Origin of the sequence: Novacetimonas pomaceti, assembly GCF_003207955.1 — a bacterium.
Classification (GTDB): domain Bacteria; phylum Pseudomonadota; class Alphaproteobacteria; order Acetobacterales; family Acetobacteraceae; genus Novacetimonas; species Novacetimonas pomaceti.
Window position 1 is genome coordinate 340303 of record NZ_NOXG01000001.1, and the last position, 114860, is coordinate 455162.

Below are 114860 nucleotides of genomic sequence, written 5' to 3' on the forward strand. Positions count from 1 at the left end.
GGCCCCCGTGGCGCGAAGGCAGGGATTGTCGAGCTGAAAAACCGCCAGAGCGGCGAACGCAGCGAGCTGGACGTTGACGCGGCGCTGGCGCGTATCGGCGCGGGTACCTGAGCGGAATGTTCGGTCCGTTTGAACGTGCCGTCGCCGGGCGTTACCTGCATGCCCGGCGGGGGGAGCGGTTCGTGTCCGTCATCGCGATCTTCTCCCTCGTCGGGATCGCGCTGGGTGTCGCGACGCTGATTATCGTCATGTCGGTCATGAACGGGTTCAAGGCCGACCTGCTGGGACGTATCCTCGGGCTGAATGGCGATCTCAGCGTCTATGGCATTTCGCGCACCATCTCCGATTACGACGCGCTGGCGGGGCGGGTGCGCCGGGTGCCCGGCGTGGACAGCGCCAGCCCCCTGATCGAGGCGCAGGTCCTGCTCAATTCCGGGGGATACAACGCCGGGGGGCTGGTGCGCGGGATGACGCGCGACGACCTGCTGGGGCTGAAGGAAATCAGCGGGTCGCTGGTGGCGGGGTCGCTGGATGATTTCGGATCGGACGACAGCATCGTGGTAGGCACGACGCTGGCGGAACGCGCGGGCCTGACGGTGGGCGCGCGCCTGACGCTTGTCTCGCCAAACGGGGCGGCGACGGCCTTTGGCACCATGCCACGGGTGCGGGCCTATCATGTGGTGGCGATTTTCGACGCCGGCGTGAACGATTACAACGCAAGCTATGTGTTCCTGCCGCTTCATGCCGCGCAGATCTATTTCCAGATGCCGGGGCAGGTGACGCAGATCCAGGTCATGACCCATGACGCGGAAAATGTCGGTCCGGTCAGGAACCGCATCGAACAGGCGCTGGGCGAGACGCAGGTGCGCGTCATGGACTGGACGCAGAGCAACAATGCCTTCTTTGGCGCGGTGCAGGTGGAACAGAACGTCATGTTCCTGATCCTGACGCTGATTATCCTTGTCGCGGCCTTCAACGTGATTTCGTCGCTGATCATGATGGTCAAGGACAAGACCGCCGATATCGCGGTCCTGCGCACCATCGGGGCGACGCGTGGGGCGATCATGCGCATCTTCCTGATGTGCGGGGCGTCCGTCGGGGTGACGGGAACCATTGCGGGAACGCTGCTGGGGATCGTCTTCTGCCTCAATATCGAACGTATCCGCCAGGGCCTGCAGAAAATCACCGGCACGGACCTGTTCAATGCGGAGGTGTACTACCTTGAGCACCTGCCCGCGAAACTGGTCTGGTCGCAGGTGCTGGAGGTGATCGTCATGGCGCTGGTCCTGTCGCTGCTGGCGACGCTGTATCCGTCATGGCGGGCGGCGCGGACCGACCCGGTGGAGGCCCTGCGCCATGAATGAGCATCATTCCCTTCCGCTGCATCTGGAGGAAGTCTGCCGTTCCTATCGCAGTGGCGAGGAAACGCTCCATGTGCTCAGGGGGGCGGACCTTGCGCTGCGCCCGGGCGAAATCGTGGCCCTTGTCGCGCCGTCGGGCACGGGCAAGTCCACGTTGCTGCATCTGGCGGGGCTGCTGGAATATCCCGATGGCGGGCGGGTGGTGATCGATGGCGTGGATGCCGGGCGGCTGAATGATGCGCAGCGCACCGAAATCAGGCGTGACCGCATCGGCTTCGTCTATCAGTTCCATCATCTGCTGGCGGAATTCACGGCGCGGGAAAATGTCATCCTGCCCCAGATGATCGCGGGGGTATCGCGTCGCAAGGCAAAAACGCGCGCGGATGAACTGCTGTGCGCATTCGGGCTGGAGCATCGGCTGGACCACCTGCCGGGCAAGCTGTCGGGCGGGGAAAAACAGCGCGTGGCCATCGCCCGTGCGCTGGCGAACCGTCCGCGCATCCTGCTGGCGGACGAGCCGACGGGCAATCTGGATGTGCAGACATCGGATACGGTGTTCGATGCCCTGATCGCGATGGTGCGCGACCATGGGGTCGCGGCCCTGATCGCCACGCACAACATGGACCTTGCGGTGCGCATGGACCGCATCGTGACGCTGCGTGACGGAAAGCTGCATGAGGTAGTAGCCCCGCGCGCAGAGATTGTTTGAAAACAGCCTGTTGCTGAAAGATAAAAGTTTCCGGGTGCCGCCTTTTTTAAAAAGGTGACGTCTTTCAAAGCTTTTTGGAAAAAGCTTCACCAAAAACTTTTACAATTTCAGGTCAGGCAGATTCTGACAGAGCATTGGCGCAGAATCGGCATGGTGGGGTAGGATCGGGCCATGTCACATGCCGATTTCATTCACCTGCGTGTCCACTCCGCCTATTCCCTCAGCCAGGGCGCGATCCGCGTGCCCGAGATCGTCAGCCTGGCGCATGAAATGCGCATGCCCGGCGTTGCCATAACCGACACCGGCAACATGTTCGGGGCGCTGGAGTTTTCCCAGTACTGTTCGAAAAAGGGCATCCAGCCGATCATTGGCTGCCAGGTCGCGCTGCCCGCGCGGTGCGACAAGCCCGGCAGCCCGGCGGAGCCGATGGCCCTGCTGGCGCGTGACGAAACCGGCCTGATGAACCTGCAGTACCTGTCCTCCGCCGGGTTCCTGCAGCATGAGACGGATGAACCCACAGTCCCCCTCGACCTGCTGTGCGAACGTGCCGAGGGACTGTTCCTGATGACAGGCGGCACGCGCGGGCCGCTGTTCCGCATGCTTGCCGAAGGTCTGGAAACCGATGCGCGACGCCTGCTGTCGCGCCTGTACGAGGCATTTGGCCGCAATATGGCCGTGGAACTGCATCGCCACGGCCTGCCTGCGGAACAGGCGGTGGAGCCGGGCATGATCGCCCTTGCCGACAGGGCGGGGATTCCGCTGGTGGCGACAAACGAATGCTTCTTTCCCCGCCCGGACATGTACGAGGCGCACGACGCGCTGCTGTGCATCGCGCAGGGGCGCACCATGGCCGAACAGGATCGCTGGCGGGTCACGCCCGAACACTGGTTCAAGCCGCCGCACATGATGCGCGAACTGTTCAAGGACCTGCCGGAGGCCTGCGACAACACGCTGGAGATCGCGCGCCTGTGCGCCATCAAGGTGGAGACGCGCAAGCCGCTGCTGCCGGTCTGTCCCAAGGTGGCGCCCGGTGCGACGGAGGAGGAAACCCTGCGCGGCATGGCGCGCGACGGGCTGGAACGTCGCCTGTCGCGCATGAATGTCGATGAACAGACCCGCCGGACCTATGAGGAGCGGCTGGCCTTTGAACTCGACATCATCGCGCGCATGGGCTTTCCCGGCTATTTCATGATCGTTGCCGACTTCATCCAGTGGGCGAAGGCGCATGACATCCCCGTGGGGCCGGGGCGTGGGTCGGGCGCGGGGTCGCTGGCGGCATGGGCGCTGACGATCACGGACATTGATCCCATTCCGTTCAACCTGCTGTTCGAACGTTTCCTTAATCCCGAACGCGTATCGATGCCCGACTTCGACATCGATTTCTGCCAGGACCGGCGTGACGAGGTCATCCGTTACGTCCGGCAGGAATATGGCCCCGACCGCGTGGCGCAGATCATCACGTTCGGAAAGCTGCAGGCCCGCGCGGCGGTGCGTGACGTGGGGCGCGTGCTGGGCCTGTCGTTCGGCATGGTCAACAGGGTTGCCGAACTGATCCCCAACAACCCGGCCAAGCCCGTTACCCTGAAACAGGCGATCGACGGGGAACCGCGCCTTCAGGAAATGCGCGACAATGACGAGACGCTGCGCAGGCTGATGGAAATCGCCCTCCAGCTGGAGGGACTGTTCCGGCATGCCAGCACCCATGCCGCCGGCGTGGTGATCGGCGATCGCGAACTGGTGGAACTGGTGCCGCTGTATCGCGATCCCAAAAGCGACATGCTGGTCACGCAGTACAACATGAAATTCGTGGAGCAGGCCGGGCTGGTGAAGTTCGACTTCCTCGGCCTGACCACGCTTACGATCCTTCAGCGCGCAGTGCAGTTCCTTGACAGGCTCGGGGTGCAGGTCGACCTTGCCGCGCTGCCGCTGGATGACAAGCTGACCTATGACATGCTCGCCCGGGGGGATACGGGGGGCGTGTTCCAGTTTGAAGGCGCGGGCATGCGCGATGTCCTCAAGCAGATGCGTCCGACCCGGCTGGAGGACCTGATCGCGGCGGTTGCGTTGTACCGACCGGGTCCGATGGCCAACATTCCCGATTACTGCCGTCGCAAGCACGGGGAGCCGTGGGAACCCCCGCACGAGGAAATCCGCGATATCCTGTCAGAGACCTATGGCATCATGGTCTATCAGGAACAGGTGATGCAGATCGCGCAGAAGATGGCGGGCTACAGCCTTGGCGGCGCGGACCTGCTGCGCCGCGCGATGGGCAAGAAGATCCGCGCGGAAATGGACAAGCAGCGCGTGATCTTTACCGAAGGCGCGGTCAAGCGCGGCATCGACCATGAAAAGGCGGTCGAGGTCTTTGACCTGATGGCGAAGTTCGCTGATTACGGCTTCAACAAATCCCATGCGGCGGCCTATGCCCTTGTGTCGTACCAGACGGCATGGATGAAGGCCAACCATCCGGTGGCGTTCCTTGCGGCGTGCATGTCGCTGGCGCGTGAAAAGACCGAAAAGCTGGCGGCCCTGCGGCAGGAGGCCGAACGGCTGGGTATCAGCGTCCTGCCGCCGGACATCAATGCCTCTGACGCGGATTTCACGGTGGAAAAGCTGCCGGACGGGCAGTACGGGATCCGCTATGCCCTTGCGGCGGTCAAGAAGGTGGGACTGGCGGCGATGCAGTCGCTGGTCGCGTCGCGCGGCGATCGTCCCTTTGCCGACATGGCGGATATCGCCGCGCGTATCGACCCGCGCAACATCAACAAGATGCAGCTGGAAAACCTGGCCCGCGCCGGCGCGTTCGATACCCTCCTTCCCAATCGCGCCCAGGCCTGCGCGTCCGCCGAGATGATCCTGCGCCGGGCACAGTCGCACGCGCAGGAAGCGGCGAGCGGACAGATCGGCCTGTTTGGCGGGGGCGGTGCGGCAGGCCCGGCGCGCGAGACGCTGCGTCTGCCATCGGTGCCGGACTGGCCCGAATTCGATCGGCTGAGCATGGAGGCCGACGCCATCGGGTTCCACCTGACGGCGCACCCGCTGGATTCCTATGGCCCGTTGATGCGTCGTCTGGGCGTGGTGAAATCCACCGGACTGGAAGCAGCGGCGCAGGCGGGGATTACCCGCGTGAAAATTGCCGGATGCGTGGTCGACCGCAAGGAACGCCCGACCCGCACCGGCAGCAAGATGGCGTGGGTCAGGCTGTCGGATGCCAGCGGCGGATGCGAGGTGACGTTCTTTTCCGAAGTCCTGCTGCGTTCGCGCGAAATCCTGACTGCCGGGAATGCCGTGGTCGTGACGGCGGACCTGCGCCTTGATGGCGAGGCACTGCGTATTACCGCGTCCGATGTCATGGAGCTTGAGCAGGCGGCGGCCGATGCGGCGGCTGAACTGCGGATATGGTTCGATCGCGCCGATGCCATTGCGCCCATCCGCGATATCCTGGATGGCCATGGCGGGGGACGCGGCCGTATCATCCTTCACCCTTCCGTTGCGGAAACCCGCGATGTGGAGGTGACGCTGAGCGAACGTTACCGCGTGACCCCGCGTATCGCGCAGATGATCAAGTCGATTGATGGGGTCGGACGCGTGGAACAGTTCTAGGCTCCACACGCGGCAATTCGGGCCGGCGGGCAGGGGTCGATCATCGGAAAGTTTTTGGTGAAGCTTTTTTCAAAAAGCTTCAGATAATGTCGCCTTTTTGAAAAAAGGCGACACCCGGAAACTTTTCCTGTTTTCTATCAACAGATTGTTTCCAAACTGTCTCTGGGCCTGTTTCAGATACGCCGCACGGGGATCGCCCACGCGGGAGTGTGAAGGCAGGGAGGGGAACTCAGGCAAAAGCGCCCGCGTTGGGCTGAGGTCATCCGAAGTAATTCCCAGAAAGGGGAGACACTCAATGACTGAATCGAATTTCTTTACCCGTGCCGGTGATTTCCTGACAGGCGCGACAGGCGATCATTCCGGCCTGATTACAGTATTGAACGAAATACTGGGGCCAATTACCCGAAAGGACCAGCCCACCCGGCTGGAGGCACGGTCAAAGACGCCGGAGGTGTTCGATGCCGTGTCGCAGTGGCAGCAGCAGGACAGGCCCCCCGCCACAACGGAAAGCATGATCCGCACCCTGTTTTCCGATGCCGAAATCAGGAGGTTTTCCGACGAGACGGGACTGTCGGCGCCTGCCGCGATGGAAATACTCAAGGAGATCGTGCCGCTATGCGCGCGGGACCGGAAAAAAAGACAGTTGCGCGTTCCCGATGACGCGACCTGAACTTTCCGCAGGTCGGCGGGTGTTCCCGCAAGGTCATGTTCCTGTGGCCGGAAGGGGCCGCCGCCTGCCCGGGATATAAAAACCATACATATACCGGCATGTTTCACGGATGGATCATGACTGTTCCGGTGGGACGTCCGGTCCTGAAACGGGCAGGGGATTTCCCCGATCGATGCCTGTCGGCGGCGGCAGGCATCGTGCGGGGCGGGAAATCCCGGCAGTGGAACATGCCCGGTAGTGGAACATGAATGACAATGGCAGGGATGGGGTAATATCTGACGCATGGTCATGACGCATGCGCCCGGCGAGGGCTGGGTCCAGCTGGGTGAACTCGGCCTGGCGTTCCTGCTTTCGGGGCTGGTGGGGCTGGAGCGGGAAATCCGCCAGAAAAGCGCGGGACTGCGTACCTATACACTGGTCGGTGTGGCGGCGGCCCTGTTCATGCTGGTGTCCAAGTACGGATTCAACGACGTCCTTGAAAAGGAACGGGTCATCCTCGATCCGTCGCGGGTCGCGGCCCAGATCGTATCCGGGATCGGTTTTATCGGTGGTGGCGTGATTTTCATGCGCCGCAACGTGGTGCGCGGCCTGACGACGGCGGCATCGGTCTGGTTGACGGCGGCGCTGGGCATGGCGTGCGGGGCGGGGCTGCTGGCGCTGGCGATCGCCACGACGCTTGGCCACTTCGTCATCATGTTCATCTTCCCGCGCCTGTTGCGTCATATCCCGCATGAACGTCAGGCCGTCACGAATATCGGCATCACCTATGCCGATGGCAAAGGCGTGCTGAGGCACATACTGGTGGAATGCACCCGCCTGCGTTTCAGGGTGGACCATGTGCGTATCGAGCGCGAGGGCCTGTATGAAACGGCGCGCGAGGCGCTGGAGGACCAGGCGGATTACGAAGGGACCGATATGCGGATTCCCCCGGTGTCGGGGACGGTAAGGCGTCAGGTGCGCCTATCGATGCAGGTGAACGGTCCCACGCCCATTGCGCGGCTGATCGCCACATTGTCCGACATGCCGGGCATCATGGAGGTGGGCACGACTGACGAGCGGCATCTGGACTGAATTGTGCTGCGTGACTGGTCCCGACCGCATGCGCCGCCGGGACCGCCTGATATCGGGTTACTGGAAATGGATCTGGTGGCCGCGCCGCCGGTCGCGGCCCAGGTCATAGGCGCCACCCTGTTCGAGGATGGCCTGGTGGATGCGGTCCACCCGTTCGGAATGACGGCGTCCGCGACGTTTCTGCGCGATGCCCCGTGCCTGGAGGTTTCTGCTGCCGGCAGCACGTCCAATTTCGTGTTTAAGCTGCCCCATCAGAATGTTTGTCTTGGCGAAGAGCATGTCCGTGAACTGATACATGTCACTTTCTCCTTGATGGTGGCCGCACTTAACGGGCGCCCATGACAAGGGGAACATATTGCATGCCTGATATGCAATAAAAAACGCACATCGGTTCCGCATGAACTTTCGATGACTGCGGCACAGTCCTATTCCGCGCGGATGTCATCCAGCCGGTCGAGGCGGCGCAGGCTGGGGAACATGGCCATCCACAGCAGCGTGACCGCAATCGTCCCGACCCCGCCCAGCGCCACGGCCTCCACCGGGCCAATCGCGCTGGCGAGCATGCCGCTTTCGAATTCTCCCAGCTGGTTGGACGATCCGATGAACAGCATGTTGACGGCGGAGACCCGTCCCCGCATCGAATCCGGCGTGCGCAGCTGCACCAGCGCCCCGCGCACCACCACGCTGACGACATCGGCCGCCCCGAGCACCGCCAGGGCAAGGATCGACAGCGGCATGGAGGTGGAAAAGGCAAAGACGATCGTCGCCACGCCAAATGTCGCGACAGCGGCAAACATGGATGGCCCGGCACGATGGTTGAGGGGCTTCCACACGAAAAACACCGCGCAGGCGACCGCCCCCATGGCTGGCGCGGCCCGCAGCAGCCCCAGCCCCATGGGACCGGCATGCAGGATATCGCTGGCATAGACAGGCAGCATTGCCGTGGCCCCGCCCAGCAGCACGGCGAACAGGTCCAGCGAAATCGCCCCGAGCATGTCGGGCCGTTTCCGCATGAAGCGCCAGACATCCATGAACATCGACAGCGACATCGGCTGGCGCGGGCGTGCGATATTGCGCAGCGGCAGCAGGAAGGTACCCAGCATGGCAAGCGCGAAGCCAAGCGCGCAGATCATGTAGCACAGGCCCGCGCCCGCGCCGTACAGCAGGCCGCCCACCGATGGCCCCGTCACCGCCGCCGCCTGGAACAGGGAGGAGGAGACAGCCGCGGCGCGGGGGAACATGTAGGGCGGCACGATGGAGGGAAGGAAGGTCTGCTGGCACGGCATTTCAAAGGCCCGCGCCATGCCGAAGACCATGACCATGGCATAGATCATGCCCGGCGTGGTCCATCCCCCGAACGCCGCCGTCGCCATGATCAGTGCCGAGGCCGCCTCGATCCCCTGGCAGGTCATGGCGATCCGGCGGCGGTTCATGTGATCGGCCGCATGTCCCGCCAGCATCGTCAGGCAGATCATGGGAAAGAACTGCGCCAGTCCCACCAGCGCGAGGGAGCGGGCGCTGTGGGTCAGGGCATAGATCTGCCACCCCACGGCCACCGCCTGCACGCATGAGGAGAAGGAGGAGGAGGTCCGCGCCATCAGGAACGCCATGAGGCCGGGATGACGCAGAAGGCCGCCGGCATGCGGATCCGGTCTGGATGTTTCCTCCGCCGTGGCGGAAAAATTCTTCGGTCGTGTCATGATGTTCCAAGCTATAGCAGGCGCGCGATTGAATCCGGCATGAAATCCCTGGTGAAAATTCCATGTCGAAAAGGATTGATCGCAGGTTTACAATATGACGCGAACATGGGCAGAAACATTTCCATGACAGACCTTGCGCCGCCTGTATCGGACATGCCCGCCAGCGATGGGGGCACCGGGTATCTGGATATCCGGGTCGGCACGATCCTGGAGGCCAGCCCCCTTCCGGATACGTACCGCGATACCTATCGACTGCGAATCGATTTCGGTTCCCATCTTGGAACGCGCACGTCCGCCGTGCGGGTCAATCACCGCTATACCCCGTCGCGGCTGGCGGGGCGGCAGGTCTGTGCAATCGTGAATGTGCCGCCACGCCAGATCGGGCCCTTCCGCAGCGAGGTCCTGACCCTGAGCATGCGCGACAACAAGGGGGAGGCCGTGCTGATCCGTCCGGACAGCCGCGTCCCCGACGGAGGAAAACTGTTCTGATGGCAACCAGTTATGCGACCGTGACGTGGGACCAGCTTCACCGCGATGCCCGTCAGCTGGCGGCGGAGCTCATGCCGCGTGGTCCCTTTAAGGGAATCGTGGCGATCACGCGTGGCGGCCTGATCCCCGCCGCCATCATCGCGCGGGAACTGGACTGCCGCCTGATCGAGACGGTCTCCGTCGTGACCTATGACGAGGAAAGGCAGGGCGAGGCCACGGTCATCAAGCGGCCCGAAGCCGCAGGCGATGGCGAAGGGTTCCTGATCATCGATGATCTGGTGGATTCGGGCGTCACGGCGGAACTGGTGCGCAGGATGCTGCCCAAGGCGCTGTTCGCGTGCCTGTATGCAAAGCCGACGGGCCGCCCCCTGACGGACATGTTCGTGGTGGAGGTGCCGCAGGAAACCTGGGTGCTGTTCCCGTGGGACACCGCGCCGCTGTTCATTCCGCCGCTGGCGCGCAGGGACGATACGTCACGCTCCTGAACGGGCGTTACGGCCGGCATGGCGGCGATGTTCACGTGAATGCGTTGTCATGCCAGCAGGTTTTGATGGCCGGCCGGCTTGTCAGGCAGCATGCGGGGGCGATATTTTTTTCAACAAGGTGCTTGCCAGAGCGGCCAATGACACATAGCTTCCCCCTCCATGGTGACGGGGCGTGGCGCAGCCTGGTAGCGCGCGTGTTTTGGGTACACGAGGCCCCCGGTTCGAGTCCGGGCGCCCCGACCACCATAATGGGAGATCGTTTTCATGCGTGCCCGCGTTTATCAGGAATCAAAAACGGCAACCCAGTCAGGTCAGGCGAACACGCATACGTGGGTTCTGGAATATGGCCAGACACAGCCCCGGCATGTCGACACGCTGATGGGCTGGACCGGGAGCCGCGACACGCTGTCGCAGGTGCGCCTGCTGTTCCCCTCCCAGGAAGCCGCCGTTGCCTATGCCATGCATAATGGCATCGGATATGATCTGGAACTGCCCGTTCCGCGCATCCGCAAGCCAAAGGCCTATGCCGATAATTTTCGCTGTGACCGTATCCAGAACTGGACGCACTAGCTTCCATCTGGCACAACGCGGTGTTCCGCGCCCTTAGCTCAGTTGGATAGAGCAACAGCCTTCTAAGCTGTGGGTCGTTGGTTCGAATCCAACAGGGCGCGCCATTTTTCAGCGGCCTGGGTAACTCGGCCGTCAGGAATTGACACGGCTTTGCCCTGTGCATGGCCGTGATCGAGATGACCCTGCCGGTCTCCCGGTCCTGATGCTGTTTTCCATAACTGCATGCCGGTGATGCAGGTCTGCGTCCGCTGTTACTGCGGGGGGCTGGCCGGTCTGGTTCCGGGCTGATCGCCTGTGGCTGGTTCTTGTCCTGTCGGCGGCTGGCCTGATGGGGAATGTCCGGGCTGTTCATTGGGTTTGCGATGCCGATGGGCCGGAGGACCGGATACTGAGTCCGGACTGGCCTGATCGTGTATCGGGGGTGATGCCGGGGCAACCGGCTTTCCCGGGGAAGAGCGGGGCGCTGCAAACTGCGCGTGTGCCGTCGTCAGGGGACAGGCACAGGCCAGCACAGCCATGCACGCCAGCCTGATATTTCCCAGCCTGACATTTCCATGGCAGGACATGAAAGCCTCCTGATACACGGCGAAACGCCTTGCGCCATTTGTCTGCATTGCCTCGGCCTGGGGTCAACGGATATGTGGGCAGGACGGTTCCCCGTTCACGTGCGTATCGGCGCCAAGGCGGGATCATATGTAAAAAGGCCCATGGGAAAAGCCGGCCTTCAGCCTGTCATCGCGCCGTCATGGTGGCATTGCTGCCGGGCGTTCGGTATCGATGACTGGCGTCCCTGTAGCAGATGATGGGCCAGAAGGTGGGCAAGACGCCCATCGCCCAGCGGGCGATCCGCCATGCGTTGCATGATATCCAGACAGGGACCGCTATTCCCCTCGATCAGGACGGGACCGGGCGTGGTCAGGGCGATATCCCATCCCACAATGACGTAGGAGGTCAGGGTGGCATGGGCCGCGCACGCCAACGCACGGACATCGTTCCAGAAAGGTAGCCTGACGCCTTCTATGACGTGATTGGTGCCGGGATGGTGACGCAGGCGGCCATGGGTTGCATCCACGCCCAGATTGCTTGCACATCCCAGTTGCCCGCATGAAATGTCGATCGGTGCCCCGATCCCGCCCGCATGAATGTTGTCCACGATACAGTCAGGGCGGGTTGCCATACGGAAAATGGCGTCCGTAATCTCCGGCATGCCATCCTCGTTCAGGCAGGTTACCATGCGGACGGTTGCAACGGCATGGCCCGCCAGTTGCGCGATATCGGGATGATTGCTGAGGCAGCGCTGTATGATTGTCCTGCGGCCATTCGAACGGAATGCAAGCCGCTGGCGCAGTTCCACCTCCGCAAGACGTCCGGTGGTGCCGGTATATATGTCCTGTCCCTGCATGTCCTTTCCCTGCCAGCGCCAGCGTTCCGCCCCACGCCCGCCACTGCCGCGCGCGGGTTTGATAAACAGGTCACATGCAGGCAGGCGTGTCAGGGATGTATCCGAAAACATGATGTGCCCATCATCCGCGATGGCAACCGGTTCAACGGCATGAAGGCCGAATTCCCGGCAGTGCGCGGCGAAAATATCCTTGTTCCCCAGGATGCAGTGTTTTCGCGGAACATCGGTCAGCACCACATACGCGCCGGCCTTTGTCTCGCCACGCCCGATATAGGACAGGCAGGAGCCCCTGTTATCTTTTTTGTATAGATCAAATATATAATACCATGGTGGAAGTATTCCGGTTGTCAGTCCAATGACTATCTGGTCCAGAAATTGCCGTGGCATGGCTCTTCCGGAATGCCTGCGTGCATATGATGCGTTTCGACGCGTGGATATGATCGAAAGCACAATTATGCCTGGCAGCCAGAGCATGAAGGCAACGGCGATATCCAGCCATTCACTTCCTTCCTCGGGCCTCCAGTAATGCCGGACATAGGCATGTCGGATAGTATCGAGCGGGGAACTCGGGTTTTTCAAACCTGCCACGCCGCCCCCGAACAGATTCTTCTGGATGCCGTTTATTGCAAATCCGGACATGATCCCCAGGCCGGAGGCACGGTACAGGATGGCTTCCCCATGTTTTTTAAGAAAATCAAGCAACAGCGCGCCAACACCCCTGCGCTGCGCGGAAATACCCCTGCGCAGGTTCGGAAACGTGCCTGAAATAACAGGAATTTCTGAAACCGGCGCAGGGCTTCCAATTATGCTTTTCATGCCGGAAATCCGTTCAGATGAACCTGGCTCGTAACGGAATTTCTGGGGGAAGGTTTTTGTCGTATGCGTAATATTTTGTAATTATCCTGATGATGCATGACCGTAACCTTCCGGTTGCCTGGCACGACCGCTTCATGCCCGATCCGAAAGCTTGAAGGACTGCGTCATCGTTTCATTTCCATCCGGCGCATCATGTTGGTGTGCGAACCATTACGGGAAAGGCATGCCGTCGTCGGATAGTGCCCGGCGGCCGGCATCAACAGGACCGGGAATCTCTGAAAAGGTTCGTTTCTTTCCAATGGATTGACGCAAACGGGCAAAGACTTTCCGAATGCTGGATCGTTCGTTGTCGGGAACGACTCTTTCGGAAGGGGATCACATGAAAACCCGGATCGCGATCATCGGGGGCGGGGCAAGTGGCGTTCTCGCCGCCATTCATCTGGCGCAAAGGACCGATCCCAAGGAAATAATGGTGATCGAACCTCGCGCGCGCATCGCGCGTGGCGTTGCCTATTCGACGACCGAACCTGTCCATCTGCTGAATGTCAGGGCCGCAAACATGGGGGCGCTGGCCGATGGGCCGGGGGATTTTGTTTCGTGGCTTGCGCAACATGGGCCGGACACCGCTGATGGCACGCGCTTCATGCCTCGCATGGTGTGGGGCGACTATCTGGCCGGACGTTTTGGCGCAACCGGCATTCCGGTCCTCCATGGACGGCGGGTGACACGACTGGAAGTGCGCGGCGGGACGACCATCCTCCATCTGGATGATGGCAATACCGTGGAGACCGGAATGACGGTTCTTGCCATGGGGCATGCGCTGCCGGTGGACATTCCGTGCGTTGATGGCATCGCGCGGGATTCGGGACGCTATGTTCGCGCCGTCTGGGATACGTGGCCGCGCTGGCCCGCGGCCGATGCGCCGGTTGTTCTGGTCGGTTCCGGCCTGACGGCCATCGATGTCCTGCTGCGCCTGCGGCGTGGGGGATATGGTGGCGTCATTACGATGATATCGCGCCATGGCCTGCTGCCCTGTGCGCACGGGCCGGTCGAACCCGTGCCGTCCCCCGTCATTCCCGCCGACACGACGCCCACGGCGCGGCAGTATCTGCGTCATGTGCGCGTGGCCCTGAAAAACGGGGTGTCCTGGCGGGCGGCGGTGGATTCATTGCGGCCATGCAGCAATGCCCTGTGGGCGCGCCTGCCGGATACGGAACGGCGGCGGTTCCGGCGACATCTCTTTCACCGCTGGCACACGGCGCGTCACCGGATGGCGCCGCCCGTCGCGCGGCGTATTGCCGAGGAAATCGCCACGGGCCGCCTTGTCGTGCGGCGGGGACATGTGGCGGGCCTGTCGGGAAATGGCCATGACCTGCGGGTCCATGTCAGGACACGGGCGGGGGAGGAAGAATTCGCGGCCGACATGGTCATGAACTGCACCGCGCCGGACACGAATTTCCGTCGCGTGGACACGCCGCTGCTCCGTTGTCTGCTTGACACGGGCATGGCCGTTCCCGGCGACCTTGACGTTACTTTCGCAACGGATGCGAACGGCGCGCTTGTCGGGCGGGATGGAAAACCGTCAACCCGGCTCCATGCAATCGGGCCACTGCGTGCGGGAAGCCTGTTTGAAACGACGGCCATTCCCGAAATCCGTCAGCAGGCGCACGCGCTGGCTGCCTTCCTGTTTCCATCCTGACCCTGCGATGTCCGGTGACGGATGCAGGCGGTCATGGTGATGTCGCCAGCGCGACGCTTTCCATGATCGCGTGCATGTCCGCATGCAGGGAAGGGGGCATGTCCAATGGCGCCCTGTTAGCAAGGCTCTGCTCCCCATCCGACAGGAGCAGGTTTATCAGCGTCATCGGGATGGGTTCGTCGAGGATGCTGGCATACTGGCGGCTCAGCGTCGCGTGGACCCATTCCGGAATGCCGGATTCCATGATGGGGAAGGCAACGGGTCTGGCGAACTCGTCTGGCATAATCGCGCTCTTTTTTGCTCCTGCTCATGTCCTGAGTGCAGGTTGGATGAGAACGCGTACCATATTGGTCTGGTTATATTCGGTATTCAGCTACGTCTTATTCTGTTCTGTATGAAAAGGGGTGACGACCCCGGTTGCTATGGGGCGCGCCTGCCATAGGGCCTGCCGGTCAGCGCATTGATGCGGACCCGCCTGTTTCGCGTCGTGGTATCGGGCACCACATGGCAGTCCAGCCCCTCCGCCCGTCGGGCCGCGGCAAAGCGGCGGGCGTGGGAAAGCTGGGCTGCCTGATACAGGACACGCTCCCCCATCATGACCTTATGCTGTTTCATGTCCGGATATCTGCCTGAATGGAAACGGGAACGGGATGATGACCATCCTGTCATGATATGGGGACGGCACGTCGATCATGCCACCCCATCCCTTCAGGCATGCACGGGCGTTTCCGATCTGGAAGTCTTCTGGAGATGGCACCACTGCGCCAGTTCCGCCGGGGGCAGGGGGCGCGAGAACAGATACCCCTGAATGACATCGCACTGCATGTCCTTCAGCAGTTTGTACTGCGTCTGGGTTTCCACCCCCTCGGCCACGACGTTCATGCCCAGACTCTGCCCGATCCGCACGATGGCGCGCACGACGGAATAGATCTTGCCGGATGCCTCCTCAAAGCCCTTCATGAAGCTCTGATCGATCTTGACCTCGCTGACGGGAAGGCTGGCAAGGTTGGAAAGGCTGGAAAAGCCGGTGCCGAAATCGTCCATCGACACCCCGCAGCCCAGCGCGCGGATCGCGGTGACAATTTCGACCGTCTGTTCAAAATTCTCGATCATCGTGCTTTCGGTCAACTCGATCATCAGCCGTTCGGGCGGCATGCCGGTGTCCTTGAGGATACGCGCGATGGTGTCCGGCAGACCGCGGTCGCGGAAATGGATGGCGGACAGGTTGACCGATACGATCGGCACGTTGATGCCCTGCGCCATCCATGACGTCATCTGCTCGCACGCCGTGCGGAGCGACCATTCGCCCAGCGCCTCGATCTGTCCGGTTTCCTCGGCCAGCGGGATGAAGCGCCCCGGCGAGATGAAGCCCAGTTCCGGATCATTCCAGCGTGCCAGCGCCTCCACCCCATGCAGGCATCCGCTGTCGGTCGTGATCTGTGGCTGGTAGACGAGGCTCAGCCGGTTATCGGCAATGGCGCGACGCAGCGCGGCCGCCAGCATGATGCGGTCGTCCGCCGCGCGGTTCATTTCCGGGCTGAAGAAACGATAGCAGTTGCGTCCTGCCTCCTTGGCCTGCAGCAGGGCGGAATAGGCGTGCTTCAGGGTCGCCTTCATATCCTCGTCCGGGGTGGTGGCATCATTGACGCCGATGCCGATGCTGGCATTGGGCCGGATTTCCACCTGTTCGATCATGACAGGCTCATCCAGCCGTTGCAGCAGGCGTTCGGCCAGGATGGCTGCCTGTTCGGGCGTGTCTTCGGTCACGATCACGAATTCATCGCCATCCGTCCGGGTCGCGATGTCGTCGGGCGCCAGCGCGCCGCGCAGGCGTCGCGCCACATCCATCAGCAGCGTATCGCCCGCCGCGTGGCCCAGCGCTTCCTTGATCTTCTGGAACCGGTCCAGGTTGAGGACCATGAGCGCGCGCCGTCGGTCGGGGGCGTGGCTGCTCCAGATACTCACGCAGCCATGTGCGGTTGGGCAGGCCGGTCAGGTCGTCGTAATGCGCCAGATGGTCGATGGACCGACGCGCCTGTTCCTGAATGATGGCCAGCATGCACAGATGCACGCAGGCCCCGACGACGCGGCGGCACCATGTGCTGGGATAGCCCGGTTCGCGTGAAAAGAGGGTGAAGGCCCCCGCCACCCGGCCATCACGCAGGACGATGGGACGCGCCCAGCAGGCCCGCAGTCCATATTCCAGCGGAACCGCGCCCAGCCCCTGCCACAGGGGGGATTTCGCGATGTCTGGCACGATGACTTCCTCGCGCCGGTAAATCGCGGTCCCGCATGATCCGGCGGCGGGGCCGATCCGTGCTCCGTCATACTCTTCCACCACTGCCCGGGGGAGGGACGCCCGACCCAGGGGGTGCATGATCTGCGCATCTTCCGTCATCATGACCAGAGCCTGCACATCCGGGACGATGCGTTCGATCCTGCGGCAGATGAAATCCATGATTTCACGCAGCGACAGGCCACTCGCCAGCGCCTCGACCACGTCCTGCTGGAGATAGCGCAGGTCGCGGTCGCGGCTGACATCGCTGAGGATGATGACAACCTGTTCCAGGCAGCCATGTTCGTCATGAACCGGCGTCACCGCCGCGCGCAGCCATATGTTGTCGCCATCGCGGCGACGCGCCTGGATGTCGAGTTCGAAGCTGCGGCCTTCGGCGACCTGCTCGCGGAACTGCTGCAGCGTGCGGATGTCGCGTCCGTGGCCGGAAAACAGGATGGAAAAATCGTTGCCCGCGACTTCATCTTCCGAATAGCCCGACAGGATGCCGAAAGCCGGATTGACATGGGTGATCCGGCTTTCGGCATCCAGGACGACAATGCCACGGTCGGTTTCATGCACGATCGTGGCGCAGATTTCGCTGTTCAGGACCTGTCCTTCCGCCGGGGAGACGTCGCGCAGGGTCACGACATGCATCCGGCGGCCGCCAGCGGTCAGGGAGGAAACCTCCAGCTCCGCGCTGAAACGTGTTCCGTCGCGTCGCGTGACCTCCAGCCGGTGCAGTCCCATCCGCAACGCAGAGGTTGCATTTTCCCCTGATCCTGGAAGGGGACAATGGATTTCGGGGGGCAGGACGGTCCTGCTGTGTTGTCCCACAACGGTATCGCGTTCATGTCCGGACATGCGTTCGGCAACATCATTGAAAACAAGGATGGCGTTATCCTCGTCGACGATGACGACACCAACATTCGCGGTTTCCTGCGGTAACTTCCGTAACCGATGCGGAGCAGTGGCGGACATCTCGACTATTCCCTTGTCCCAAGTGGCGGGGCATGCATGCCGCTGACGCCCGGCCTCGGAGTTGCGTTCCGGTTCAGGAAAATAAAGGGCGTCCGGTCTGGGCAGGTTCGATAAATTCACTATCACATAAGCGTTTTTTCGATCTGGCCCGTGCAGGATAAAGCCCTGATATTCCGTTCGTAAGTTTTGTTATGAATATGGCGTTAATATGTCAAACATGGCTGCATGATGAAAAACGTTTCATAATCACCCTCACGGATGCCATCCATCCTGCCCGGGCGGGAACATGTGGCCACGATGGGCGGCGCCCGGCAATGGTCGCCGCCAGTGATCGGGTGTCGGGCAATGTCCGGCCCGCCTGTTCAACGTTTTGTCATGACAGGAGTTGCAGGACCATGATTTCCATTCTTTCCCGGCCGCGCGGCCCTGTTTTGCCAGAGCCATATGCCGGCGCCATATGCCAGCGTCATCCGCCCGGACAGATGACGCCGGGCGGATGACGCAGGTTTGGGCGGGGATCGCGGGGCGTTCGTGGTATCAGGGCAGGGTCTGAGGCAGGCCTTCTGCCAGCCATTCGATTTCCGCCAGACGCGTCCGGCCCTTTTCCGGGACAAGCCGGTAGGCGCGATAGTTGCCGGGACGGGTAATGGCGAAAACGCGCGTCTGCTGCCGCCATGCAAAGGATTCCCCGCCCCGGCGGTCCACAACGTCCCAATGCGTGCCATCAGCCGATCCCTCGACACGCCACGCGGCGGGATCCGCCTTCGCGACCTTGGCGGAGGTCAGGGTATAGAGCATGACCCGATGCGGTTCCGGCAGGCGCGTCGTGATTCCCTGCGCCGGGATCATGGCGTCAGTGTCGGAATCATTGTCGGACAGGGCGGCCGGGGCGGTCCCATTGTCCACGCCCGGCATGTCGGTCGCATCGCGCAGGGGGGCGGGAGCCGTGCCCTCATAAGGCGTGAGGGAAGGGGGCGCGGCCGAAACCGCCGTTCCCCATCGCGACGGACGTGGACCCATGGTGAATTCCAGCACACCACCCGCCATGATGTCGGCATGGCTGATCCATGTCCGGTCGATGGGATGGCCATTAAGGCGGACAGACTGGATATAACGGTTCTGATCGCTGACGCCGGGGGCAAGGATGGTCAGGCTGCGGCCGCCCCCCAGCGCGAGGACCATGCGGGAGAAATGCGGCGCGCCGATGGCGTAGGTTGCCGTTCCCATCTGCAGGGGATAGAACCCGGCGGCGCTGAACAGCCACCATGCCGACATCTCGCCATTGTCTTCATCGCCGGGATAGCCCTGGCCGATTTCCGTTCCTTCATAAAGCCGGTCCATGGCCTCGCGCAGGTGATCCTGCGCCTTCCACGGCTGGCCGGCGACGTCGTACATGTAAAGGATATGGTGCGCGGGCTGGTTGCCATGGCCATACTGGCCCATGCGCACGTCATGCAGTTCGCGCATTTCGTGAATCACGCCGCCATACGCGCCGACATGATATGCCCCGGGCGTTCTGAACAGTTCATCCAGCTTGCGCGCCAGTCCCGCCCGCCCGCCGTACAGCGCCGCGAGGCCCGCCCCGTCATGCACGGGATCGAACGCCATGTTCCATGCATTCGTCTCGGTATAATCGCCGCCCCATGCGATGGGATCGAAATGGGCGGCATCCGTGCGCCAGTGTCCATCGGGATTGCGTCCCACGAAGAAACCGGTATCGCGGTCAAACAGGTTCAGGTAATTGCGTGACCTGTTCAGGAAATAACGCGCATCCGTCGCATATTGCGCGCCGTGCGTATCGCCCCGGGGGGACTGGTCCGCCATGGCCCGGGCCAGCGCCCCGATGCCGAAATCGTTCAGGTTGGCCGCCGATGACCATGACAGGCCCTCTTCCGTCGCGGTATCGGTATAGCCGCGAAAAATCGTGCGCCCCAGCGCCTTGCGTCCCACGCCCGCCTGATCGGGGACAACCGTTCCGTCCTTCAGGGCGGCCTGATAAAAGGCATGCACGTCGAAATTCCGCACGCCCTTCAGCCACGCATCGGCAAAGGCGATATCGGCGCTGGTGCCCGTCATCAGATCGGCATAGCCGGGCGAACTCCATCGCGCGATCCAGCCCGCTTCCCGATATTGCTGGACAAACCCGTCGATCATGCGTCCCGCGTCATCGGGCGTCAGCAGGACATAGGCAGGCCACGCGGCCCGGTACGTGTCCCAGAAACCATTATTGACATAGGGCTGTCCCGCATGGACCGGAGCACCGGTCCTGCGGGGGCCATCGGCATGGCGGCGGGGGGAAAACGGGCTGGCATAGCGGTAATCCGGTCGCGCGGCCGTGCCCACATTTTCCGCCAGTTCGTTCGGATACAGGAACAGCCTGTAAAGATTGCCATAAAGGACGGCGCGATCATGAACCGGCGCATCGGGAAGGGAAACACGGCGCAGCAGGTCGTCCCACGTCACGCGCGCGCGTTCGTGCACGCTTTCGAACGTATCGGCGTCCGACAGTTCCAGCCGCATGTTGCGCCGCGCCTGTTCCGCGCTGATGAGCGATGTCGCGATCCGCAGGTTGACCCGCCGGTCGGTCCCGGTGTCAAAGCGCATCCATGCGGCGACATGGTCGCGGCCCTGCCCCTTTATCCGGCCCGAGGCGATGACCGGCCGGTCGAATTCGACATGGATGTACATGCGTGTTGCCCCGGTGGACAGGTCGCTTGCCACATCCGAGTACGCGTCCAGCGACCGCCGGTCGGGATGCAGTCTGATCCCGCCCTGATCCTTCAGGTTGTCGAACACCAGTTGCCCGCGCGTCGCGGGAAAGGTGAAACGCATCATCGCGGCATGGCTGGTGGGCGTCATTTCGCCCGTGATGCCGTGATCCAGATTTACCCTGTACCAGTAAGGGCGCGCGACTTCATCCTCATGGACAAACCCAAGGGCGCGTTTTTCCCGGTCCAGCACGACAGCGCCAGCCAGCGCGGGCATGATCTGGAAGGTCTGGCGGTCGCCCATCCACGGACTGGGTTCGTGGCTGAGGGAAAAGGCCTCGATCCGGGGGCGGTTATCCGGCCCGTTGCGTTCCTGGTACTGATACAGCCATTTGGATCCGGCATTGGTGACCGGCGTCCAGAAATTGAAACCGTGCGGCATCGCCACGGCGGGAAAGTTGTTGCCACGGGAAAAATGGCCATTGGCGTTTGTGCCGCGCCGCGTATCCACCAGATCCGCCGGGTCCGCGGCAGCATTGTCCCCCGATGCCGCGTCGATGCGGATATCATCCACATAGCCATGGCACGGCGCCGTTCCGGCCTGCGGCGCGGTACGCAGGACGATGGCCGTCACGGTCCTGCCTGCGGCCAGTCGTCCGATATCAACGAAAACCCGGTTCCACTGGTTCGGATACAGCGCGTTTCCCTTCCCCTGCGCCAGCGGCGAAAGGGAGATCCCCTGCCAGTCGCGGGCCCCACGCCCGGACAGGGTGGTGCCATCGGCAAAAACCAGATCCAGCGAGACAAAGGTCGCCGGATCCGTCAGCGACGCCGGATCGGCCACGGGAAACACCATGTAAGACAGCCGTGCGTCCGCGCCGATCGGCAGATGCACCGGGCGCAGGATGACGGAGCGCGTCCGTCCGTCCGGATGTTCGACGTCATAGCGCAGGGCATGCAGGCCGGTAAAACCACTGCCGGCATGCGCGGTCAGGGCTTCCGCGCGGTCGGGGCCATTCGTGATCGTCGTGTCCAGTCCCGCCACATGGCGCGCGGGCAGGGCCGTACCGGTATCGAACAGTTCAGTGAAATCGCCGGGGCCTGCCATGGCGGAACATACGGGCAGGGAAATCAGGGCTGCGGCCATCAGGACGCGGGTCGGAACCAGTCGGGGGGAAGGCATCAGGTGTTCCTGCTTCTCGATCACACATGGCGAACATGGTCGAACCGGAGGGGTAACGTGGCTTTCGGCCACTTCGTCTGAAGGCCCATGTTACGCGCCCTTCGAAACAATGGCAAAAATGGACCGTCGGATACTGAAAACTGCAGTATCCGGACGGATCGTTCAAGGAACGTTCCGGTATTTACCAGGCCTGGAAACTTTAATTTAGTGTAATGTTCGCCATGAAAGGCCGCAACGCCACGTGGCCTGCAGGAACAGGGCCATGGCGCGGAAGCGCGGCCCGTTTATTACCCGGCATTTATCGTGATTTTCTGATCCCCGGAACCCGGCGCGATGGTCGCATCCTCCCTCGCGGGTTCCTGCGTGGGTGTAGCGTTCCGGGCCGGGGCCATCCCATTCCCATTTGTTGCAACATCGGAAAAAAGGATATCGAGAAGTTCCGCCGGGACCGGTTCTGCCACGACGTCCGCAAACTTCTGGCGCAGCGATGTCCTGACCCACAGGGCAAAAGGGATATTGTTGCCCGCGGGAAAGGGGATACCGTCTGGAATGGCTTTTTTATCGGACATGACCCTGACTTATCGTTCCTGTCGCGCTGGGTAGATAACGCTGCATGGCACTGAGAGGTTACATGTTCACAAAGCATACCTGACAGGCGCGGTCCTGAATGGTCATGCAGGAATGAAAAGCCTGTCGAAACGGTCTCGGTCCGCTTTGTTTTCAAAGGATTTCAGGAATCCCTCGACATCATTGTTCATCAGCTTCGGCAGGCGCGCGCGGAGGGGCTTTTCAGGCCGGTCCCATCACGCCACCGCCAGCAGCCGACCCCCATTTCTTTATTTCTGTTCTTTATTTCTGTCGCCATGGTGCGGCTGGTGAGCAGTGGAAAGGAAGCTTCCTCCCCAGACACGCGTTTTTTGAGATTTCTTCTTTTTCTGTCCGTGCGACTTCGGGGTGTCTGTCATTCCATAACTTTCCATCAATCGGCAGGGTGAATCAGGAAGGCGTGTGGGGATGAATCACATATGGCGCACAGGCATGGCAGTTCGCGGTCCGTTTCGGAATCAGCGTGGGAATGGGCCTGTCCCTGCCGGTCCGCAGGGAACCTATCATACGATTTTTACACTTTGTATGCCAACGGAACAGGCATGTGTGCGCACGGATATCGGGAATGTGTCGGGAAACGCCGATCGCGCTGTCCTGTCCGGTTTCAGCGGCTACCGATCCGCATGCGGGAGCGGGCAGGGGCGGCGCCATGGCGGAAGGAAGACAGGCAAGCACATCCCGCCTGAACATCGCCGCAGGCAACAGGGACGGCTCTGGAGACGGATTTGGGGAATCCTGTTGCCGCAGCTGTATCACTAATTTTAAGGAAATGTGGCTCCCGAAGTAGGACTCGAACCTACGACCCAGCGATTAACAGTCGCTTGCTCTACCAACTGAGCTATTCGGGAACAGCGTGAGCAGCTTATAGCCACAGTGACCGGGGATCGTAAACCCCCTTTCTCGACTTTTTTTACCGGATGCCCAAAATCGGCGTCCTGTGTCATAACGTCCTGTAGATGTGGCATTAAATCATGACGGAGGAGCGGATCATATGGGCGTGCCAGTGCTGTCATGGCGGTAATCCCGCGTCGTCGGCTCGTGGTCGGGCTGGGGGGTGTCGCAGCACTCGCGGGGGCCGGCCTGTGGGGCTGGCGCGACCGGCGGCATCGTGCCGGCGCCCTGTCCGCGGGGGAGGTCCTGGATGGGCAGCCCCACCAGATCGACCTGTCATGGCCATCCGCTCCGACCTCCATCCTGTTCAATGTGGCGCAGCAGCAGGGGTTCTTCGCGCGGTACCTGCTTGATGTCAGGCTGACGGGCGGTGGCGTGACGGGGCGTGACGCGATTGGCGACCTACAGGCCGGGCGAAGCCGTGTGGCCGTGGCCCCCGTGCTGTCATGGCTGGACAGGCTGCACGAAGGGGAGGTGCAGGCGCGACTGGTCATGGGATTGCAGGCGGGCACGTTCCGCCTTCTGGTGCGCCGTCGCCTGAAGCTCAGCCGGGTGGAGGACATGGTTGGCCGCCGCATCGCCATTACCAATCCCGACATGGCCGATCGCCTGTTCTTTTCCGTCGTCCTGCGACGCAAGGGCATGAATCCCGACACGGGGCCGCAATGGCAGGTGCTTGCGCCACAGGACATGGCCGGGGCGATCCGGGCGGGGGATGTCGATGCGCTGGCGGTGCATGACCCGCTGGCGTGGCGGCTGCTGAATGATCCGTCGCTGGGGGTGGTGGAACTGGTCAACAGCGTGAATGGCCTTTATGCGCAGCGGACGAACCTTGCACTCGGCGTGGCGCGGGACATGCTGGATCAGGATCCCGCGGCGGCGGCGGCACTTGTCGTGGCCCTGCAGGACGCGGCCAGATGGCTCAAGACTCATGTTCCGGAAACCGCCAGCCTGCTGGCGGGGCATATCGAGGGGATGGGGCCGGACGCGATCATCGCCATGATGCGTCACGAGGTCCTGGGCATCTGTCCCACCGGGCATGATTTCCGTGTCCAGCTGGCGCAGTACGTGGATGAGATGAAGCTGCTGGGCCGTTTTCCCGACACGCTTGATTCGGCTGGCTACGCGCGCGCCATTTCAACCGACCTGCTGCATCGGGGAACGCCGGCCCCCTGATCGCGTGGCGTAGGCGTCAGCGGACATCGCGGTAATAGGGTTGCGCCAGCGCGGCAGGCGCAGCCATGACGCGGCGCATGCGGCGCCACACAAGCACGGGCACGATGATGCAGGCCATCGTTCCCAGATACGGCAGCATGTTCAAAAAGGCCGGATCAATCGGCCAGTTACGCGCCTGCCCGACAAAGGCCAGCGTGGTCACCAGCCCGAACAGCAGTGCCGCGCATGTCACCATGACGGGCCTGTATCCGGCGAAGATCACCAGCGCCAGCGCGATCCAGCCGCGTCCGGCGATCATCCCCTCGGACCAGACGGGAACGTAGGTCAGCGTCAGGTATCCCCCCGCCATGCCGGCCATGGCACCGCCCAGCGTGACATAGCCAAAGCGCATGGCCATGACCGGAATGCCCGCCGCGTCCGCCGCCGCCGGGTTTTCACCGACCGCGCGCATGTTCAGCCCGTGACGGGTGCGGAACATGACGAAATGCACCAGCAGCGGCAGCACGACATAGATGGGGATGATAAGGATGTTCTGTCCGAACAGGCCGGGTCCGATCACGGGAATGGAGGACAGCAGCGGCACATGCACATGCCCGAACACGACGGGGGAGGGCTGCCCCGCGTAACTGTGGCCCAGCGCCGTTGACAGGCCCAGCCCCATGAATGTGACCGCCAGCCCGCACAGGACCTGACTGGCGCGCATGATGACCGCGCCAAGGGCGAACACCATCCCGCCCAGCGCCCCGACAGCAAAGGCCGCCAGCAGCCCGGCCCATGGGTTGGGAACGTTCGCGACCGTCATGATCGCGACGACGGCGCCCAGCGCCATCAGTCCCTCGACCCCGAGGTTGGTGACGCCGGTACGCTCGGCCATGACCTCGCCCAGCGCCGCCAGCGCCAGCACGCCGCCCGCCAGCAGGGCCGTGGCGAACATTCCGCTCAGCAGGGCGATCATGGCGCGGTTTCCTTTTTCATGCGGGCGACGGGCCGGTAATGGGCCAGTTCGTCAGCGATGGCGATCATGAACAGCATCAGCCCCGTGATCGCCAGCACCACCGATGCCGTCAGCTGCTGGGTCTGCAGCACGATGCCGGCATCAAGGATGAACGCCATCAGCAGGGCCGCCGGAATGACATCCAGGCAGGATCCCCGCGCCAGCACCGCGACCACGATCCCGAGGTAGCCGAAATTGTTGGCCATCCCGCCCTGCAGGCGATGCACCGTTCCCGCCAGTTCGAACATCCCCGCCAGCCCCGCCAGTCCGCCCGACAGCAGCATGACGACGATGATGCGCGCGCGCACCGGTATCCCGGCGTAACGGGCGGCATCGGGGTTGGCCCCCCCGATCCGGATTTCATAGCCCCATCGCGTATGCGCCATCACCGCCGCCAGCGCCGCGACGATAAGCAGCCCGATCGGGAATCCCCAGTGCACGATCCCCCATATTTCGGGAATGGAAACCGGCAGGCGCGCGCTGGAAACCTGCGCGCCCGTCACGCGATCGCGCCACGGCCCCGTTGTCAGGTAATAGGTCAGGAGGGAGGCCACGAAGTTCAGCAGGAGGGTGGTGATGATTTCGTTCACCCCGGCATAGGCACGCGCCAGCGTGGGAATGGCGATCCAGCCCATGCCCGCCACGATCCCGGCCACCGCCATCAGGGGCAGCAGGACAAAGGCGGGGGCAGAGACGAACAGCCCGATGGCCGCCGCCCCGATCGCCCCGGCATAGAACTGTCCCTCCGCCCCGATATTCCACAGCCCGATCCGGTTGCAGACGGTCACGGCCGCCCCGGTCAGCAGCAGTGGCGACATGAAAAGGGCGAGGTCCTCCATCCCGAAACGCGACCCCACGGTGGAACGCGCGACCAGCAGCGCGAGGTCAGGCGGGCTGTATCCCGACAGCGCGAGGATGGCCGCCGTAACCGCCAGGGCGCAGACGATCGCACCGGCCCGCCAGATCAGGATGCGGCGGGCCGGGACGCTGGGCATGCGCTGGAAAGCCGCCTGTCTGGACATTACCGCTCCCCCCGCGCGGACATGGGGGCACCATCGCGTCCGCCCATCAGCAGGCCGATCGTCTCCATATCCGTATCCGCCGCATCGACCACGGCCATGAGGCGACCATGGAACATCACCCCGATCCGGTCGGAAACGTTGAGCAGATCCTCCAGATCCTCGGAAATGAAGACCACCGCCACCCCCTGATCGCGCAATTCCGTCAGATATCCCAGCATGGTGGCGATCGCCCCGATATCCAGCCCGCGCGCCGGATAGGCCGCGATCAGCACCTGGTGCGCGATGCGGATTTCGCGTCGTGCGACCAGGCGCTGCTGGTTGCCGCCCGACAGGTTGCGCACCGGCATGGCGAAATCGGGAATGTCGACGGTTGCGACCCGCGCGATGTCGCGCGCCAGCATGTCGGCGGCCCTGCTGTCATACAGCCCGTGCCGGCCGACCGGGGGGATGGCGTATTCGCGCAGCGCCATGTTGTCGGTGATGGAAAGGGAGGGGGCAAGCGCACTGCGCAGGCGGTCTTCGGGGACATGCCCCACGCCCGCGCGCGCGAATGCCGCCGGGTCCGGGCGTGCCATGACCGCGCCATCCAGCAGCACCTGCCCCGTGGCCGGGGCCGCCAGTCCCGTCAGGACCTGCGTCAGTTCCCGCTGCCCGTTGCCCGCGACCCCCGCGATCCCGAGGATTTCGCCACCATACAGATCCAGCGACACATCACGCAGGCTCTCCACCCCGCGCGCATCCAGCATGGTCACGTTGCGCAGCCCCATGACGGGTGTTGCGCTGACAGGCTGCGCGCCGGGCGGGCGGGCGCGCATGTTCCGGCGCACGATTTCACGCCCCACCATGGTTGTCGCCAGCATGGAGGGCGTGCAGTCGCCGGTGTCGAACGTGGCGATCCGCCGTCCGTGGCGCAGGATGCTGACCCGGTCGGAGATTTCCATCACCTCGTCCAGCTTGTGGCTGATGATGATGACAGCGTTCCCCTGCGCGCGAAAGGCACGCAGGGCGCGGAACAGTTCGCGCGTTTCCTCGGGCGTCAGGACCGCGGTGGGTTCGTCCATGATCAGCAGGCGCGCCCGGCGCGACAGCACGCGCAGGATTTCCACCCGCTGCTGCTCCCCCGCAGACAGGTCGGCCACCCGCGCGTCAGGACGCACGGGAAAGCCGAAGCGTTCGGAAATGGCGCGGGTGCGTTCCTCCATCACGCGGGCGGAGATACGGCGCGGCGCCTCGTCCCAGCCCAGATGGATGTTCTCCGCCACGCTGAACGCCTGCACCAGCTTGAAATGCTGGTGCACCATGCCGATCCCCGCGCGTATCGCCTCTTGCGGGGAGGCAAAGGAGCGTCCATAGCCATCGAGGATGATTTCCCCCTCCTCAGGCTGATAGATGCCGGTCACGACGTTCATCAGGGTGGATTTTCCCGCCCCGTTCTCGCCCAGCAGGGCATGGATTTCGCCGGGCCAGACCTCCAGGTCCACGTCCTTGTTGGCAATGACGCCGGGAAAGAATTTTCCGATCCCGCGCAGTTGCAGGATCGGCGGGGTGCCCGGCGCGACGGGGGGGCGGTCGGGGGCGTCAGCCAAGGCCCGATACCCCCGCCACGGCCCAGTCACAGTGATAGATCGCCGCATCATCCAGCGTCACGCCCGCCGCAACGCGCAGCTGTCCATGATTGTCATGGATCGGGCCACGGAACGGGTTGTAGCCCGCCAGCATGCGGTCGCGCATGTCATCCGCCTGCCGCGCGACTTCTTCCGGCACGCCGGGCCCCCACGCATCGCGATCCACGCCGTGCCCCAGCGTCAGGAAAGCGGCGGAGGGGCGCCATGTCCCGTCCAGAAGCGCGCGCACCTGCGCGACGTAGAAATCGTTGAAATCCAGCACGACGGAACTGACATAGGCTTCCGGCCCGTATTTCAGCATGCCGGTATTCCACATCGCGGCCCTGACGCCCCGCGCCACGGCGACCCGCAGGTAGGCCGGTTCATCCATGATCCCGCACAGGAAGTCGCAGCCATTATCCACCAGCGCGGTGGCCGCCTGCGTCGCGGCCTGGGGGTCGAACCACGCGTTGATGGTGATGCCCTGCAGCGTCATGGCCGGATTGACCGACTGCGCCCCCAGCAGGGTCGCATTCGCGCTGGCATAGACGGAGGGAATCGGAAACGCGCCGATAAAGCCCAGCCTGCCCGTTTTCGACATCAGCCCCGCCGCGATGCCGATGATATAGCTGGCATACCAGTGGCTGACATAATACCAGCCAAGGTTGGGCGTCAGCGTCGTGCCATCGCATTCCATGAAGGCCACGTCGGGCGCGCGGTCCGAGACATCCTTGATGAAATCACCGTATTCGGAGGTGGCGAAAACCATGTTCGCCCCTTCCGCCACGAACTGGCGAAAGATGCGCGTCGCATCGGCGGAGTAGGGGACGCTTTCGACATAGACGGTGCGAATCCCCGGAAAGGCGCGGCGCACGGCCTGTACCCCGCGATCATGCACCATGCTCCACCCGCCATCGGTAATCGGGCCGGTATGGCCGAATGCGATCAGCGCGTCCGTCGGCGCGATTGGCCGTCGCGGCATGATGGTGGACGCTGCGTCCGCCCGTCCCGCCCGGGGCAGCAGCGAACTTCCCGCTGCCACGCCCGCCAGCCCGAGCATGGAGCGCCGTGATGTCAGTAGCCGCCCCCGCGACCCTGTAACATGCATGCTGTTCCGTTCCCCCCGGTCATGATGGCGTCGCCCCCCACGGTAACGCCGTATCGCAACTGTTATGAAGTGCTGTTTTCCTTCAGGGACCGTTTAAAAATGACAAAAGTTTTCGGGTGTCGCCTTTCGAAGCTTTTTGCAAAAAGCTTCACCAAAAACTTCTTTTAATTTCAGTGTGTTATTTTGGTTAGTCTTTCAGAAGTGTCCGCGCGTCCATGATGGTGATCCCGGCGGCGCGCAGGTCGTGATGGATGCCGCGCCTGTCATCATTGATTGCGGCGCAGGCGGCGTCGAGTACAAAAGTTTCAAACCCGTCCCGCCACGCGTCATGGGCACTCGCCCGCACGCAGTATTCCAGCGCAATCCCGCAGATGAAGACACGCCCCACGCCACAGGCCGACAGCCATTGCGACAGGCCGGTTTCATTCCCGCCATCGTTGTCGCGGAACGCGGAATAACTGTCGATGCCGGGGCTCATCCCCTTGCGCACGATCAGCCCGATATGCGCCTGTTCCAGCGTATCGGCAAAGGCCGCGCCCCATGTCGCGGCGATGCAGTGCGGCGGCCACCGGTCCCCGCCGTCGTCCTTTTCCGCCGTGGTGGTGAACGAGACATGATCGCGCGGGTGCCAGTCCTGTGTCGCTACGACACGGCCAAAGGGCAGGGACTGCAGGCGGTTGATCATCGGGATGATCCGCGCGCCATCTTCCACCGCCAGCGCGCCGCCCGGCAGGAAATCATTCTGCACATCGATGATCAGCAGCGCGTCGCGATGACCGATGGTGGGGAAGGGCATCACGGATTTTCCGGCAGGCCGGCCAGCCTGCGCCATCCCGCCTCGTCCACCGTCTGCAGGTCCAGCTCCTCCGCCTTGCGCGCCTTTGACCCGGCCTTTTCACCCAGGACCACGATATCGGTCCTGCGCGAAACACTGTCCGACACGCGCGCGCCCATGCGTTCGGCAATCGCGCGGGCTTCGGGGCGGCTCATTGTCTTTAGCGTGCCGGTAAAGACAATGACCTTTCCTGACAGTTCCCCCTGCGCCAGCATCTCCTCATCCGTGATGGCGTGCAGCACCTGCGTCAGGTCCGCCAGCGTCTGGCGGTTGTGCGCCTCGGAAAAGAAGGCCGCCAGTTCATCGGCAATGGCGCTGCCGATTCCCGTGATGCTGCCCAGTTCCAGCCGTTCGTCGGACCCCACCGTGGTGGCGCGCAGCATCTGGCGCGACCAGTTTTCATACGACCCGTAATGACGCGCCAGCAGACGCGCCGTATTGATCCCGATCCGCCGTATGCCCAGCGCATAGATGAAGCGAGACAGGGAAATCGTCCGCCGTGCCTCGATCGCGTTCATCAGGTTGCGCGCCGAAAGCACGCCCCAGCCGGGACGGCTGGCGATGGCGTCCTCGGCCCGGGGCAGGCGGAAGATGTCGGCCGGCGTGGACAGCAGCCCGTCCGCATGGAATTCGGCAATCGTGCGATCGCCCAGTCCCTCGATGTCAAAGGCATCGCGCGATACGAAATGGATCAGCCGCTCCACCAGCTGCGCCGGACAGGTCAGGCCGCCGGAACAGCGCCAGACGACCTCGCCCTCCGGCCGTTCGGCGCGGGCGTGGCAGACCGGGCATTCGTGCGGAAAGACAAAGGGATGCGGCGGATGATCGCGCGGCAGCACGACGTCAAGGACCTGCGGGATCACGTCGCCTGCGCGCTGGATGCGCACAAGGTCGCCTTCCTGCACGTCCTTGCGGGCGATTTCATCCTCGTTATGCAGGCTGGCGCGGGTTACGATCACCCCCCCCACATTCACCGGCTCCAGTATCGCGACCGGGGTCAGCGCGCCGGTGCGGCCCACCTGTATCTCGATTTTCGTCAGGCGCGTGATCGCCTGTTCGGCCGCGAATTTCCACGCCACGGCCCAGCGCGGCGCGCGTCCGGCGAAGCCAAGGCGGTCCTGCAGCGTGCGTTCGTTGATCTTGTACACCACCCCGTCGATATCGTAATCGAGGCCGGAGCGGATGCGCGCGATCCGTTCCATGAACGCTTCGGCCTCCGCCACGCTGGTGACCAGTGTGCAGAGCGGGCTGACGCTGAACCCCCATGACCTGAGCTGTTGCAGATACTCCAGATGCGTCTCCGCCACGGGGCTGCTGGAATATCCCATCGCATAGGCGAACAGCGACAGCGGACGCTGGCGGGTGATGGCGGGGTCAAGCTGGCGCAGCGAACCCGCCGCCGCATTGCGCGGGTTGGCAAAGGGTTTCTGTCCCGCCGCGACCTGTGCCGCATTGAGGGCAAGGAAATCCGACTTTGCAAGGAAGACCTCGCCCCGGATTTCCAGCAGGTCGGGGGCCGGGCCCTGTAACTGCTGCGGCAGGTCGCGCAACGTGCGCAGGTTCGCGGTGACGTCTTCGCCTTCGGTCCCGTCGCCACGGGTCGTGCCGCGCACGAACGCGCCCTTTTCATAGGTCAGGCTGATCGACAGCCCGTCAATCTTGGGTTCGGCCACGAAATCCAGCCCGCTGGCCTGCTCCTCGCTCAGGCCGAGGAAGCGGACGGCGCGGCTTATGAAGCCCTCGAATTCCTCGCGGCTGAAAACATTGTCCAGCGACAGCATCGGCGTCAGGTGGCGATGGCGGCTGAAAGCCCCGGCGGCGGGGGCGCCCACCCGGCTTTCGGGACTGTCCTTGCGGCGCAGTCCGGGATGGGCGCCTTCCAGTTCAAGGTTGCGCCGACGCAGCGCGTCATACACCGCGTCCGTCACCACGGGCGCGTCATCATGGTGATAGGCGTGATCCAGCCGCGCGATCACGTCCGCCAGCAGCGCCAGCTCCCGTTTCGCATCCTCGCGGGACAGTTCGCCGCCTGCCTGCGCCCGGTCAAGGATATCCTGACAGGTCCGGGCAAGGTCCTCGGTGGTGTCGGGCATTCCTATTCACCTTTCACAAGGCTGGCGGCGGCGGCACGCGCCGCGGGCGTGATCGTGTCGCCAGACAGCATGCGGGCGATTTCCTCAAGCCGTGCCGCGCTGTCGAGCGGGGCGGCATGGGTTTCCGTCCGGTCACGTGTGACCTTCTTGCTGATGCGCAGGTGCGCATCCCCCCGTGCCGCGACCTGCGGGCTGTGGGTGACAACCAGTACCTGCACGTCGCGCCCGACCATATACAGGCGTTCGCCAATGGCGGATGCCGTCGCCCCCCCGACGCCTGAATCGACCTCGTCGAAAACAAGGGTGGGGATCGCCGAACGTCCCGCCAGCACGACCTTCAGCGCCAGCATCAGCCGCGACAGTTCCCCGCCCGAGGCGACCTTGGCCAGCGGACCGGGTGGCTGGCCCGGATTGGCGGCGATCAGGAAGGAGGCCTGCTCCTTGCCGCGCAGGTTCCATGCCTCCGGCGGCAGTGGGACCAGCTCGACGATGAAGCGCGCGCGTTCCAGCCGCAGCGGCCGCAGTTCCGCCATCACCGCCGTCTCCAGCCTGCGGGCCGCCTTTTCGCGCGCGGCCGTCAGCTTCTGGGCGGTGTCCTCGAACTTTTCACGGGTCCGTGCCACGGCCTGTTCCAGAACCTCGATCCGGGCATTGCCGGAATCAAGGGCGCTGAGCCGTTCGGTAAAGACCTTCAGCAGTCCCGGCAGTTCCGGCACGGAAACCCCATGCTTGCGGGCTTCGGCACGCAGGGCGAACAGCCGTTCCTCGGTCTGTTCCAGCAGGCGGGGATCGGCCTGCGCGTCGGAGGCGAGGCGCGACAGCAGGCTTTCCGCTTCGGCCAGGGCCTCTTCCGCGCGTTCCAGCGCGTTCAGCGCCTCCTGTGCCGCGGCCTGTTCCTCCGCTCCGATGGCGGCGGGGTTGAAATCGGTCGGCGCGGGCAGAAGGCGTTGCAGCGCGCGGCTGGCGTTGCGCAGGGCGGAGGCGGGATTGACGCCCCGGCGTTCGCGCGGCGACAGGTCGCTCAGGGCGGCGGCAATCGCCTCCGCCCGGCGCTCGCCCTGCTGGAGGGACTGGCGCAGCCCGGCAAGCTGCGTCTCCTCGTCTTCCTGCGGGGCAAGGGTGGACAGGTCCTCCACCGCCTGGCGCAGCCAGTCCTCTTCCCGCGCCGCGCTTTCCATTTCCGCGCGCGCGGCGGCAAGTTCCGCCGTGGCCTCGATCCACGCGCGATAGGCGCTGGCGGTCTGGGCGCGCAGCGTGGCCGGCACGCCAAACGCGTCGAGCAGGTCAAGGTGCGTGCCCTGGTCCGCCAGTCCCATCTGTTCGTGCTGTCCCTGTATTTCCACCAGCAGGGACGCCGCCCGGCGCAGCAGGGTTACGCCGACCGGCTGGTCATTGATGTAGGCGCGCGAACGCCCGTCCACCGTCACGATGCGACGCAGCAGGATGGGTTCGTGGGGTTCGTCGATGACGATTCCCTGTTCCGCAAGCAGTTCGTGCAGGGGATGGTCGGCCGCGATGTCGAAGCTCGCGCTGACGCTGGCCTGATCCGCCCCGGCACGGACCAGCGACGCGCTGGCGCGTTCACCCAGCGCCAGCCCAAGGCTGTCCAGCAGGATGGATTTCCCGGCCCCGGTTTCCCCTGTCAGGACCGTCAGGCCGGCGATGAAGGACAGGTCGAGCTTCTCGATCAGGACGACATCGCGAATCGAGAGATGTGTCAGCATGCGGGCAATCCGATCAGGTCAGGCGAAAGGGGCAGGACCTAGAAGATCGAATTCCATGCCCGCGAAAGGGCGTTACGTCCCTGCTTGTGGGTGCGGGGGGAGATACCCTTGATGAGGTTGTGGTCACGCAAATGATCATAGGCGTCACGATACCATTTGCTGTCGGGATAGTTATAGGCCAGAACCGCGCCGGTCTTGCGCGCCTGTTCCAGCAGGCCGAGGTCCAGATAGACCTCCACAAGGCGTTCCAGCGCCTCCGGCACATGGTTGGTGGTCTGGAAATCCTGCACCACGCGCTGGTAACGGTTGACCGCCGCCTGGTAATTGCGCTGTTCCTGATAGAAACGGCCGACCAGCATTTCCTTGCCCGCCAGATGGTCGCGGCACAGGTCGATCTTCAGCTGCGCATCACGGGCATAAGGGGTCTGGGGAAAGCGGGTGATGACCTGTTCCAGCGCATCCATCGCCTCGACGGTGCCCTGCTGGTCGCGCTGCACATCGGCGATCTGTTCATAATAACACAGTGCCTCCAGATAGAAGGCATAGGCGGCATCCGTGCTGGTGGGATGCAGTTCAAGGAATCGGTCAAGCTGCTGCACGGCTTCGGGATATTTGCTCTGCAGATAGTCCGCATACCCTTCCATCAGCTGCGCGTTGGCGGTGTACTGGGAATAGGGGTAGTTGCGCTGCAGAACCTCGAACTGGATGGTGGCCAGAAGGTAGCGATTGCTGCGCAACGCATCAACGCCATGATTATACAGGGTTTCGGCAGATCCGACGCGCGGGGCATTTTCCGTAATGGCACTGTTGCCATTGCACGCCACCAGAAGACTGATCGCAGGTGCCATGAGCAGCCATGCGACAACGCCGCCCGGACGGCGGAGACGAAGGGAGTATCGAGATCTGCGTGGTGACATGCCGGCTCTTCCAGTTGCGCCTGTTTTATATCATGTGCGCAAGCGGGGTGAAGAGCCTCCGGGCGTTTTCGTGCGCTTCATGCGGCGGCGCGGCCAATCTGCCTCTTTCGCGGGGCATGACCATGCAGTCGCCATGCGGATGGATTGGCCATGAGTGTCCGCAACAGGCGGTTATTCAGGGTATGGCCGGATTTGTGCCCATGGAAATCACCATGGATGATCGCGCCGCAGAGATAGAGGTCACCGATCACGTCCACGACCTTGTGCCGCACGAATTCATCCGGGCGCCGCAGCCCGGTGGGATTGAGGATGCGGTCATCGTCGACCACGATCGCGTTTTCCAGCGACCCGCCGCGTGCAAGGCCCGCCGCGTGCAGGGCGTCGATTTCCTGGCGCAGGGTAAAGGTGCGGCAGTTTTCCAGATCCCGGCGGAAGGAGGAGGCGCTGACCTGCGCTGAAAAAATCTGCCGTCCGATGGCCTGTGCCGCGAATTCGATCGACATGCTGATGTTCAGCCCGTCCGTCGTGGGGGGGCGGAGTTCGGCAAAGGCATCGCCATCCTCCACCCGCACCGTGCGCAGGATTTCCAGCGTCGGGCGCGTCGCCGTCTGCGGCGCGCGTCCCGCGCAGTCCAGAAGGAACATGAATTCCGACGCGGATCCGTCAAAGACCGGTACCTCCGGCCCGTCGAGATCGACATAGGCATTGTCGATCCCGCATCCGGACAGGGCCGCCATCAGGTGTTCGATGGTTGCCACGCGGACCGCAGCCCCCTGCGCGGGGACGCCGATGACCGTGCTGAGGCGCGTATCGATGACATGGTCATAGGTCGCGGGGATCATGTAGCCGTCAAGGTCGGTGCGACGGAATATGATGCCGGTATCTGCGGGGGCGGGGGAAAGCGACAGGGAAATGCGCTGGCCGGTATGAAGGCCGATACCGATGCCGCAGATGGAGCGCCGCAATGTATGCTGGCACGGATCCGCAGCGCCCTTCCTGGTGGGTAAGACCGTCTCGGAAAGGCACGAATCCGTCATTTCAAGCGGACCTATCGACATGCCATCCATTATGCGCATCCCTCGAGACAGGTGAATCTGTTGGCTACAGGGCAGGTCTGAAGATACTAGGCCGGTCGCGTCCCGTTTAACCAGTCAATGATTATTGCCAACCGTTACCATACCTGCGGACATGAAAAAACGAGGCCGGACAATACGTTACATTATGCAACGCAGCCCGTGGCCCCATCGTTTTCCCGGGTGGTCCCTTCCTAGGGCGAACCGCGACGCAGGAAGGCGGGAATATCCAGCCCGTTATCTTCCGCCGTGCCACCCTGCTGCTGCGGGTTCGGGGTGGGACGCGTCGCCTGCGGCTGCTGCAGGGAGGGTTCCGCGCGCGGCTGTGGCGCGGCCGCGGGGGCCTGCGGTTCCGCCTGCTGCGGGGGGGCGGAATGGCGTCGCAGCGCGCCGGTCACCAGCCCGAACAGGCTGCGGGGCTGCTGGGGCTGCGGCTGTGGTTCCGCGGACTTGCCACCGTCCGAAAACAGGGAGGAACGCGGCGACCCACGCTGCGCCTGCGCGACCTGGGGCGGCACGGCATGCGGCGACGGCGCCGAAGGGGGCGTGCCGGCCTGGCGAAGGGGTGTTGCGCCCGCCGGGACATGCGGGACTGGCGTGGGCTGTGGGGCCGATGCCGGTGCCGCCTGCGACGCGGCAGGCGCGGCCGCCGGCGCGGCGGTGGCGGCAGCAGCCTGCGGTGCGGGGGACGCGGCTTCCGCCGTCGGGGCAGGAGATGGCTGCGCCGCTGTGGCGGTGGTCCCGGCTGCCGCGGCGGTGGCGCGTTCGACCGCGCTTTCGATGCCCGTCGCCACGACGGAAACCCGGATGCGTCCGTTCAGGTTGGTATCGATCGCCGAACCGAAGATGATGTTGGCGTCGTCGGCCACTTCCTCGCGGATGCGGTTGGCGGCCTGGTCCACCTCGAACAGGGTCAGGTCCTCGCCGCCGGTGATGTTGATCAGCAGGCCCCGCGCGCCCGCCATGGAGGTATCTTCCAGCAGCGGGTTGGAAATCGCCCCCTCGGCGGCGGCGATGGCGCGGTTCTCGCCCTCGGCCTCGCCCGTGCCCATCATGGCCTTGCCCATTTCCGCCATGACCGTGCGGATGTCCGCGAAATCGAGGTTGACCAGCCCGGGGGCCATCATCAGGTCGGTCACGCCACGCACGCCCATGTAAAGGACGTTGTCAGCCATCTTGAACGCGTCTTTCCAGCTGGTCCGTTCATTGGCAAGCCGGAAGAGGTTCTGGTTCGGAATGACGATGAGCGTATCGACAAACTGCTGGAGCTCGACAATCCCCGCCTCGGCCGACTGGGCGCGGCGTCCCCCCTCGAAGGTGAAGGGCTTTGTCACGACGCCGACCGTCAGGATGCCACGCTCACGCGCCATGCGGGCGATGACCGGGGCCGCCCCCGTGCCCGTGCCGCCGCCCATGCCCGCCGTGATGAAGATCATGTGCGCGCCATCCAGGTGGCGCGACAGTTCGTCGCATGCCTCTTCCGCCGCCGCGCGTCCGATTTCAGGCTTCGCCCCCGCGCCCAGTCCCTGCGTCAGGTGGGGGCCAAGCTGGATGCGCCGGTCGGCCTGGCTGTGGGAAAGCTGCTGCGCGTCGGTGTTCGCAACCACGAACTCCACACCCTGCAGCTGCATGTTGATCATGTTGTCAACGGCATTCGTGCCACCGCCGCCAACCCCGATGACCGTGATGCGTGGGGTGAAGTCAGAATGGTTCTGCTGCGGGATGGTCAGATTCAGGGTCATGGTCGGCTCCCGTAGGCGAGGGATGGTATGGATGGGGGCACGCGTTGTGCGCTTGCTTGCAGGGTATTAAATAAGGACTTTATCGTGAATATCATACCCTGTCGCGGATGAAATCGACGAAACGCCGGATAAGGCCGGTGGGCCGCGCCTCGCTGATGCCGGTATCATTGAGGGGATCGCCCGCGCCCGCCGCCCACGCCAGAAGTCCGGCGGAGGTTGCGAACATCGGCCATGTCGCCGGGTTTTCCGGCAGGCCGTGAATGTGGCGCGGCCGGCCAAGGCGGACCTGCCGGTTCAGGATTCGCGCCGCCATCTGGCCGATTCCCTCCAGCAGCGACCCGCCACCCGTCAGCACCACCCGTCCGTCGGCGGCGGGGCCAAGGGCCGCCATTTCCAGGCGATCGCTTACCATTTCAAGTGTTTCCTCCACGCGCGGATGAATGATGGAGACAATCCTAGAACGTGGAATTCTGACATAATGATGGTCGTTGTCGCCAATAAGCTGCACCAGGATCATTTCCTGATCGTCCCCGGACGAAAGCTCCGCCGAGCCATGCATGGTCTTGAGCCGTTCCGCATTGTCGATGGAGGTGGAAAGCCCGTGCGCGATATCGCGCGTGATGTGCTGCCCGCCGATCGGAATGCTGGAGGTATGCAGCAGCCGTCCCTCGCCAAACACGGCGATGGAGGTCGTGCCCCCGCCAAGGTCGACCACCGTGACGCCAAGGTCGCGCTCCTCCTCGTTCAGCACGGCAAGGCCGGAGGCCAGCGGCGCGGACACCATCCCCGCGATCGTCAGGTCCACGCGTGACAGGACCGCCTCCACATTGCGCAGGGCGGTGGTGTTCGCATCGATGACATGCATGCGCGCCGAAAGGTGGTCGCACAGGTGGCCGCGCGGGTCGAGGACGCCCTGCGTCTCGTCCACCGCGTAATCCAGCGGCAGCGTATGGATGGCCGAACGCCCCTCGCTCAGCGCGCGCAGGCGGCCTTCGGTCGTGATCCGGCGCATGTCCGCATCCCCGATCTCGCGCCCGCCGATGGGCCAGCGGACGTTCAGGTGACGGCTTTCGGGATGGCCGCATGACAGGTTGATGAAAATCTCGTCCTTGCGCAGGGTCGCCATGTCCTCCGCCTGTCCCACGGCGGCGCGGATGGCTGTCTCGGCCTCCCTGAGGTCGACGATCCCGCCGGAACGCACGCCATGGGAACGCCGCCACCCGTGGCCCAGCACCCGCAGCGATCCGTCAGGCTCCCCCTTGCCGATCAGGCACACGATCTTGGTCGATCCGATGTCCAGGACGCTGAACGGTCCCGTCCTCAGCCTGCGCTGCGGGCGGTCTTCCTCCATCGGGATGATGTTCGTCATGACCCGCCGGTCGCGTCGCGCCGTATTGGGCAGGGCGGGGACCGACGCCGGACGCACGCTTGGCAGGCCCGGTGTCGCGGGGGCCTGGCGGGGGGCCAGGATCCTGTCGGGACGGGGGATCAGGTTACTCATGCACGTCTCTGCACATTGCCGGGGTCGGGGCGGGGCCGGGACATGTCCGGCATGGACAGTCCGGCCGGATCCGCAATCGGGGGCGTATTGTCGTTGCTGGCGGGCCTGTCGCCGCCGGGCCTGTCGCTGCCGGTGGGGCCGGGGGCTTCGCGGATGATCAGGCGATCGGGCAGGCGCATGTCAATGGATATGACGGGACGGTCGAGGATGCGCATGTCCTGCTGCATCTGCGCAAGGCGTTTCAGCGCGGGGACCTCCTCGCCTTCGGGCAGGAGGACCACGGTCCCGTCACGCAGCGTCAGGTTCCACCGGCGCTGTCCCACGCGCACGGCGGCGGCGACATGGCCGCGCACCTCCGGCTGGGCCGAAAGCTCGTCCATCAGCGACGCCGCCGCCAGGTTGGCGTCCGGCCCCACCACCAGCGGAAGCTGCATGAAGGCCTGCGCGTCCTTGCCGGTCATGCCCTGGTCGCGGACCTGGTTGCCCGCACGGTCGATCAGCATGAAATGCCCGTGGTTCTGCCATACCGCAAAGGGGCGGCGTTCGATGAGGTGGACGATGATCGTGCCCGGCAGGCGCCGTTCGACCACCGAATGATCAACGAAGGGCAGCGCGTCGATGCGCATGCGCGCCGCGCCAAGTGAAAAGCCGAGGATGAAATCCCCCTTGTGAACGCCAAGCGCCTCCTGCAATGCCGCGTCGCCCGTCAGTTCGTTGCCGGTGACGGTAATGTCGGTAATGCGCAGCGGCAGCATGTTGACCACGCGCGCGCGCAGCGGCGCGAAACGTTCCTCCGACCCCATCCTGTGCACCAGCCCGACGCATCCCGCCCCGATGGCGCACACCAGCAGGGTCGCGATGGCCGGGCGGATCAGCCGCTTCTGCCGTCGCAGGAAGATGGACAGGCGCGACGGACGGTCATTCAGATTGTCGGCCGGACGCTTCATGTACGACAGGTCGCCTGTTCAACCAGCCATTCGCACAGCCGGGCATAGGCAATGCCGCATGCCGCCGCCTGTTCCGGCAGCAGCGAGGTTTCGGTCATCCCCGGCTGGGTGTTCGTCTCCAGGATGACCAGCCGGCCGATCCCGTCGGCATCATGCGTGTCGTCATAACGGAAATCGGTGCGCGACGCCCCACGGCATCCCAGCGTCCGGTGCGCCGCCAGCGCCAGTTCGCGCGCGCGTTCAAAGGCCGCCGGGTGGATGCGCGCGGGCAGCACATGGCTGGAGCCGCCCTGCCGGTATTTGGCGGTATAGTCGTAAAAGCCGTCGCCCCCCGCGTCATGCGGCGTGATGTCGGTCACGGTCAGCGCCCGCTCACCCATTACACCCACCGTCAGTTCGCGTCCCGGTATGAACTCCTCAACCAGCGCGGAAGTTCCGAACTGCCACGTCCGGGCGATGCTGGCGCGGCGGTTGGACCCGGCGCGGATGATTTCCACCCCCACCGAAGACCCCTCGTTGACGGGCTTTATGACATAGGGTTCGGGCAGCGGGTCTTCGGCGGCAAGGGCGTCCACCGTCACGACGCCCCCGCGCGCCACCGGCAGGCCCGCGGCCTCGAACACCACGCGCGCCGCCGCCTTGTCCATTGCCGTGGCGGAGGCGCGGACGCCCGAATGGGTATAGGCGATGCCCATCCAGTCCAGCACCCCCTGAATGGATCCATCCTCGCCAAAGCGGCCATGCAGCGCGTTGAAGACCACATCGGGGCGGTGCGTGGTCAGGTCGTCGACAATCGCACCCAGATCCGGCCCCGCGATGATCTGGCGAACCGGATAGCCAAGGGAACGCAACGCCTGCGTTACGCCTTCGCCACTGCGCAGGCTGACTTCGCGTTCGGCGGACATGCCGCCCATCAGGACAGTTATGCCGGGACGTGTCATGACGGTTCATCCTTGCGCAGGGGGCGTCCGATACGCCTGATTTCCCATTCCAGCGTCACGCCGGTATGTTCGCGCACGCGTCTGCGCACGGTTTCGCCCAGTTCTTCCAGCTCCGCCGCCGTGGCGGTTCCCGTGTTGAGCAGGAAATTGCAGTGCTTTTCACTGACCTGCGCCCCGCCGATCGTCAGGCCCCGGCACCCGGCGGCATCAATCAGTTCCCATGCCTTGCGGTCTGACGTGGCAGGGTCGGGATTGCGGAAGGTCGATCCCCCCGTGCGCGCCCGCACGGGCTGCGCCGCCTCCCGCGCCGCGCGGATCTGCGCGATGCGTTCGCGGATGACCGGCATGGCGGAGGGCTGGCCACACAGGCGCGCGCGCATGACCACGGCGCCCTGCGGCACGAGGGCATGGCGATAGCTGAATTTCAGCGCCCCTCCAGGCAGGCGCAGCGGCTCGCCATCGCGGGTGACGATTTCCACCCAGTCGAGGATGGTGGAAATGTCGGAGCCATAGGCCCCGGCATTCATGGAGACCGCGCCCCCCACCGCGCCGGGAATGCCCGCCAGGAATTCCATCCCCGACAGGCCGCATGTCGCGGCATGTTCCGCCACCGTCATGTCGAGGCACGCCGCCCCGGCGATCAGGCCGTTGCCGTCATGGGCGATCTCGGAAAAACCGCGCCCGAGGCGGATGACCACGCCGTCAATCCCGCCATCGCGGATGATGGTGTTCGAACACGCCCCAAGGACACGCACCGGCACCTCCAGCGGGATGTGGCGCAGCGCCAGCGCAAGGTCGCGCGCGTCCGCGGGCTGCACCAGCAGTTCCGCCTTTCCGCCCACGCGGAACCACGTGCGCGGGCCAAGGGGGGCGTCGGGCGTCAGGCGGCCACGGAAATCGGCCAGCGCGCGGACCAGATCCTCGCGCCATTGCACGACGGTGGGGGAATATGCCGCAGCCTGTGTCATCACGCCGCGTCTTCCCCCTTGTGCGCCGGGGCGGAGGAGGACTGCAGTTCCGCAAGCTGTCCCGGCAGCGCCTGCGCCCAGTTGGTGATGCTGCCCGCGCCAAGGCACACGACAAAGTCGCCCGGCCGGGCGATGGCGTTGATCATTTCCGCCAGATGTTCCGGCCCCGGCAGGGGAACGACGGAACGGTGCCCGCGTTCGCGCAGCCCCTCGACCAGCGCGTCGCGGTCCATGCCCTCGATCGGCTGTTCGCCCGCGGCATAGACATCGGCGATGATGACGGTGCCGGCATCGTTCATGCAGGTGCAGAATTCGTTGAACAGGCTCTGCAGCCGTGAATAGCGGTGCGGCTGCATCACCGCGATGACATTGTTCGCCCCCGCCTGGCGCGCGGCCTTCAGCACGGCGGCGATTTCGACGGGATGGTGGCCGTAATCGTCGATGACGGTGATGCCCCCCGTTTCCCCCGTGCGGGTAAAGCGGCGTTTCACCCCCTTGAACGAGGCAAAGGCGGAGCGGATGGTCGCGTCGTTGATTTCCATCTCAATGCCGACCGCGATGGCCGCCAGCGCGTTCTGGACGTTGTGGTGGCCCAGCATCGGCAGGCGGAACGGCCCGGCGCGGCGCGAACGGTTGCGGTTGCGGTCGGTCACCACGACCTCGAACGTAGCCCCCAGCTTGTCGGTGATGACCTTTTCCGCGCGGATGTCGGCCTGCGGGGAAAAGCCATAGGTGATGATCCGGTGGTCCGACAGGCGGGGGATCATCTGCTGGACGGCGGGATGGTCGATGCACAGCACCGCGAAGCCATAGAACGGGATGTTGGAGACGAACTGGTCATACGCCGCCTGCATCGCCTCCGCCGTGCCCCAGTGGTCCAGATGTTCGGGGTCCATGTTGGTCACGACCGTGATGACCGAGGGCAGGCGCAGGAAGGAGCCGTCGCTTTCGTCCGCTTCGACCACCATCCAGTCGCCCGACCCCATGCGCGTGTTGGTGCCATAGGCCTCGATGATGCCGCCATTGATGACGGTGGGATCCAGCTTCGCCGCTTCCAGCACGGCGGCGACCAGGCTGGTCGTCGTCGTCTTGCCATGCGTGCCGCCCACCGCCACGGACCAGCGCAGGCGCATCAGTTCCGCCAGCATTTCCGCCCGGCGGACCACCGGGATCAGGCGCGCGCGCGCGGCCAGCACTTCGGGATTGTCGCGCCGCACGGCGGTGGAGGTCACGACGACCTGCGCCGCGCCAAGGTTGGCGGCGTCATGGCCGATCGTCACGGGAATGCCCGCCGCGCGCAGGCGCGCGACATTGGCGCTTTCAGCAATGTCCGATCCCTGTACCGCATAGCCCAGCATGTGCAGCACTTCGGCAATGCCGGACATGCCGATGCCGCCGATGCCGACAAAGTGGATGGTGCCAATGGAAAGGGGCAGGGCTCTCATTATGTATCAGTCTCCGTCTTCGCACTGCCGGATTAGGCGGCACAGGCCATGTGATGCAAGCGTCCTTCTATCATGTCCGCCAGATGCGCGGCGGCGTCGGGCTGCCCGATGCCACGCGCGGCTGCCGCCGCGCGCGACAGGGCGTCGCGGTCGCCAAGAAGTTCCGTCAGTTGCGCGCCCAGTCGTTGGGGCGTCAGTTCGGCCTGCGGGATCATCCACGCAGCCCCCGCCTCGACCAGGGCGCGGGCGTTGGCGCTCTGTTCGTCGCTTGCGGCGATGGGCAGCGGCACGAGAATCGCGGGGCGCCCCGCCACCGTGACCTCCGCCACCGACGACCCGCCCGCCCGGCCGATGACCAGGTGGGCGTCGCGCAGCAGTTCGGGCACGTTGTCGAGGAAGGGGGCGACCCGGGCGGGAATCCCGCTTTCGGCATAGGCGTCGCGCACGCGCTCCACGTCCTCGGCGCGGGCCTGCTGCGTCACCTCGATGCGCGCGCGCAACGCGGGCGGCAGTCCGGCCAGCGCGGCGGGGACGACATCGCTGAAAATCCGCGCACCCAGCGATCCGCCCCACACCAGCAGCCTGATCGTCCCGGTGGAGGGGGAATAGATCGCGTCATGCAGGGCGGCGATGTCGGGGCGCACCGGCATGCCCGTCAGGGTGACGGGCACGCCGCGCGGCAGTTTCGCCACGACGGGAAAGGACGTCGCGATCCCGCTGGCCCAGCGCGCGAGGAACGCGTTGGCCCGTCCCATCACCGCGTTGCCTTCATGCACGAAAATCAGCGGACGCTCCCGCCCCATCAGGCGCGCGCCCAGCAGCGGCGGGACGGAGGGATATCCCCCGAACCCCACGACCGCGACCGGCCGCAGGCCACGCAGGATCGCGCGCGCGCGCCATGCCCCGTGGGCAAGGGCAAGGGCCGCGCGGGCCGCGCGCGTAATCCCGCGGCCCGCGATTCCCGCGCCGGGCAGCACGAACTGCGGCCGGCCGGCGAAAATGCCGCTCTGGCGCATCCCGGCGCGACGGTCGGTCATCAGCGCGACGTCGCGCCCGCGCCGGACCAGTTCGCAGGCCAGTGCCTCGGCGGGAAAGAAATGTCCCCCCGTGCCGCCAGCGGCGATGATGATGGGGCGCTGGGGGGTCATGTGCGGGATCTCCGGCTCAGGAACGCGGGAAAGGACTGGCTGAACTGGCTGTCGCCCACGCGGCTGCGCGTCAGGGCGAGCACCATGCCGATGGTCAGCGCAACCGACATGGCGGAGGAACCGCCATAGGAAATGAAGGGCAGGGTCATGCCCTTGGTGGGGATGAGGTGCAGCGTCGATCCCATGTTGACGAAGGCCTGCAGCCCGAAACCCGTCACCAGCCCGGTCGTCGCCACGACGATGAAGGGATCGTTTTCATGCAGCAGCTTCAGCAGGGCGCGAATGACGATGACGCCAAAGACGCCGATGATGAACAGGCAGACGATCATGCCGAATTCCTCGCCCGCGACGGCAAAGACGAAATCGGCGTGCGCGTCGGGCAGCAGATCCTTGACCCGCCCTTCGCCCGGACCACGGCCCAGCAGCCCGCCATTGCCAAAGGCCCGTAGGGCGGTGTCGATCTGGTAATGGTCGCCCACCTCGGGATGGAGGAAACGTTCCACGCGCGAACGGACATGGGGAAAGACCGCATACGCGCCGATGAAGGCCGCGACCATGCAGCCCACGCCGCCCGCCACCAGGAACAGGCTGAGCCCGTCGACGAAAAGCTGCGTGATGAAGACGGTCGTGATCACGCTGAGCATGCCGATGTCGGGCTGTGATTTCAGCAGCAGCAGCACGACCCCGAACAGGCCCAGCGCGATCAGCATGCCGGGGAAATACCGCCGCGTCTGGCGTTCCGTCAGCAGCCACGCGGTCACGACGGCGAAACAGGGCTTGAGGAATTCCGACGGCTGCACCGACATCATCGGCAGCGCGATCCAGCGTCGCGCGCCCTTGATCTCGATCCCGTGGACCAGTGTCAGCGCCGTTGCCGCGATCCCCAGCACGAACCCGATGGCGGCCATGATCCTGACCGCGCGGATCGACAGCAGCGACGTGCCGATCACGATGCCCGCCGCCAGCAGGAGGAAGCAGACCTGCTTGAAGATGAACATATCGCGCGAGGCGCCGATGCGCACGGCCACCGCCGGGCTTGCGGCCAGCATGAGGATATAGCCAAACCCGATCAGGATGCCGACACAGATCAGCGTGACGCGATCGACGTTGCGCCACCATCGCGCCATGGGCGAGGTGTTGATGCGTGATATGCCCGCCATTACCGCCTGGCCTGCCCGGCCGTGGCGTCAGTTTCCCCCGCCAGTGCGTGGACGAGTTCGGCAAAGCGGTGGCCACGCGCCTCGAACCCCGTGAACTGGTCAAAGCTGGCGCAGGCGGGCGACAGCAGGACCGTGGGGACATGTTCCGCGCGCGCGGCGGCAAGTGCGGCGGGCACGGCGCGTTCCATCGTTTCCGCCATGGTGAAGGCCACGCCATGCCGTTCCAGCGTGCGGGCCAGCTGCGGGGCGTCGCGCCCGATCAGGAACGCGTGGACCACATGGGCGAACAGGGGGGACAGGTCCTCGATCCCGCCGGCCTTGGCGACGCCGCCCGCGATCCAGATCATGCGGTCATGGCAGGACATGGCCCGCGCGGCGGCGTCGGCGTTCGTGGCCTTGCTGTCATCGATGAAGCGGATGCCGTCGATGGTGCCGATGGTCTTCTGCCGGTGGGGCAGCCCGTCGAATGACGCCAGCGCCGCGTCGGTCCCGGCGCGCGGGCATCCCAGCCACTGCGCGATCGCGACGGCCGCGGCCGCATTCTCGGCATTGTGCGTCCCGGGAAGGGAAGGGGCCTGCGACAGGTCCGCGATCGCCCCCGCGCGGTCATGCAGGATGTGATTTTCGACCCATAGGTCGGGCGCATGCGCATCGCCCCCGATTTCCATGACGGGGATGCCACGTTGCCGCAGGTCGGCGGCCAGTACGCCATGGCGCGGCACGGTGTTGCCGATCACGGCAAGGTCGCCCGTTCCCTGCCGGTCAAAGATATGGACCTTCGCGCGGCTGTACCCCTCCATGTCGCCATGCCGGTCCAGATGGTCCGGCGTCAGGTTCAGCAGGCAGGCCGCGTCGAAATGCTGGCTGCCCAGGCGTTCCAGCATGTAGGAAGACATTTCGAGCACATAGACGCCATTATCAGGCAATAATGGCAGCGATAGGGCCGCAGGGCCAAGGTTGCCGCCCTCCGCCACGGGGATGCCCGCATGGCGCAGCAGGTGGGCCAGCAGGACGGTGGTGGTGGATTTGCCGTTGGTGCCGGTGATCCCGACGAAACGCGCACGCGATCCCGCGCGCCGCACCGCCTGGAACAGGAAGTCGGCGTCGGACAGGATGGGAACGCCCGCCGCGCGCGCCATGGCTGCGACCGGGTGGGGCGTGGGCAGGACATGGGGAATGCCGGGCGACATCACCAGCGCGTCAAACCCGGTCATGTCGGTAAAGGGGGCGAAGCTCAGCCCCGGTGTGGCAACCCCGCTGGCCGTGTCGGGGCGCGTGGTGTCGTCCCATGCCTGCACCCGCGCGCCCATGTGCGCCAGCGCGCGCGCCGCCGCCATGCCATTGCGCCCGAGGCCGAGGACACCAATGGTCTGTCCATCAAACAGGTCCGCAGGAAATGAGGTCATCGCAGTTTCAGGGTGGCAAGGCCACACAGTCCCAGCACAATGGAAACGATCCAGAACCGTATGACGATTTTTGATTCAGGCCATCCTTTTTTCTCAAAGTGATGATGAAGGGGCGCCATAAGGAAGACCCGGCGGCCGGTGCGCTTGTACCAGAACACCTGGATGATGACCGACAGGGTCTCGATCACGAACAGGCCGCCCACGATGCACAGGACCAGTTCGTGCTTGACCGCGACCGCGACCGCCCCCAGCGCGCCGCCAAGGGCCAGCGATCCCGTGTCCCCCATGAAAACGGCGGCCGGCGGTGCGTTGAACCACAGGAAACCCAGCCCCGCGCCCACCAGCGCGGAACAGAAGATGCCCAGTTCGCCCGTTCCCGGCACGGCATGCAGCTGCAGGTAATCCGCGAAGATGTGATTGCCCACCAGATAGGAAATCAGCGCGAAGACAAGGGCGGCGATGGTGACCGGCACGATCGCCAGCCCGTCCAGCCCGTCGGTGAAATTGACCGCATTGCCGAAGCCCGTGATCGTGATCATCGCGAACACGGGAAAGGCATATCCCAGCGGTAGCAGCAAGTCCTTGACGAAGGGGAAGGCAAGGTGGTTCGCCAGATCCGGCGGCATCAGGCTTTCAAGCCATATCCCCCCCAGCAGCGAGACCACGAATTCGCACCCCAGCCGCATGCGCATCGACACGCCATCGGTATTGCGGCGCGACAGCTTGAGATAGTCATCGGCAAACCCCACCGCGCCAAAGGCCAGCGTGATCATCATCACGGCCCAGACAAAGCCGTTCGTCAGGTCCGCCCACAGCAGGGTCGATCCCAGCAGCGACACAAGGATCAGCACCCCGCCCATCGTCGGCGTCCCCGCCTTTTCCACCAGGTGGCGTTCCGGCCCCAGGGCGCGGATGGGCTGTCCGCCGCGCTGGATGCGGCGCAGGCGCGCGATCAGCGGATTGCCAAGCGCCAGGCTGAGCATCAGCGCGGTCAGGCACGCCGCCCCCGCGCGGAACGTGATGTAGTGGAACAGGTTGAGGATCGAAATATGGCCCGCGGCATGACGCTGGAACAGGTCAAAAAGCATTATGCCGCCCCCTGCACGTCGTGACGCAGGGTCTCGACAACCTGACGCATCCCCATCCCGAGGCTTCCCTTGACCAGGATGGCATCGCCCGCCCGCGCCGACGCGCGTACCTGCGGCGCAAGGGCTGCGGCATCGGGCGTCCACGCGCCACGGAGGGAGGGGGGCAGGAGGTCAAAAAGATATTTCATGTTCGGGCCGCAACAGAAAACAAGGTCCGCATGCTCGCGGACGGCTGAAAGAAGGGATTCGTGCTGGTCGCGCGCAAAGACGCCAAGTTCGAGCATGTCGCCCAGCACGGCGATGCGCCGTTGCGCCGGGATCTGGCCCAGAACCTCCAGCGTCGCGCGGATCGATGCCACCGATGCATTATAGCTTTCGTCCAGCAGGCTGGCCGTCGCGTCAAGGATGGGGGTGATCGCGCCGCGTCCGGACCCCGGCAGGAAACCCACCAGCCCCTGTACCGCGCGGTCCATGTCGCCGCCTGCGGCACGCGTCGCCGCCAGCGCCGCCAGCGCGTTGCGCGCCATGTGACGCCCCGGCGCGTTCAGATGCACATCCCCTGACCATGCGTCGATATGCGCCTGAAAGTCGCAGCCATCGGGACGGGCCTGAAAACCATCCAGCCGCGCCGTGCTGTCGGGCCGCGTGCCCGCCATCCACAGCCGGGCGCCGACGCGACCGGCCTGCGCGACAAAAAGATCCAGCCCGATGGCATCATCCGGCACGATCGCCACGCCATCGCGGGGCAGGGCGGCGATCAGGGCGGATTTTTCCCGCGCGATGGCCTCCAGACTGCCCATGTGCCCCAGATGCGATCCGGCGATGGTCGTGATGACGGCGACATCCGGACGGACCATGGCGGCGAGGGGGGCGATTTCGCCGGGATTGTTCATCCCGATTTCACACACGCAGAACATGGCGGTGGCAGGCAGGCGCGCCAGCGTCAGCGGCACGCCCCAGTGGTTGTTGTACGACGCGACGGCGCAATGCGTGGGACCGCATGCCCCCAGCGCATGACGCAGCATTTCCTTGGTCGTGGTCTTGCCCACGCTGCCGGTGACGGCGAGCATCCGGCCGCCAAAGCGGGCGCGCGCGAACGCCGCCATGGCGTTGAGCGCGCGCAGCGTGTCGTCCACCATCAGGATGCGCGGGTCGTCGGACCCGGTTTCGCGATGCGCGATGACGACGGCCGCCCCTTTGTCCAGCGCGCGCGCGACATGCGCGTGGCCGTCCGAACGCTCCCCCACCAGCGCGACGAAGATGTCCCCGGCTTCGAGCGTGCGCGTGTCAATGGAAACGCCCGTGGCGTCAGGGGCGGGATTTCCATCGGATGCCGCGCGGAAATGACCGCCGGTGGCCGCAAGAAGTTCGGATCGGGTCCACAGGACTGTCATGAATTGCCCGTCAGTTCGCGAATGATGGATACGTCGTCAAAGGGCAGGACGGTCGTGCCGATGATCTGTCCCTGTTCATGCCCCTTGCCCGCGACAACCATCACGTCACAGGCCTTCAGCCGCGACAGCCCCTCGGCAATGGCCTGTCGCCGGCCACCGATATTGCTGGCCGCCGGGGCCGCGGCCATGATCTGCTGGCGGATGGTAGCTGCCTCCTCGCTACGGGGGTTGTCGTCGGTCACGATGACGTCGTCCGCAAGCCTTGCCGCGACACCTCCCATCAGGGGACGCTTGCCCCGGTCACGATCGCCGCCCGCGCCGAACACCGCGACCAGCCGGCCGGTCGCATGCGGGCGAAGCGACAGTAGGAGCCGTTCCAGCGCATCGGGCGTATGGGCATAATCGACATAGATCGCAGCCCCGTTCGGCAGGGTGGCCGCGTGTTCCATGCGTCCGCGCACGCCCGTCAGGAAGGGCAGGCAGTCAAGGGCGGCGGTTATGTCCGCATCCTGCGGGCCGGACAGTGCTGCGGCAAGAAGCAGGTTGTCGACCTGGAACCGTCCCGGCAGGGGAATGGAAACCTCGCGCGTGGCGCCTCCATGTTCCAGCGTCAGGACCTGCCCCTCGGGACGCGGGAGCGCGCGCAGCAGGCGGATTGTGTCCCCGCGTTCGCCCACCAGCCGCAGTTGCAGGCCCCGTCGCGCCGCGATCGCGCGCAGGGCGTCCAGCGTCGCCGGGTCCATGTCTGCGTTCGCGGCCGCCAGCCCGCCATCGGGCAGCAGCGTGTCGAACAGGCGCAGCTTTGCCGTGCGATAGGCGTCGGTGCTGCCGTGGTAATCCAGATGGTCGCGCGTCAGGTTGCTGAACCCGGCGGCGGTGATGGGCACGCCGTCCAGACGGCGCTGCTCCAGCCCATGCGACGATGCCTCCATGGCGACGTCCGTCACGCCATGTTCCCCAAGCGCGCACAGCGTTTTCGCCACGGTGACGCTGTCCGGCGTGGTCAGGGAAGGGCCTGCGGGGACAGGGGCATCGGGGGAGACGATCCCCAGTGTCCCGATGCTTGCGGCCATGCGTCCTTCATGTCGCCAGATCTGGCGCAGGAATTCGACGGTGCTGGTCTTGCCGTTCGTGCCTGTCACCGCGACGACGTGCCCGGGCATGACCGGCATGAGTGCTGCGGCCATCACGGCAAGCGCGTGGCGCGGGTCATGGGTCGCGATGCAGGCGATCCCGTGGCCTTCATACTGCGCGCAGGCGTTCGGCGTGGATACGAGGCCGCATGCCCCCTGCTGCAGGGCCTGCGCGATATAGGCGCGGCCATCGGCGCGGCTGCCGGGGAGGGCTGCGAAAATCATCCCCGGCCCGATCTGCCTGCTGTCGGCGGAAATGCCGGTAACGTCCGGGTCATGGCCGCCCGTGTCCGCCACCAGGCCCGCGCGGCGCAGCACTGTCGTAAGTTTCATCTCTATCCCCGTTTCGGGCGGTTGGTCAGGGGAAGTGCGTCTTCCCGTTCATCGCGCGCGGCGTGCATGCGTCCGGCCTGTCCCTCGTCCGATGTCATTTCCTCCGTTCCATGGCGGCTGCCATGATGCCTGCCCTCGGCCTGCTGCATGTGCGCGGTGCCCGGGTCATTGCCCGGACCCAGCGCGCGATACCCGTGCGGGACGGCGGGCCGCATCGGGATGAACAGCGAACTTTCGATCGCCTGCTGGTGGGTGGTGTCAGGGAACAGCCCCATCATCGGCGCGATGCGGGTGATGATGTGCGATGCCGTCGGTGCCGCGTTCCACGCCGCCGTCGTCCACCCATGCGTCTGCGGCGTCGCCTTGGGGCTGTCGAGCATGACATAGACGGCATAGCGTGGCGCGTTCATCGGGAATATGCCGGTAAAGGCGGAAACGTTGACATGCTTGAGGTATCCGCCATGCGCGCCGATCTTTTCCGCCGTTCCCGTCTTGCCCCCGACGAAATAGCCGGGGGATTCCGCGCTCTTGCCCGTGCCGCCAGCCACGTCGAGGCGCAGGATCTTGCGCAGGATGGTGGAATTGGCGGCCGAAATCAGGCGTTCCGCCCCGGGGACGGGTGCCGCCGCGTCGCTGGCGTCGGGTGCGGGGCTGCCGCCCGGCGTCCGGTCCTGGTCATGCAGCAGCAGGGTGGGTTTCAGAAGGAAGCCGCCATTCGCGGTCGCCGCCGTGCCACGGACGATGGCAAGCGGCGGTTCCGCGACGCCATGGCCGAACGCGACGGTCATGACGGTCGAAATGCCCCAGTTATGGGTCGATGGCACGATCGGGCGCCCCGCTTCGGGAAGTTCGATGGGCACGCGGGAGAAAAAACCCATGTTGCGCAGCCATTCCTGCTGGCGCGCCGCCCCGGCATCCAGCGCGATATGCGCCGCCGCCGGGTTTGAGGAATAGGCCATTACCTCCGGCAGGGAAAGCCACGTGTCGAAATGGTCGCTCTTCATGTCGGAAATGGTAAAGCGGCCGATCTTGATCGGCACGCTCGAAAAACGGTCCCAGATATGGGCGACCCCATCCTGCAGCGCCATGGCCGTCGTCTGCAGCTTGAAGGTGGAGCCGGGTTCGTACATGCCCGTCACCGCGCGGTTGAAGCGGGCGTCCGCCGGGGCGTGGCCGAAATCATTGGCGTCATAGTCCGGCAGGCTGACCATGGCGATGATTTCGCCATTGCGCACGTCCATCACGATCGCGCACGCGCCGATGGCCTGGAACGTGTCCATGGCGGATTGCAGTTCGTCATGCACCACGTTCTGCACCCGCACGTCGAGCGACAGGGTCAGGGGCGCGCGATTGCTGTCGAGGCGCTTGTCGAAATACCGCTCGACGCCAGCGACGCCGTGGTCGTCGATGTCCACGCCCCCCATAATTTGCGCCGCCACGCGCCCCATGGGGTAACGGCGGCGTTCGCCGGGTTCGAAATAGATGCCGGGAATGCCAAGGTTGTTGATCGCCAGTTCCTGCGCCGGGGAAATGTCACGCGCGACATAGACGAACTGCCGCGCCGATGAAAGGCGGCGCAGCGTTTCGGCTTCGTCAAGGCCGGGCAGCACGCGCTTGAGCTTGTGCGTCGCGTCCTGCGGGTCGATCATTTCCTGCGGATTGGCGTAAACCTGCGCCACCGGCAGGGAAATCGCGAGCGCCTGGCCATTACGATCGACAATGGAGGCGCGATGCACCTGTGGCAGGACGATGTCATTGGCGACCATCCCCTTGGGGTCGCTCTTGGGGATGGGGGGGACCTGTGGTGCGATCTGGTGCTGCTGCGGGGCCAGCGGCATGATGATCGTCGCAACGCTCAGCTTGACGCTGACGGCGCCGAACAGGACGCAGAATACGCCCGCGACCACCAGCAGGCGGGCATGCATCTTGTCCCGCGCCATGCGTACGCGCAGGCTCCCGCCGGCAGGGCGGGCGCCATCGGCATGCGCGTCATCAGGGTGTGGGCGGGGCGTATCGTTCATGTCACCGACGGTATCCGGCAGCGGAGGCGACCGTCGTCAGTTGCTGACGGGTACGGGCGGCGGAAGGGCGGAAGTGCGGGAATTGGCAAGCGAACTGCCACCGCTGCGCACGGATGACACGGTATCGGGATGCCATGCCGCGTCGGAGACCTCATGGGCGGGATGATAGTGATAGGGCGCGACCCGGTTGCTCGCCAGCATGACATCATGGCCCGGCGTCGCGACATGCGCCGCGCGGACAGTGGCGGGCGCATGCGACGCCGGGGCCTCGTTTTCAGCCATCACGGATGGGGCATGTTCCACTGCATGCGACGGGGCGCGGTCGGGGAGGGCATGCGCGGCTTCATGCTCCGGCCGGTCGGGGTGCTGCGCGACGGTTTCCACGCGCGGCGTCGTGGCATGCCGGACGGGGGCAGGCACCGTCGGCGCATGCGGCATCACGGCCTGAGCCAGTATCACGGGCGCATGCGCGTGCTGCGTCGCGCCCTCCGCCGCTGCGGCGGTCACATGGTCGGCGGCAAGCGAGACGCCCATTTCCGCGCGCGGGTTGACCGGGGCGACCGGGGCCGCGCCGACGGGCGGCAGATGCCCGCTCAGGTTCGCAAGCTGCACGAACTGCGTCGGGGCCACGGGATGCAGCGCGGGGGCATAGCGTTCCGCCAGGACATGCAGCCGGTCCGGCTGGTTCAGCATGGTCCATTCGGCCCGCAGCATGGCGGTCTGGTCGCGCGTGCGTTCGGTCTGGACCACGATCTGCGCGATTTTCTGGTCCAGGGCGGAGGTCTGCTGCTTCTTGGTGTACAGGAACAGCCCGGACACCGCCGCCATGACAGCACAGAAGAGCGTGATGAGCCGGGTCATTGCTGTTGTTCCATTTCTTCTGTGGTTGGGAAGGGCGCGACACGTTCCACCGTCCGCAGCCGCGCGCTGCGCGCGCGCGGGTTGTGGCGGCATTCCGCATCCGACGGCCGGATGGCCTTGTTCCTGACAAGGCGGAAGGACGGGCGGTCCGCGCGCTGCATCATCGCGCCGGGATCGTGGCGGGACGGGGCGGGCACGCGGCCCGATGCGCGGTTCATCGCCAGCTTGACCAGGCGGTCTTCCAGCGAATGGAACGACACCGTCACCAGCCGGCCGCCGGGGGCCAGCAGCGCCAGCGCCTGATCCAGCCCGCGTTCGATCTGTCCCAGTTCGTCATTGACGTAAATGCGCAGGCCCTGGAACGTGCGCGTGGCCGGGTCAATGCCGGAACGGTCGGCCCTGACGACCGAGCGCACGATTTCCGCCAGACGGAGCGTCGTTGTGATCGGGGCTTCGGCGCGCGCGGCCACGATGGCGCGCGCAACCCGGCGCGACATCCGTTCCTCGCCATAGGCATAGATGATGTCGGCCAGCTCGCTTTCCTGATAGCGGTTGACAATGTCGGCCGCCGTCGGCCCTTCGTCGCCCATGCGCATGTCCAGCGGGCCATCCATGCGGAATGAAAAGCCACGCTCGGCCTGGTCGATCTGGTAAGAGGACACGCCAAGGTCCAGCACGACGCCGTCAAGCGCGTGTATGTCGCGCGCCGCCAGCAGGGCGGCCATGTCGCCGAACCCACCCTTGATCATGCGCAGGCGGGAATGCCCGTCCCCGCCGGGGAAGGCAGGGGCCAGCGCATCGCCCCGTGCGATGGCGGCAGGGTCGCGGTCGATGGCCCACAGGGTACAGTCCGCGGCCGACAGGATGGCGCGGGCATAGCCGCCGCCGCCGAACGTGCCGTCCAGATAGGTCGCGCCATCACGCGGGGAAAGGTCGTGCAGGACCTCCGCCAGCATGACCGGGACATGGCCCTCATCGGCCGCGAAGGGCGTGGTCATCGTGGTCATGCCGATCCCTCCGCGGGTGACGCGGCCGTCTTGCCTGAGGTAAGGCGCCGCGCGCGCTGGCGTGCCTCTTCGCGGCGACGGGTCGCGGCGTCGGGATCCCAGACCTGAAAGATGCGACCCAGTCCCATGAACGTCACCTGTTCCGTCAGGCCCGCATGCGCGCGCAGTGTCTCGGGCAGGAGGATCCGCCCTTCCTTGTCGGCGTCGATGGGATAGGCGTCGGCGTAAAGCGCGGTGGCGAGGTCGTCATGGTCTTCCGAAAAGATGTCCACCTCGTCCAGCGGGCGGGCCAGCGCGGAAAAGGCGGCGCTGGGCCATGCCTCCAGGCAGGGATGCAGGTGGGAAGGGCGCATGATGACAAGCGGTTCGCCCGCGCGGGCCAGGGTGCGCAGGGCGGTGCGGAAGGCCGACGGGATGGAAACCCGCCCCTTGGCATCCAGTCGGTTCTGATGCGTGCCAAGGAATACACTCACGCTGTGCGATGCCCTCCCTGGCATGAATTACAGAAGGTCCGGAACTCTGCCCCCGTGCGGGTGAAGGTGACTCCTTCACTCATCTTCACTGGGTCTGTGTGGGATATCATGGGATTTCATGGGCGGTCAATTAAAGATATCCAAAAGTTGGCGGAAAACCGCTATTGTTCAACGCCGGGGGGCGTAATGGCAGGTAAAGAGGAATATATCCCGCGCATCAGGACCATAATCGTATCCAATCAATGAATGTTTATGTTTTGTTCTTCATGGTGGATACTTACGCGCCGTCGTTGCCGCGATCCGGCGCGGGGCGGGTATTGCAGGCGTGAAGGGATGCCAGACGGTCTGTAAGCCGGGTTCTGTCCGTTCCCGCAGGGGGAACGGGACGACCATTCCTCTGGGACGTGGCTTGCGACACGCCTCACGCGACCAACCCGAACGACGGGGCGGAAGGCCCCTGACGGCGCGAAACGGATTTCGCCCGCCTGTCGTTCCTATTCGGTCTTGCTCCCGGTGGGGTTTGCCCTGCCGCCCATGTTGCCATGCGCGCGGTGCGCTCTTGCCGCACCGTTTCACCCTTGCCCCCAACCCGGCGTCACGTCCGATGGACGCGACATGGGCCGTGGGGGCGGTCTGTTTTCTGTGGCACTGTCCCTGGGGTCGCCCCCGCCGGCCGTTAGCCGGCACCGTTCTTCCGTGGAGCCCGGACTTTCCTCCATCGCTGCGCGGATGCGCACCAACAGCGGTCGTCCGACCGTCTGGCATGCGGAAACTGGCGGTGCATGCGATGCGCGTCAAGGGCTAAAGCCTTGGGACGCGAAAACTTATGATCAGTCAGGAAAGGCGCACAGGTGTCAGCATCCGATGTCCCGGCGTCCGCATGCCACGCGGGCGGACGTCCGCCGGGGCTTTTTACACGTCTCTTCCTGCTGGGGATCAGGCTGCGGTCCTCCAGCAAAAAGCATGTTCCCCATACGCTGGAGGATATCCGCAGGCGCTTTGACCGGCCCTGCTTTCCCAAATGGCTGTCCAGCCTGCAGGTCCGTCGCGTGATCGACATGCGGGTGCCCGGCGCGACCGAACTGCGTCCTGCGCGGTTGTACATCCCATATGGTGAAGTACGCGGCGTGGTCCTGTTCATGCACGGGGGCGGGTATGTGCATTGCGGGCTGAATTCGCATCACGGGATCTGCTGCCGCCTTGCGCGGCAGTCGGGGGCGGCCGTGCTGTCGTTCGATTACCGCCTGGCGCCGGAAAACAAATTCCCGGCGGCGGTGGATGACTGCTGGGCCGCGCTGAACTGGCTCAGGGGTGAGGCCTGGCGCTGGGGTGGCGCCATCGCGGTGGCGGGCGACAGCGCGGGCGGCACGCTGGCCGCCGTCATCAGCCAGATGAACCGCGACCACGGCCATCCCCCCCTTGCCATGCAGCTGCTCTATTACCCGTCGCTGTATGGGGAAAAGGCCGTCCCGTCGCGCGATGCCTATGCAAGCGGCTACATCCTGAGCACGCGGGTGATGGAATGGTATGCGGAGGAGTATATCCGTGACCCGAAGGACCTTTGCGATCCACGTCTGGCGCCCATTTTCGCGGCGTCGCTCGCCAACCTGCCGCCTGCCGTCATCGGGCTTGCGCAGTGCGATCCCTTGCATGACGAGGGGACCGGATACGCGGCGGCGATGCAGAAGGCGGGGTCGGAGGCCGTGACCCGCACGTGGCGCGGCACGGTGCACGGGTTCCTCAATTTCTACGCCTTCCTGCCCGGTGGCAAATCCGCCATCCGTTACGGCGCGCACAGGCTGCGGGCGGCCTTTGCCCGAAAGTCCTGATAAAAGATAAAGGCCCTGATATCGGGACGCGGCATCCTCAGCGCGGCATGGCGTGGAAGACGCCGGGGGTCTGCCAGTCGGTCTGAACACTCTGCGACAGCCGGTCCACCTTGAGGGTGAAAAGGCGTGGCAGGGTGTTGCGATCGCCGGGGCATGACCCCGAATGGCGTTCCATGACATCCAGCTTGGTCGCGTCGGGCGGGTCGTTGCCGTTCAGCACGAACAGCAGGCAGTCCTTGCGGTCGTGCGTCATGCCGTTATGCGTCACGACCGTGCGGAAATGTTCGACAAGGGCGGTGTTGTCGAACCAGCTGACCTTGGAAAATGTCAGCCGGTCTGCCGCCTGGTCCAGCCATCCCATGCGCGCGACCACAAAGGCCAGCAGGGCCATCGGGATCACCATAAGCACCCGGCGGATGATCCGCTGGCGGATCGTCATGGGCGCGCGGGAACGACCGGAAAGGCGGGGGGGGACGGCCATGCGTTATTTCATGTCCTCGTGCCACAGGTGACCCGACTGCGCCAGCAGGTTGCGCGCGCCTTCGGGGCCCCATGTCCCGGCGGGATAGGGTTCCAGCGGGGCCTCGTTCTTGCTCCAGCCCTGCAGGATGGGGTCGATCCATTTCCATGCGGCCTCCACCTCGTCGCGGCGGATGAACAGGATCGGGTCGCCACGCACCACGTCAAGCAGCAGGCGTTCGTAGGAATCGGGATAGCGGATGTTGAACGCCTTCTCGAACTCGATGTTGATGTCCGCCTCGCGCAGGGTCAGGCTGTCGGTCGGGGTCGGGTCCTTGGTGGATACCGACAGCATCACCCCCTCGTCAGGCTGGATGCGGATGATGAGCCGGTTGGGCGCGGGCCTGTTGGTGAAGATCGTCCATGGCGCGGCCTTGAACTGTATCACGACCTCGCTGCACTTTTCCGCCATCCGCTTGCCCGAGCGCAGGTAGAAGGGCACGTTCCCCCACCGCCATGACAGGATTTCGGTCTTCAGCGCGACAAAGGTTTCCGTCTCGCTGGTCACGCCTTCGCCCAGGTCCTCGACATAGCTTCCGACCGTCTGGCCGTTGATCTTGCCGCGCATATACTGCCCGCGCGAGGTATAGATCGCGACCTCCGACGGTTCGATCGGCTTGAGGGCGTGCAGCACCTTGAGCTTTTCGTTGCGCACGCTGTCGGCGTCGAGCGAGACGGGCGGATCCATCGCCACCAGGCACAGGACCTGCAGCAGGTGGTTCTGGATCATGTCGCGCAGGGCGCCGGACTTGTCATAATACGCGCCGCGTCCCTCCACGCCCACGGTCTCCGCGGCCGTGATCTGGACATAGTCGATGGCGTCGCTGGTCCACAGCCGTTCGAACACGGGATTGGCGAACCGCAGCGCGATCAGGTTCTGGACCGTTTCCTTGCCCAGGTAATGGTCGATGCGGAAGATATGGTTTTCGGGGAAATGCTGCCCCACGCTGTCATTGATGGCATTGGCGCTCTGCAGGTCGGTGCCGATCGGCTTTTCCAGGACCACGCGCGACTGGTCGGTGATCAGGCCATGCTTGCTCAGGTTCTCGCAGATCTGTCCATAAAGCGCGGGGGAGGTCGCCAGGTAATAGACCCGGATGCGGCTGTCGGGCTTCGTGTCCAGCAGCGTTTTCAGGTCGGACCAGTGGCTCTGGACTTCCGCGCCGTTGAGGCTGACGTAATACAGCAGGTCGATGAAGCGCGCGACGGTGCTGGCCTCCAGCGCGTCTGCTGCGACATGGTCGTGCAGGGCCTGCTTCGCGCGGCCCTGGTATTCCTCCCGCGACAGGGGGGAGCGCGCCGTGGCGATGATGCGCGCGTCATCGGGGATCTGTCCGTCGCGGAAACGGTAATACAGCGCAGGCAGCAGCTTGCGCATGGTCAGGTCGCCCGTTCCACCGAATACGATGTAGTCGAACGTGTCGACGGGGGGAAGATGTGCCATGAAAATCGGCCTCCTGCCTGGTTCTGTTTCTAGCCCCGTATTGCGCATGCGTGGCACGCCGGCGACACGGATGGGCCGATACCAACGGTCACGACCGATTAGGGCCGCCTTCCGGAGCATGTCAAGCTGGCATTGACCCGCGTCCGCCATCGCGATAAGCCCGCCGTTCGAATGCGTCATCCACGTTGCATGCCCGTGCGCGGCATGGCGGGGTATCGCGCCCCAGTTCACTATATCCGGAGGCAGCAGGCATGAGTGCCGATAATTTCGAAACTGACGAGGGCAGCGCGGCCGTTGGCGGAATTGCTGCCGACCGGCTGCGCAGCATCATTGAACGTATCGAGCGGCTGGAAGAAGAGCGCAAGGCGCTTGCTGGCGATATCAAGGACATCTACACCGAGGCGAAGTCGGCGGGATTTGATACGAAGGTCATCCGCCAGATCATCCGCCTGCGCAAGCAGGAACCGGCCGAGGTGGAGGAACAGGAAACCCTGCTGGACATCTACCGTCGCGCGCTGGGCATGTGATTATCCCCGCCCGGATGGCGGAAGGATGGGGTTGAGGACGTATTGCCTGTCATGATGAAGGTCGAGAGACACCCATGACGATACCATGGCCGGAATGGCTGCCGGGATGGGCGCAGGTGCTGGTCCTGATGGCTGGCCTGCTGTTCGCGGTCCTGTGGATGCTGGTTCCCTTTGCCGTGATCGGCGTCAAGGGACGGCTTGACGCGCTGGCGATGCAGATCGATGACCTGCAGGCGGAACTGCGGGTCATGGCGGTGTCGGGCGCATCCTCCGCCACGCGCGACGGGGCGGAAGCCGCCGCCAGCGAACCCCTGTCGGAGGTCCTGCGGCAGGAGGACGGGGATCGCCGGGCCGACGAAAGGCAGGCAGCCACGCCACCCCCCGCGTGGCGCCTCGACCCCGAGGATCCCGAATGTGATATTCCCGCCTATGAACGCCGCCCCATGGCCCGGTCCGCTCCGCCATGGGCGGGGGAGGAGCCTGACGACGCCGCCCCTCCGCCGCCATCGTCATCACCATCGCCGGATGAAGCGCCCGTCGCCAGCGTGGCACCCATGCCCCCCGATGGACGCGAAGCGGGACATGATGGCGGACAGGCTGCGACCGATACAGCAGGCAGGGCGCCAGCGCGCGATGGCGTGCCCCTGCGCGTCCAGCGCGCGCCCATGCTGAAGAACGGCCCGGCGGACGGGGATACCGGGGTCAGGGCCGCCATGGCGCGAAAGGTGGAGACGGGCATTCCCCGTACCGCCCGCTGGGCGGAACGTCGCCAGAGGTCGGAGCCGACGCTCCGCTGGCCGCCCCGTCGCTGAGCGCCATCAGCGCGGCAGGTCAGGCCGGCTGCGCGCAGGCCCTGTCGCAGAGGACGAGGTCATCGCGGTGAATGAGTTCGTCGCCGCCATGCCAGCCAAGGATCGCCTCGATTTCATCCGACTGGTGTCCGGCAATGCGCACGGCGTCCGCCATGCTGTAGGAAGAAAGGCCATGGGCGATGCGCTGTCCGGACATGTCCGTCACGCTGACCAGATCGCCCCGGTCGAACTCCCCCGATACGGCATGAACCCCGGCAGGCAGGAGGGATGATCCGCTCAGCAGCGCGCGCACCGCGCCATCGTCGATCACCAGATTGCCTGCCGGTGTCAGGCTGCCGCCGATCCATTTCTTTCGCGCCGAGCGCGCGTCAGGCGACGGCAGGAACCATGTGCAGCGCCCGCCATCCATCAGCGCGCGCAGCGGGTGCAGCGGCTTGCCCTGCGCGATGACCATGGCGCATCCTGCCTGCGTGGCGATGCGCGCGGCCATCAGCTTGGTGCGCATCCCGCCAGAGGAATAGCCCGGCGGAGGGGCGCCCCCCATGGCCTCGATCTCGTCGGTCAGGTTTTCGACCAGTGGCAGGTGCCGCGCGGCGGGATCGACACGGGGGTCGGCCGTGTAAAGCCCGTCAATGTCCGACAGCAGGACAAGCTGGTCCGAATTGGTCATCTCCGCCACGCGGGCGGCCAGTCGGTCATTGTCGCCAAAGCGGATTTCCGTCGTGGCGATGGCATCATTTTCATTGATGATCGGGACGCATCCCAGTGTCAGCAGCGTATTGAGCGACGCGCGGGCATTGAGGTAACGGCGGCGATGTTCGGTATCGTCGGGCGTCAGCAGCAGCTGCGCCGCGTTGAGGTCGTGGCGCGACAGGGCATTGGCCCATGCCTGCGCCAGCCGGATCTGCCCGACGGAGGCCGCGGCCTGCTTTTCATCCAGTCGCAGCACCCGCCGCGTCAGGCCGAGCTGGTGGCGGGCAAGGGCGATCGCGCCGGAGGAGACGACGATGACCTGCACCCCGTCCCCCCGCAGCCGCGCGATGTCGGCGGCCACGCTTTCCAGCCATTCCTGCCGGGGGGAGGCGGTCTGCGCATCGACGACCAGCGCGCTTCCGATCTTGACGACAATGCGCTGTCCATTTTTCAGGCTGGGCAGGGTGGGGAAAGCTGTCACGGTCGTGTCTTCCGCGTTGTCAGGCCGGGGTGTCGCGGGTGGCATCTTCGTCGGCGCGGATGCGGGTGATCTGGTCCTGCACCAGGCGCAGGACCCTGTCCACGCCCTGACGCGATACGCCGGACATGGTCATCACCGGCCTTCCGCTGGCCTGTTCCAGAAGCTGGCAGCGTTGCGTGATGTCTTCGGGCGACATGGCGTCGATCTTGTTCAGGACGATGATTTCCGGCTTTTCCGCCAGTCCGCCGCCATATTCCGCCAGTTCATGGCGAATGGTGCGCCATGCCTGCACCACGTCCTCCTGCGTGCCGTCGATCAGGTGGACCAGCACGGCGCAGCGTTCGACATGGCCAAGGAACCGATCGCCCAGTCCGGTGCCCTCGTGCGCGCCCTCGATCAGGCCGGGAATGTCCGCGATGACGAACTCCTCCGTCACCGACAGGCGCACGACGCCAAGCTGGGGATGCAGGGTGGTGAAGGGATAGTCGGCGATCTTGGGCCGTGCGGCGGACACAACGGACAGGAAGGTCGATTTCCCGGCATTCGGCAGGCCGACCAGCCCGACATCGGCAATCAGCTTCAGCCGCAGCCAGACCCAGCGTTCCTCCCCGGGCCAGCCGGGATCGGCGCGGCGCGGCGCGCGGTTGGTGCTGGTCTTGTAATGCGCGTTGCCGCGACCGCCATCGCCGCCACGACACAGCAGCAGTCGCTTGCCCGCCTCGTCCAGATCGCCAAGAAGGGTTTCGCGGTCTTCGTCAAAAATCTGCGTGCCGACGGGAACCTGTATGATGACCGGGGCCGCGGCGGCGCCGGTACGGTCGGACCCCGCGCCGTTTCCGCCCTTGCGCGCGCGGAAATGCTGCGTATAGCGAAAATCGATCAGGGTATTGAGATTGTCGACGGCCACGAAGATGATATCGCCGCCGCGTCCGCCATTGCCGCCATCGGGGCCGCCGAATTCAATGTATTTTTCGCGCCTGAACGCAATGACGCCATCGCCGCCATCGCCGGATTTCACGAAAATTTTGGCCTGATCAAGAAACTTCATCGCTCACGGGTCCGATCTGGGCCGGTGGCAGCCCCATGGACGTGTCTGATATCAGAAACACGCCGTGGTATCGATACGAAAAGGGGACGGCCCCACGTGACCGTCCCCCCTTGGTCTGAACTGTCTCCCGGGTGGGAGCAGTTTTTATTCCGCGGCTGCGGGCAGGGCTTCGACCGAAACATGCACGCGGCCTTCGGCGCGGCGTTCGAACTTCACATGCCCGTCGACGAGCGAGAAGATCGTGTGGTCGCGGCCAAGGCCGACATTGGTGCCGGGCTTCATCTTCGTGCCGCGCTGGCGCACGATGATGTTGCCTGCGACGACGCTTTCGCCGCCGAACTTCTTGACGCCGAGACGGCGACCGGCGCTATCGCGTCCGTTGCGGGAAGAACCGCCTGCCTTTTTTTGTGCCATTGCCTGAACTCCTGAAACTTGTTGACTGATCTTGACCTGGACCGGCGGGCATCAATCGCTGCCCCCGGTCCGGGGATCAGGCAGCGTTGATTGCGGCGATACGCACCACGGTCACGGGCTGACGGTGGCCGTTCTTGCGGCGGCTGTTCTGCCGACGGCGCTTCTTGAAGATGATCACCTTCGCCAGGCGGTCCTGCGCGATGACGGTCGCGGTGACGGTCGCGCCGGCAACGGTGGGGCTGCCGATCGTGGTGGAACCTTCGCCGCCGACGGCCAGGACCTGATCGAACGTGATGGTGGCGCCGGCTTCGGCTTCCAGCTTCTCGACCTTCAGGACGGTGTCCTTGGAAACGCGGTACTGCTTTCCGCCGGTGCGGATAACTGCGAACATAATTCTCTGTCTTTCCGATCTCTGGGTCAGCGCGGCACCGTCAGGATGTTGGTGCAGGCGGCGTGGCCCGGTCGCTTTTTCACGTTGGCCGCGAACCATGCGCGGCACCCCCCGTCTGCGCGGGGGTATGAGGGCAGGCTTCTAATCGGCGGGGGACGGTCCGTCAATCGTTATTCCCGATTCCGCGCATGTTTCGCGCGCGGGCGCAAAAAACATCCGCAACCCCTTGCGCGCGTTGCATGTCCACCGTATAAGCCCGCACCAACGCCGCTGACATCAGGAGAGGTGCCGGAGCGGTCGAACGGGGCGGTCTCGAAAACCGTTGTGCGTGCAAGCGTACCGTGGGTTCGAATCCCACCCTCTCCGCCAGATGTCATGTCCAGTGCCGTCACGCCGACGCCTTTCGCGCGACAGCCGTCCCATCTGGGACACGGGCGTATCCTTCCCCGACAATATGTGCCGGTCCTGCCTGTAGAGCCTGCGTCAGGCCGCGTTTCCTGCCCGTGCGACGTTTTCAGTCGCGCTCATGCACCAGTCGGCCCGCGACGTAGGTGGCGCGGACACTGCGGTCACCCCCCAGCATCATCAGTGAAAACAGCAGGTCGCTGATCGAATCGCACGACTGGACCCGCAATGCCTGCAACGGCGTCGCCGCAGGGTCGAGGATGCACAGGTCCGCCTCCATCCCCGGCGCGATCGTCCCGATCCTGTGGTCGAGGTGCAGCGCCCGCGCCCCGCCCGCCGTCGCCAGCCAGAAGGCCTGTACCGGATGAAGGCGATGACCCGTTCCCTGCGCGACCTTGTAGGCTTCGTTAAGGCTCTGCAGTTGCGACAGGCTGGTACCCGCGCCGATGTCGGTGCCCAGCCCGACCCGGACCGGGCGTTTCGGGTCGAGGGCATCGAACAGCCGGAAGCTGCCACTGCCGAGGAACAGGTTGGAGGTCGGGCAATGGGCCAGCGCGCATCCGGCATGATGGCAGGTCGTCAGGTCCTGTTCATCGACATGGATGGCATGGCCCAGGATGGCGCGCGGACGCACAAGGCCGGCATGCGCATACACGTCGAGATAGGAGCGGCGCGCCGGGAACAGGGTGCGCACCCATTCGACCTCGGCCAGGTTTTCCGCAAGGTGCGTCTGCATGAAAAGCGTGTCGTCATGGGCGAGCAGGGCACCGGCAAGTTCAAGCTGCCCTTCGCTGCTGGTGGGGGCGAAGCGCGGGGTTACGGCATACATCTGCCGCCCGCGTCCGTGCCAGCGGCGTATCAGCGCGAGGGAGTCGTCATATCCGCCCTGTGCCGTATCGCGCAGGGCTGGCGGCGCGTTGCGATCCATCAGGACCTTCCCGGCGATCATCAGGGTATCGAGGCGCTCTGATTCGCGAAAGAACGCCTCGACTGACTGGGGATGGACCGTGCAGAACACGGCCGCCGTCGTCGTGCCGCACCGCAGCAGCTCGGCCAGGAAACGCCGCGCGATGTCCTGCGCATAAACCGGGTCGCAAAAGCGGCTTTCGGTCGGGAAGGTGTAGCGTTCCAGCCATTCCAGCAGCTGCTCGCCATAGGCGGCGATCATCGGCAGCTGCGGGTAATGGACGTGCGTGTCGATGAAACCGGCCGAAATCAGGCTGTCGGGATAATGTACGACGCGGGTATCTGATGGCAGGTCGGGGTGGACGTCCACATACGCGCCGAGTGTTACAATCCGTCCGTCGCGGATCACGACCGCGCCGTCTTCCTCATGATACAGCGCGTCGAGCGGGTCGCAGGTGAAAGGGTTGTCGCGGAACGTGACGACCCGACCCCGCAGGACCAGCGTTTCAGGGGGCAGGGTTTCGGTCGGGTGCGTCTGTGTCATCTGGCCCTGATCGCTGGTGCGGGGATGGAATGGCGGCCCTCAGCCTTTCCTGCGCGTCACGGGCCGCCATTCGTGTTCCTAGCCGATCATCTCGCTGGAGCGATAGGGCTGCGATGCGTCAAGGAAAGCGGCATTGGCATCAAGTTCGTAAGAGATGACCAGAAGATAGGCAATGGCGCGTGTCATCTCCACACGGGCGGTGATGTTGGTTTCCTTGCCCTCCAGCGTCCGCAGCACCCGCGTGGCGCTGCGCGCGACCCGCGCCGTGCGGCCATAACGCCCGCTGAACTGCGCCATGCGGTGCAGGAACAGCGAGATCGCGCGGTTGGCCGATTCCGGCAGCTGGCTGCGTTCGAGGACGACGCGCAGGCGGATGATGTTCAGCCCGATCGTCATGGCGGACAGCGTGCCCTGCAGATAGGCCTCGATCGTGGGGGAGGGCGTGGGCCCCGCATGGCGGATCAGGCGGGAGAAACGGTCGGTGTTGCGCCCGATCCATGCCCGTGCCTGCGGCAGCGGATTGGCCGAGGCCAGGTGCCGCAGGTCATGCAGCGTGCGGTTGCGCATGCGCCAGCGTTCCTCGTCGCTGTTGAATGGCAGCACGGCGCGGAAAATCAGGACCGCGAATCCGATACTGCACAGCAGGGCGAACGAGGCGTTAAAATAGGCGATTTCGTTCAGGCGCGTCTGGTTGCCCGGCCCGACAAGGTTGGGCAGGAACAGGGAATACGACGCCGCCGCCCCCGCCGTGGCGGGATTGCGCGCCGCAAGGCCGCCGGCAATCATCGGCAGGGCCAGGATGGCCGCCAGCATTTCGAATTCCGCCGGTCGCGGCAGGAACAGCAGCACCAGGAAGGCCGATACGAACACGGCCCAGCACGCGCCGCGCAGGAAGTTCATGGTTCCCAGCACCGGGTTTTCACGCGTGGCGAACAGGCCGCATGTCACGGCCACCATGGTAATGAACCCGATGCCGTTCGACCATGCCGTGATTTCCCAGATCAGCGCGGATGCCCCGATCGCCACGGCGGCGCGGACGCCGTTATACAGCGCCTCCTTGAAATCGCGGTGGGCCTGCAGGCGGAAATGGAAATGGTCGCCCCGGATTTCGTGCTGGCTGGCGTCGAATTCCTCGATCGCCTGTTCCAGCTCGCCCAGAAGCTCGTCCAGCGCGTTGTGCAGGATGCGGCAGTTGAGCAGGCGCTCGATGGTTTCGGTATCGTGCGGCTCCGTCGCGGCGAGTTCCTCCGTCAGGGCGTCGATGATGCGCTGGCGGCATACGCTGCGCAGGTCCTGAAGGTCGCTCAGCAGCTGCGGTATCTGCGCATCGGATTCCAGGCGGGCGGGCAGGCCCAGCAGGTAGGTGCGGGTCAGCAGGCTGGTTTCGGTAAAGACGGGGTTGATCGTGCCCAGCGCCTTGATGCGCGCCATCATCCCCAGCCCGCGCGACAGCAGGACCGACACGGCGGCCAGCGCCGCGCGCGCGTGATCGCCCTCATGCCCGTGGGGGCCCATCTCGACCTCGCTGAATTCGATCTGGTCGTTGATGGACAGGATGGTGCCGAACAGGGCGCGTGAACGCACGAAGGCCTGCTCGTCGCCCGCCAGGAGGTTGGCGACCGCCTGTGTCGAGGTGCTCAGCGCCGTCTGGATTTTCTGCCGCATGTTCTTTTTCGCGGCGGAGGCAAGGTTATGCGCGAACAGGACCGCGACCAGCGTCTCGCACGAAATGCCCAGCACGATATAGGTCGTGCGCGACATCGTTATCATGAAGATGTTGTCGGGATCCTGACTGGCCGCCAGCGCGATGATGGCGCAGGTATAGCCCGACAGCACCAGCGCGTAGGAACGGAAGTTGCGCACCAGCGTCGCGCACCCGCAGCATATCCCGATCCAGATGCTCAGCGCAGGAAAGAACAGCCATGGCGCCTGCGGAAAGGAGCAGACGATCACCACGGCGCTGATCGCCCCGAGCGCCGTGCCCACAAGGCGCCATCGCGCCTTCGACAGGCTTTCCCCGCGCGATCCCTGCGCCACGATCCAGACCGTCATGGCCGCCCAGGGCGGGCTGTCGAGTTCCATCCACATCGCGATGGTCAGCGCCATCAGCGCCGCGAAGGTCGTGCGCAGGGCAAAGGCCAGTGCCTCTGGCGTGGGAGCGTAGAGCCATTTCAGGCGGCTCATGCGGTTGTAGCCGGGGGGGGAGAGAATCGAAAAATCTCGTCCGCGAAAGACACGCGCGATAAGGGAGGGAACAATCTTCAGGTCAGCTGGCACAATATGCGGCTTCCGGCGGTACTGGGGGCGGTCCCTTGATAAACCAAGATCGCGGCAGGTAACGGTGCCGGGAGCGCATATCAGTCATTGGCTTTCCTCGTGGCAGGGCCGGGCTGTATGCCACATGAAAGAAAACAGCCGCCTTATTTGTTCCATGCGCGGATGAATGAGATACGCATCACGATGAAATCAGGCTGCGGGCCAGGCGCAGATCCTCCACAAACCGTGCATATTCGCGTTCCCGCGCCTCGGCCGTGGGCTGGCGCAGCAGGAATGACGGATGCACCGTCACCAGTCCCTGTGTCGCGTCATCAAGCGGGATCGGGTGCGATCTCTCCCGTCCTATAACGACAGGGCGTTGCAGGATTGCACTGGCCGCAGTCGCGCCCAGCATGACCAGAAGGCGCGGGCGGACCAGCCGGCGTTCCGCCCGCAGCCATGGCGCGCAGGCCCTGATTTCCTCCATCCCGGCTTTCTGGTGGATGCGCCGGCCGTTGCGCCGGAAAAATTTGAAATGCTTGACCGTGTTTGTCACGTACACGTCGTCGCGCGCGATGCCGACTTCCTGCAGGGCGCGGTCGAACAGCTGTCCCGCGGGGCCGACAAAGGGACGGCCGACCAGATCCTCCTGATCGCCCGGCTGTTCGCCCACGAACATGAGGGAGGCGGTCACGCTGCCTTCGCCAAAGACGGTCTGGGTCGCATGATGCGCCATGGGGCAGATCAGGCAGGACCGTGCGGTTTCCGTCACGGCGGGCAGGGAGGTGATGCGTTCGATGTCCATCCCCTCCGCCAGCGCCAGCGCGGGCGGGGGGAAAGAGGCCGGGCTGGCATCGCGTAATGCTCCCTCCAGATGGAGGGTATTGCCGTCCCATCGCATCGTGCGCTCGCCCATTTCAAGGCGCCATGGCTGGAACGAAAGCTGCAGCGTGATGAAGCGTGCGTTGCATTCGGGGGCGAAGCTGGCCGGTGCGTCGCAGGTGTCCTCCCACATGCCTGTGTCCTCGTCGTGACGCAGTTGCGCGGCGAGGGCACGCAAGGCCCGCGTATCGTTGCGCACGTCTTCGGCCAGTGCCTCGGCCCGTGCGATGTCCGGGGCGGGGGCGCGGTCGTGCTGTCCGTTCCTGCTGGCGACATGATGCGCGATCAGGCTGTAGGCCAGTCCGAACCGGTCGGACGCCTGCGTCTGAAGGACATCGCCCGCCATTTGCATGACGGCGCGTGAAACGCCAAAGGTCGCGCGGGGCGCAGGGGTGTCCGTCAGCGGCGTCGCAAGGCCGGGCGCGCCAGCCGATGTCGTCGGGTCCTGGATGTCCCACACGATGTCTTCGGGCCTGATGTCGTGCAGGATCAGGGTGCGCGTGGCATTGCGCCAGGTCGCGAAATCCAGGCCGTGGGCCAGAAGGACGGTAGGCATGACAGGAACCCTGCGTGGTATCGGATAAGGTCGTGCGAACCGGGAAGGGTCAACCCTGCCGGGCGAGGGTCCACAACTGTCCCACCCGGTTGCCCGAACGGCAGTAACCCAGGATGGGGCCATCCATTTCCTGAAGCGCCCTGCGCATTTCCGTGACCTCGTGCTGCGTGATCTGTCCCGGCACGACGGGCAGGAATGCGAACTGCAGTCCGGCGGCAAGCGTGGCGTCCTTCAGGCTTTCCGCCGTTGGCTGGCCATATTCTTCCCCGTCGGGGCGCATGCAGATGATGCCGCGAAAGCCCTGACGGACAATTTCCGGCATGTCGGCGGGCGTGATCTGCGAGGCTGCGGTGAAATCGGGGCTGAGGGGATAGAGTTGCATCGTATTGATCCTGATGGGATAGGGGCCGCGAGTTGTCCTGATATGCCTCCTTTCGTGGGCGCGGGGCAAATGATTAGTAAATTAATATATTCGTGTATGTAAAATAATCCTTATGTCGTGTAAACTTTACGGTCGCAAACGACATATTCATATCGTGGGAACGATGTCCTTCATCAAAGCATGCGTCCGGGAAAATGTTTGGAAAGATATTCGGGAACCCGGCCGGCTTTGCATGCGGACGACGCGCCGATAGGGAATGGCTCTTTCTTTTTTCTGATGCCGAGTGCGGCAGTATTACGGTAACCGATCATGAATGCGATAGTAGAAAACCTTCCGCGCACGCGGGGGGCTGCCGAACTTCTGGCCCAGCGCCTGCGTCTTTTCGCACAGCCACAGCGGCTTCTTGTGCTGGCCACCCTGCTGGAGGGGGAAAAGAGCGTCGGGCAGATCGAAAGCGCGACAAATATAGGGCAGCCTACGTTGAGCCAGCAACTGGCGGAACTGCGCCGCGCGGAAATAGTCGTCACCCGCAAGGAGGCGCGGCAGGTCATCTACCGGATCATTACGGATGAGGAAGCCATGCGCATCCGTTTCATGTTTTCGATAATGGATCCATCTGTCGATATCCATGAGATCGTGGCAAGGGTCGGTGAAGGCGCCATCGAGGAGGTGAATACAGATGTGTCGCGCCCTTCCGTGGTTTCGGCGGCGCGTTTCGTGCGTATTGCATCGCCGGAATAGGGGAGTATTTCCGTCATTCCCGGTGTTATGACATGGCGATGCGTGGATGGTTCCTGTCATGGGGTTGCAACTGAATAATCGTTATTTCAACATCCCCCCAATGTTACATCAAGTTTCAATATGAAAATGTAATTTATGATCCGGGCTTTCCGGATTTCCTGCGCCAGCAGAACATACGCCATGAAATCCACTGTCGCGGGGCATGTCAGGGCGACCGTTTCCCGGGGGAGTCGGGATGTTTATTGAGCATGTTTCGTTATTTTAATTTGATTTTGGATGAAACGAGTATTGTATCCGGTGCTTTTATTGGCTACTGCGTATTCGGGGCAGGGGTGGTGCCTGTATTGAAATGGCATTTGTCACGATTAAAGAATTGGAACAGAATTATGTCCGACGCTGAGCAGGATTTCTCCTTTCTTGAACTGACCACGCAGATCGTGTCAGCTCATGTCTCAAATAATGCCGTGGGAGCAGATACTGTCCCGGATCTTATCAAGCAGGTCTATCAGGCCCTGACCTCGCTGGACCAGCCGGCGGTGGAGCCGGAAAAGCTGCAGCCTGCCGTGCCGATCAAGCGGTCCGTGTTCCCCGACTATATCGTCTGCCTGGAAGATGGAAAGAAGCTCAAGATGCTCAAGCGGCATCTGCAGAGCGCCTATGGCATGACCCCCGAACAGTATCGGGAACGCTGGGGCCTGCCGAGCGATTATCCGATGGTTGCCCCCAACTATGCTGAACGCCGCTCCACGCTGGCGCGTGAAATCGGTCTGGGACGCAAGATCACGGCCGCATCCGCCGAAACCCCCGCCGAAGCTCCGGCCAAGTCGCGTCGTGGGCGCAAGTCTGCCTGATTTTCGCGCGGACATGACTGCGTATTCCCACAGACGTTTTCCTTTAAGGGGAGCGTATTTGAAGGCGGATTGCCGATTAAAATAATTAAGGTTTCCGGGCGCTGCTTTTTTTTAAGCAGCGTTCATGGAAGCCATCCGGAAATCATTTTGCCAGAGCTTCTTTGTAATTACGCGAAATTATAGGAAGTTTTTGGATTGTTCCTGATTCTGTCACGGGATTTCCATGGTCCCGTGTCGGATGATGCTGGTGCGGGATAAAGATTCTGGTTCCGGATCCGGCATCGTTACTTTGTCGTATTGTCTCGATCGGCATCTTCGCCTGTGTCCCGTGGACGGAGCGGGCGAATGGGGGGCGACCTGTCCTTTTGCCGGCATATCGGTTCAATTGCCGCTTCTGATATGTCACTGCCATGCTGGGGATGAATCGCGCGGGCAGTCGTCATTCCATGACATCGCGGGACTCCGGCGTGATGCCGTTGCCGAATGCGCGCAATGGAAAAACAGGCCTGTTTTGACGGAAATCCCCTCTCCATCAGCGGGTTATGTGATCACAGTTTCGGCATCATTCTGGTTCCACAATCATTCTGGATTGACCGATGCGAACGGGGGACCTCATGCGGGACATGAGTATTCTCCGCGCCTGCGCGGCCGGGGCGGGGTATCGACCTGCCTGTCTTCCCTGCCAATGAACGGACAGCCACGCCCGCCGGGCATGTATCGATTGTCAGCGGCGGAATGGTTGATCTTGCCGGGCGTGATTTGCGGCTTCTATGATTGCCTGTCCGCAGGCCGGGCGGTTGCCTCGTGACAGGGATGATGGAGGTGGGCGCCTGTCCCTATGCTGATGCGTAGGGCCTGTCCCTTGAACGGGTTGGGTAAATCTGGATGGATGGCGCATGTTGCCCATCCGGCAGGGAATGTCGCGGTCATGGATGGATATGAAACCGGATACTTCATTTCATCTTGACGGGAGGCCACATCTGTTGGGAAGTGTCAGGGACCTTGTTACGAAGGCGGATCGTATGAATGGCCTTTTTCAACGGGATACGGACCTTGACGAAGCCGTTGCGATCTGGAAACCTTAATTTACATTAAATACAGAGGGAAGCAGGATGACCAAATCGGAGTTGATTGCCGAACTTGCCGCAGCCAATCCACATCTTCCCGCTCGTGATATAGAGCAGATTGTCCAGACGATATTTCATGAAATCAGTGCCGCGCTGGCGCGTGGCGATCGCGTAGAATTACGTGGTTTTGGTGCATTTACGGTAAAGAAGCGTGATTCCCGTACCGGTCGCAACCCGCGCACTGGTGAAATCGTCGCTGTCGAGGAAAAGGTGGTTCCATTCTTCAAGGCGGGCAAGGAACTGCGTGAACGGGTCAACCATCAGGGCAGCGCGGAAGCCTGAATCCCACTTGCAAAAGCGTCCTGCCCCATCAGGAAACGAAAAAAGGCTCTGTATCTCTGACAGAGCCTTTTTTCACATGATCGGTTTTTTCGTGAAAGTCAGTGCCGGGCGTTGATTTCCGCCAGCAGGAAGTCACGGAATACCGCCACGCGCTTGGATGTGCGCAGTTCCTCGGGATACACGAAATAGGCATCCACGGTCGGAAGGGGAACTTCCGGCAGGATCTTCACCAGGTTGGGATACTGGTTGGCGGCGTAAAGCGGGATGGACCCGATGCCGATGCCCGCGGCGATGGCGCCCGCCATGGCGGCCAGGCTGTTGACCTCCAGCCGTGCCTGACGGCGTTCATCGGAAGGAACCCCGGTTTCCGCCAGCCAGTTGATATGCGGCACGGGCGGGTGATACCCCCCGAACAGCACCAGCTTGTGGGCATTGAGTTCCTCAAGCGTGGTGGGGGTGCCGTGTTCGTTCAGGTAGGACTGCGCGGCGTAGATCGGCAGCGGGAAGTCGGCAAGGTGCCGCTGGATCAGGTCCGGCTGGCGGGGGGGATGCATGCGCACCGCCACGTCGGCCTCCCGCATGCCCAGGTCCAGATCATTGTCCTCAAGGATGAGGGTGATGGAAATATCCGGATTGGTGTCCATGAAACGGTGCAGGCGTGGTGTCAGCCAGCACGTGCCAAACCCGGTGGTGGTCGTGACACGCAGCCGCCCGGCCGCCTTTTCCTTGCTTTCGGTCAGCAGCGACTGCGTCATCGCCAGCTTGGAAAAGACTTCACGCACCGTCTGGTTCAGGGTTTCGCCCTGTTCGGTCAGGATCAGGCCACGTGCGTGCCGATGGAAGAGGGGGACCTGCAGTGCTTCTTCCAGGGCGGAAATCTGTCGGGACACCGCGGACTGGCTCAGATTGAGCACGTCGCCCGCATGGGTGAACGACCCGGCTTCGGCTACTGCATGAAATATCCGGAGTTTATCCCAGTCCACGCGTTGACTCCGTTCCTAATTATAAAGTTGCCATTTGTTATGACGTTCTGGCTGTGGTGAAGGAAATACCAGAGCAGGTCAAGAACTATGGCCACTTTTGGGCGGATTTTCTGCCAGAAAACGTTCTGCTTCCAGCGCGGCCATGCATCCGGTGCCTGCCGCGGTGATGGCCTGGCGGAAGATTCTGTCCTGCACGTCGCCGGCGGCGAACACGCCTGGCACCGATGTGCGGGTGCTGCCCGGCGTGGTGACGATATAGCCATCGGCGGCGATGTCCACCTGGCCCCTGAACAGGTCGGTGTTCGGGCTGTGGCCGATGGCCACGAACACGCCGTCGGTATCCACCGTCGCCGGCTTTCCCGTCACGATATCGTGAACTTCAATGTGGGTGACGACCGGGGGCGTTCCCGACCCGGCGACGCGATCGACAACCGTGTTCCACATGACCGAAACCCGGGGATTGGCAAACAGGCGGTCCTGCAGGATTTTTTCCGCCCGCAGCGTATCGCGCCGGTGGATCAGCGTCACATGCGCCGCGTGATGGGTCAGGTAGAGGGCTTCCTCCACCGCGGTGTTGCCGCCCCCGATGACGACCACCCGCTTGCCGCGATAGAAAAAGCCGTCGCACGTCGCGCAGGCTGACACGCCACTGCCCTGGAATTCCTTTTCGCCGGGGATGCCCAGCCACCGCGCCTGCGCCCCGGTCGCGATGACGATGCTGCGCGCCAGATAGATGTCTTCCGAATCCCCCACGGCCCTGAACATTCCCGTCTGCGGATCCGCCGTCAGGGTGCATGAAACGATGATGTCGTCGATCAGGCGCGTGCCCACATGTTCCGCCTGCGCCGCCATCTGCGCCATCAGTTCGGGACCCTGCACCCCCTTGGCGAAGCCGGGATAGTTTTCGACGTCCGTCGTGATCATCAGCTGCCCCCCCGGCTGCAGGCCGGCGACAAGGATGGGGGACAGGCTGGCGCGGGCCGCATAGATGGCGGCGGTATATCCGGCGGGGCCTGCGCCGATGACAAGCAGGTCGGTGGTGTATGTATTGGGCATGGAATCAAAACCGTTATGGTCACTGGGATGGTCAATGGGGATAGTCACTGGGGACGATGGGATTGGTATGATCGTCCACTGGCGCGAAGGCAAGGGTTAGGGTAGGAGAGGCGTCATCACCGCGATACCGGGACAGGAGACGATCCCGGTAGAATTATGATTGAAACGTGCATGGCGGAACGGATGACGGAACTGGACGCGATTGATCGGCGGATTGTCGCCGAACTGCAGGCCGATGGACGCATGACGAATGTCGAGCTGGCACGCCGGGTGGGAATTTCCGCGCCTCCATGCCTGCGGCGCGTCAGGCGGCTGGAGGAAGAAAAGGTCATCCTCGGCTACCATGCGCAGACCGATGCGGCCAGCCTGGGCTGGTCCATCACGCTGTTCGCCCTGATCGGCCTCGACAGCCAGAAGGAAGCGGTGCTGTGCGCGTTCGAGAACGAGATTTCGGCATGGCCCGAGGTGCGGGAATGCCATATGATTCGTGGCGGCGGGGATTTCCTTGTCCGTCTGGTCGCGCGTGACGCCACGCATGAAAACCAGCTGACCCAGCGCCTGACCGAAGCGTCCCACGTGGTCCGGGTCCAGACCCTGCAGACCATTCGCAGCAGCCTGGAACGGCCGGGCGTTCCGGTCTGAGCCGTCCGGATGTTATCGCCCGGGCGTGGCCGTATCGCCGGTCACGGCTTGCCGTAAGGATGGACCATTGGTGCCGATGACCGGCAATCAGGCGTCAGTTGGGGAAAATGGCTGCGTGCCGCCGCGTATCAGCGTTGTGGTGCCCTGTTACAATGAGCGCGCCAATGTCCGTCCCATGGTCGATGCGCTGCATCGGGCGCTGGCGGGGCGGGAGTGGGAGGTCATCTTCGTCGATGACGATTCCCCCGACGGGACCATCCATGTCGTGCGGCAGGTTGGCGCGCGCGACGCGCGGGTGCGTGGCCTCCTGCGGCTGGGGCGGCGGGGGCTGTCCTCCGCCGTGATCGAGGGCATCCTGTCGTCCTCGGCCGAAATCGTGGCGGTGATGGACGGGGACATGCAGCACGATGAACGCTGCCTGGGGCAGCTCATCGATGCCATTTCATCGGGCGGAAACGATATCGCCATCGGCAGCCGGCATGTCGAAGGTGGCGACAGCCGTGGCCTGGCCAGCCGTTGGCGGCATATGCTGTCCGATGCCGGGATCCGCATCGCGCGGAAATTCCTGCCCGTTGAGGTCAGCGATCCCATGAGCGGCTTTTTCGCGATACGGCGCGGCCTGTTCGTGCGGATCGCGCCACACCTGTCCGGCACGGGGTTCAAGATCCTGCTCGACATCATCATGTCCGCCCCCGGGGCGTTGCGCGTGGCGGAGGTGCCCTTCGTGTTCCGTGCCCGCGCCGCGGGTGAAAGCAAGCTGGATTCCATGGTGCTGATCCAGTTCGCGACGATGCTGCTTGACAGGGTGTGCCATGGTTACCTCCCGGTCAGGTTCGTCAGTTTCTGTATCGTCGGCCTGCTTGGAATCGGCGTGAACCTGGCCGTGCTGTCGGTGCTGGTGCAATGCGGGGTCGGATTCCGGGTGGGGCAGTTGGTCGGAACATACGTGTCGATGATCGGCAATTTCTGGCTCAACAACACGCTGACCTATCGCGACCGGCGCCTGAGGGGGGGGGCGATGTTCAGGGGGCTGTGCCTGTTCGTGCTGAGCTGCTCGGTCGGGGCGGTCGCCAATATCGGCGTGGCGCAGATGATCCTCAATGACGGACGTTACTGGACGTGGGCCAGCGTGGCCGGGGCGGCCATCGCCGCGGTATGGAATTATGCCGTGTCATCGACCCTGATATGGAAGGTCCGGTGACCTCCATGCGGGCATGGTGCGGCCTGCTGCTGCTGGCGACCGGATTGCGCCTTGTGCTGGGATGGTATCTGCCCCTTTCCCCGGACGAGGCCTATTACTGGGTATGGACGCATGCCCCGGCGGGCGGCTATCTCGACCATCCGCCGATGGTCGCGCTGTGGATCGGGGCGGGAAGCGCCCTGTTCGGCGATGGTGGCGCCGGCATCCGCTGGATGGGGACAGCCGCCACCGCGCTTTCAACGGTTTTTCTGGCACGCGCGATCCAGGATTTCCGCCCGGCGACACAACAGGTGCCCCCCGTGGGGGAAGCAGCCGTCCGGGGCGTGGCCCTGCTGCAGGCGACGCTGGCGATTGGCGTGAATGCCGTCGTCATGACCCCCGATACGCCCCTGCTGTTTTTCATGGCCGTTCTGCTGTGGGCGTTGGGTCGCCTGATGGCGACGCACGGGGCGCGGTGGTGGCTGGTGGCGGGCGTGGCGCTGGGGCTGGCGTTCGACAGCAAATATACCGCGCTGCTGCCTGGCGTGGGCATGGCGGGCTGGCTTGTGTTTCACGGCGCGGGCCGCGCGTGGCTGCGTCGTCCCGCGCCATGGCTGGCGGCTGGCCTGTTCCTGCTCGTCATTTCGCCGGTCCTGTGGTGGAACGCGACCCATCACTGGGCCAGCCTGCTGCGCCAGGGCGGTCGCATGGGGGACTGGCAGGCGGGACGCGCCATGCAGTTCATCGGGGAACTGGTGGGGGGACAGGCGGGACTGGCGACGCCGGGCATCTTCCTGTTTTTCGCGGGCGGCATGGCATGGATGCTGCGCCATGCCCGACGCGTGCCTGCCTGCGGGCTGCTGTCGTGGATGGTGCTGGTGCCGACGGTGGTCTTCGTGGTGCATGCCCTTGGGGACAGGGTGCAGGCGAACTGGCCCGTCATCCTTTACCCCATGCTGGCGGTCGCGGCGGCGCAGCTTGCTTGGAAATGGTGGAAGGGGGCGGTGGCGCTGGGCGCGGTCCTGTGCGTCCTGATCTTTGTTCAGGCCGCGTTTGAACCCCTGCCGCTTTCGGCGCACACCGACGTGGCCCTGCGCCAGATGGGGGGCTGGCCGCAACTGGCGGCGCAGGTGGATGCGATCGCCATGCCGGATGATTTCGTGACGGCCTGCGATTATGGCACGGCGTCCGAACTGGCCTTATACATGCCGCAACGCACGGTGGTCGGGATCGAGCCGCGATGGGCATTGTTCAACCTGCCCCACGCGATACGGGGCGAGGGTATCATGGTCTGCAATCCACGCCGCACGTTCGATCCGCGGTTCTTTGCACAGGTCAGCCGCGTCGGGACCCTGCGACGCCATGGCCGCATCCGTGACGCGGAAATGCTGGATGTCTATCGCGTGCGCATGGCCGATACGTTACCAGACGACCTGCAATCCGAAATCGCGGTCCTGTCGCGTCCTGTCAGGGGATCGACGGAGTAGGCATCCCTTCGGCAAGGCAGGCCTCCAGCCGTGCCAGCAGGGCCTTCATGCGGAACGGCTTGCTCAGCGCCGGCAGGTCGGGATAACGGGCAAGCCGGTCCGGGTCGCCGCTGATGACGATGACGGGCACGTTTCGCGCCCGCAGGGCGTCGATGACCCTGTCCGGCGGGCCATCGGGCAGCGTCAGGTCAACCAGCGTCGCATCGAACGTCCCGTGCGCCAGCTGCGTCATGGCGCTGGCCGTGTCGGCGCACGTCGTGACCTGGAATCCCGATGCCTCAAGAACCGTCAGGAGAAGGTTGGCGATCATGTCCTCATCTTCAACGACAAGGATGTGACGGATCTGTTGTGTCATGCGTCTGTCCCCTCGATAACCGGGAGTCGACCGTAGCCACGAAGCTGCGTCGCGCGGGGCCATGGAACGACCCCCCGCGATGACAGGGCGAGCTGCCCGAGTTCCAGCAGTCCCTTGCTCATGTCCTGCGGATTGTCACGCACATGTGAGAGGTCGAACCACCCCACATCGCAGGCATCGTCGCCTGCCTCCAGCGTCGTGGTGCCATTATCGGTGCATTTCACGGCCACGATCAGGTAATGGAAGCGGACGGTGCCGGTTTCGTCGCGGTCAATCAGGTCAAAGGCCGTCAGCGCGCCTTCCGCCCGCGTGGCAAAGCCCGTTTCCTCGCGCAGTTCGCGTTCGGCGGCGGCAAGGAAACTTTCCCCGACCTGGATCCGCCCCCCCGGAAAGCCCCACAGTCCCTGATCGGGTGGGTTGCGCCGCTGCACCAGCAGCAGCTTTTCCCCCCGTGTCACGATTGCCAGAACCGCCCCGGAAATTGTCGAAATACCTGACATTTCCCCACTATAACGCCCCGATGACGCAAAAAGCCATGCTCTGGCCGGGTGGGGGAGATGCCTATTGCGTGAGGATATCCGCCATGTCCGGTGCGGGCATCTTCACTGCGGGCGCCTGAGCACGACATGCGCCCGGCAGCGGGGCGTGCCATAGGTACCCACGATCGTGTCGTCCTGCGGATGTGCCTCCAGCACCATGGGGAAGGGCTTGCTGCCGGGGGAGGAGACCACGGCCTGCAGGTGATAGTGCTGATGCTGCGCATCCGGCGTGCCATGCAGGCTGATGGACCCGTCGGCCGGCGTGAAGGTCGTGCGGGTCTGGTCCACCTGAAAGGTCGAGGGCGCATGCGTTTCCTCGCACGTTCCCTGATCGGCGATAAGGGTCCCGGTCCACAGCCCATAGGGATCCTTCTGCGCATCCGTATGCGCTGTCCTGGCGCAGGCGGGCGAAAATGTTGCCCCGCACAGGGCGGCAATCGCGAAAAATAATCGGGGGAATGACGCTTTCATGACGTAACCATGTGATTTCGCGAAATAAACTTTCAAGGGGCGAAAACGGCCCAATATGTCATTCAGGCCGCTTATTCAGCCGACACGCACAATGATGTTGTGCTACGTCATCTGGCAACGCATATCCGACATTTGCAACGCCCGCCCGTCATGGGGCGGATGCGTTGCATGCGTCATGCCGCGACCGGAAGAGTGAGAATGAGCGAAAGTGTGAAAGCATCCCAGATCGACAGCGCAGGCGAGGCCCTGGAAGAGACCCTGCATGAAGACCGGATCCTGATCCTTGATTTCGGCAGCCAGGTGACCCAGCTCATCGCCCGCCGTGTCCGGGAAAGTGGCGTTTATTGTGAAATCTGGCCTTTTTCCAGTGACGAGGCAAAGATCCGCGCCTTTGCCCCGAAGGGCATCATCCTGTCCGGCAGCCCCGCCAGCGTCCTGGACAGGGACGCGCCGACGATCCCCGATGTCGTCTTTGCGCTGAATGTGCCCGTGCTGGGTATCTGCTATGGCCAGCAGGCCATGTGCAAGCAGCTTGGCGGGACGGTCGAACATCACGAACATCGCGAATTCGGTCGCGCCCATATCGACATCATCAAGGACTGTGCCCTGTTCCGTGGCACATGGGCCAGGGGCGCGCGCGAACAGGTCTGGATGAGCCATGGCGACCGCGTCACGAAACTGCCGCCGGGATTCCAGGCCGTCGCGGTCAGCGAGGGCGCGCCCTTCGCCATCATCGCGGATGAGGGGCGTCGCCTGTACGGGGTGCAGTTTCACCCCGAGGTCGTCCATACCCCGCATGGGGCCGCGCTGCTGCGCAATTTCACGCATGATGTCGCGGGCTGTCGCGGCACGTGGACCATGGCCGGGTTCCGCGACATGGAAATCGCGCGCATCCGCGAACAGGTGGGCAAGGGGCGCGTGATCTGCGGCCTGTCCGGCGGGGTGGATTCCTCGGTCGCGGCCGTGCTGATCCATCAGGCGATCGGCGATCAGCTGACCTGCATCTTCGTCGATCCGGGCATCCTGCGCGCGGGGGAGGCGGATGAGGTCATCAAGACATTCCGTGACCGGTTCAATATCCGCCTGATCCATCGCGATGCGTCCGACCTGTTCCTGTCAGCGCTGGAGGGGGTGACGGATCCCGAAATCAAGCGCAAGACCATCGGGCGCCTGTTCATCGAAGTTTTCGAGGAAGAGGCGGCCAAGCTGGGCGGGGCGGAGTTCCTGGCGCAGGGAACGCTGTATCCCGATGTCATCGAGAGCGTCAGTTTCACCGGCGGCCCGTCCGTGACCATCAAGTCCCATCATAACGTCGGGGGACTGCCGGAACGGATGAAGATGAAGCTGGTCGAACCGCTTCGTGAACTGTTCAAGGACGAAGTCCGCGCCCTCGGGCGGGAGATGGACATCCCTGAAACCATCGTCGGCCGTCACCCGTTCCCCGGACCGGGGCTGGCCATCCGCATCCCGGGTGCCATCACCCGCGAAAAGCTCGCCCTGCTGCGCCGGGTGGATTCCGTGTTTCTGGAGGAAATACGCGCAGCCGGCCTGTATGATGCGATCTGGCAGGCATTTGCCGTGCTGCTGCCGGTGCGCACCGTCGGCGTCATGGGCGATGGCCGCACCTATGATTACGCCTGTGCACTGCGTGCCGTTACCAGCACGGACGGGATGACGGCGGATGTCTATCCGTTTGACATGGGGTTCCTGAACCGCGTGGCCGGACGCATCGTAAACGAAATCCGCGGCATCAACCGCGTCACCTACGATATCACGTCCAAGCCCCCCGGCACGATCGAGTGGGAGTGATTTTCAGGGAACGGAAGCATTCCGTTCCAGTGAAAAGTTAAAGCTGTCGGCTGCTTTTGCAGCCTGTCAGGAAATATAAACCGGTTCCAATGGCATGTCTGGCAATAATCGTCGTGCGTGCCAGCCGTAAGTTGCGTGAAATACCGTCATGGGCAGATTGGCCTGTGGCGGTATTTTCTTTCGTGGGGGAAAAGCGCCGCGATGCTTGCAGGGTTTACGATTTGATATTTGAAAATAACGACACAGGCTTGTAGCGCGAGACAGAAGCTGTCCCCTGTCACGGCAAAAGATACGATGCCCATTCTACATGAACCGTGTAGTAATTTATGTATCAGGGCATGTCATCCGTTCATCCGTTAAGGGAGATGACAGTCAGGACGATCCATAATTCTGAACTGAAAGGTACATTCTAATGCGCGGCGGATATGCCCCCGCCCGCAGCCGCGGGCGCTGCTGAGGATGCCGGTGTGGCTGGCGTGGTGGAGACTGTGGCGGTTGGCGACAGGTCAGGCGTTCTGGGGGAACTGAATGCTGATACCGGACCGAATATGCCGGCCTTTACATGTCGCATTGAACTGACCGGTTTACGGATGCAGCCGCGTGCCACGATGGAACATACGCCGTCAGTTCCGACAATTTCATCATTATCGCCACTGTAATGCAGGTCGGTGACCGTGTCGTTTTCAAGACGGATATCGGCAATGCAGGTTTTCCCCGCGCCCCCGAGCGTCGTTTCCGTCAGGTTTACAATGGTCTGTAGCGGAAAGAGCGTGGAATCATTTGCGGAAGGAACGTTGATGGTGCGGACGTATTCAAATACCTGAACGTTGTCGTTCAGTTTCTTGATTTTGTCCGGAATGCCCACGCAGGACTGCACCTCGTCGCTTTTCATGCCAATCATGGCCAATTGTGCCCGATGCGCCGTTCTGGAATCGGTATAGCCGCAGCCGGTCAGGCCGCCCAACGGCATAAACATCATGATTGCGCACAGGAAACGGTTGCGCATGGATGAAGGAAGCCGGCGCGAAACATTCGGGAGGGAGAAAGGGAAGGTTTTCATTTTCTCTCTTGATGACGGGGGCAGAAGGAGAATTATAGTCAATCCATAAGGATATACTTAATATTATGCCTATTTAAGGAAACCTCATGGGGGAAGAGTCAATCGCTTTTTTGTAATATAATGACATCAGCCAATGGACCGATACCCGTTCGCAGAAGCAGGATGGCGTGTTTCTGCCGCTGATTTTTCCGGCGGTGACGTGACGCGGACCGTGGCCGGATGGCATCGGGTATATCCGCGCCGGACGTTTGTTCATGTCGTTCCTGATGCTTTCCATCAGGCAATCAGCGGATCGGCCCGGTCGGGAAGGCGGAAAGCCGATGGAAAACCGGCATGGAACCACCATGCGATCTCCCGCTGGGGGCGCCATTTCCTGACATGGGCATGAATATCGTGTCGCAATCGGAAAAATGTCACGAAATGTTAGAATCCATTCCCCCACATTCATCTGGCCGCTTTCCCGCACTATATCTCTAACAGGTGAATGCTTCAGGCAGGAATGCCATACAGGTTCACGGTATGGGAAACAGGCTTGAAAAAGATTGAGTACGGCGCGTCATGTTCCTGCCGTGATAGTGTCTGAGGCTGCCGCCACAGGAGGACCAAGGTGAAACACACGAAATTCTTGACGGGGGCTCTGCTCGCCATTTCGCTGGCGGCGACGCCTGCGGTGGTCGCGTCGGTAGCCCATGCGCAGCATGGCCCCGGTGGTGGTGGCGGTGGACATGGTGGTGGTCCGGGCGGCGGAGGACCGGGCGGTGGTCATGGCGGCGGTGGCTGGGGTGGCGGCGGTCCCGGTGGTGGACGCGGTGGCGGTCCCGGCGGTGGCTGGGGTGGTGACCGTGGCGGCTGGGGCGATCGCGGTGGCTGGGGCGGCGGCGGCTGGCGTGGCCCGGGCTGGGGCGGGACCGTTCCTTATCCGTACCCATATTATGGATATCCCGGCTATTACGGTTATCCCGGTTATTATGGATATCCCTACGGCTATTCCTATGGCGGATGGGGCTGGGGCGGGTGGTGAGCATCCAGGCCCGCTGATCCGATCCTGGCGATGGTGGAGAAAGCGTCAGCAGACCTCCACCATCGCCGGTTTTTTATCTGGCGCGTCGGTGTGTCGTTTCAGGCACATCGTCGCGGCAGGTATGAAATGACCCGGTCCAGCAGGATATCCATTTCCGGACGCGCGATCGGGTCGATGCAACTGGTGACATAGGTCCTGGCGCGTCGCTTGATGATATTGGCCTGACGCAGGGTCATGTCCTGCATGTCGTTTTCCTGCAGCATGTCGGCAATCGTCATGCGTCGGCAAAATGCAGCGCGGGTAATGCCAAAGGCGATGCTGTTCAGGATTTCCTCGAATTCCCGACGGCCGAATTCCGACCTGCAGGCATGTAACTGCGTGCTGGCCTGCACATACATGTCCATGGCGGGATGGTCGTACTGCCGGTGAAAGTGGCGTCGGTGCCATCCGCGTGCGCGGATATGTTCCTGATGGGCGGTTTCATATTCCCGCATGGTGGCGTGGCAGTCGCCCATCCTGGCATGCGCGGCCCGCGCGGCAAGCCATGCGCTGGCGAAATCGGGACAGGTGCGCCCGTTCCAGATGGGCTCGGCCCCGGCCGGTCCGATGGCAAAACGGAATCCCCGCTGACCATCAATCCCGTAGATGATGGATGCGGCAGGCTCCGTTGCCGTCTCCTGCCCCAGCACAAGGATATGTCCCCCGTCGCCCGCGTGCATGTGGCGCTGGACCGTCAGCAGGTCAAACAGGCATTCGTCGTCAATCGCGCGTTCGATGTGGGCTTTTACATATGTCATGAACAGGGGATTGCGAACGCCGACAAGGCCGCGCGGACAGAAATGCAATCCCCACCAACGCGACATTTTCAGAAGGTGGAAGGCCAGTTCATTGCGAAGCCGCATCAGATCCGGCGGGTTTTCACCTTCGTCACACAGTGCCTGGATATTGCGGAAGCGCGTGACAAGCCTGTTGGCCTGCGCCGCGGGGGACTGACGGGGATCAAGATAGTGAAGGAACGTGGCCGGCCGCGAATGTTCAAGGTGCCATTCGGGGGTGCATCCAGTTGTTTCGGACATGATGGATTGGGTCCCTGCACTGAAAAAAGATGCGGTATCGTCCGGAAGAAGCAGGACGATACCGCAAAGTTTTCACGGCGGTGGGGTCGGGAAATCGACGGTTGGGGAACTGTCTGATGCGCCGTGAGTTCCTTTTTCATAATGCGAACGAATATCAATTGCAACAAGAAAGTGGAGGCGGCACCTGCCAACCCGGCAGAGGGAAGGGGCACAGGAATTCATCGCGGGCATGAATGTTCCTATATCGAAATGTATGTTCAAAAATTCTTCATACTTCGCGCAGGCTGCCTGATATACCTGTTTCAGGGTGCTGAATTTTCAGGAACAGCAGGTCATGAAAGATGCGTCCGAACAGAAAAATCCGGATATTCATGAAGGACGACATCGCGGACAATTCCCGATGCGCAAGGCGGCCAGGGCCGGACAACCACCGGAATTGACGCCATCGCCCTGCGTTACTTTCCCGGTCGATGACGAGGAACCCTTTCTTCATGATGAGTTCTGAAGGAATTTTCCATCATTGGTTGCCGCAGCGGTATTCCAGCAAAGTGATTGATCCCGCATGACCCGGACGCCCCCTGATGATCGCCTGCCACGGGACAGGATACGCCTGCGTGAGGAAGTCCTTGATGACATCGACGAGGAAATCGAGCTTGAGCTTGATGATGTCCGTCTGGGAGGACAGGAAGACTGCGATCCGCTGGATTTCCGGAAGACGTATTTTCGTGAACTGCTGCGTCTTCAGGGGGAACTGGTGAAGTTGCAGGACTGGGTCAAGGAAACCGGCCACCGGCTGGTGGTCATCTGCGAAGGGCGCGACGCGGCGGGTAAGGGCGGTGTCATCAAGCGCATTACCCAGCGTCTCAACCCCCGCATCTGCCGCGTCGCGGCCCTGCCCGCGCCAAACGACCGGGAACGCACGCAGTGGTATTTCCAGCGGTACGTCAGCCACCTGCCTGCCGCAGGTGAGATCGTGCTGTTTGACCGGAGCTGGTACAACCGGGCCGGGGTCGAACGCGTGATGAATTTCTGTACTGACGCGGAATACGAGGAATTCTTTCGCTCTGTCCCGGAATTCGAACGGATGCTGGTACGCAGCGGGATACAGATCATCAAATACTGGTTTTCCATTTCCGACGATGAACAGGAACTGCGTTTCCGCGCCCGAATGGAAGATCCGCTGAAGCAGTGGAAACTGAGCCCGATGGACCTTGAAAGCCGCAGGCGGTGGGAAGCCTATACCCTGGCCAAGGAAATCATGCTGGAACGTTCGAACATCGCCGAAGCCCCCTGGTGGATCGTGCCTGCGGTCAACAAGAAGAAAGCGCGGCTCAACTGTATCAGCCACCTGCTTTCACAGGTTCCGTATGAAGAAATCGAAAAGCCGGAGGTCATCCTGCCCGAACGCGTGTTCAATCCGGATTACCTGCGCCAGCCCGTGCCGGACGACATGATCGTTCCCGAGGTGTATTGAAAAGGTTCGTGCGTCTGCCATGATCGGGTCACTGCGTCATTACGATTTTACTGCTGTGGAATGTCATGCGAAAACATTGTCTGCCTTCTGTAATCCTGGCCTCGCTTCTGGTGGTGTCAGGTCCCGCGTTGGCACGGGCGTCCCAGAACGGGGCCACGCCTGAAACGGGATATCTGGCGCCTGATGCGCAACCCGATTCGACCCGTATCCTGCCCCCGCCGCCACAGCCCGGATCGGCCCGGCAGGCAGCGGACACCCATGCTTTTGAGGTCACGCGGGGACTGGCCGGCAGTGCACGCTGGGCCCTTGCGACATCCGACGCCAACCTGCGGATGGACGGGTTGCTGCATGCGTTCTCCTGCGCCGCCGGCTTTACGATCGAGGCGTCCAGGGCCCCCCGTCTGGTGGCGCTGATCCACAGAATGGATGTGACCGAAATTCCCGACATGCGCAAAAGCAAGGCGTACTGGCATCGGGCCCGTCCTTTCGTGGGCAATACGCAGCCGATCTGTACCGAAAGCGACCGTGCGCATCTGGCGACATCGGGATCCTATCCCTCCGGTCATACCATGTATGGCTGGAGCACCGCGCTTGTACTGGCGGAACTGCTGCCGGACCGTGCGACCCAGATCCTCCAGCGCGGGCGGGTCTTTGGCGAAAGCCGCGTCGTCTGTGGCGTTCACTGGGCCAGCGACGTGCTGGAGGGGTACGTGACAGGGGCCGCCGATATCGCCGCGATGCATGGAAGTGCCGCCTTCAGGACAGATATGGAGGCCGCGCGGACCGAACTGGAGGAACTGCGCCATACGGCCCCAAAGCCCGAGGCAAAAGCCTGCGCGATCGAGGAAGATGCCGCCACGCATTCCCCGTTGTAAAGGACGGGGGAACGCTCAGCACTCCGGGCTGAGTCCATGATCGCGGCTGGGGCCGGCAAAGGTTGGTTGTCATGAATGGACGCATGCTGACACGCAGGCAGGTGATGGGGCTTGCCGGGACTGTCGCAATGTTTTCGGCTCGGCACGCATATGCCGCGCCATCGCTGGTGCCTGTTCCCCTTGTCATGGCGCATCGGGGCGCATCGGCCCTGCGGCCCGAACATACGCTGGCGTCCTATGCCAGGGCCATCGCGGACGGGGCGGATTATATCGAGCCCGATCTCGTCCCGACGCGCGACGGGGTGCTTGTCGCCCGTCATGAAAGCAATATCGCGACGACCACGGATGTCGCCGGGCATCCCGAATTCGCGTCCCGCAAACGCAGCGTCATGATTGATGGCAGGACCGAAACCGGATGGTTCACGACCGATTTCACCCTCCAGGAACTCAAGCGCCTGCGCGCGAAGGAACGCCTGGCGGACGTACGCGTCCACAATACCCGTTATGACGGACATTTCGATATCCCGACATTTGAGGAAATCATTGATTTTGTCGCAGCAGAGGCCGCCACGCGGGGACGGGAGATCGGCCTGATTCCCGAAATCAAGAATTCAACCCATTTCCACCAGTTGGGATACGCGCCCGAAGACATGTTCCTGCAGGTCATCGCCGCGCATGAATATACGCGTTACTGCCTGCTGGAGGTGCAGTCCTTTGAAAGCGGAAACCTGAAGTTCCTGTATGACCGGGTGAAAAACATCAATCCGCGGGCACGCCTGATGTTCCTCATGGGGGAGAGGGGAGAGCGCGTGCCCGACACCCTGACGGCAGAACAGGGAACGACATTCGGGGAACTGATGACGCCGGCAGGATTGCAGCAGGTGCGTCGTCATGCCGATGCAATCGGTCCGTCGAATACGGATATCATTCCACGTGATGCCTCTGGCGCCTGGCTGCGTCCTTCATCCTTGATCGAGGACGCGCATCGCGCGGGCCTGCTGGTGCATTCCTATACTTTCCGGCCGGAAAACCGGTTCCTTCCGCTACAGCTGCGAAATGACAGGGGGGATAACGTCCGGAATCCGCAGGGCGCAATCGCTGAAATCCAGCGGTATCTGGATCTGGGGCTGGACGGTTTTTTCACGGATGATCCCGCGCTGGGTCGTCAGGCCATTGAAACTGGATAATCTGGATAATACAGGCGCGATGTTTCGTCGTCGCGTTTCAGAACGGGTTTTTCCTTTTCAGAGGTGCGAAGTGCCCGGACATGCATGCCGGCATACCCAAAAGGCACGGGATATCAGCGAACATTTCTGTATCATGCGTTCCGGGCCGGGAGACTTTTGTAGAAACAGATGAGAAGTTATTGTAAATCCGGCTGCATCAGGGAATGTCTTTTGCAGGTGGCTCCATCTTGTCGATAAAAATCGGGTTTCTTTTCAACCACGACAGTATCCATCAGATTTCACATACGGCGCCCATTATTTCCGAAATTGCCCGGATGGGGGGAAATGTTACCGTCATTGCATCCGGCAGGGCACAGATTGAACATCTGACAAAAATAATGGGCGATACAAGCGGTGTGGAACTTGTCCATATCGATATCGGTCGGGTTGCCAAGGCCGTCGATGTACTGGCCCGTCAAATCATTCCTTTCCGGCGTATTGCCAGTCTTCGGGAAAATCTGAAGCTGTTTTCCGGCTTTGACGCCCTGGTCGTGCCGGAGACGACCTCCGCATTGCTGAAAAGCCATTTCGGACTGAAACAGCTGAAGCTGATTTACCTGCCGCATGGGGCAGGGGACAGGTCCGTCGGGTTTCGTGATGTCACGCGCTTTTTCGATCTTGTCCTGCTGCCGGGTGCCAAGACCCGGGATCGCATGCTGGAGCGTAACCTCGTACGGCCTGACAATCATGCGGTTGTCGGGTACCCGAAATTCGACATTATCGACCTTGCGGATCGCAAGCGTTTTTTTGACAACGATCGTCCCACGGTCCTGTACAACCCGCATTTTGATCCGCGCCTGTCTTCATGGTGGGATATGGGCCTGCAGGTGCTGGAATGGTTTGCGCGGCAGGAGCAGTACAATCTGATTTTCGCGCCGCATATCATGCTGTTCCAGAAACGGTTCCATACATCGGTCGAACATCGCAAATTGCGGCGCAGGATAGACATACCGGAAAAATACCGGCATTTGCCCCATATCCGGATTGATGAGGGAAGCAGCCATTCGGTGGACATGTCCTATACCCGTTCGGCTGACATTTACCTCGGTGACGCCAGCAGCCAAGTTTATGAATGGATTTACCATCCACGCAGCTGCATTTTCCTGAATGGCCATGCCGCCCGATGGCAGGACAATCCCGATTATGCACATTGGGAACTGGGACAGGTCATCGACCGTGTCGCGGATCTGCCGGCAGCGCTTGAAAAAGCACGCACGCTGGACGAGGTTTTCAGAACCCGTCAGACAAGGGCCTTTGAACAGACCTTTTCCCTTCAGCCGGACAGAACATCCGCCCAAAGGGCGGCAGAGGCGATCATGTCCTTTCTCAGTTCCGGATCCGTCTCCCGGGACTTGGAGACTGTTTGAAAACAGTTCTTTGATAAAAAACGACAAAAGTTTCGGGTGCTGCCTTTTTTCAAAAAAGCCCTGCCTTACGAAGCTTTTTGCAAAAAGCTTCACCAAAAACTTTTATGATTTCAGGGTATTATCGGCCTGATCTTTTCAGACAGTTTCTTGAGGGACGGTCCTGAATCAGAACGGGCCTGACGCATGGTGCGACAGGCCCGTTCCGGATAATGCAGTCATTTCAGGAAAGCCGTCAGCTTCCCTGAAGTCCCCGCAGCACGTCGGCCGGACGGACCGGCATGTGGCGCAGGCGGACGCCCACCGCGTTAAAGATCGCATTGCCGATGGCCGGCCCCACGACCGTGGTCCCGGGCTCGCCCAGTCCCATTGGCTTTTCGGTGCTGGGCAGGAATTCGATATCCATTTCCGGCGTGTCCGCAATGCGGAGCGGGGTATAGGTGTTCAGGTTCCGGTCAACCGGCTGTCCGTTGACGATTTCCGTATTTTCAAACAGCACCATGCTCAGGCCCCACAGCGCGGCGCCTTCGGTCTGGGCGCGTGCGCCGTCGGGATCGACCACGGTGCCCGCATCCACGACAATCGTCAGCTTCTCACACCGCACCACGCCAGTGGCGCGGTCAACATGCACCTGCGCACAGCACGCGATCCATGTCGGCATGCCACGTTCCTGACCCGCCGTGGTGCAGATGCCCAGCGCCGTATCCTTGGGAAGCGTCTGCTTGCCCCAGTTCACCTTTTCCGCCAGACGACGCAGCACTGCGGCCTGCCGCAATGCGCCGCCGACCGCGTCGGGGGCCTCGCCCTTGTTGCGGCCTGTCGCCGTCAGCATGTCCAGGCGGAACTGAACCGGATCCTTTTTCTGGGCATGCGCGACCTCGTCGAGGAAGCATTCCACACCCCAGCTGGTCCAGCCCGGACTGACCGAACGCAGCCAGCCGGGACGGAAGGTCTTTTCCGCCAGGTCGTTGCGCAGCGCGCGTACACGGAACGCGCCGACTTCATACCAGTGATCGGCGCCCGCGATGGCGAACTGGTCATAAGGCACGTCATTCACGCCCTTGGACATGAACGCCTCGGCCATGACGCCCGTGGGCCAGCCTGCCGCCGCCTGGTAATCCATGGCGGTAATCTTGCTGGAGGCATCGAACGCCATGCGCACCCGCTGCACGGAAGGGGAGCGGAAGGAGTCGAACACCATGTCGTCCGAACGCGTCAGGATCAGCTTGACCGGCTTGCCACCCAGCGCCTTGGACGCCAGCGCGGCCGGGATCATGTAATCCCCGTTCAGGCGACGTCCAAAACCACCGCCCAGCAGGTAGCTGCGCAGCAGGACCTTGCTTTCGGGTACTTCCAGCGCCTTCGCCAGGGTCGGCAGGATCAGCGACTGCCACTGGTTGCCCGCATGGATTTCATAAACGCCGTCCTTGACGAAGGCGAGGGCATTCGTGGGCTCCAGCTGGTAATGCAGGACGGAGGCGCAGGTATATTCCTTGTCCATGACGGTATGGGCGGAGGAAAAGGCCGCATCCACCCCGTCATCGTTAAAGACGTAAACCCCGCCTTCCTTGTGGTTGATCAGTTCACGGCCGCGATCCTGGATGTCGCGTTCGCTGACATGCGCGGTCTCGCCGGGGATCCAGTCGACCTTCAGCGCGTCGGTCGCACGGATCGCAGCACTATAGCTGCTCGCCAGCACGACGACCCATCCCTGCACGACCTCGGAAGGATCCTCAATCTTCAGGTAACGGATGTATCCCTTGACCTTGCGCGCCTCTGTGTCATCGACCGAGCGCACCTTGGAGCCGTAACGGGTGGGCGGCATCTTGGGGCGCGCGTACACCATGCCTTCGACCTTCGCGTCGATGCCGTAAATGGCCTCGCCCGTGGTCTTGGAAGGAATGTCGAGCGCCTTCTTGAGCTCCGCATTGCCGATCAGGCGGCGTTCGCTGGCGGGCTTGAGCGGCAGCTTCGCCATTTCCTCCGGCGTGAAGGAATGGCTGGGGTGGCCCTGCGCCACGATGTCGCCAAAACTGATCTGCTTGCCATTGCTGGCCGAGACGATGCTCTGGCTGACGGTGCACTTGTCCGGCGTCGTGCCCAGCAGGCGCGCGGCTTCCTCCACCAGAGCGGTGCGCGTCGCCGCGCCCGCCTGGCGGAAGACATCCCACGTCATCCATACGGACCAGCTTCCGCCGGTGACCATCAGGCCCCACTTGGGATCGGTGTCAACGTAATTGATACGGACCTTTTCCCAGTCGGCTTCCATCTCGTCCGCGATGATGCGGGCAAGGGCTGAACCGATATGCTGGCCCATTTCCGCGCGGATGATGTTGACGGTAATTTCCCCATCCGGGGCGATCGAACACCAGATGGTGGGTTCGAACGCGCCTTCCCCGGGACCGGATTTATCAAGCGGGAAAATCTGATTGGCCGATGCCTGCCGGGCAAAGCCGAACATGACGCCAGCGCCAAGCGAGGTGACAAGGAAGCCGCGCCGGGAGAGGCCCTGTCCAGCGCCGGAACCCTTGCCGGTAAGAAAACGGTTCAGTCTACCCATTTGACGAATCTCCGCGTGCGGCTGCCGCGGCCTTCTTGATGGCCTCGCGTATGCGAATGTAGGTCATGCAGCGGCACAGGCTGCCGGCCATGACCGCATCGATTTCCTCATCCGTGGGGGAGGGATAATCCTTCAGCAGGCTGACGGCCTGCATGATCTGTCCGGACTGGCAGTAACCGCACTGGGGCACCTGCAATTCCCGCCAGGCGACCTGGACGGGGTGATTGCCTTCGGGATCGATCCCCTCGATCGTGGTGATGTCGGCACCTTCGGCGGCGCTGACGGGCGTGATGCACGAACGCGTGGCGCGACCGCCGATATGCACGGTGCATGCGCCGCACATGCCGATGCCACAGCCGAACTTCGTGCCGGTCAGGCCGACTTCGTCACGGATGACCCACAGCAGGGGGGTATCTTCCGGGACGTCAACGGTTACTTCCCGTCCATTGAGGTGAAAGGTCGTCATGTTCTAGCTCCGTCTTTCATCTCAATGCGAAGAGGCGACAGGAGAGGCAACCAGTGTCTTGCGGACATCAGCGGCTTTCTTCTCAAGGTCGGTCCAGGGTTTCAGGGTTGTCCGGGTGGCACGCAGATAGGCCGCCAGACGCGCCAGATCCGCATCGGAGAAGGAATGGTAGAAACTGGGCATCGAGACGGTGGAAATGCCTTCAGTCGTTCCAATCCCACGCAGGATCACCTGGAACAGGTTGGTCGGCTCATCCAGCCACAGCGCGTTGTTCAGCGCCAGGTCGGGGCGGCCTTCCACCGGCTGCGGGCCGGCGTTGGCATGGCACGCGGCGCACGCGCCGGCATACAGCCGCGCGTTCGGGTCCGTCTGCGGTCCCACCAGGTCACGCATGGAGGCCTTCATGGCCCACGCGATGGCCTGCGGATCCTGGCTGACGCGGCTGGAGGCCTTGTCGATATCCGCCAGGTAATGCGCGATCGCATGCACGTCGGATTCGGGCATTTCGCTCAGGCCGCCATGCACGACCGGCGACATCGGGCCGGCGGCGCTGCCATGCAGCGGGGCCGAGCCATAGCGCAGGTACTTGAAATATTCATCCTCGGTCCAGACGACCGGGGTGGGATTGTGTTCGTTAAGCGGCGGGGCGATCCAGTTGTCCACCGGCGCGCCATCATACGGGGCGCTGCTTTTTTCCGCGCCCATCGCGTTACGCGGCGTATGACATGCGGAGCAGTGGCTCAGCCCTTCGGCCAGGTAGGCGCCACGGTTCCATTCGGCATCCTTGGCCGAATTGTTCTTCAGCGGACCTTCATGCAGGAACAGAAGCTTCCAGCCGGCCTGTTCGAGGCGGATGTTGAAGGGGAAGGCGACCGTATTGTCGCGCTTGACCGAATGGACCGGCTCCCGCGTCATGAGGAAGGCATAGACATCGTCGATGTCCTGGTCCGTCATGTGCGTGAAATGGTCGAACGGGAAGGCAGGGAACAGTTGCGTTCCATCGCGCGAGATACCCTTGCGCATCGCACGCTTGAACGCCGCTTCGGACCAGTGGCCGATCCCGGTTTCGGGATCGGGCGTGATGTTGGAGGAGAAGATGGCGCCAAAAGGCGTGTCCATCTTGTAATCCCCCGCCAGTTCCACGCCACGCTTGCCGTCGGTGCGCGTATGGCACTCGGCACAGTAACCACCGGCCGCAAGGATGCGCCCATGCTCGATCTGGGCCTTGCTGAAGGCGGAGGGAGGAGGCGGAGCAACCGGAGCAATCTCCGGATACCACGCGTAAGCAAGGAATCCGACGCCTCCGGCGACACCGATTCCCACAATCGCTGCTGCAATGCGTTTAATCACGATGTTCTCGCGGTTGTGAAAGTCATCATATCACCCCGTATCATCCGCCCCGAGTTTCGGCGCTACGTCTTCAGAAACAACGAAATCGACGTGCTGTTGCACGTTGATCTCCGGCACCGGATCGGCGCTGACGCGTCATGGCGTCGCCCTCGCGGCGGACAGTAAGTCTTCTGTTTCCTAATCAAGGGCTTCCACCCAACGTAAGATGAAAACGCTGATAAGACTTATTTGGATTTTTAATCCCCATAGGAGAAAATCTGTAAAAGCCTGAATAAGTGGCGATTACAGGGGCCTGCTGGCGGATGGGGCACAGGGACGTGGGTTGGAAATAATCTTCCGCGAACCGTGTCTATATCCGCTTATATACAGACATGGCCCGACCGGTCAAGCCGGGGCGACACGAATGCCGCCCCGTTTTTTCCGCCAGATCTTATTCCGGCAGGCTGTAGGCCACCACGTAATCGCCCAGCTTCGTGCCGAACGATCCATGGCCGCCATCGGCCGTCACGATGAACTGCCGTCCATTGACGGAATAGCTCATGGGCGTGGACTGGCCCCCGGCGGGCAGGCGGTCCTGCCACAGCTGCTGTCCTGTCGTGACGTCATAGGCGCGGATGTAATAATCCAGCGTCGAGGTCAGGAATGCCACGCCACCGGCGGTGGTCAGCGGGCCGCCAAGGCTGGGCACGCCCATCTTGAACGGCAGCGGCAGCGGCGCGCTGTCACGGATCGTGCCATTGCGGTGCTTCCACACGATCTTGTTGGTGCGCAGGTCGATGCCAGACATATATCCCCATGCCGGCTGCTTGCACGGCAGGCCCAGCGGCGACAGGAACGGGTGCAGGTCAACGCCAAAGGGGGCGCCAAACTGGGGCTGCACGCCGCTTTCGCTGCCCGAGGGCAGGGATTTGTCAGGCGTCGCGGGATTGTTCGGGCCGCGCGGGATCAGGGTGGAGACGAACGGAATGGCGATCGGGTTGGCGATCGCGACCTGACGGACCGGATCAACCGCCAGGCCACCCCATTCGAACATGCCGAGATTGCCGGGGAAGACCAGCGTGCCCTGAAGCGAAGGCGGCGTGAACGGTCCTTCGTAACGCAGCTGGTGGAACATGATGCGGCAGATCAGCTGATCGAACATCGTGCCGCCCCACATGTCGGCATCCGTCAGGTTCTTCTTGGGACGGAAGGTAAGTTCGGAGAAGGGCTGCGTCGCCGACAGGTGGTCGCCCGGCGCGGCCCCCTGCGGGACCGGACGTTCGGGCGCGGGTACCACCAGCTTGCCATTGCGACGGTCCAGCACGAAAATGTTGCCGGTCTTGGCCGGTGCGTACAGGGTCGGGATGATTTCCCCTTCCGCATTGCGGATGTCCACAAGGCTGGGCTGGGAGGGGATGTCCATGTCCCACAGGTCATGATGGACGGTCTGGTAGCTCCAGGCCAGCTTTCCGGTGGAGGCATTCAGCGCGACGATGGAGCTGGCATAGCGTTCCGCATCGGCATTGCGGTTGCCGCCCCAGATGTCGGGGGTCTGGACGCCCATGGGGATGTAGACCAGGTCCAGTTTCGGGTCATAGGACGCCGTAATCCACGAATTGGGCGAATTCGGCACGAAATGATGCTGTTCGGAGGGCATTTCGTTGGGATCGGGGTTGCCCGGATCGAACGCCCATTTCAGTTCGCCCGTATTGACGTCGAAACCACGGGTCACGCCAGAGGGTTCGTTCGTGGAATAATTGTCCGTCACCGCGCCGGAAACGATGACCATGGTGTCCGTCACCACCGGCGGCGAGGTGGGTTCGTAAAAGCCCGCCGTCTTGACGGTCATGCCGTTCTTCAGGTCGATTTCGCCATCATTGCCAAAGCCATGGCACCGCTCCCCGCTATGGGCGTCAAGCGCGAACAGGCGTCCGTCGTTCGTGGGCAGGAAAATGCGCTGCGCGCATTCGGTGGGCGCGGCCGCATCGTCAGCTTTGGCCTCGTGATAGGAAACGCCACGGCAGGTCAGATGCTGGAAAGTGGGATTGTGGACGATTTTCGGGTCGAACTTCCACCGCAGCTTGCCGGTCGCCGCGTCCAGCGCGAACAGGATCTGGTGCGGGGAACAGAGATAGACCGTATCGCGGATCTTGATCGGCGTGACTTCATCCGTCGTTTCGCCCGGGTCACCCGGACCGCGCATGTCGCCGGTGCGGAAGGTCCATGCAACTTTCAGCTTGCTGACATTGGCGGGCGTAATCTGCCTGAGCGGGGAAAAGCGGTCCCCGAATTCCGTGCGGCCATAGGCCTGCCAGTCCTCGTCCGGCATTTCGCCCGCGTCGCCGGGCGTCGGGGCGTTCTGTGCCACGGGGGGCAGCGCGCCCGCGATGTCCTGCGGATCCTGCGTCAGGGCGACCACGACGACCACGATCGCCGCCACGACCGCGCCCCCGAGGGAGACACGACCGGCATTGCCCGGCGGCCCGAGGCGACGCGTCACCGCAGGCAGCAGGAGCAGGATGCCGATCGGGACAAGGATGTCACCGCGCGGTGCCAGCGCCCAGAAATCGAATCCGACCTCGCTGACCGCCCAGACCATCGTGCCGATCAGGAAGATCGCATAAACGATGAGTGCTTCCTGCCGACCACGCAGCAGCAGGAATGCCGTCACCAGCAGGGCGACCCCCGCGATCATGTAATAGAACGAGCCGCCCAGTAGACCCAGCCAGATGCCTCCTCCCAATACATAAAGGCCGGATATCGCGCATATGGCGATGGCGATCAGGAGGGTGGGCCCAAGGCGAGAAAATATATTCATAGTGTTCCTGAATTGAAGCGAAGCTGTGGCGAAAGACGGCTTTTTCAGGAGACAGCTTATAAAACGGGCCGGCGTCAAGAAGTTATTTCTGACAATGACGTGTCAGCGCCTTCCGCCATGCGGTGATGGCGGAAGGGCGGAAATGCGCGATGCTGCAGGCGGGAAAAGGAAAGTTATTCCGCCGCAAGGACGATATCAGCCAGCGTCCGGCGTGTTCCGTTCGTGCGGATCGACTGCCTGATCGTGCGGTAGTCACGGACGAAATCTTCGGAATCCGCCAGTCCCCAACCGGCAAACACCGACATCCTGAGCCCCGCGTTCACGTCGGGATCAAGGGCAAGGGCCCGGTCGTCCGCCGACAGGTGCGGTTCCGTCACCGTATAGGCCGCGCCGCTGTCGTCATGCCCGCGCAGATATTCCAGATAGCATGCGATCAGGAATGCGATGCGGACGGGATTATGATGTCGCGCCAGCACGCCCATCGCGGTTTCGCGCACGAACATCTGCAGCTTTGACGTGCTGTCGGAGGCGATGCGCAGCAGCTGGTCGCTGATGGCGCGATTGCGGAAGCGCCGCAGTAGAAGCGCGCCATACTCATGCAGCGCCATGCCCGGAGGCGCCGTCAGCAGCGGTTCCGCGTCATATCCCAGATACCGTTCCACCAGCGCGATTTCGTTCACGTCTTCCATGATGTCGCTGACGATACGGTATCCCGACAGCACACCCGACAGTCCCAGAAGCGAATGGGAGGCGTTGAGCATCCGCAGCTTCACTTCCTCATAGGGATGGACGTTATCGGTGAACTGCACGCCAACCGCATCGAATTCGGGACGCCCGGCGCAGAATTTGTCTTCGATGACCCACTGGATGAAATCCTCGCAGAACACGGGGATCCGGTCATCCAGCCCGCTGGCGGCATCCAGCCGGCGAACATCGTCGGGGTGTACCGCGGGCGTGATACGGTCAACCATGGTGCAGGGGAAGGTCACGTTCTCTTCCATCCACTGGGCCAGCGCCGCGTCGCGGGCTTTTGCCCATGTCAGGACGGCGGTGCGCGCGACATGGCCGTTCTGCGGCAGGTTGTCGCACGACAGGATGGTGAACGGGCCGATGCCCCGGTCGCGCCGCAGGCGCAGTGCCTCGGTCAGCACGCCAAAGGCGGTCTGGGGCACCGCACGCTTCAGGTCCTCGGCGATGAAGGGCAGGTCGAGCGGAAAGTGACCGTTTTCATCGACATAATACCCGCCCTCGGTAATCGTCATGCTGACGATCCGGATCTCTGGCGCGGCCAGCCGTTCGATCACGGCGGCGCGGTCTGCGGGGCCATAGACATATTCGATGATGGAGCCGATGACACGGACCGTATCGGGGGCGTCAGGGGCGCATTCGGTCAGGGAATAAAGGCAGTCCTGCGCCTTCATCGCGTCCGCCTTGGCTTTTTCGGACGGGCTTTCCATCAGGCCGATCCCGACGATGCCCCAGTCGGACTGTCCCGGCCGCGCCAGGATGTGATCCACATAGACCGCCTCATGCGCGCGATGGAAATTGCCAACGCTCAGATGCGCGATCCCCGGCGTGACTTTCGCACGGTCATAGGAGGGAATGGCGATGTTCGGCGGCAGATGGGGCAGGGACGTAGTATTGAGTGCGGTCATGACCAGTTTCCACGGCAAGGTATTTCCGACGCCTAGATCAGAAACAGGCAGGGATACAACCCGTGAAAACCGGAGGTCAGCAGTGGGTTCTGGGCAGGGGAGGGCGCATTGGCTCTTTTTTGCGTGATGGAGCCGGCCAGAGCCTGCCGATATTGACCATGACGAAGTATTTCAACGCTTTGCAGTCAGCCCGATGGCGTGATCAGGATGGCGACGCGGGAGAATCCGGCCTCCGCATCGCGGGAGGCTGCCCGCCGGCCGTGGCGTGGCGCGTGAACCGGCGGGCCGTCACGTATTGCCCCACGCATTCCTGTATTGGTCCTATGGTCTGGTCCGGCCGGATTCAGGCAGGCCCGGACCACAGGATGATGCAGCGTTCCTCAGGCGGCGAGGCCGCCGTCAACGGTCAGGGCCGCGCCCGTGATGTTGTCGCTCTCCGGCCGGGCGAGGAAGGACGCCATGGCCGCGATGTCGCCGGGCTTGCCATATTCCGGCACGCACAGGAAACCCCGCAGCATGTCCGCCGCCGCGCCATCGGCGGGGTTCATGTCCGTGTCGATGGGGCCGGGCTGGATCACATTGACGGTAATGCCATCGGGTCCCAGGTCGCGGGCAAGGCCGCGCGCGAAGCCGGTAAGGGCGGCCTTGGTGGCGCTATAGAGCGAAATGCCGGGGAAGGGCGCGCGTTCGCCGAATGTGGAGCCGATGAAGATGATCCGGCCGCCGCGCGGCATGTGCCTGACCGCCGCGATCGTCTCCAGCATGACGGCGCGCACGTTCAGCCCCAGCGTCGCGTCAACCTGCTGCGCCGTCATGTCGCGCACCCTGGCATAGGGATAGATGCCGGCATTGCACACCAGCACATCCAGCCGCCCGAAATCGCGGGCCACCTGCCCGATCAGGTCCTCCGCCGCATTGGCGCCTTCGCCCGCGCGATAGGCCCGCGCCGTGCGGCCCGTGGCGGCGATGCGCTCTACCGTCTGTTCCGCCGCCGCCGCGTTGCGGGCATAGGAAATCGCGATGTCGAAGCCGTCGCGCGCCAGGGATTCGGCAATGCTTGCGCCAATTCCGCGGCTGCCGCCTGTTACCAGTGCCACACGTGCTGTCATGGTCGGTTGCTCCCGTATCTGTCCGTTATTGTCGCGTTGCCGATCCTCCTTAATATCTTGTCGGGGCCGAGACAACGCGACATTGGCCGATCAGGGCTTGATTGCCGTCGCGGCGTTGTCTATAGGCAGCGATGTTCGCGCGTCCGGGCCTGATCAAGGGCATGCCCGGCCGCAATGTCATGTTTGCGTTCCGCCGTCCCCCGGGGCGTGGCGGAATGTGAAAAATCGATTGGAGATGAAAATGCCCAAGATGAAGACCAAGTCGTCGGTCAAGAAGCGGTTCAAGATCACCGCGACCGGCAAGGTGCTGGCTGGCCCCGGCAACAAGCGTCACGGCCTTATCAACCGTTCGCAGAAGATGAAGCGCACCAACCGCGGTTCGCAGACGCTGACGGAAATGGATGGTCGCACTGTGAAGCAGTGGGCGCCCTACGGGCTGGCATAAGGAGCATCTGACATATGGCACGCGTCAAGCGGGGCGTTACCTCACACGCCCGTCACAAGAAGGTTCTGGAACTCTCCAAGGGGTACCGGGGCCGGTCTTCCACCAATTACCGCATCGCGCTCGAACGGCTGGAAAAAGCCCTTCGCTATGCCTATCGCGATCGCCGCAACAAGAAGCGTGAATTCCGCGCCCTGTGGATCCAGCGCATCAATGCCGCCGTGCGCGAGCATGGCCTGACCTACAGCCGTTTCATCAATGGCCTGGACAAGGCAGGGATCGAGATCGACCGCAAGGTGCTGGCCGCCATTGCTTATGACGATGCCGCGACCTTCGCCGAAATCGTCAAGAAGGCGCAGGCCGCTCTGGCCTGAACCTGCTCTCCACCCCGTGTGGTGACAGGTCCGCGAAACGGGTCGTCCTGCCGGGCGGCCCGTTTTGTTTTTAGTTCAGGTGCGTTCCGGCCCGCGACAGTGCGCATTGTCGGTCCCACCCCAAGTAATCCAGTGACCGGCATGGCCGCCATGTGTCAAATGCGCCTCGGCCAGCCTGTCAGGTGAGCCTGTGCGAGGTAGCATGAGTGACGATCTCGAAACCCTGAAGCAAGACACCCTCAGTGCGCTGGCGGCAGCGTCCGACCTGCGGGCATGGGACGAAGTGCGCGTCGCGACGATGGGCAAGTCGGGACGCCTGACCGGCCTGCTGAAGGGGCTGGGCCGGATGTCGCCGGAGGAGCGCAGGCTCCGTGGGGGCGCCCTGAACCGCCTGCGCGACGAACTGTCGCGCGTGATCGCCGAACGCGGGCAGGAGCTGGAGGCACAGGCCCTCAACGCGCGGCTTGCCGCCGAACGGGTCGACGTCACGCTGCCTGCCGCCCCGCAGCCCGAAGGCACGCTCCATCCGATCACCCGCACGATCGAGGAAATGAGCGCGATTTTCGGGGCGATGGGATTCAAGGTCGCCGAAGGCCCGGATATCGAAACCGACTGGCACAATTTCGCCGCCCTCAATACGCCCGCCCATCATCCGGCCCGCACGGACCAGGATACCTTCTACCTCCCGCGTGAGGAGGGGCAGGAGGCCGAGCGCGTGCTGCGCACCCAGACATCGGGCGTGCAGATCCGCACCATGCTGTCGCATGAACCGCCCATCCGCATCATCGCGCCGGGCCGTACCTATCGCGCCGATCATGACGCCACCCATTCCCCCATGTTCCATCAGTGCGAGGGACTGGTGATCGACCGTGGCATCACGCTGGGCCACCTCAAGGGCTGCCTGTCGGATTTCCTGCGCGCGTTCTTTGCGCAGCCCGACCTGCCGGTGCGTTTCCGTGCCTCCTACTTCCCGTTCACCGAACCGTCGATGGAGGTCGATATCGGCTGGTCGCGCAAGACGGGGCAGATCGGCGCGGGCAGCGACTGGCTGGAGGTTCTGGGCTCCGGCATGGTGCATCCCCGCGTGCTGGCCAACTGTGGCCTTGACCCGCGTGAGTGGCAGGGATTTGCGTTCGGCATGGGGGTCGAACGGCTGACCATGCTGCGTCATGGCATTCCCGACCTGCGCTCCTTTTACGACAGCGACGTGCGCTGGCTGCGCCATTACGGGACCAGCCCCCTGTCACCCGCCCTGCTGCATGAAGGTCTGTGATTGATGAAGTTCTCACTGTCATGGTTGCGTGAACATCTGGAAACCACGGCAACCGTCGAAGAAATCTGCGCGCGGCTGAACACGATCGGGCTGGAGGTCGAGGGGGTCGAGGACCGGGGCGCGGTCCTTGCGCCATTCCGCACCGCGCGGATCCTCAGCGCGGAACAGCATCCCAATGCCGACCGCCTGCGGGTATGCCAGGTCGATGCCGGCGAAGGGTTCGAACGCGTGCAGGTCGTCTGTGGCGCGCCCAATGCGCGGGCGGGCCTGTCGGTCATCTTTGCCCCGCCGGGCACATGGATCCCCGGCAGCGACATCACCATCAAGGCGGGCAAGATCCGGGGCGAGACGAGCGGCGGCATGCTGTGTTCGCTGCGTGAACTGGGACTTGGCCAGGAAACGGGCGGCATTGCCGAACTGCCGGACGGGACGGTCGTGGGACAGTCCTATGCCCTGTTCGCGGACATGGACGATCCCGTCATCGAAATCGCGATTACCCCCAACCGGGGCGACGCCCTGGCCACTCGCGGCATCGCGCGTGACCTTGCCGCCGCCGGGATGGGGGAACTCAGGCCGTGGCTGGCGGAAACGGTGGAGGGCACCTTCGCCTCCGCGCTGACATGGGCGGATACCTTCCCCGAGGCCTGTCCCTGGGTGCTGGGCCGGACGATCCGTGGGGTGCGCAACGGCCCCAGCCCGGAATGGCTGCAGCGACGGCTGGAATCGGTCGGTCTGCGCCCGATTTCCGCGCTGGTGGACATCACCAATTACTTTGCCTTCGACCTGGGGCGTCCGCTGCATGTATTCGACGTGGCGAAGGTGGGCGGAAACGTCCTGACCGTCTGCCGTGGCGCGGGCGAGACGCTGCGGACGCTGGATGGCGGCGAACATGTCATGACGGTCGATGACTGCGTGATCGCCGATGCGAACGGCGTGCAGTCGCTGGCCGGGATCATGGGGGGCGAGGCGACGGGCGTCAGCGAGACGACAACGGACGTGTTTGTCGAATGCGCCCTGTTCGAGCCCGTGCATATCGCGCTGAGCGGCCGGCGCCACAACCTTCACTCCGACGCGCGCCAGCGTTTCGAGCGCGGGGTGGATCAGGCCCTGCCTCCCGCCGCGCTGGAGGCCGCGACCCGCATGATCATCGATCTGTGCGGGGGCGAGGCCAGCGAGGTGGTCTCCGCCGGGGCGCCGCCCGCGTGGCAGCGCGACGCGCGGCTGCGCTTTGAACGCATCGCGACGCTGGGCGGCCTGACGGTCGCGCCGGACGTGGCGGTGACCTCCCTCGAACGGCTGGGGTTCGATGTCCGCAGCCGCGACGCGCAACAGGTCGTCGTCGGCGTGCCGTCATGGCGCAATGACATCGCAACGCCGATCGTCCTGGACCAGGCGCGCGACCTGCCCCCCGAACAGGCGGAACGCGCGGCGCAGGGCGTCAGGGCGGTGGATGCCGAAGTGGACCTGATCGAGGAAGTCCTGCGCCTGCAGGGCATGGACGCCATTCCCGCGGTTTCGCTGCCGCCACTCTCCGCCGTGCCGGTCGCGGCCCTGACGTCGGCGCAGGCGCGCGTTGCCGCCACGCGCCGGCAGCTTGCCGCGCGTGGCCTGCTGGAGACGGTCGGCTTCTCCTTCGTGTCCTACGAACAGGCATCGGCCTTTGGGGAGACGCCCGAAAGCCTGCGCCTGCTCAACCCGATCGCGGTTGACCTTGACCAGATGCGGCCCACGCCACTGGTGAACCTGCTCAATGCCGTGCATCACAACGCGGCGCGCGGTTATCCCGACCTCGGCCTGTTTGAAATCGGGGCGGGATTTGGCGCCGGCGGACAGCGCCAGATCGTGGCGGGCATCCGCAGCGGCCATTCGCCGCGCCTGCCCGCGCACCCGGCGACGCCCGTGGACCTGTGGGCGGCCAAGGCGGATATCCTTGAGGCGCTGCGCGTGGCGGGCGCGTCGATGGAGGGGCTGAGCATCACCGCCGATGCGCCATCGCATTACCATCCCGGCCGGTCGGGCACCGTGCGGCAGGGGCCGCGACTGGTGCTGGGATATTTCGGGCAGGTGCATCCCGCCCTGCTGGCCGAACGTGGCATCGACCTGCCGGTGGTGGGGTTCGAGGCCTTTATCGAGGATGTTCCCGAACCCAAGCGCCGTCGCCGCGCGCCGCCCAACCTGTCGCCGTTCCAGCCGCTGCATCGCGACTTCGCCTTCATCGTCGCGCGTGACGTTCCGGCGGAACAGCTGCTGCGCGCCGTCAGGGGCGCGGAACGCAACCTGATTTCGGCGGTCAGCCTGTTCGATGTCTATGAAGGCGACAAGATCCCCGAAGGGCACAAGTCGCTGGGGATCGAGATCACCATCCAGCCTGTCGAGCGCAACATGACAGACGCGGATATCGAGGCGGTATGCGCGCGCGTGATTGCGGCGGCGAAGAAAACCTGCAATGCGGATCTGCGTGGCTGAATGCCGTAACGCGACGGGGCGCGTGTCCCGTCGCGCCTGCGTCAGGGAGAATATTCAATTGCGCGCCATACAGGGATGGATCGGAACGGGACTGGCCATAACGCTCGTGGCGCATGGCGGCATGGCCCGTGCCACCGAAATCACGGGGGCGGGGTCCAGCTTTGGCGCGCCGATTTACGGGGCGTGGGGGGAAGATGCCGCGCGGGATCTGGGCGTCACCCTGAATTACCAGACGATCGGTTCCGGCGCGGGCCAGAACCAGGTGCGTGCCCGCACCGTCGATTTTGGCGCGTCCGACGCCCCCATGTCCGCAACGGCGCTGGAGGCGGCGCATCTGGCGCAGTTCCCCACGGTGATGGGGGCGATCGTGCCGGTGGTCAACCTGCCGGGGGTGGCCGATGGCCGGCTTCATCTGACCGGCGCGCTGCTGGCGCAGATCTATGGCGGTGAAATCACGTCATGGAATGACGCCCGTATCGCCGCCGTCAATCCGGGCCTTGCCCTGCCGGATATCCCGGTCGCGCCCGTGCGGCGGGCGGACGGGTCGGGCACGACCTTCGTCTTTACGTCCTACCTGTCGCTGTCATGGCCGGCATGGAAGGCGCAGGAAGGGGCGGGTACCTCGATCCAGTGGCCGGTGGGCGAGGGCGCGCGGGGAAATGACGGGATCGCGGCCGCCGTGCGCAATACCGAAGGCAGCATCGGCTATCTTGAATATGCCTATGCCGTTGGAAACCACATGGCCATGGTGGAAATGCGCAACAGCCATGGCGAAGATGTCGCCGCCAGCAGCGACAGTTTCGAGGCCGCCGCCCGTTCCGCGAAATGGGATGCAGGCATCGCCCGCCATGTCGACGTGCTGGACGCGGCGGGGCAGGGCGCATGGCCGATCATGGCGGCCACCTATGTCCTGATCCCGACCGACCCCACGGATCGTGTCCGGGGCCGGGCGGTCAGGGATTTCTTCGCATGGGCGTTCGCCAGGGGGGATGAAACCGCACGCAGGTTGCAGTACGTCCCCCTGCCCGAAGAGGTGAAGACCGGGATCGTGGGGTTCCTGAAACAGGAATAGGACGGGATCCCCTGCCCGTAACCCCGATGCCCCCGGTTTCAAGGAAGACGCGCCAATGACATCATCCGCCACCATGCGCGCCCGTCGTGACGTCGGCGCGCGGACCATCTGGATCCTGGCGGGGGAGGCGAGTGGCGACGTGCTGGGCGCGCGCCTGATGCGCGAGCTGCGGCGGCGCGACCCGGCCCTGACATTTGTCGGGGTTGGGGGCGCGCGGATGGAGGCCGCCGGACTGCGAAGCGAATTTCCCATGCGCGACCTTGCGGTCATGGGACTGGTGGAGGTCCTGCCGCGCCTGCGTTTCCTGTCACGGCGGCTGGATCAGGCCGTGGCCCATATCCGGGCCATCCGTCCCGACCTGATCGTCACCATCGACAGTCCCGGTTTTGCACTGCGGCTTTTGCGGCGGGTGGCGTCGCTGTCGATCCCGCGCGTCCATTACGTGGCACCGCAGGTATGGGCGTGGCGTGAACGCAGGGTGCTGAAATTCCCCGGCCTGTGGGAACGCATGCTGTGCCTGCTGCCGTTCGAGCCCGGCTTTTTCGCGCGACATGGGGTGGAGGGACGCTTTGTCGGGCATCCCGTCGTTCAGTCCGGGGCCGATCAGGGCGATGGCGCGGCGTTCCGTGCGCGCCATGGCATCGCGCCCGATGCGCCAGTGCTGATCCTGATGCCCGGCAGCCGCCGTTCGGAAGCGCCAAGGCTGCTGCCGGTCTTTGGCGAGACGTTGGGGATATTACGCACGCTTTGCCCCGACATCGTGCCGGTGGTGCCCGTCGCGCCCGTCATTGCCGACACCATTCGCAAGGGGGTTGCGGACTGGCCCATCCAGCCGGTTGTCGTGACCGACCTGCAGGAAAAGCACGATGCCTTCGCCGCCGCGGGCGCGGCGCTGACCAAGTCGGGCACGTCCACGCTGGAACTGGCGCTTGCCGGGGTTCCGATGGCCGTGACCTATCGCGTCAATGCCGTCACGGCCGCGATCGCGCGACGGCTGATACGGGTGCCATATGTCGCGATGGTAAACCTGCTGGCGGGCCATCGGCTTGTACCCGAACTGCTGCAGGAACGCTGCCGCGCGGACCTGCTGGCCCACACGATCATGCGGCTGCTGACGGACGGGCACAGCGCCGCGATGCAGAAGGCCGGCTTCCAGCAGGTTATCGCGACACTGCATGGGCCGCAGGGCGATCCCACCGCCGCCGCCGCGCAGGAGATCCTCGACCTCCTGCCCCGGCGGGATCCGTCCCCGGCAGGGACAGGACGTGGCTAGTCACCACGCCTGCCCTGTGGATTATTGCGCGTTAGGCGTTTTTGAGGGCTGGGGGCTTCCTTCGGGCGGAACCGGGACGGAGGGCGGGGCCGTCTGCCCGGTGCTGTTGCCGTCCGGCTGCTCCGGCGTTTCCACCTGTGCGTTCACAAGGGCCCGGACCTCGGAAATCACCATGTATCCTCCCAGCACGATGGTCAGGAGAATCGTCAGGATGATCCAGGCCAGTTTGGAACGGGGATCCTGTTCGGGAGGAAGATCGGCGGCCATGCGGGTCTCTTTTCTGCGGCTCTGGTGGGCGGCGACTGCTCAGGTGCGTTTATACAGTTCGTCCGCCCCGACAAGCGGCTGTGAAATCTCCACCAGTCCTTCGGGACGCATGGCATTGAAGAAACAGCTGCGCCGGCCAGTATGGCACGCGACACCCTTTTGATCCACCAGCAGCAGGACCGCATCGCGGTCGCAGTCCAGCCGCGCGTCAATCAGCGTCTGGACCTGTCCCGACGTTTCCCCCTTGCGCCATAACTTGTTGCGGCTGCGGGAAAAATAGCACACGCGACCGTTGCGGAGCGTTTCGGTCAGGGCCTCGGCATTCATCCATGCCAGCATGAGGACCTCGCCCGTGTCATGCTGCTGGGCGATGGCGGCGATCAGACCGTCGCTGTTGAAACGGACCTGTTCGACCATGCGGGCGCAGGTCGCGGCATCGGGGGGGAGATAGGGCATGGGGTCGGTCAATCCGGTCGGTTGAACATGTCGGACATGAAGTTCCGACATGCCCGCCCCGTCGCGGAATGTCTAGCTTTCTTCGCCCGCCTTCTGGGGCAGGGTGAACCACTGCGGCACCCGCACCGTCAGGGGATGCCCCCCCGCCGTCAGGCCGGTGTCGTGGATATGCGTGCTGCGGATCATGGCCATGCCCGCCTGATCGCGCGAGGAGCGGATATGGCCGACTTCGTGTTCCCCATGCATGATCGGCGTTCCGGGTTCGGGAAGGTCGCGCGTTCCGTCTATCGGCAGGAGATGCCGCCGCACCAGCCCGCGATAGCGCGTGCGTGCCGTCAGTTCCTGGCCCATGTAACAGCCCTTGGTCCACGATATGCCGTTGAGCTGATCGAAATTGGCCTCCAGCAGCAGGGTCTTTCCTGATTCGCAATCGCGCACGCCATCCGGCAGGCCCAGCATCAGGCGATGGCGGTCGTAATCGACTTCGTCGGCTGTCGTATCCGTGGCGGGATGTCCCCGCAGGCTGCGCCACCCGGCAGCAGGCAGGCGCGGGTCCATGCTGGTGGGAAAGTCCCCGCTCGTGGGGGCGGCGCCATCCCAGCCCGCATGCACGGCATAACCGGTGTCGCCCACGTCCACGTCGGCCCGCAGGCGATAGCGTGACAGGCGCTGGCGCAGCATGTCCGCCTGCGATGCGTCGCAATCCAGCAGCAGCCGTTCCCCCTGCGGGTCAGCGAATACGAAAAAATCGGCCAGCCACTTGCCCTGCGCCGAGAGGAAGCCGGTCCAGACCGCCTGTTCCGGCGTGACGGCCGTCATGTCATTGGACACAAGTCCCTGCAGGAAGGAAACCCGGTCCCGCCCCGAGACAGCCAGCACCGCACGGCCCGGCAGATACGCAAACTTACCCATGTCGCCACTGTGGGCACAGCGGCGTCGGCGGGCAAGGGGGATAACGGAGATTTGGCATCATCGTCCAAGACGCATATGCACATTCGGATGCGTATCCTGTTCATTACATCGACGCGGCTGGGTGACGCCGTGATTTCGACCGGGCTGCTGGATCACCTGCTGCACCGTTATCCGCAGGCACGGTTCACCATCGTCTGCGGCCCCGTCGCCGCGGGCCTGTTCGCGCACATGCCGCGACGTGAACGCACCATCGTCATGACCAAGCGGCCTTATGACATGCACTGGGTGGCGCTGTGGCGCGACTGCGTAAGGACGCGGTGGGACCTGTGTGTCGACCTGCGCGGTTCGGTGATCCCGTTCCTGATCCGCACCTCCGCACGGCGGGTCATGCGTGGTGGCAGGCGTCCCGGCCCGCGCGTAACCCATCTGGCGCGGGTGCTGGGCCTGACGGATACGCCGATGCCCGTGGTCTGGACCAGTACAGCGGAACGTGCGGAGGCCCGCGCCCTGCTGCCGGACGGGGAGGGGCCATGGATCGCCCTGGCGCCGACCGCGAACTGGTCGGGCAAGGTCTGGCCCGCCGATCGATTTGTTGCCTTCTGGCATGATTTTGTCGCGCGGCACGGACCGGCGCGTCCTGTCATCCTGTATGGTCCCGGCGCCACGGAACGCCAGATGGCCGCCCGGGTGCTGGATGCCCTTCCCGATGCGCTTGATACCGGGGGAAGCCTGAGCATCACGCAGGTGGCGGCGCTGCTGCAGCGGTGCGCGCTGTTCATAGGTAACGATTCGGGCCTGATGCACCTGTCCGCCGCCGCCGGGACGCCGACGCTGGGCCTGTTCGGTCCGAGCCGCGTTGACGAATACGCCCCATGCGGGCGCCGGGCCGCGCAGGTCGTGGCCCCCGGTCCGGCCGGCCACGCCGACATGAAGGATCTGGAGGTTGGCGTCGTGGTGCAGGCAGCATCGGATCTGCTGTCACATCATTGAAAAATGGGATGAAAACCGGAATTTTCTTGCCGCGCGACCCGGGTGGGAGGAAACCTGCCCCGCGATTGCCATGACGCTGCTATAGGCGTGCTGGCCGCAGCCAATTTCTGGACAAGGAATCTCACGATGACCATGCGCGGCAGTTTCATGATCCTGTATGGAGCCGCCATCATGACAGGCCTGGCCGTGCCCGACAGGGCGGTACAGGCGCAGCCCGCGGACTGGAAGCCGAAATCATGTGGCGCGGCCCCGGTCGCGCCAAAGGTGGATGCAACGGATGTCCGCCATTTCAATGCCAGCGTCGATCGTGTCAACGCCTATGAAAAGGCGGCCCGTGCCTATGTCGCCTGCGCGTCTGGCGCATCCAGCAGGGAACAGTCCGCCATCAGCGCGGACGCCACCGCGCGCATGCATCGCGTCCATGATGGCGCGGCGCGGATACAAAAGCAGGTTTCCGACGAATTTTCCCACCTGTCGGCGGAAATGAAAAAGGGCCACGACCATCTGGCGACACAGTAGGGCCGCCTGGCCCCTCGAACCGTCCGGCACCGAATCCGGACATCTGGCGTCGATCCGCCGCGCGGTCCATGTAAGCGCAACGGTGCCGCATGGCGGGGCATGCCTGTTGCATGTCCGGTAATGCGGGTTTGCTGTCGCTGGACAGGACGGGTATGGTCTGGCCTTCATGACAGGGATCTCGTCCCGGCGGGACGGCTGCCGTGCATCGTGCGTGGCAGGAAGCGGAGAGCGGGTTAAACGTGGCTGACGACATCTTCAGGGAAGTCGATGAGGAAATGCGCGCCGAACGGCTGCGTGCATTGGCGCGACGGTACATGATTCTGGCGGGCGTTATCGTTGCGGTGATCTGTATCGGCGGTGGCGCATGGCAATATAACGCCTGGCGGGTGCAGCAGGCGGATCAGGCCAGCGCGGATGCGTATTTCGCCGCGCTCAGGAACGCCACGGCGTCGCATGCGCCCGACGGGCAGGCCACCCCCCTGAACGACCAGCAGAAAACGGCCCTGACGCAGCTGGCAGCCCTTGAAAAGACCGCGCGGCCGCCATTGCGCGCGCTGTCGCGGATGGAACGCGCGGCGCTTCTGGCCAACAGCGGCGACACGGCGCAGGCGCTTGCCCTGTGGGCGCAGGTGAACGAGGACAGGGCGGCAGACCCCACCATCAGTTCGCTGGCGGGCCTGTTGTGGGTCCAGCACCAGCTCGACACGGCGGACCCCGCGATGCTGCGTTCGCGGCTGGCGCTGCTTGATGGGGCGCAGCAGCCGTGGCATGGCCTGGCGCTGGAGTGCGAGGCACTGCTTGACCTGCGACAGGGGCACGAGCAGGACGCGCGTGGCCGCCTGCAGCGGCTGAGCATGGACATGAACGTGTCCGACGGGGTGCGCACCCGTGCCGACGGGCTGCTGCAGGCGCTGGGGAATGACAATGCCGGGGGATAGGACGTTTTCCGATACGGCGCATCCCCACCATCCGACAGGCATGAACGCAATGAAAAAGACCCTGACACGCCGTCGCACCCTTCTGGGGGCCGCGCTGTTGCCGCTTCTGGCTGAATGTTCCGGAAGCGAACCGAAAAAGAAGCCGCTGCTGATCGGCAGGCGGACGGATGTCCTCAGCGGGGGGGCGGGCCTGACGGTCGACAGCGACGAAACCGCCGCCGTTACGGTGCCCGCGGCCACCCCGGTGACCGCATGGCCGCAGCCGGGCCTGACGCCGGGGCATGTCGGCATGAACGTCGCGTGGGCGGGCAACATGCAGCACCGCTGGACCCATCGCATCGGGGCGGGCAATTCGGAACCGGAATTCCTGTCCTATGTCGCGCTGGGCAAAACGGGGCGTGGCATGATCCAGTCGCCCCCGGTGGTGCAGAACGGCCGCCTGTTTGTCATGGATGCCCAGGGCGTCATCCATGCCTTTCACTGGCCCGCGATGCACAAGGCATGGGAATACAACCCCCGTCCCAAGAAGCTGCTGTCCAACAATATCGGCGGCGGCATCAGCGTGGATGGCGATACCCTGTATGTCGTGGACGGCATCGGCCAGGCGCTTGCCCTCGATGTGCAGAAGGGCAAGCTGAAATGGCGCCTGCAGCTGGAAACGCCGGGCCGTTCCGCGCCGACCATCGCCAACGGCTGCCTGTTCTTTGGCACCATTGACGAAAAGCTGTTTGCCGTGAATGCACAGACCGGCGACGTGCTGTGGACCTATACCGCGACGTCGGCCGACACCGTCATCGCCGGACAGCCCGCGCCCGCCGTGGTCGATGGCGTGGTGCTGGCGGGTTTCGGGTCGGGCGACCTGGTGGCGCTGCGTGCCGAGGGTGGCGAGGTCGTGTGGGCCGACACGCTTGCCAGCACCAACGGGCAGAGCGCGCTGATCGATTTTTCATGCGTGCATGGCATGCCGGTCATCAGCAATGGCACGGCCTATGCCATCAGTACCGGCTCGGTTCTTGTCGCGATCGACATGCGGTCGGGGCGGCGGCTGTGGGAACGCGCGATTTCGGGGCAGAATACGCCCGTGGTGATCGGGGACTGGATATTCCTCCTGTCCATGGAGGAACAGCTGGCGTGCCTGGACCGGGTGTCGGGGCATGTGCGCTGGATCACGCAGCTGCGCCAGTATGAAAACAGCCTCAAGCAGAAACGCGGCGTCGTATGGAACGGACCTTTCCTGGCGGGGGGGAAGCTGGTCTGCATTTCCAGCCTGCCGCAGAACGGCGTTGTCATCGTCGATCCCGCGCTGGGACATATCATGTCGCTGCATACGCTGCCGGATGTTGTCACCGTGACGCCGATTATCGTTGACGGGCTGATGCTTCTGCTCAACAACAACGGCGGCCTGATGGCCTATAGTTGAGAAAGTTTCCGTCGTGACCTCATCATTTCCGCCCGATCCGGGGCACGACCTGCCCGTCGTGGTCATTGCCGGCCGCCCCAATGTGGGCAAGTCGACAATATTCAACCGTCTGGTCGGTCGCAGGCAGGCGCTGGTCGCCGATACGCCGGGCGTGACACGCGACCGCAAGGAAAGCGAGGCCGTTGTCCGTGGCAGGCGCATCCGCCTGATCGATACGGCCGGGCTGGAAGAAGCCGCGCCCGACACCCTGTTCGGCCGCATGCGCGCATCGTCCGAATCCGCCGTGGGCATGGCGGATCTGGTGTTGTTCTGCGTGGACGCGCGCGCGGGCATTACCCCCGCGGATGAACATTTCGCCGCGTGGCTGCGCCGTCAGGGGCGTCCCGTGCTTGTCCTTGCCAACAAGGCGGAAGGACGCCAGGGGGCCGCCGCCGCGATGGAGGCGTTCTCCCTCGGGCTTGGCGCGCCGCTGGCGATCTCGGCCGAGCATGGGGAGGGGCTTGCGGACCTGATGGGCGAAATCGCCGATCGCATTCCCGCCGGCCCGTCGCAGGCCCGCCGCGCCCCAAGGCGCAGGGAGGAGCGTGAAGAGGGGGAAGAGGAAGACACCCGTCCCCCCGGTCCGCTGCGCCTTGCGATCGTGGGGCGTCCGAACGCGGGCAAGTCCACGCTGCTGAACCGCCTGCTGGGCGAGGAGCGGATGATTACCGGCCCCGAGCCGGGGCTGACGCGCGATTCCGTCTCCGTCATGCTGCATGATGACGAAGGGCCGATCCAGCTTGTCGATACGGCCGGCCTGCGGCGCAAGGCCCGCATTGACGAGACATTGGAGAAGATGTCCGTCTCCGCCTCGATCGAGGCGCTTAAGATGGCGGAAGTCGTCATCCTGACGCTGGATGCGACGCTGGGCGTGCATGAGCAGGACCTGCAGATCGCGCGACTGATCGAGCGGGAAGGCCGCTGCTGCGTCCTTGCCCTGAACAAATGGGACGCGGTCACGGATCGCAATGTCACGCGGCAGGCCATCCGCGACCGTATCGAAACCTCGTTGAGCCAGATGCGCGGCATTCCGGTCGTGGCGTTTTCCGCGATGACGGGGGCGGGCGTCAACAAGCTGCTGCCGACGGTGCGCCGCGCCTATGAGGTATGGAACCGTCGCGTGCCGACTGGCGAGCTGAACCGCTGGTTCGAGATGATGGTGTCGCGTCATCCGCCGCCGCTGGTGCAGGGACGGCGGCTGAAGCTGCGTTACATCACGCAGGCGAAATCGCGCCCGCCGACCTTCATCCTGTTCGGGACGCGCACCGAACAGATGCCCGAGGATTACCAGAGGTACCTGGTCAATGGCCTGCGGGAGGAATTCGACCTGCCGGGCACGCCCATCCGCCTTCTGCTGCGGGGGTCGAACAACCCCTACGCGCCCAGATGATGTCAGCAGGGGCGGGATGGAAACGTCCCGCCCCGCCTGCATCGGGGTGTTACGTAAAACATGAGGCCAGCAGGCTGAAAACCAGGCCCAGAAGGGCGATCAGCGTTTCCACCACGGACCATGTCCGGATGGTCTGTCCCACGCTCAGGCCCAGATACTCCTTTATCTGCCAGAAACCGGCATCATTGAGGGGGCCAAGCGCGACAGATCCCGCGCCCGTGACAATCACCATCAGTTCGGGCGACACGCCATGGCTGTGCTGCAGGATCGGCCCGACGATCCCTGATGCCGTGCTCATCGCGACAGTGGCCGATCCGGTCGCCACCCGCACCACGACCGCCAGCAGCCATGCCAGAACCAGCAGCGGCACGTGAGCGCCCAGCGCCAGCGTCGTGATGGCCGAGGAAACGCCGCTATCGACCAGTTCGCGGCCAAATCCCCCGCCCGCGCCAACCAGCAGGATGATCAGCGCGGTGGGACCCAGGCACTCATTGCTGAATTTCAGCACGGTCTCGCGCGAAAAGCCCCGCGCGGTTCCCAGCACGTAGAATGACAGGAGTGTCGCGATCATCAGGGCGATATCGGGATTGCCGATAAAATGAAGGAACGTATTGGGACCGTTTCCGGGGTGTGAGAGCAGGTCCGCGCCCGATCCCACCATCATCAGGATGACCGGGCACATGATCGCAAGGACGGTGGTCAGGAAGGGGGGCAGTTGCGCCGGCGGCTGCCTGCTGACGAACTGCTCCGCCAGTCCGGCCTCATGCGTCGGGCCGATCCGCGGGGCGATGAACCGGGCATAGACAGGCCCGGCAAGGGCGGCGGTCGGGGTCCCGATCAGGATTCCCCACAGGATGGTACGCCCCATATCCGCCTGATAGGCCGCCTGCGCCAGTAATGTCGCGGGATGCGGGGGGATCATCGCGTGCGTCACCGACAGCGCGGCCCCCATCGGCAGGGCGATCAGCACCAGTGGCGTTTCCGTCCGCCGCGCCAGCGTATAGGCCAGCGGGATGAGCAGGACGAAGCCGACCTCGAAAAAAACCGGCAGCCCGACCAGCAGCCCGATGACCATCATGGCCCAGCTGACGCGCCGTGTGCCGGCGATGCGGGTGATGGTCAGGGCGATCTGGTCCGCCCCCCCTGATTCCGCCAGCATCTTGCCCAGCATCGTGCCCAGCGCGATGACCGTGGCCACGTGGCCCAGCACCTTGCCGGTTCCGGCCTCGAAGGAGGCGATTGCCTTTTGCGGCGGCATCCCGGCGCACAGCGCCAGCAGGATAGAGACACCGAACAGTACGATGAAGGGATTGATCTTGTAGCGCGCGATAAGCGCCACCACGGCGGTTATGGCCATGACGGCAAGGGCGACGGCAAGGAATGGGGACATCATCACATCTGAAAAAATATTGTCATGGGAGGGTTATCGTCGCGCCCCCGGTTGCGTCCCCTGTCGGGAGTCTGGGGCGGGAAACACGAGGGGCGCGTCATGCGACGCATGTAAAGCGTAACGCGGGACGGACGGCGGGGGATCCACGATCTCCAGCATCCGTGTAGGGAAGACGGCTGGAAAAAATTATCCTTTCCCATAAGGTGACGGAATATGGCCGATGGATGCAAGCCGTCGTCTGACAGGCCATATTCGACCAGTGACAACCGTTACAAATAACAAAACAGAATGAAAGACGTCCGCGCTTTCATCATAAAACCGGGTAAGGAAACTGTCATGTCGTCAATTCAGACCCCGACATCACCACCAGGCACGGAAAAAGGGGACGCCTCGTCCGAATTCCTTGCCCGCTCCGTCGGGGTCAGCCTGCTCGCCGCGCTGGCAGGGCTGATGTTCGGCCTTGATACGGGCGTCATCGCGGGGGCCCTGACCTTTATTGGCGATGAATTCCATGCCTCCGCCCAGATGCAGGAATGGATTGTTTCCTCCATGATGGCAGCCGCGGCGATAGGTTCGATCGTCGCGGGCAACCTGTCGTTCCGTTTCGGTCGCCGCAAGGCGCTGATGGGGGCTGCGGTGCTGTTCCTTGCCGGGTCGGTGA

The 114860-nt window shown here is 63.8% G+C and carries 102 protein-coding genes, 4 tRNA genes, 1 other RNA gene and 1 pseudogene (2 of these 108 only partly in view); 46 read left to right on the plus strand and 62 right to left on the minus strand.

Features of this window, described 5'->3' with window-relative positions:
• The 8 genes from proS to CFR71_RS16345 form a co-directional block, all read left to right on the plus strand.
• Positions 1-111 carry the end of a proline--tRNA ligase gene (proS, locus tag CFR71_RS01600; protein ID WP_110526155.1) on the plus strand. It extends 1209 nt beyond the left edge of the window, so 111 of the gene's 1320 nt are visible here — the last part of the coding sequence; its start codon lies off the left edge, out of view; the stop codon is at positions 109-111.
• Positions 112-116: 5 nt separating this feature from the next.
• Positions 117-1364, plus strand: a complete 1248-nt coding sequence (locus CFR71_RS01605) for a lipoprotein-releasing ABC transporter permease subunit (protein ID WP_110526158.1) — start codon at positions 117-119, stop codon at positions 1362-1364.
• Entirely contained in the window at positions 1357-2070 is a 714-nt protein-coding gene (locus tag CFR71_RS01610) for an ABC transporter ATP-binding protein (RefSeq protein WP_110526161.1), read from the plus strand. The genes CFR71_RS01605 and CFR71_RS01610 overlap by 8 nt, the downstream gene beginning before the upstream one ends.
• Before the next feature lie 171 nt (positions 2071-2241).
• Positions 2242-5673, plus strand: a complete 3432-nt coding sequence (gene dnaE, locus CFR71_RS01615) for a DNA polymerase III subunit alpha (protein ID WP_110526164.1) — start codon at positions 2242-2244, stop codon at positions 5671-5673.
• Positions 5674-5968: 295 nt separating this feature from the next.
• Positions 5969-6343, plus strand: coding sequence for a hypothetical protein (locus CFR71_RS01620; RefSeq protein WP_110526167.1), 375 nt, complete (start codon positions 5969-5971; stop codon positions 6341-6343).
• Positions 6344-6459: 116 nt separating this feature from the next.
• Positions 6460-6591 carry a hypothetical protein gene (locus CFR71_RS17100; protein WP_275405100.1) on the plus strand — a complete coding sequence of 44 codons (132 nt, stop codon included), beginning with the start codon at positions 6460-6462 and terminating at the stop codon, positions 6589-6591.
• Between the two features lie 34 nt (positions 6592-6625).
• On the plus strand, positions 6626-7414 hold the full coding sequence (locus CFR71_RS01630) for an MgtC/SapB family protein (protein ID WP_110526173.1): 789 nt from the start codon (positions 6626-6628) through the stop codon (positions 7412-7414).
• Between the two features lie 66 nt (positions 7415-7480).
• Complete coding sequence (locus CFR71_RS16345; RefSeq protein WP_165832014.1) at positions 7481-7756, plus strand: hypothetical protein; 276 nt, start codon at positions 7481-7483, stop codon at positions 7754-7756.
• A gap of 83 nt (positions 7757-7839) precedes the next feature.
• Here CFR71_RS16345 and CFR71_RS01640 read toward each other — a convergent pair whose 3' ends face one another.
• Entirely contained in the window at positions 7840-9114 is a 1275-nt protein-coding gene (locus tag CFR71_RS01640; protein WP_110526176.1) for an MFS transporter, read from the minus strand.
• A 123-nt stretch (positions 9115-9237) separates the two neighbouring features.
• On the opposite strand from CFR71_RS01640, the gene CFR71_RS01645 reads away from it, so the two are divergent.
• The 5 genes from CFR71_RS01645 to CFR71_RS01665 all read left to right on the plus strand — a co-directional run bounded on the left by CFR71_RS01645 (position 9238) and on the right by CFR71_RS01665 (position 10762).
• The gene (locus CFR71_RS01645) at positions 9238-9603 is read left to right on the plus strand and encodes a tRNA-binding protein (protein ID WP_110526612.1); all 366 of its coding nucleotides are present in this window, start codon (positions 9238-9240) and stop codon (positions 9601-9603) included.
• On the plus strand, positions 9603-10088 hold the full coding sequence (gene gpt / locus CFR71_RS01650) for a xanthine phosphoribosyltransferase (RefSeq protein WP_110526179.1): 486 nt from the start codon (positions 9603-9605) through the stop codon (positions 10086-10088). Before CFR71_RS01645 ends, gpt begins: the two co-directional genes overlap by 1 nt.
• 166 nt (positions 10089-10254) lie before the next feature.
• Positions 10255-10331, plus strand: a tRNA-Pro gene (locus tag CFR71_RS01655).
• A gap of 21 nt (positions 10332-10352) precedes the next feature.
• The gene (locus CFR71_RS01660) at positions 10353-10658 is read left to right on the plus strand and encodes an ETC complex I subunit (RefSeq protein ID WP_110526182.1); all 306 of its coding nucleotides are present in this window, start codon (positions 10353-10355) and stop codon (positions 10656-10658) included.
• A gap of 27 nt (positions 10659-10685) precedes the next feature.
• Positions 10686-10762, plus strand: a tRNA-Arg gene (locus CFR71_RS01665).
• Between the two features lie 620 nt (positions 10763-11382).
• Here the strand turns inward: CFR71_RS01665 and CFR71_RS16350 are convergent.
• Complete coding sequence (locus CFR71_RS16350; protein WP_338065917.1) at positions 11383-12699, minus strand: sugar-transfer associated ATP-grasp domain-containing protein; 1317 nt, start codon at positions 12697-12699, stop codon at positions 11383-11385.
• On the opposite strand from CFR71_RS16350, the gene CFR71_RS16355 reads away from it, so the two are divergent.
• Both CFR71_RS16355 and CFR71_RS01680 read left to right on the plus strand, forming a co-directional pair.
• Complete coding sequence (locus tag CFR71_RS16355) at positions 12601-12825, plus strand: hypothetical protein (protein ID WP_165832016.1); 225 nt, start codon at positions 12601-12603, stop codon at positions 12823-12825. The genes CFR71_RS16350 and CFR71_RS16355 overlap by 99 nt on opposite strands.
• Before the next feature lie 430 nt (positions 12826-13255).
• A complete protein-coding gene (locus CFR71_RS01680; RefSeq protein WP_165832017.1) occupies positions 13256-14575 on the plus strand; it encodes an FAD/NAD(P)-binding protein in 1320 nt (439 codons plus the stop codon).
• A gap of 31 nt (positions 14576-14606) precedes the next feature.
• Here the strand turns inward: CFR71_RS01680 and CFR71_RS01685 are convergent, their stop codons facing one another.
• From CFR71_RS01685 to CFR71_RS01720, 6 genes and pseudogenes are all read right to left on the minus strand, one after another.
• Positions 14607-14858 (minus strand): hypothetical protein, encoded by a 252-nt coding sequence (locus CFR71_RS01685; protein WP_110526192.1) that lies wholly within the window; start codon positions 14856-14858, stop codon positions 14607-14609.
• Positions 14859-14995: 137 nt separating this feature from the next.
• The gene (locus tag CFR71_RS01690) at positions 14996-15190 is read right to left on the minus strand and encodes a hypothetical protein (RefSeq protein ID WP_110526616.1); all 195 of its coding nucleotides are present in this window, start codon (positions 15188-15190) and stop codon (positions 14996-14998) included.
• 93 nt (positions 15191-15283) lie between these two features.
• Positions 15284-16495: a putative bifunctional diguanylate cyclase/phosphodiesterase gene (locus CFR71_RS01695; RefSeq protein WP_110526195.1), complete on the minus strand. Its 1212-nt coding sequence runs from the start codon at positions 16493-16495 to the stop codon at positions 15284-15286.
• 163 nt (positions 16496-16658) lie between these two features.
• A pseudogene (locus CFR71_RS16785) lies at positions 16659-17831 on the minus strand (PAS domain S-box protein); the annotation flags it as partial.
• A 537-nt stretch (positions 17832-18368) separates the two neighbouring features.
• Positions 18369-21722, minus strand: coding sequence for a GH92 family glycosyl hydrolase (locus CFR71_RS01705; RefSeq protein ID WP_110526618.1), 3354 nt, complete (start codon positions 21720-21722; stop codon positions 18369-18371).
• A gap of 1378 nt (positions 21723-23100) precedes the next feature.
• Positions 23101-23176, minus strand: a tRNA-Asn gene (locus CFR71_RS01720).
• 163 nt (positions 23177-23339) lie between these two features.
• Here CFR71_RS01720 and CFR71_RS01725 point away from each other — a divergent pair.
• On the plus strand, positions 23340-24395 hold the full coding sequence (locus tag CFR71_RS01725; protein WP_110526208.1) for an ABC transporter substrate-binding protein: 1056 nt from the start codon (positions 23340-23342) through the stop codon (positions 24393-24395).
• 16 nt (positions 24396-24411) lie between these two features.
• On the opposite strand, the gene CFR71_RS01730 is transcribed toward CFR71_RS01725, so the two are convergent.
• The 26 genes from CFR71_RS01730 to rnpB all read right to left on the minus strand — a co-directional run bounded on the left by CFR71_RS01730 (position 24412) and on the right by rnpB (position 56095).
• Positions 24412-25350 carry an ABC transporter permease gene (locus CFR71_RS01730; protein WP_110526211.1) on the minus strand — a complete coding sequence of 313 codons (939 nt, stop codon included), beginning with the start codon at positions 25348-25350 and terminating at the stop codon, positions 24412-24414.
• A complete protein-coding gene (locus CFR71_RS01735) occupies positions 25347-26411 on the minus strand; it encodes an ABC transporter permease (RefSeq protein WP_110526214.1) in 1065 nt (354 codons plus the stop codon). Before CFR71_RS01735 ends, CFR71_RS01730 begins: the two co-directional genes overlap by 4 nt.
• Positions 26411-27997 carry an ABC transporter ATP-binding protein gene (locus CFR71_RS01740; protein WP_239020219.1) on the minus strand — a complete coding sequence of 529 codons (1587 nt, stop codon included), beginning with the start codon at positions 27995-27997 and terminating at the stop codon, positions 26411-26413. Before CFR71_RS01740 ends, CFR71_RS01735 begins: the two co-directional genes overlap by 1 nt.
• Complete coding sequence (locus tag CFR71_RS01745) at positions 27990-29123, minus strand: BMP family ABC transporter substrate-binding protein (RefSeq protein WP_110526217.1); 1134 nt, start codon at positions 29121-29123, stop codon at positions 27990-27992. The genes CFR71_RS01740 and CFR71_RS01745 overlap by 8 nt, the downstream gene beginning before the upstream one ends.
• 187 nt (positions 29124-29310) lie before the next feature.
• Positions 29311-29919 (minus strand): nicotinamidase, encoded by a 609-nt coding sequence (locus tag CFR71_RS01750; RefSeq protein WP_110526221.1) that lies wholly within the window; start codon positions 29917-29919, stop codon positions 29311-29313.
• Positions 29919-32051: an NAD-dependent DNA ligase LigA gene (gene ligA / locus CFR71_RS01755; RefSeq protein ID WP_110526224.1), complete on the minus strand. Its 2133-nt coding sequence runs from the start codon at positions 32049-32051 to the stop codon at positions 29919-29921. Before ligA ends, CFR71_RS01750 begins: the two co-directional genes overlap by 1 nt.
• A gap of 2 nt (positions 32052-32053) precedes the next feature.
• Positions 32054-33775, minus strand: a complete 1722-nt coding sequence (gene recN, locus CFR71_RS01760; protein ID WP_110526227.1) for a DNA repair protein RecN — start codon at positions 33773-33775, stop codon at positions 32054-32056.
• A 38-nt stretch (positions 33776-33813) separates the two neighbouring features.
• On the minus strand, positions 33814-34623 hold the full coding sequence (locus CFR71_RS01765; protein ID WP_239019380.1) for an outer membrane protein assembly factor BamD: 810 nt from the start codon (positions 34621-34623) through the stop codon (positions 33814-33816).
• Between the two features lie 146 nt (positions 34624-34769).
• The gene (lpxC, locus tag CFR71_RS01770; RefSeq protein ID WP_110526623.1) at positions 34770-35759 is read right to left on the minus strand and encodes a UDP-3-O-acyl-N-acetylglucosamine deacetylase; all 990 of its coding nucleotides are present in this window, start codon (positions 35757-35759) and stop codon (positions 34770-34772) included.
• Between the two features lie 200 nt (positions 35760-35959).
• Complete coding sequence (ftsZ, locus tag CFR71_RS01775; protein ID WP_110526234.1) at positions 35960-37507, minus strand: cell division protein FtsZ; 1548 nt, start codon at positions 37505-37507, stop codon at positions 35960-35962.
• A gap of 91 nt (positions 37508-37598) precedes the next feature.
• Positions 37599-39008: a cell division protein FtsA gene (gene ftsA / locus CFR71_RS01780; protein WP_110526237.1), complete on the minus strand. Its 1410-nt coding sequence runs from the start codon at positions 39006-39008 to the stop codon at positions 37599-37601.
• Positions 39005-39955 carry a cell division protein FtsQ/DivIB gene (locus CFR71_RS01785; RefSeq protein WP_110526240.1) on the minus strand — a complete coding sequence of 317 codons (951 nt, stop codon included), beginning with the start codon at positions 39953-39955 and terminating at the stop codon, positions 39005-39007. Before CFR71_RS01785 ends, ftsA begins: the two co-directional genes overlap by 4 nt.
• Entirely contained in the window at positions 39952-40896 is a 945-nt protein-coding gene (locus CFR71_RS01790) for a D-alanine--D-alanine ligase (RefSeq protein WP_110526243.1), read from the minus strand. Before CFR71_RS01790 ends, CFR71_RS01785 begins: the two co-directional genes overlap by 4 nt.
• Positions 40893-41864 (minus strand): UDP-N-acetylmuramate dehydrogenase, encoded by a 972-nt coding sequence (gene murB / locus CFR71_RS01795; RefSeq protein WP_110526246.1) that lies wholly within the window; start codon positions 41862-41864, stop codon positions 40893-40895. The genes CFR71_RS01790 and murB overlap by 4 nt, the downstream gene beginning before the upstream one ends.
• The gene (gene murC / locus CFR71_RS01800) at positions 41864-43309 is read right to left on the minus strand and encodes a UDP-N-acetylmuramate--L-alanine ligase (RefSeq protein WP_110526249.1); all 1446 of its coding nucleotides are present in this window, start codon (positions 43307-43309) and stop codon (positions 41864-41866) included. Before murC ends, murB begins: the two co-directional genes overlap by 1 nt.
• A gap of 32 nt (positions 43310-43341) precedes the next feature.
• Positions 43342-44457 (minus strand): undecaprenyldiphospho-muramoylpentapeptide beta-N-acetylglucosaminyltransferase, encoded by a 1116-nt coding sequence (gene murG, locus CFR71_RS01805; protein ID WP_110526252.1) that lies wholly within the window; start codon positions 44455-44457, stop codon positions 43342-43344.
• Positions 44454-45617: an FtsW/RodA/SpoVE family cell cycle protein gene (locus CFR71_RS01810; protein ID WP_110526255.1), complete on the minus strand. Its 1164-nt coding sequence runs from the start codon at positions 45615-45617 to the stop codon at positions 44454-44456. The genes murG and CFR71_RS01810 overlap by 4 nt, the downstream gene beginning before the upstream one ends.
• The gene (gene murD / locus CFR71_RS01815; RefSeq protein ID WP_110526258.1) at positions 45617-47023 is read right to left on the minus strand and encodes a UDP-N-acetylmuramoyl-L-alanine--D-glutamate ligase; all 1407 of its coding nucleotides are present in this window, start codon (positions 47021-47023) and stop codon (positions 45617-45619) included. Before murD ends, CFR71_RS01810 begins: the two co-directional genes overlap by 1 nt.
• Entirely contained in the window at positions 47020-48111 is a 1092-nt protein-coding gene (gene mraY / locus CFR71_RS01820; RefSeq protein ID WP_110526261.1) for a phospho-N-acetylmuramoyl-pentapeptide-transferase, read from the minus strand. The genes murD and mraY overlap by 4 nt, the downstream gene beginning before the upstream one ends.
• The gene (locus tag CFR71_RS01825; RefSeq protein ID WP_110526264.1) at positions 48111-49505 is read right to left on the minus strand and encodes a UDP-N-acetylmuramoyl-tripeptide--D-alanyl-D-alanine ligase; all 1395 of its coding nucleotides are present in this window, start codon (positions 49503-49505) and stop codon (positions 48111-48113) included. Before CFR71_RS01825 ends, mraY begins: the two co-directional genes overlap by 1 nt.
• Positions 49502-50971 (minus strand): UDP-N-acetylmuramoyl-L-alanyl-D-glutamate--2,6-diaminopimelate ligase, encoded by a 1470-nt coding sequence (locus CFR71_RS01830; RefSeq protein WP_110526267.1) that lies wholly within the window; start codon positions 50969-50971, stop codon positions 49502-49504. Before CFR71_RS01830 ends, CFR71_RS01825 begins: the two co-directional genes overlap by 4 nt.
• A gap of 2 nt (positions 50972-50973) precedes the next feature.
• Positions 50974-52992, minus strand: a complete 2019-nt coding sequence (locus CFR71_RS01835) for a peptidoglycan D,D-transpeptidase FtsI family protein (RefSeq protein ID WP_110526270.1) — start codon at positions 52990-52992, stop codon at positions 50974-50976.
• A gap of 36 nt (positions 52993-53028) precedes the next feature.
• Positions 53029-53853 carry a cell division protein FtsL gene (gene ftsL / locus CFR71_RS01840; RefSeq protein WP_110526273.1) on the minus strand — a complete coding sequence of 275 codons (825 nt, stop codon included), beginning with the start codon at positions 53851-53853 and terminating at the stop codon, positions 53029-53031.
• Positions 53850-54851 carry a 16S rRNA (cytosine(1402)-N(4))-methyltransferase RsmH gene (gene rsmH, locus CFR71_RS01845; RefSeq protein WP_408891561.1) on the minus strand — a complete coding sequence of 334 codons (1002 nt, stop codon included), beginning with the start codon at positions 54849-54851 and terminating at the stop codon, positions 53850-53852. Before rsmH ends, ftsL begins: the two co-directional genes overlap by 4 nt.
• 5 nt (positions 54852-54856) lie before the next feature.
• Positions 54857-55333 (minus strand): division/cell wall cluster transcriptional repressor MraZ, encoded by a 477-nt coding sequence (gene mraZ / locus CFR71_RS01850; protein ID WP_110526279.1) that lies wholly within the window; start codon positions 55331-55333, stop codon positions 54857-54859.
• A 332-nt stretch (positions 55334-55665) separates the two neighbouring features.
• Positions 55666-56095: RNase P RNA component class A (gene rnpB / locus CFR71_RS01855), an RNA gene on the minus strand.
• A gap of 89 nt (positions 56096-56184) precedes the next feature.
• Here rnpB and CFR71_RS01860 point away from each other — a divergent pair.
• Positions 56185-57162 carry an alpha/beta hydrolase gene (locus CFR71_RS01860; RefSeq protein ID WP_110526283.1) on the plus strand — a complete coding sequence of 326 codons (978 nt, stop codon included), beginning with the start codon at positions 56185-56187 and terminating at the stop codon, positions 57160-57162.
• Positions 57163-57199: 37 nt separating this feature from the next.
• Here the strand turns inward: CFR71_RS01860 and CFR71_RS01865 are convergent, their stop codons facing one another.
• Complete coding sequence (locus tag CFR71_RS01865; RefSeq protein ID WP_110526285.1) at positions 57200-57643, minus strand: hypothetical protein; 444 nt, start codon at positions 57641-57643, stop codon at positions 57200-57202.
• A gap of 3 nt (positions 57644-57646) precedes the next feature.
• Positions 57647-59125: a glucose-6-phosphate dehydrogenase gene (gene zwf / locus CFR71_RS01870; protein WP_110526288.1), complete on the minus strand. Its 1479-nt coding sequence runs from the start codon at positions 59123-59125 to the stop codon at positions 57647-57649.
• A 251-nt stretch (positions 59126-59376) separates the two neighbouring features.
• On the opposite strand from zwf, the gene CFR71_RS01875 reads away from it, so the two are divergent.
• Together CFR71_RS01875 and CFR71_RS01880 are read left to right on the plus strand one after the other, a co-directional pair.
• Entirely contained in the window at positions 59377-59652 is a 276-nt protein-coding gene (locus CFR71_RS01875) for a DUF2312 domain-containing protein (RefSeq protein ID WP_110526291.1), read from the plus strand.
• A 74-nt stretch (positions 59653-59726) separates the two neighbouring features.
• Positions 59727-60464, plus strand: coding sequence for a hypothetical protein (locus CFR71_RS01880; protein ID WP_110526294.1), 738 nt, complete (start codon positions 59727-59729; stop codon positions 60462-60464).
• A 19-nt stretch (positions 60465-60483) separates the two neighbouring features.
• Here CFR71_RS01880 and proB read toward each other — a convergent pair whose 3' ends face one another.
• The 4 genes from proB to rplU form a co-directional block, all read right to left on the minus strand.
• Positions 60484-61638, minus strand: a complete 1155-nt coding sequence (gene proB, locus CFR71_RS01885) for a glutamate 5-kinase (protein ID WP_110526625.1) — start codon at positions 61636-61638, stop codon at positions 60484-60486.
• A 19-nt stretch (positions 61639-61657) separates the two neighbouring features.
• A complete protein-coding gene (gene obgE / locus CFR71_RS01890; protein WP_110526299.1) occupies positions 61658-62686 on the minus strand; it encodes a GTPase ObgE in 1029 nt (342 codons plus the stop codon).
• A gap of 144 nt (positions 62687-62830) precedes the next feature.
• Complete coding sequence (rpmA, locus tag CFR71_RS01895) at positions 62831-63100, minus strand: 50S ribosomal protein L27 (RefSeq protein ID WP_110526302.1); 270 nt, start codon at positions 63098-63100, stop codon at positions 62831-62833.
• Between the two features lie 76 nt (positions 63101-63176).
• Positions 63177-63491, minus strand: coding sequence for a 50S ribosomal protein L21 (rplU, locus tag CFR71_RS01900; protein WP_110526305.1), 315 nt, complete (start codon positions 63489-63491; stop codon positions 63177-63179).
• A 279-nt stretch (positions 63492-63770) separates the two neighbouring features.
• Between rplU and CFR71_RS01905 the strand changes: the two genes are divergently transcribed.
• Positions 63771-63860: transfer RNA gene (locus CFR71_RS01905), tRNA-Ser, on the plus strand.
• A 145-nt stretch (positions 63861-64005) separates the two neighbouring features.
• On the opposite strand, the gene guaD is transcribed toward CFR71_RS01905, so the two are convergent.
• The 4 genes from guaD to CFR71_RS01925 form a co-directional block, all read right to left on the minus strand.
• Entirely contained in the window at positions 64006-65346 is a 1341-nt protein-coding gene (gene guaD, locus CFR71_RS01910) for a guanine deaminase (RefSeq protein WP_110526308.1), read from the minus strand.
• A gap of 78 nt (positions 65347-65424) precedes the next feature.
• Positions 65425-67623 carry an FUSC family protein gene (locus tag CFR71_RS01915; protein ID WP_110526311.1) on the minus strand — a complete coding sequence of 733 codons (2199 nt, stop codon included), beginning with the start codon at positions 67621-67623 and terminating at the stop codon, positions 65425-65427.
• A gap of 178 nt (positions 67624-67801) precedes the next feature.
• A complete protein-coding gene (locus tag CFR71_RS01920) occupies positions 67802-69040 on the minus strand; it encodes a UdgX family uracil-DNA binding protein (RefSeq protein WP_110526314.1) in 1239 nt (412 codons plus the stop codon).
• 49 nt (positions 69041-69089) lie between these two features.
• Entirely contained in the window at positions 69090-69422 is a 333-nt protein-coding gene (locus CFR71_RS01925; RefSeq protein ID WP_110526317.1) for a TIGR01244 family sulfur transferase, read from the minus strand.
• A gap of 309 nt (positions 69423-69731) precedes the next feature.
• Here CFR71_RS01925 and CFR71_RS01930 point away from each other — a divergent pair, with 309 nt between their 5' ends.
• The 4 genes from CFR71_RS01930 (at position 69732) to ihfB (ending at position 72423) form a co-directional block, all read left to right on the plus strand.
• Complete coding sequence (locus tag CFR71_RS01930; RefSeq protein ID WP_110526320.1) at positions 69732-70163, plus strand: ArsR/SmtB family transcription factor; 432 nt, start codon at positions 69732-69734, stop codon at positions 70161-70163.
• 386 nt (positions 70164-70549) lie between these two features.
• Complete coding sequence (locus tag CFR71_RS01935; protein ID WP_110526323.1) at positions 70550-71014, plus strand: MucR family transcriptional regulator; 465 nt, start codon at positions 70550-70552, stop codon at positions 71012-71014.
• A 238-nt stretch (positions 71015-71252) separates the two neighbouring features.
• Positions 71253-71822 (plus strand): hypothetical protein, encoded by a 570-nt coding sequence (locus CFR71_RS16095; RefSeq protein ID WP_133251083.1) that lies wholly within the window; start codon positions 71253-71255, stop codon positions 71820-71822.
• 304 nt (positions 71823-72126) lie between these two features.
• Entirely contained in the window at positions 72127-72423 is a 297-nt protein-coding gene (gene ihfB, locus CFR71_RS01940) for an integration host factor subunit beta (protein ID WP_110526326.1), read from the plus strand.
• A 98-nt stretch (positions 72424-72521) separates the two neighbouring features.
• Here the strand turns inward: ihfB and CFR71_RS01945 are convergent, their stop codons facing one another.
• A complete protein-coding gene (locus CFR71_RS01945; protein WP_040510888.1) occupies positions 72522-73406 on the minus strand; it encodes a LysR family transcriptional regulator in 885 nt (294 codons plus the stop codon).
• Between the two features lie 78 nt (positions 73407-73484).
• Positions 73485-74462 carry a thioredoxin-disulfide reductase gene (gene trxB / locus CFR71_RS01950; protein WP_110526328.1) on the minus strand — a complete coding sequence of 326 codons (978 nt, stop codon included), beginning with the start codon at positions 74460-74462 and terminating at the stop codon, positions 73485-73487.
• Between the two features lie 171 nt (positions 74463-74633).
• On the opposite strand from trxB, the gene CFR71_RS01955 reads away from it, so the two are divergent.
• From CFR71_RS01955 to CFR71_RS01965, 3 genes are all read left to right on the plus strand, one after another.
• Positions 74634-75104, plus strand: coding sequence for an Lrp/AsnC family transcriptional regulator (locus CFR71_RS01955; RefSeq protein WP_110526627.1), 471 nt, complete (start codon positions 74634-74636; stop codon positions 75102-75104).
• Positions 75105-75180: 76 nt separating this feature from the next.
• The gene (locus CFR71_RS01960) at positions 75181-76305 is read left to right on the plus strand and encodes a glycosyltransferase (RefSeq protein ID WP_110526331.1); all 1125 of its coding nucleotides are present in this window, start codon (positions 75181-75183) and stop codon (positions 76303-76305) included.
• 5 nt (positions 76306-76310) lie between these two features.
• Positions 76311-77771, plus strand: a complete 1461-nt coding sequence (locus CFR71_RS01965; RefSeq protein ID WP_239020236.1) for a glycosyltransferase family 39 protein — start codon at positions 76311-76313, stop codon at positions 77769-77771.
• On the opposite strand, the gene CFR71_RS01970 is transcribed toward CFR71_RS01965, so the two are convergent.
• The 3 genes from CFR71_RS01970 to CFR71_RS01980 all read right to left on the minus strand — a co-directional run bounded on the left by CFR71_RS01970 (position 77752) and on the right by CFR71_RS01980 (position 79136).
• Positions 77752-78126 (minus strand): response regulator transcription factor, encoded by a 375-nt coding sequence (locus CFR71_RS01970; RefSeq protein WP_110526337.1) that lies wholly within the window; start codon positions 78124-78126, stop codon positions 77752-77754. The genes CFR71_RS01965 and CFR71_RS01970 overlap by 20 nt on opposite strands.
• Entirely contained in the window at positions 78123-78626 is a 504-nt protein-coding gene (locus tag CFR71_RS01975; protein WP_110526340.1) for an NUDIX hydrolase, read from the minus strand. Before CFR71_RS01975 ends, CFR71_RS01970 begins: the two co-directional genes overlap by 4 nt.
• Before the next feature lie 102 nt (positions 78627-78728).
• Positions 78729-79136, minus strand: a complete 408-nt coding sequence (locus tag CFR71_RS01980; RefSeq protein WP_110526343.1) for a hypothetical protein — start codon at positions 79134-79136, stop codon at positions 78729-78731.
• Positions 79137-79334: 198 nt separating this feature from the next.
• Here CFR71_RS01980 and guaA point away from each other — a divergent pair, with 198 nt between their 5' ends.
• Entirely contained in the window at positions 79335-80945 is a 1611-nt protein-coding gene (guaA, locus tag CFR71_RS01985; RefSeq protein ID WP_110526346.1) for a glutamine-hydrolyzing GMP synthase, read from the plus strand.
• 409 nt (positions 80946-81354) lie between these two features.
• Here the strand turns inward: guaA and CFR71_RS01990 are convergent, their stop codons facing one another.
• Entirely contained in the window at positions 81355-82005 is a 651-nt protein-coding gene (locus CFR71_RS01990) for a hypothetical protein (RefSeq protein WP_239020220.1), read from the minus strand.
• Between the two features lie 607 nt (positions 82006-82612).
• Here CFR71_RS01990 and CFR71_RS16375 point away from each other — a divergent pair.
• Positions 82613-83026: a hypothetical protein gene (locus CFR71_RS16375; protein WP_165832018.1), complete on the plus strand. Its 414-nt coding sequence runs from the start codon at positions 82613-82615 to the stop codon at positions 83024-83026.
• Positions 83027-83124: 98 nt separating this feature from the next.
• Here CFR71_RS16375 and CFR71_RS02005 read toward each other — a convergent pair whose 3' ends face one another.
• The gene (locus CFR71_RS02005) at positions 83125-84102 is read right to left on the minus strand and encodes a hypothetical protein (RefSeq protein ID WP_110526352.1); all 978 of its coding nucleotides are present in this window, start codon (positions 84100-84102) and stop codon (positions 83125-83127) included.
• A 334-nt stretch (positions 84103-84436) separates the two neighbouring features.
• Here CFR71_RS02005 and CFR71_RS16380 point away from each other — a divergent pair, with 334 nt between their 5' ends.
• The 5 genes from CFR71_RS16380 (at position 84437) to CFR71_RS02030 (ending at position 89044) form a co-directional block, all read left to right on the plus strand.
• On the plus strand, positions 84437-84607 hold the full coding sequence (locus CFR71_RS16380) for a hypothetical protein (protein WP_165829271.1): 171 nt from the start codon (positions 84437-84439) through the stop codon (positions 84605-84607).
• 57 nt (positions 84608-84664) lie between these two features.
• On the plus strand, positions 84665-85576 hold the full coding sequence (gene ppk2 / locus CFR71_RS02015; protein WP_110526358.1) for a polyphosphate kinase 2: 912 nt from the start codon (positions 84665-84667) through the stop codon (positions 85574-85576).
• A 65-nt stretch (positions 85577-85641) separates the two neighbouring features.
• Complete coding sequence (locus CFR71_RS02020; RefSeq protein WP_110526362.1) at positions 85642-86451, plus strand: acid phosphatase; 810 nt, start codon at positions 85642-85644, stop codon at positions 86449-86451.
• 83 nt (positions 86452-86534) lie between these two features.
• Positions 86535-87638, plus strand: a complete 1104-nt coding sequence (locus CFR71_RS02025; RefSeq protein ID WP_110526629.1) for a glycerophosphodiester phosphodiesterase family protein — start codon at positions 86535-86537, stop codon at positions 87636-87638.
• A gap of 377 nt (positions 87639-88015) precedes the next feature.
• Complete coding sequence (locus CFR71_RS02030; RefSeq protein WP_239020221.1) at positions 88016-89044, plus strand: hypothetical protein; 1029 nt, start codon at positions 88016-88018, stop codon at positions 89042-89044.
• 232 nt (positions 89045-89276) lie between these two features.
• Here CFR71_RS02030 and CFR71_RS02035 read toward each other — a convergent pair whose 3' ends face one another.
• The 7 genes from CFR71_RS02035 to CFR71_RS02060 form a co-directional block, all read right to left on the minus strand.
• Positions 89277-91601: a xanthine dehydrogenase family protein molybdopterin-binding subunit gene (locus tag CFR71_RS02035; protein ID WP_110526368.1), complete on the minus strand. Its 2325-nt coding sequence runs from the start codon at positions 91599-91601 to the stop codon at positions 89277-89279.
• Positions 91594-92067: a (2Fe-2S)-binding protein gene (locus CFR71_RS02040; protein WP_110526372.1), complete on the minus strand. Its 474-nt coding sequence runs from the start codon at positions 92065-92067 to the stop codon at positions 91594-91596. The genes CFR71_RS02035 and CFR71_RS02040 overlap by 8 nt, the downstream gene beginning before the upstream one ends.
• Before the next feature lie 21 nt (positions 92068-92088).
• Entirely contained in the window at positions 92089-93417 is a 1329-nt protein-coding gene (locus CFR71_RS02045; RefSeq protein WP_110526375.1) for a cytochrome c, read from the minus strand.
• 430 nt (positions 93418-93847) lie between these two features.
• Entirely contained in the window at positions 93848-96214 is a 2367-nt protein-coding gene (locus CFR71_RS02050) for a glucose/quinate/shikimate family membrane-bound PQQ-dependent dehydrogenase (RefSeq protein ID WP_110526378.1), read from the minus strand.
• Between the two features lie 173 nt (positions 96215-96387).
• Complete coding sequence (locus CFR71_RS02055) at positions 96388-97869, minus strand: mannitol dehydrogenase family protein (RefSeq protein WP_110526381.1); 1482 nt, start codon at positions 97867-97869, stop codon at positions 96388-96390.
• A gap of 185 nt (positions 97870-98054) precedes the next feature.
• Positions 98055-98177, minus strand: a complete 123-nt coding sequence (locus tag CFR71_RS17105) for a hypothetical protein (protein ID WP_275405101.1) — start codon at positions 98175-98177, stop codon at positions 98055-98057.
• A gap of 72 nt (positions 98178-98249) precedes the next feature.
• Entirely contained in the window at positions 98250-98978 is a 729-nt protein-coding gene (locus tag CFR71_RS02060) for an SDR family NAD(P)-dependent oxidoreductase (protein WP_110526384.1), read from the minus strand.
• Positions 98979-99219: 241 nt separating this feature from the next.
• Between CFR71_RS02060 and rpmI the strand changes: the two genes are divergently transcribed.
• The 6 genes from rpmI to lpxB all read left to right on the plus strand — a co-directional run bounded on the left by rpmI (position 99220) and on the right by lpxB (position 105878).
• Positions 99220-99423 (plus strand): 50S ribosomal protein L35, encoded by a 204-nt coding sequence (rpmI, locus tag CFR71_RS02065; protein WP_012554749.1) that lies wholly within the window; start codon positions 99220-99222, stop codon positions 99421-99423.
• 14 nt (positions 99424-99437) lie between these two features.
• Positions 99438-99794, plus strand: a complete 357-nt coding sequence (gene rplT / locus CFR71_RS02070; protein WP_110526387.1) for a 50S ribosomal protein L20 — start codon at positions 99438-99440, stop codon at positions 99792-99794.
• 202 nt (positions 99795-99996) lie between these two features.
• Positions 99997-101067 carry a phenylalanine--tRNA ligase subunit alpha gene (gene pheS / locus CFR71_RS02075; protein WP_110526390.1) on the plus strand — a complete coding sequence of 357 codons (1071 nt, stop codon included), beginning with the start codon at positions 99997-99999 and terminating at the stop codon, positions 101065-101067.
• A gap of 3 nt (positions 101068-101070) precedes the next feature.
• Positions 101071-103533, plus strand: coding sequence for a phenylalanine--tRNA ligase subunit beta (gene pheT / locus CFR71_RS02080; RefSeq protein ID WP_110526630.1), 2463 nt, complete (start codon positions 101071-101073; stop codon positions 103531-103533).
• A gap of 121 nt (positions 103534-103654) precedes the next feature.
• Entirely contained in the window at positions 103655-104605 is a 951-nt protein-coding gene (gene pstS / locus CFR71_RS02085) for a phosphate ABC transporter substrate-binding protein PstS (protein ID WP_165832022.1), read from the plus strand.
• A 55-nt stretch (positions 104606-104660) separates the two neighbouring features.
• Positions 104661-105878 (plus strand): lipid-A-disaccharide synthase, encoded by a 1218-nt coding sequence (lpxB, locus tag CFR71_RS02090; RefSeq protein ID WP_239020222.1) that lies wholly within the window; start codon positions 104661-104663, stop codon positions 105876-105878.
• A gap of 21 nt (positions 105879-105899) precedes the next feature.
• Here lpxB and CFR71_RS02095 read toward each other — a convergent pair whose 3' ends face one another.
• The 3 genes from CFR71_RS02095 to ygfZ form a co-directional block, all read right to left on the minus strand.
• Positions 105900-106145: a hypothetical protein gene (locus CFR71_RS02095; RefSeq protein ID WP_110526396.1), complete on the minus strand. Its 246-nt coding sequence runs from the start codon at positions 106143-106145 to the stop codon at positions 105900-105902.
• Between the two features lie 39 nt (positions 106146-106184).
• The gene (hisI, locus tag CFR71_RS02100; RefSeq protein WP_110526399.1) at positions 106185-106601 is read right to left on the minus strand and encodes a phosphoribosyl-AMP cyclohydrolase; all 417 of its coding nucleotides are present in this window, start codon (positions 106599-106601) and stop codon (positions 106185-106187) included.
• Positions 106602-106673: 72 nt separating this feature from the next.
• Positions 106674-107513, minus strand: coding sequence for a CAF17-like 4Fe-4S cluster assembly/insertion protein YgfZ (gene ygfZ, locus CFR71_RS02105; RefSeq protein ID WP_110526402.1), 840 nt, complete (start codon positions 107511-107513; stop codon positions 106674-106676).
• 87 nt (positions 107514-107600) lie between these two features.
• Here ygfZ and CFR71_RS02110 point away from each other — a divergent pair, with 87 nt between their 5' ends.
• From CFR71_RS02110 to der, 5 genes are all read left to right on the plus strand, one after another.
• Positions 107601-108503, plus strand: a complete 903-nt coding sequence (locus CFR71_RS02110) for a glycosyltransferase family 9 protein (RefSeq protein ID WP_110526634.1) — start codon at positions 107601-107603, stop codon at positions 108501-108503.
• A 126-nt stretch (positions 108504-108629) separates the two neighbouring features.
• Positions 108630-109022 (plus strand): hypothetical protein, encoded by a 393-nt coding sequence (locus CFR71_RS02115; RefSeq protein ID WP_133251084.1) that lies wholly within the window; start codon positions 108630-108632, stop codon positions 109020-109022.
• A 239-nt stretch (positions 109023-109261) separates the two neighbouring features.
• Positions 109262-109960 carry a tetratricopeptide repeat protein gene (locus tag CFR71_RS02120; protein ID WP_110526636.1) on the plus strand — a complete coding sequence of 233 codons (699 nt, stop codon included), beginning with the start codon at positions 109262-109264 and terminating at the stop codon, positions 109958-109960.
• A 49-nt stretch (positions 109961-110009) separates the two neighbouring features.
• Positions 110010-111380, plus strand: a complete 1371-nt coding sequence (locus CFR71_RS02125; protein ID WP_110526638.1) for a PQQ-binding-like beta-propeller repeat protein — start codon at positions 110010-110012, stop codon at positions 111378-111380.
• A gap of 13 nt (positions 111381-111393) precedes the next feature.
• Positions 111394-112809 carry a ribosome biogenesis GTPase Der gene (gene der, locus CFR71_RS02130; protein ID WP_110526408.1) on the plus strand — a complete coding sequence of 472 codons (1416 nt, stop codon included), beginning with the start codon at positions 111394-111396 and terminating at the stop codon, positions 112807-112809.
• Between the two features lie 49 nt (positions 112810-112858).
• Here der and CFR71_RS02135 read toward each other — a convergent pair whose 3' ends face one another.
• Positions 112859-114199 (minus strand): GntT/GntP/DsdX family permease, encoded by a 1341-nt coding sequence (locus CFR71_RS02135; protein ID WP_110526640.1) that lies wholly within the window; start codon positions 114197-114199, stop codon positions 112859-112861.
• Positions 114200-114535: 336 nt separating this feature from the next.
• On the opposite strand from CFR71_RS02135, the gene CFR71_RS02140 reads away from it, so the two are divergent.
• Positions 114536-114860: the start of a sugar porter family MFS transporter gene (locus CFR71_RS02140; RefSeq protein WP_110526410.1), read on the plus strand. It continues 1097 nt past the right edge of the window; the window shows 325 of its 1422 coding nt (coding positions 1-325); it begins with the start codon at positions 114536-114538; its stop codon lies off the right edge, out of view.

Excerpts from the sequence above, each read along its gene's own strand:
- CFR71_RS01605 (WP_110526158.1), top strand. The coding sequence starts at position 117 with ATGTTCGGTCCGTTTGAACGTGCCGTCGCCGGGCGTTACCTGCATGCC.
- CFR71_RS01610 (WP_110526161.1), top strand. The coding sequence starts at position 1,357 with ATGAATGAGCATCATTCCCTTCCGCTGCATCTGGAGGAAGTCTGCCGT.
- dnaE (WP_110526164.1), top strand. The coding sequence starts at position 2,242 with ATGTCACATGCCGATTTCATTCACCTGCGTGTCCACTCCGCCTATTCC.
- CFR71_RS01620 (WP_110526167.1), top strand. The coding sequence starts at position 5,969 with ATGACTGAATCGAATTTCTTTACCCGTGCCGGTGATTTCCTGACAGGC.
- CFR71_RS17100 (WP_275405100.1), top strand. The coding sequence starts at position 6,460 with ATGACTGTTCCGGTGGGACGTCCGGTCCTGAAACGGGCAGGGGATTTC.
- CFR71_RS01630 (WP_110526173.1), top strand. The coding sequence starts at position 6,626 with ATGGTCATGACGCATGCGCCCGGCGAGGGCTGGGTCCAGCTGGGTGAA.
- CFR71_RS16345 (WP_165832014.1), top strand. The coding sequence starts at position 7,481 with ATGGATCTGGTGGCCGCGCCGCCGGTCGCGGCCCAGGTCATAGGCGCC.
- CFR71_RS01640 (WP_110526176.1), bottom strand. The coding sequence starts at position 9,114 with ATGACACGACCGAAGAATTTTTCCGCCACGGCGGAGGAAACATCCAGA.
- CFR71_RS01645 (WP_110526612.1), top strand. The coding sequence starts at position 9,238 with ATGACAGACCTTGCGCCGCCTGTATCGGACATGCCCGCCAGCGATGGG.
- gpt (WP_110526179.1), top strand. The coding sequence starts at position 9,603 with ATGGCAACCAGTTATGCGACCGTGACGTGGGACCAGCTTCACCGCGAT.
- CFR71_RS01660 (WP_110526182.1), top strand. The coding sequence starts at position 10,353 with ATGCGTGCCCGCGTTTATCAGGAATCAAAAACGGCAACCCAGTCAGGT.
- CFR71_RS16355 (WP_165832016.1), top strand. The coding sequence starts at position 12,601 with ATGTCGGATAGTATCGAGCGGGGAACTCGGGTTTTTCAAACCTGCCAC.
- CFR71_RS16350 (WP_338065917.1), bottom strand. The coding sequence starts at position 12,699 with ATGTCCGGATTTGCAATAAACGGCATCCAGAAGAATCTGTTCGGGGGC.
- CFR71_RS01680 (WP_165832017.1), top strand. The coding sequence starts at position 13,256 with ATGAAAACCCGGATCGCGATCATCGGGGGCGGGGCAAGTGGCGTTCTC.
- CFR71_RS01685 (WP_110526192.1), bottom strand. The coding sequence starts at position 14,858 with ATGCCAGACGAGTTCGCCAGACCCGTTGCCTTCCCCATCATGGAATCC.
- CFR71_RS01690 (WP_110526616.1), bottom strand. The coding sequence starts at position 15,190 with ATGAAACAGCATAAGGTCATGATGGGGGAGCGTGTCCTGTATCAGGCA.
- CFR71_RS01695 (WP_110526195.1), bottom strand. The coding sequence starts at position 16,495 with ATGGTCCTCAACCTGGACCGGTTCCAGAAGATCAAGGAAGCGCTGGGC.
- CFR71_RS01705 (WP_110526618.1), bottom strand. The coding sequence starts at position 21,722 with ATGCCTTCCCCCCGACTGGTTCCGACCCGCGTCCTGATGGCCGCAGCC.
- CFR71_RS01725 (WP_110526208.1), top strand. The coding sequence starts at position 23,340 with ATGGCGGTAATCCCGCGTCGTCGGCTCGTGGTCGGGCTGGGGGGTGTC.
- CFR71_RS01730 (WP_110526211.1), bottom strand. The coding sequence starts at position 25,350 with ATGATCGCCCTGCTGAGCGGAATGTTCGCCACGGCCCTGCTGGCGGGC.
- CFR71_RS01735 (WP_110526214.1), bottom strand. The coding sequence starts at position 26,411 with ATGTCCAGACAGGCGGCTTTCCAGCGCATGCCCAGCGTCCCGGCCCGC.
- CFR71_RS01745 (WP_110526217.1), bottom strand. The coding sequence starts at position 29,123 with ATGCATGTTACAGGGTCGCGGGGGCGGCTACTGACATCACGGCGCTCC.
- CFR71_RS01750 (WP_110526221.1), bottom strand. The coding sequence starts at position 29,919 with ATGCCCTTCCCCACCATCGGTCATCGCGACGCGCTGCTGATCATCGAT.
- ligA (WP_110526224.1), bottom strand. The coding sequence starts at position 32,051 with ATGCCCGACACCACCGAGGACCTTGCCCGGACCTGTCAGGATATCCTT.
- recN (WP_110526227.1), bottom strand. The coding sequence starts at position 33,775 with ATGCTGACACATCTCTCGATTCGCGATGTCGTCCTGATCGAGAAGCTC.
- CFR71_RS01765 (WP_239019380.1), bottom strand. The coding sequence starts at position 34,623 with ATGGCACCTGCGATCAGTCTTCTGGTGGCGTGCAATGGCAACAGTGCC.
- lpxC (WP_110526623.1), bottom strand. The coding sequence starts at position 35,759 with ATGGATGGCATGTCGATAGGTCCGCTTGAAATGACGGATTCGTGCCTT.
- ftsZ (WP_110526234.1), bottom strand. The coding sequence starts at position 37,507 with ATGACCCTGAATCTGACCATCCCGCAGCAGAACCATTCTGACTTCACC.
- ftsA (WP_110526237.1), bottom strand. The coding sequence starts at position 39,008 with ATGAGTAACCTGATCCCCCGTCCCGACAGGATCCTGGCCCCCCGCCAG.
- CFR71_RS01785 (WP_110526240.1), bottom strand. The coding sequence starts at position 39,955 with ATGAAGCGTCCGGCCGACAATCTGAATGACCGTCCGTCGCGCCTGTCC.
- CFR71_RS01790 (WP_110526243.1), bottom strand. The coding sequence starts at position 40,896 with ATGACACGTCCCGGCATAACTGTCCTGATGGGCGGCATGTCCGCCGAA.
- murB (WP_110526246.1), bottom strand. The coding sequence starts at position 41,864 with ATGACACAGGCTGCGGCATATTCCCCCACCGTCGTGCAATGGCGCGAG.
- murC (WP_110526249.1), bottom strand. The coding sequence starts at position 43,309 with ATGAGAGCCCTGCCCCTTTCCATTGGCACCATCCACTTTGTCGGCATC.
- murG (WP_110526252.1), bottom strand. The coding sequence starts at position 44,457 with ATGACCCCCCAGCGCCCCATCATCATCGCCGCTGGCGGCACGGGGGGA.
- CFR71_RS01810 (WP_110526255.1), bottom strand. The coding sequence starts at position 45,617 with ATGGCGGGCATATCACGCATCAACACCTCGCCCATGGCGCGATGGTGG.
- murD (WP_110526258.1), bottom strand. The coding sequence starts at position 47,023 with ATGACCTCATTTCCTGCGGACCTGTTTGATGGACAGACCATTGGTGTC.
- mraY (WP_110526261.1), bottom strand. The coding sequence starts at position 48,111 with ATGCTTTTTGACCTGTTCCAGCGTCATGCCGCGGGCCATATTTCGATC.
- CFR71_RS01825 (WP_110526264.1), bottom strand. The coding sequence starts at position 49,505 with ATGACAGTCCTGTGGACCCGATCCGAACTTCTTGCGGCCACCGGCGGT.
- CFR71_RS01830 (WP_110526267.1), bottom strand. The coding sequence starts at position 50,971 with ATGAAACTTACGACAGTGCTGCGCCGCGCGGGCCTGGTGGCGGACACG.
- CFR71_RS01835 (WP_110526270.1), bottom strand. The coding sequence starts at position 52,992 with ATGAACGATACGCCCCGCCCACACCCTGATGACGCGCATGCCGATGGC.
- ftsL (WP_110526273.1), bottom strand. The coding sequence starts at position 53,853 with ATGACCCGGCTCATCACGCTCTTCTGTGCTGTCATGGCGGCGGTGTCC.
- rsmH (WP_408891561.1), bottom strand. The coding sequence starts at position 54,851 with ATGACCACGCCCTTCGCGGCCGATGAGGGCCATGTCCCGGTCATGCTG.
- CFR71_RS01865 (WP_110526285.1), bottom strand. The coding sequence starts at position 57,643 with ATGGCCGTCCCCCCCCGCCTTTCCGGTCGTTCCCGCGCGCCCATGACG.
- zwf (WP_110526288.1), bottom strand. The coding sequence starts at position 59,125 with ATGGCACATCTTCCCCCCGTCGACACGTTCGACTACATCGTATTCGGT.
- CFR71_RS01875 (WP_110526291.1), top strand. The coding sequence starts at position 59,377 with ATGAGTGCCGATAATTTCGAAACTGACGAGGGCAGCGCGGCCGTTGGC.
- CFR71_RS01880 (WP_110526294.1), top strand. The coding sequence starts at position 59,727 with ATGACGATACCATGGCCGGAATGGCTGCCGGGATGGGCGCAGGTGCTG.
- obgE (WP_110526299.1), bottom strand. The coding sequence starts at position 62,686 with ATGAAGTTTCTTGATCAGGCCAAAATTTTCGTGAAATCCGGCGATGGC.
- rpmA (WP_110526302.1), bottom strand. The coding sequence starts at position 63,100 with ATGGCACAAAAAAAGGCAGGCGGTTCTTCCCGCAACGGACGCGATAGC.
- rplU (WP_110526305.1), bottom strand. The coding sequence starts at position 63,491 with ATGTTCGCAGTTATCCGCACCGGCGGAAAGCAGTACCGCGTTTCCAAG.
- guaD (WP_110526308.1), bottom strand. The coding sequence starts at position 65,346 with ATGACACAGACGCACCCGACCGAAACCCTGCCCCCTGAAACGCTGGTC.
- CFR71_RS01920 (WP_110526314.1), bottom strand. The coding sequence starts at position 69,040 with ATGCCTACCGTCCTTCTGGCCCACGGCCTGGATTTCGCGACCTGGCGC.
- CFR71_RS01925 (WP_110526317.1), bottom strand. The coding sequence starts at position 69,422 with ATGCAACTCTATCCCCTCAGCCCCGATTTCACCGCAGCCTCGCAGATC.
- CFR71_RS01930 (WP_110526320.1), top strand. The coding sequence starts at position 69,732 with ATGAATGCGATAGTAGAAAACCTTCCGCGCACGCGGGGGGCTGCCGAA.
- CFR71_RS01935 (WP_110526323.1), top strand. The coding sequence starts at position 70,550 with ATGTCCGACGCTGAGCAGGATTTCTCCTTTCTTGAACTGACCACGCAG.
- CFR71_RS16095 (WP_133251083.1), top strand. The coding sequence starts at position 71,253 with ATGATGCTGGTGCGGGATAAAGATTCTGGTTCCGGATCCGGCATCGTT.
- ihfB (WP_110526326.1), top strand. The coding sequence starts at position 72,127 with ATGACCAAATCGGAGTTGATTGCCGAACTTGCCGCAGCCAATCCACAT.
- trxB (WP_110526328.1), bottom strand. The coding sequence starts at position 74,462 with ATGCCCAATACATACACCACCGACCTGCTTGTCATCGGCGCAGGCCCC.
- CFR71_RS01955 (WP_110526627.1), top strand. The coding sequence starts at position 74,634 with ATGGCGGAACGGATGACGGAACTGGACGCGATTGATCGGCGGATTGTC.
- CFR71_RS01960 (WP_110526331.1), top strand. The coding sequence starts at position 75,181 with ATGACCGGCAATCAGGCGTCAGTTGGGGAAAATGGCTGCGTGCCGCCG.
- CFR71_RS01965 (WP_239020236.1), top strand. The coding sequence starts at position 76,311 with ATGCGGGCATGGTGCGGCCTGCTGCTGCTGGCGACCGGATTGCGCCTT.
- CFR71_RS01970 (WP_110526337.1), bottom strand. The coding sequence starts at position 78,126 with ATGACACAACAGATCCGTCACATCCTTGTCGTTGAAGATGAGGACATG.
- CFR71_RS01975 (WP_110526340.1), bottom strand. The coding sequence starts at position 78,626 with ATGTCAGGTATTTCGACAATTTCCGGGGCGGTTCTGGCAATCGTGACA.
- CFR71_RS01980 (WP_110526343.1), bottom strand. The coding sequence starts at position 79,136 with ATGAAAGCGTCATTCCCCCGATTATTTTTCGCGATTGCCGCCCTGTGC.
- guaA (WP_110526346.1), top strand. The coding sequence starts at position 79,335 with ATGAGCGAAAGTGTGAAAGCATCCCAGATCGACAGCGCAGGCGAGGCC.
- CFR71_RS01990 (WP_239020220.1), bottom strand. The coding sequence starts at position 82,005 with ATGAAAACCTTCCCTTTCTCCCTCCCGAATGTTTCGCGCCGGCTTCCT.
- CFR71_RS02005 (WP_110526352.1), bottom strand. The coding sequence starts at position 84,102 with ATGTCCGAAACAACTGGATGCACCCCCGAATGGCACCTTGAACATTCG.
- CFR71_RS16380 (WP_165829271.1), top strand. The coding sequence starts at position 84,437 with ATGAAAGATGCGTCCGAACAGAAAAATCCGGATATTCATGAAGGACGA.
- ppk2 (WP_110526358.1), top strand. The coding sequence starts at position 84,665 with ATGACCCGGACGCCCCCTGATGATCGCCTGCCACGGGACAGGATACGC.
- CFR71_RS02020 (WP_110526362.1), top strand. The coding sequence starts at position 85,642 with ATGCGAAAACATTGTCTGCCTTCTGTAATCCTGGCCTCGCTTCTGGTG.
- CFR71_RS02025 (WP_110526629.1), top strand. The coding sequence starts at position 86,535 with ATGCTGACACGCAGGCAGGTGATGGGGCTTGCCGGGACTGTCGCAATG.
- CFR71_RS02030 (WP_239020221.1), top strand. The coding sequence starts at position 88,016 with ATGGGCGATACAAGCGGTGTGGAACTTGTCCATATCGATATCGGTCGG.
- CFR71_RS02035 (WP_110526368.1), bottom strand. The coding sequence starts at position 91,601 with ATGGGTAGACTGAACCGTTTTCTTACCGGCAAGGGTTCCGGCGCTGGA.
- CFR71_RS02040 (WP_110526372.1), bottom strand. The coding sequence starts at position 92,067 with ATGACGACCTTTCACCTCAATGGACGGGAAGTAACCGTTGACGTCCCG.
- CFR71_RS02050 (WP_110526378.1), bottom strand. The coding sequence starts at position 96,214 with ATGAATATATTTTCTCGCCTTGGGCCCACCCTCCTGATCGCCATCGCC.
- CFR71_RS02055 (WP_110526381.1), bottom strand. The coding sequence starts at position 97,869 with ATGACCGCACTCAATACTACGTCCCTGCCCCATCTGCCGCCGAACATC.
- CFR71_RS17105 (WP_275405101.1), bottom strand. The coding sequence starts at position 98,177 with ATGCGTGGGGCAATACGTGACGGCCCGCCGGTTCACGCGCCACGCCAC.
- CFR71_RS02060 (WP_110526384.1), bottom strand. The coding sequence starts at position 98,978 with ATGACAGCACGTGTGGCACTGGTAACAGGCGGCAGCCGCGGAATTGGC.
- rpmI (WP_012554749.1), top strand. The coding sequence starts at position 99,220 with ATGCCCAAGATGAAGACCAAGTCGTCGGTCAAGAAGCGGTTCAAGATC.
- rplT (WP_110526387.1), top strand. The coding sequence starts at position 99,438 with ATGGCACGCGTCAAGCGGGGCGTTACCTCACACGCCCGTCACAAGAAG.
- pheS (WP_110526390.1), top strand. The coding sequence starts at position 99,997 with ATGAGTGACGATCTCGAAACCCTGAAGCAAGACACCCTCAGTGCGCTG.
- pheT (WP_110526630.1), top strand. The coding sequence starts at position 101,071 with ATGAAGTTCTCACTGTCATGGTTGCGTGAACATCTGGAAACCACGGCA.
- pstS (WP_165832022.1), top strand. The coding sequence starts at position 103,655 with ATGGCCCGTGCCACCGAAATCACGGGGGCGGGGTCCAGCTTTGGCGCG.
- lpxB (WP_239020222.1), top strand. The coding sequence starts at position 104,661 with ATGACATCATCCGCCACCATGCGCGCCCGTCGTGACGTCGGCGCGCGG.
- CFR71_RS02095 (WP_110526396.1), bottom strand. The coding sequence starts at position 106,145 with ATGGCCGCCGATCTTCCTCCCGAACAGGATCCCCGTTCCAAACTGGCC.
- hisI (WP_110526399.1), bottom strand. The coding sequence starts at position 106,601 with ATGCCCTATCTCCCCCCCGATGCCGCGACCTGCGCCCGCATGGTCGAA.
- ygfZ (WP_110526402.1), bottom strand. The coding sequence starts at position 107,513 with ATGGGTAAGTTTGCGTATCTGCCGGGCCGTGCGGTGCTGGCTGTCTCG.
- CFR71_RS02110 (WP_110526634.1), top strand. The coding sequence starts at position 107,601 with ATGCGTATCCTGTTCATTACATCGACGCGGCTGGGTGACGCCGTGATT.
- CFR71_RS02115 (WP_133251084.1), top strand. The coding sequence starts at position 108,630 with ATGACCATGCGCGGCAGTTTCATGATCCTGTATGGAGCCGCCATCATG.
- CFR71_RS02125 (WP_110526638.1), top strand. The coding sequence starts at position 110,010 with ATGAAAAAGACCCTGACACGCCGTCGCACCCTTCTGGGGGCCGCGCTG.
- CFR71_RS02135 (WP_110526640.1), bottom strand. The coding sequence starts at position 114,199 with ATGTCCCCATTCCTTGCCGTCGCCCTTGCCGTCATGGCCATAACCGCC.